This is a genomic window from Streptomyces huasconensis, from assembly GCF_021028635.1.
GTDB lineage: Bacteria > Actinomycetota > Actinomycetes > Streptomycetales > Streptomycetaceae > Streptomyces > Streptomyces huasconensis.
In genome coordinates, this window is record NZ_CP086119.1 from 6,012,501 (window position 1) to 6,127,843 (window position 115,343).

84 protein-coding genes, 1 tRNA gene, 2 rRNA genes and 5 pseudogenes (1 of these 92 only partly in view) are annotated in these 115,343 nt (G+C 70.0%); 60 read left to right on the plus strand and 32 right to left on the minus strand.

Features of this window, described 5'->3' with window-relative positions:
* Positions 1-187 precede the first annotated feature (187 nt).
* The 3 genes from J2N69_RS27410 (at position 188) to J2N69_RS27420 (ending at position 4,293) form a co-directional block, all read left to right on the plus strand.
* Positions 188-3,311: ribosomal RNA gene (locus J2N69_RS27410) — 23S ribosomal RNA — on the plus strand.
* Positions 3,312-3,398: 87 nt separating this feature from the next.
* A 5S ribosomal RNA gene (rrf, locus tag J2N69_RS27415) occupies positions 3,399-3,515 on the plus strand.
* 115 nt (positions 3,516-3,630) lie between these two features.
* Positions 3,631-4,293: a DegT/DnrJ/EryC1/StrS family aminotransferase gene (locus J2N69_RS27420; RefSeq protein ID WP_230904895.1), complete on the plus strand. Its 663-nt coding sequence runs from the start codon at positions 3,631-3,633 to the stop codon at positions 4,291-4,293.
* Here J2N69_RS27420 and J2N69_RS27425 read toward each other — a convergent pair.
* Positions 4,290-5,207 carry a CE1 family esterase gene (locus tag J2N69_RS27425; RefSeq protein WP_230903079.1) on the minus strand — a complete coding sequence of 306 codons (918 nt, stop codon included), beginning with the start codon at positions 5,205-5,207 and terminating at the stop codon, positions 4,290-4,292. The genes J2N69_RS27420 and J2N69_RS27425 overlap by 4 nt on opposite strands.
* Before the next feature lie 116 nt (positions 5,208-5,323).
* On the opposite strand from J2N69_RS27425, the gene J2N69_RS27430 reads away from it, so the two are divergent.
* Positions 5,324-5,396 (plus strand) — tRNA-Thr (locus J2N69_RS27430).
* Positions 5,397-5,500: 104 nt separating this feature from the next.
* Here J2N69_RS27430 and J2N69_RS27435 read toward each other — a convergent pair.
* Entirely contained in the window at positions 5,501-8,176 is a 2,676-nt protein-coding gene (locus J2N69_RS27435) for a SpoIIE family protein phosphatase (protein ID WP_230903080.1), read from the minus strand.
* A gap of 270 nt (positions 8,177-8,446) precedes the next feature.
* Between J2N69_RS27435 and J2N69_RS27440 the strand changes: the two genes are divergently transcribed.
* From J2N69_RS27440 to J2N69_RS27480, 9 genes are all read left to right on the plus strand, one after another.
* On the plus strand, positions 8,447-13,954 hold the full coding sequence (locus J2N69_RS27440) for a HAMP domain-containing protein (protein WP_230903081.1): 5,508 nt from the start codon (positions 8,447-8,449) through the stop codon (positions 13,952-13,954).
* Between the two features lie 244 nt (positions 13,955-14,198).
* Entirely contained in the window at positions 14,199-14,882 is a 684-nt protein-coding gene (locus tag J2N69_RS27445; RefSeq protein WP_205037364.1) for a response regulator, read from the plus strand.
* Positions 14,883-15,008: 126 nt separating this feature from the next.
* The gene (locus tag J2N69_RS27450) at positions 15,009-17,789 is read left to right on the plus strand and encodes a DNA translocase FtsK (protein WP_230903082.1); all 2,781 of its coding nucleotides are present in this window, start codon (positions 15,009-15,011) and stop codon (positions 17,787-17,789) included.
* Between the two features lie 206 nt (positions 17,790-17,995).
* Complete coding sequence (locus J2N69_RS27455) at positions 17,996-18,883, plus strand: helix-turn-helix domain-containing protein (RefSeq protein ID WP_230903083.1); 888 nt, start codon at positions 17,996-17,998, stop codon at positions 18,881-18,883.
* A 186-nt stretch (positions 18,884-19,069) separates the two neighbouring features.
* Positions 19,070-20,542, plus strand: coding sequence for a 30S ribosomal protein S12 methylthiotransferase RimO (gene rimO, locus J2N69_RS27460; RefSeq protein ID WP_230903084.1), 1,473 nt, complete (start codon positions 19,070-19,072; stop codon positions 20,540-20,542).
* Positions 20,539-21,240, plus strand: coding sequence for a CDP-diacylglycerol--glycerol-3-phosphate 3-phosphatidyltransferase (gene pgsA, locus J2N69_RS27465; protein WP_230903085.1), 702 nt, complete (start codon positions 20,539-20,541; stop codon positions 21,238-21,240). Before rimO ends, pgsA begins: the two co-directional genes overlap by 4 nt.
* A gap of 26 nt (positions 21,241-21,266) precedes the next feature.
* On the plus strand, positions 21,267-21,827 hold the full coding sequence (locus J2N69_RS27470) for a CinA family protein (RefSeq protein ID WP_230903086.1): 561 nt from the start codon (positions 21,267-21,269) through the stop codon (positions 21,825-21,827).
* A gap of 109 nt (positions 21,828-21,936) precedes the next feature.
* A complete protein-coding gene (locus J2N69_RS27475) occupies positions 21,937-22,311 on the plus strand; it encodes a helix-turn-helix domain-containing protein (RefSeq protein WP_055529762.1) in 375 nt (124 codons plus the stop codon).
* Positions 22,312-22,674: 363 nt separating this feature from the next.
* Positions 22,675-23,145, plus strand: coding sequence for a Dps family protein (locus J2N69_RS27480; protein ID WP_230904896.1), 471 nt, complete (start codon positions 22,675-22,677; stop codon positions 23,143-23,145).
* A 610-nt stretch (positions 23,146-23,755) separates the two neighbouring features.
* Here the strand turns inward: J2N69_RS27480 and J2N69_RS27485 are convergent.
* The 3 genes from J2N69_RS27485 to J2N69_RS27495 all read right to left on the minus strand — a co-directional run bounded on the left by J2N69_RS27485 (position 23,756) and on the right by J2N69_RS27495 (position 30,711).
* Complete coding sequence (locus J2N69_RS27485) at positions 23,756-24,544, minus strand: SDR family NAD(P)-dependent oxidoreductase (RefSeq protein ID WP_230903087.1); 789 nt, start codon at positions 24,542-24,544, stop codon at positions 23,756-23,758.
* A gap of 47 nt (positions 24,545-24,591) precedes the next feature.
* Positions 24,592-25,392, minus strand: coding sequence for an Fpg/Nei family DNA glycosylase (locus J2N69_RS27490; protein ID WP_230903088.1), 801 nt, complete (start codon positions 25,390-25,392; stop codon positions 24,592-24,594).
* A 633-nt stretch (positions 25,393-26,025) separates the two neighbouring features.
* Positions 26,026-30,711 carry an ATP-dependent helicase gene (locus tag J2N69_RS27495; RefSeq protein ID WP_230903089.1) on the minus strand — a complete coding sequence of 1,562 codons (4,686 nt, stop codon included), beginning with the start codon at positions 30,709-30,711 and terminating at the stop codon, positions 26,026-26,028.
* Positions 30,712-30,841: 130 nt separating this feature from the next.
* Here J2N69_RS27495 and J2N69_RS27500 point away from each other — a divergent pair, with 130 nt between their 5' ends.
* From J2N69_RS27500 to J2N69_RS27510, 3 genes are read left to right on the plus strand one after another with little or no spacing between them, the layout of a single operon-like run.
* Positions 30,842-31,735 (plus strand): AraC family transcriptional regulator, encoded by an 894-nt coding sequence (locus J2N69_RS27500; RefSeq protein WP_230903090.1) that lies wholly within the window; start codon positions 30,842-30,844, stop codon positions 31,733-31,735.
* A complete protein-coding gene (locus tag J2N69_RS27505; RefSeq protein WP_230903091.1) occupies positions 31,705-32,466 on the plus strand; it encodes an AzlC family ABC transporter permease in 762 nt (253 codons plus the stop codon). The genes J2N69_RS27500 and J2N69_RS27505 overlap by 31 nt, the downstream gene beginning before the upstream one ends.
* Positions 32,463-32,771, plus strand: coding sequence for an AzlD domain-containing protein (locus J2N69_RS27510; protein WP_230903092.1), 309 nt, complete (start codon positions 32,463-32,465; stop codon positions 32,769-32,771). Before J2N69_RS27505 ends, J2N69_RS27510 begins: the two co-directional genes overlap by 4 nt.
* A gap of 66 nt (positions 32,772-32,837) precedes the next feature.
* Here J2N69_RS27510 and J2N69_RS27515 read toward each other — a convergent pair whose 3' ends face one another.
* On the minus strand, positions 32,838-33,830 hold the full coding sequence (locus tag J2N69_RS27515; protein ID WP_230903093.1) for a hypothetical protein: 993 nt from the start codon (positions 33,828-33,830) through the stop codon (positions 32,838-32,840).
* A gap of 79 nt (positions 33,831-33,909) precedes the next feature.
* Here J2N69_RS27515 and J2N69_RS27520 point away from each other — a divergent pair, with 79 nt between their 5' ends.
* Entirely contained in the window at positions 33,910-34,104 is a 195-nt protein-coding gene (locus J2N69_RS27520) for a DUF3046 domain-containing protein (protein WP_127910735.1), read from the plus strand.
* 104 nt (positions 34,105-34,208) lie between these two features.
* The gene (locus J2N69_RS27525; RefSeq protein WP_230903094.1) at positions 34,209-35,483 is read left to right on the plus strand and encodes an AI-2E family transporter; all 1,275 of its coding nucleotides are present in this window, start codon (positions 34,209-34,211) and stop codon (positions 35,481-35,483) included.
* 26 nt (positions 35,484-35,509) lie between these two features.
* On the opposite strand, the pseudogene J2N69_RS27530 reads toward J2N69_RS27525, so the two are convergent.
* The 3 genes and pseudogenes from J2N69_RS27530 to J2N69_RS36555 all read right to left on the minus strand — a co-directional run.
* Positions 35,510-35,866 (minus strand): annotated as a pseudogene (locus J2N69_RS27530) (DNA glycosylase AlkZ-like family protein); the annotation flags it as partial.
* Positions 35,867-35,904: 38 nt separating this feature from the next.
* Positions 35,905-36,342 (minus strand): hypothetical protein, encoded by a 438-nt coding sequence (locus J2N69_RS36545; protein WP_330166831.1) that lies wholly within the window; start codon positions 36,340-36,342, stop codon positions 35,905-35,907.
* 26 nt (positions 36,343-36,368) lie between these two features.
* Positions 36,369-36,937: pseudogene (locus tag J2N69_RS36555) on the minus strand (beta-ketoacyl synthase N-terminal-like domain-containing protein); the annotation flags it as partial.
* A 354-nt stretch (positions 36,938-37,291) separates the two neighbouring features.
* Between J2N69_RS36555 and recA the strand changes: the two are divergent.
* Together recA and recX are read left to right on the plus strand one after the other, a co-directional pair.
* Positions 37,292-38,416, plus strand: coding sequence for a recombinase RecA (gene recA / locus J2N69_RS27540; protein WP_230903095.1), 1,125 nt, complete (start codon positions 37,292-37,294; stop codon positions 38,414-38,416).
* Positions 38,417-38,419: 3 nt separating this feature from the next.
* Positions 38,420-39,250 carry a recombination regulator RecX gene (recX, locus tag J2N69_RS27545; RefSeq protein WP_230903096.1) on the plus strand — a complete coding sequence of 277 codons (831 nt, stop codon included), beginning with the start codon at positions 38,420-38,422 and terminating at the stop codon, positions 39,248-39,250.
* 284 nt (positions 39,251-39,534) lie between these two features.
* Here recX and J2N69_RS27550 read toward each other — a convergent pair whose 3' ends face one another.
* From J2N69_RS27550 to J2N69_RS27580, 8 genes are all read right to left on the minus strand, one after another.
* Entirely contained in the window at positions 39,535-39,924 is a 390-nt protein-coding gene (locus J2N69_RS27550) for a rhodanese-like domain-containing protein (RefSeq protein WP_392722595.1), read from the minus strand.
* Positions 39,921-40,481, minus strand: coding sequence for a cupin domain-containing protein (locus tag J2N69_RS27555; RefSeq protein ID WP_230903097.1), 561 nt, complete (start codon positions 40,479-40,481; stop codon positions 39,921-39,923). The genes J2N69_RS27550 and J2N69_RS27555 overlap by 4 nt, the downstream gene beginning before the upstream one ends.
* An 81-nt stretch (positions 40,482-40,562) precedes the next feature.
* On the minus strand, positions 40,563-40,769 hold the full coding sequence (locus J2N69_RS36700; RefSeq protein ID WP_408056813.1) for a putative leader peptide: 207 nt from the start codon (positions 40,767-40,769) through the stop codon (positions 40,563-40,565).
* A gap of 40 nt (positions 40,770-40,809) precedes the next feature.
* Positions 40,810-42,573: an FAD-dependent monooxygenase gene (locus J2N69_RS27560; protein WP_230903098.1), complete on the minus strand. Its 1,764-nt coding sequence runs from the start codon at positions 42,571-42,573 to the stop codon at positions 40,810-40,812.
* Positions 42,574-42,871: 298 nt separating this feature from the next.
* A complete protein-coding gene (locus J2N69_RS27565) occupies positions 42,872-43,870 on the minus strand; it encodes an amino acid ABC transporter permease (protein ID WP_230903099.1) in 999 nt (332 codons plus the stop codon).
* Positions 43,867-44,514, minus strand: coding sequence for an amino acid ABC transporter permease (locus tag J2N69_RS27570; protein WP_127910728.1), 648 nt, complete (start codon positions 44,512-44,514; stop codon positions 43,867-43,869). Before J2N69_RS27570 ends, J2N69_RS27565 begins: the two co-directional genes overlap by 4 nt.
* 96 nt (positions 44,515-44,610) lie before the next feature.
* Positions 44,611-45,531, minus strand: coding sequence for a glutamate ABC transporter substrate-binding protein (locus tag J2N69_RS27575; RefSeq protein WP_127910727.1), 921 nt, complete (start codon positions 45,529-45,531; stop codon positions 44,611-44,613).
* 65 nt (positions 45,532-45,596) lie between these two features.
* Positions 45,597-46,376 carry an amino acid ABC transporter ATP-binding protein gene (locus J2N69_RS27580; protein ID WP_127910726.1) on the minus strand — a complete coding sequence of 260 codons (780 nt, stop codon included), beginning with the start codon at positions 46,374-46,376 and terminating at the stop codon, positions 45,597-45,599.
* A 280-nt stretch (positions 46,377-46,656) separates the two neighbouring features.
* Here J2N69_RS27580 and J2N69_RS27585 point away from each other — a divergent pair, with 280 nt between their 5' ends.
* On the plus strand, positions 46,657-47,346 hold the full coding sequence (locus tag J2N69_RS27585; protein ID WP_230903100.1) for a response regulator transcription factor: 690 nt from the start codon (positions 46,657-46,659) through the stop codon (positions 47,344-47,346).
* A gap of 15 nt (positions 47,347-47,361) precedes the next feature.
* Positions 47,362-48,777 carry a sensor histidine kinase gene (locus J2N69_RS27590; RefSeq protein ID WP_230903101.1) on the plus strand — a complete coding sequence of 472 codons (1,416 nt, stop codon included), beginning with the start codon at positions 47,362-47,364 and terminating at the stop codon, positions 48,775-48,777.
* A gap of 31 nt (positions 48,778-48,808) precedes the next feature.
* On the opposite strand, the gene J2N69_RS27595 is transcribed toward J2N69_RS27590, so the two are convergent.
* On the minus strand, positions 48,809-49,804 hold the full coding sequence (locus J2N69_RS27595) for a TAXI family TRAP transporter solute-binding subunit (RefSeq protein WP_230903102.1): 996 nt from the start codon (positions 49,802-49,804) through the stop codon (positions 48,809-48,811).
* A gap of 139 nt (positions 49,805-49,943) precedes the next feature.
* On the opposite strand from J2N69_RS27595, the gene miaB reads away from it, so the two are divergent.
* Positions 49,944-51,434, plus strand: coding sequence for a tRNA (N6-isopentenyl adenosine(37)-C2)-methylthiotransferase MiaB (gene miaB / locus J2N69_RS27600; RefSeq protein ID WP_230903103.1), 1,491 nt, complete (start codon positions 49,944-49,946; stop codon positions 51,432-51,434).
* 115 nt (positions 51,435-51,549) lie between these two features.
* Positions 51,550-52,293 (plus strand): class III extradiol dioxygenase subunit B-like domain-containing protein, encoded by a 744-nt coding sequence (locus J2N69_RS27605; protein WP_230903104.1) that lies wholly within the window; start codon positions 51,550-51,552, stop codon positions 52,291-52,293.
* 117 nt (positions 52,294-52,410) lie between these two features.
* Here the strand turns inward: J2N69_RS27605 and J2N69_RS27610 are convergent, their stop codons facing one another.
* Both J2N69_RS27610 and J2N69_RS27615 read right to left on the minus strand, forming a co-directional pair.
* On the minus strand, positions 52,411-52,698 hold the full coding sequence (locus tag J2N69_RS27610; protein ID WP_230903105.1) for an antitoxin: 288 nt from the start codon (positions 52,696-52,698) through the stop codon (positions 52,411-52,413).
* 31 nt (positions 52,699-52,729) lie between these two features.
* On the minus strand, positions 52,730-53,020 hold the full coding sequence (locus tag J2N69_RS27615; protein ID WP_230903106.1) for a hypothetical protein: 291 nt from the start codon (positions 53,018-53,020) through the stop codon (positions 52,730-52,732).
* Positions 53,021-53,202: 182 nt separating this feature from the next.
* On the opposite strand from J2N69_RS27615, the gene miaA reads away from it, so the two are divergent.
* The 6 genes from miaA to hflX all read left to right on the plus strand — a co-directional run bounded on the left by miaA (position 53,203) and on the right by hflX (position 61,311).
* Positions 53,203-54,141: a tRNA (adenosine(37)-N6)-dimethylallyltransferase MiaA gene (miaA, locus tag J2N69_RS27620; protein WP_127910721.1), complete on the plus strand. Its 939-nt coding sequence runs from the start codon at positions 53,203-53,205 to the stop codon at positions 54,139-54,141.
* A 107-nt stretch (positions 54,142-54,248) separates the two neighbouring features.
* Positions 54,249-54,710: a hypothetical protein gene (locus J2N69_RS27625; RefSeq protein ID WP_127910738.1), complete on the plus strand. Its 462-nt coding sequence runs from the start codon at positions 54,249-54,251 to the stop codon at positions 54,708-54,710.
* 64 nt (positions 54,711-54,774) lie between these two features.
* Positions 54,775-55,653 (plus strand): diaminopimelate epimerase, encoded by an 879-nt coding sequence (dapF, locus tag J2N69_RS27630; protein WP_230903107.1) that lies wholly within the window; start codon positions 54,775-54,777, stop codon positions 55,651-55,653.
* Positions 55,654-55,795: 142 nt separating this feature from the next.
* Positions 55,796-57,946: a RelA/SpoT family protein gene (locus tag J2N69_RS27635; protein ID WP_230903108.1), complete on the plus strand. Its 2,151-nt coding sequence runs from the start codon at positions 55,796-55,798 to the stop codon at positions 57,944-57,946.
* A gap of 120 nt (positions 57,947-58,066) precedes the next feature.
* Positions 58,067-59,566, plus strand: coding sequence for a M1 family metallopeptidase (locus tag J2N69_RS27640; RefSeq protein ID WP_230903109.1), 1,500 nt, complete (start codon positions 58,067-58,069; stop codon positions 59,564-59,566).
* A 254-nt stretch (positions 59,567-59,820) separates the two neighbouring features.
* Entirely contained in the window at positions 59,821-61,311 is a 1,491-nt protein-coding gene (hflX, locus tag J2N69_RS27645) for a GTPase HflX (RefSeq protein ID WP_230903110.1), read from the plus strand.
* Positions 61,312-61,498: 187 nt separating this feature from the next.
* Here hflX and J2N69_RS27650 read toward each other — a convergent pair whose 3' ends face one another.
* Both J2N69_RS27650 and J2N69_RS27655 read right to left on the minus strand, forming a co-directional pair.
* On the minus strand, positions 61,499-62,719 hold the full coding sequence (locus tag J2N69_RS27650) for a trypsin-like serine peptidase (protein WP_230903111.1): 1,221 nt from the start codon (positions 62,717-62,719) through the stop codon (positions 61,499-61,501).
* 260 nt (positions 62,720-62,979) lie between these two features.
* Positions 62,980-64,224 carry a trypsin-like serine peptidase gene (locus J2N69_RS27655; protein WP_230903112.1) on the minus strand — a complete coding sequence of 415 codons (1,245 nt, stop codon included), beginning with the start codon at positions 64,222-64,224 and terminating at the stop codon, positions 62,980-62,982.
* Between the two features lie 725 nt (positions 64,225-64,949).
* On the opposite strand from J2N69_RS27655, the gene J2N69_RS27660 reads away from it, so the two are divergent.
* The 5 genes from J2N69_RS27660 to J2N69_RS27680 all read left to right on the plus strand — a co-directional run bounded on the left by J2N69_RS27660 (position 64,950) and on the right by J2N69_RS27680 (position 73,762).
* Positions 64,950-66,434, plus strand: coding sequence for a diaminobutyrate--2-oxoglutarate transaminase family protein (locus J2N69_RS27660; RefSeq protein ID WP_230903113.1), 1,485 nt, complete (start codon positions 64,950-64,952; stop codon positions 66,432-66,434).
* 98 nt (positions 66,435-66,532) lie between these two features.
* A complete protein-coding gene (locus J2N69_RS27665; RefSeq protein WP_408056815.1) occupies positions 66,533-68,752 on the plus strand; it encodes an IucA/IucC family protein in 2,220 nt (739 codons plus the stop codon).
* A gap of 108 nt (positions 68,753-68,860) precedes the next feature.
* Positions 68,861-69,649, plus strand: a complete 789-nt coding sequence (locus J2N69_RS27670; protein ID WP_230903115.1) for a GNAT family N-acetyltransferase — start codon at positions 68,861-68,863, stop codon at positions 69,647-69,649.
* A gap of 41 nt (positions 69,650-69,690) precedes the next feature.
* On the plus strand, positions 69,691-71,751 hold the full coding sequence (locus J2N69_RS27675; RefSeq protein WP_330166832.1) for an IucA/IucC family protein: 2,061 nt from the start codon (positions 69,691-69,693) through the stop codon (positions 71,749-71,751).
* A 40-nt stretch (positions 71,752-71,791) separates the two neighbouring features.
* A complete protein-coding gene (locus J2N69_RS27680) occupies positions 71,792-73,762 on the plus strand; it encodes an ATP-dependent DNA helicase (RefSeq protein WP_230903116.1) in 1,971 nt (656 codons plus the stop codon).
* An 86-nt stretch (positions 73,763-73,848) separates the two neighbouring features.
* On the opposite strand, the gene lexA is transcribed toward J2N69_RS27680, so the two are convergent.
* Positions 73,849-74,634, minus strand: coding sequence for a transcriptional repressor LexA (gene lexA / locus J2N69_RS27685; RefSeq protein WP_223777175.1), 786 nt, complete (start codon positions 74,632-74,634; stop codon positions 73,849-73,851).
* 495 nt (positions 74,635-75,129) lie between these two features.
* Here lexA and nrdR point away from each other — a divergent pair, with 495 nt between their 5' ends.
* Positions 75,130-75,675, plus strand: coding sequence for a transcriptional regulator NrdR (gene nrdR, locus J2N69_RS27690; RefSeq protein ID WP_230903117.1), 546 nt, complete (start codon positions 75,130-75,132; stop codon positions 75,673-75,675).
* Between the two features lie 139 nt (positions 75,676-75,814).
* Positions 75,815-78,715, plus strand: a complete 2,901-nt coding sequence (locus J2N69_RS27695; RefSeq protein WP_230903118.1) for a vitamin B12-dependent ribonucleotide reductase — start codon at positions 75,815-75,817, stop codon at positions 78,713-78,715.
* Between the two features lie 188 nt (positions 78,716-78,903).
* Here the strand turns inward: J2N69_RS27695 and J2N69_RS27700 are convergent, their stop codons facing one another.
* Positions 78,904-79,491 (minus strand): TerD family protein, encoded by a 588-nt coding sequence (locus tag J2N69_RS27700; RefSeq protein WP_269075677.1) that lies wholly within the window; start codon positions 79,489-79,491, stop codon positions 78,904-78,906.
* Between the two features lie 109 nt (positions 79,492-79,600).
* Between J2N69_RS27700 and J2N69_RS27705 the strand changes: the two genes are divergently transcribed.
* Complete coding sequence (locus tag J2N69_RS27705; RefSeq protein ID WP_230903120.1) at positions 79,601-80,422, plus strand: arylamine N-acetyltransferase family protein; 822 nt, start codon at positions 79,601-79,603, stop codon at positions 80,420-80,422.
* Between the two features lie 33 nt (positions 80,423-80,455).
* Positions 80,456-81,061: a YdbC family protein gene (locus tag J2N69_RS27710; protein ID WP_230903121.1), complete on the plus strand. Its 606-nt coding sequence runs from the start codon at positions 80,456-80,458 to the stop codon at positions 81,059-81,061.
* A 24-nt stretch (positions 81,062-81,085) separates the two neighbouring features.
* Here J2N69_RS27710 and J2N69_RS27715 read toward each other — a convergent pair.
* Positions 81,086-81,694 (minus strand): annotated as a pseudogene (locus tag J2N69_RS27715) (TetR/AcrR family transcriptional regulator C-terminal ligand-binding domain-containing protein); the annotation flags it as partial.
* 371 nt (positions 81,695-82,065) lie between these two features.
* On the opposite strand from J2N69_RS27715, the gene abc-f reads away from it, so the two are divergent.
* From abc-f to J2N69_RS27760, 8 genes are all read left to right on the plus strand, one after another.
* Positions 82,066-83,676: a ribosomal protection-like ABC-F family protein gene (gene abc-f, locus J2N69_RS27725; protein ID WP_408056920.1), complete on the plus strand. Its 1,611-nt coding sequence runs from the start codon at positions 82,066-82,068 to the stop codon at positions 83,674-83,676.
* A 34-nt stretch (positions 83,677-83,710) separates the two neighbouring features.
* Positions 83,711-84,370, plus strand: a complete 660-nt coding sequence (locus J2N69_RS27730; protein ID WP_230903123.1) for a histidine phosphatase family protein — start codon at positions 83,711-83,713, stop codon at positions 84,368-84,370.
* Positions 84,371-84,382: 12 nt separating this feature from the next.
* Positions 84,383-85,291, plus strand: coding sequence for an ADP-ribosylglycohydrolase family protein (locus tag J2N69_RS27735; protein ID WP_230903124.1), 909 nt, complete (start codon positions 84,383-84,385; stop codon positions 85,289-85,291).
* 406 nt (positions 85,292-85,697) lie between these two features.
* Positions 85,698-86,024, plus strand: coding sequence for a hypothetical protein (locus J2N69_RS27740; protein ID WP_230903125.1), 327 nt, complete (start codon positions 85,698-85,700; stop codon positions 86,022-86,024).
* Positions 85,907-87,691 (plus strand): DUF4153 domain-containing protein, encoded by a 1,785-nt coding sequence (locus J2N69_RS27745; protein WP_408056816.1) that lies wholly within the window; start codon positions 85,907-85,909, stop codon positions 87,689-87,691. The genes J2N69_RS27740 and J2N69_RS27745 overlap by 118 nt, the downstream gene beginning before the upstream one ends.
* 145 nt (positions 87,692-87,836) lie before the next feature.
* Positions 87,837-88,118, plus strand: coding sequence for a TetR family transcriptional regulator C-terminal domain-containing protein (locus J2N69_RS27750; protein ID WP_330166834.1), 282 nt, complete (start codon positions 87,837-87,839; stop codon positions 88,116-88,118).
* Positions 88,119-88,168: 50 nt separating this feature from the next.
* The gene (locus J2N69_RS27755; protein ID WP_127911242.1) at positions 88,169-88,870 is read left to right on the plus strand and encodes a ribonuclease HII; all 702 of its coding nucleotides are present in this window, start codon (positions 88,169-88,171) and stop codon (positions 88,868-88,870) included.
* 79 nt (positions 88,871-88,949) lie between these two features.
* Positions 88,950-89,657 carry a hypothetical protein gene (locus J2N69_RS27760; RefSeq protein WP_230903127.1) on the plus strand — a complete coding sequence of 236 codons (708 nt, stop codon included), beginning with the start codon at positions 88,950-88,952 and terminating at the stop codon, positions 89,655-89,657.
* 694 nt (positions 89,658-90,351) lie between these two features.
* Here the strand turns inward: J2N69_RS27760 and J2N69_RS27765 are convergent.
* A complete protein-coding gene (locus J2N69_RS27765) occupies positions 90,352-90,990 on the minus strand; it encodes a hypothetical protein (RefSeq protein ID WP_230903128.1) in 639 nt (212 codons plus the stop codon).
* 215 nt (positions 90,991-91,205) lie between these two features.
* Entirely contained in the window at positions 91,206-93,395 is a 2,190-nt protein-coding gene (locus J2N69_RS27770) for a RecQ family ATP-dependent DNA helicase (protein ID WP_230903129.1), read from the minus strand.
* Between the two features lie 153 nt (positions 93,396-93,548).
* Here J2N69_RS27770 and J2N69_RS27775 point away from each other — a divergent pair, with 153 nt between their 5' ends.
* From J2N69_RS27775 to J2N69_RS27805, 7 genes are all read left to right on the plus strand, one after another.
* Positions 93,549-95,309, plus strand: coding sequence for a DUF4192 domain-containing protein (locus J2N69_RS27775; RefSeq protein ID WP_230903130.1), 1,761 nt, complete (start codon positions 93,549-93,551; stop codon positions 95,307-95,309).
* A gap of 279 nt (positions 95,310-95,588) precedes the next feature.
* Positions 95,589-97,607 carry a glycogen debranching N-terminal domain-containing protein gene (locus J2N69_RS27780; RefSeq protein ID WP_230903131.1) on the plus strand — a complete coding sequence of 673 codons (2,019 nt, stop codon included), beginning with the start codon at positions 95,589-95,591 and terminating at the stop codon, positions 97,605-97,607.
* A gap of 236 nt (positions 97,608-97,843) precedes the next feature.
* Complete coding sequence (locus J2N69_RS27785; RefSeq protein ID WP_230903132.1) at positions 97,844-98,605, plus strand: NUDIX hydrolase; 762 nt, start codon at positions 97,844-97,846, stop codon at positions 98,603-98,605.
* 295 nt (positions 98,606-98,900) lie between these two features.
* The gene (locus tag J2N69_RS27790; protein ID WP_230903133.1) at positions 98,901-101,036 is read left to right on the plus strand and encodes an ABC transporter ATP-binding protein; all 2,136 of its coding nucleotides are present in this window, start codon (positions 98,901-98,903) and stop codon (positions 101,034-101,036) included.
* A gap of 162 nt (positions 101,037-101,198) precedes the next feature.
* On the plus strand, positions 101,199-102,089 hold the full coding sequence (locus tag J2N69_RS27795) for a FadR/GntR family transcriptional regulator (protein WP_230903134.1): 891 nt from the start codon (positions 101,199-101,201) through the stop codon (positions 102,087-102,089).
* 453 nt (positions 102,090-102,542) lie between these two features.
* Positions 102,543-104,087, plus strand: a complete 1,545-nt coding sequence (locus J2N69_RS27800) for an RNA polymerase sigma factor (protein WP_269075637.1) — start codon at positions 102,543-102,545, stop codon at positions 104,085-104,087.
* Positions 104,088-104,226: 139 nt separating this feature from the next.
* Positions 104,227-105,057 carry a serine protease gene (locus tag J2N69_RS27805; protein ID WP_230903135.1) on the plus strand — a complete coding sequence of 277 codons (831 nt, stop codon included), beginning with the start codon at positions 104,227-104,229 and terminating at the stop codon, positions 105,055-105,057.
* A gap of 171 nt (positions 105,058-105,228) precedes the next feature.
* Here J2N69_RS27805 and J2N69_RS27810 read toward each other — a convergent pair whose 3' ends face one another.
* Complete coding sequence (locus tag J2N69_RS27810; protein ID WP_127911237.1) at positions 105,229-105,459, minus strand: DUF7455 domain-containing protein; 231 nt, start codon at positions 105,457-105,459, stop codon at positions 105,229-105,231.
* Positions 105,460-105,898: 439 nt separating this feature from the next.
* Between J2N69_RS27810 and J2N69_RS27815 the strand changes: the two genes are divergently transcribed.
* From J2N69_RS27815 to J2N69_RS27840, 6 genes are all read left to right on the plus strand, one after another.
* The gene (locus tag J2N69_RS27815; protein ID WP_127911236.1) at positions 105,899-108,022 is read left to right on the plus strand and encodes a DNA gyrase/topoisomerase IV subunit B; all 2,124 of its coding nucleotides are present in this window, start codon (positions 105,899-105,901) and stop codon (positions 108,020-108,022) included.
* A 196-nt stretch (positions 108,023-108,218) separates the two neighbouring features.
* A complete protein-coding gene (locus J2N69_RS27820) occupies positions 108,219-108,449 on the plus strand; it encodes a hypothetical protein (RefSeq protein ID WP_230903136.1) in 231 nt (76 codons plus the stop codon).
* A complete protein-coding gene (locus J2N69_RS27825; protein ID WP_230903137.1) occupies positions 108,446-109,591 on the plus strand; it encodes a sensor histidine kinase in 1,146 nt (381 codons plus the stop codon). Before J2N69_RS27820 ends, J2N69_RS27825 begins: the two co-directional genes overlap by 4 nt.
* 65 nt (positions 109,592-109,656) lie before the next feature.
* A complete protein-coding gene (locus J2N69_RS27830) occupies positions 109,657-110,334 on the plus strand; it encodes a response regulator transcription factor (protein WP_269075638.1) in 678 nt (225 codons plus the stop codon).
* Between the two features lie 116 nt (positions 110,335-110,450).
* A complete protein-coding gene (locus J2N69_RS27835; protein ID WP_230904903.1) occupies positions 110,451-110,999 on the plus strand; it encodes a DUF485 domain-containing protein in 549 nt (182 codons plus the stop codon).
* On the plus strand, positions 110,996-112,588 hold the full coding sequence (locus J2N69_RS27840) for a solute symporter family protein (RefSeq protein WP_230903138.1): 1,593 nt from the start codon (positions 110,996-110,998) through the stop codon (positions 112,586-112,588). Before J2N69_RS27835 ends, J2N69_RS27840 begins: the two co-directional genes overlap by 4 nt.
* A 49-nt stretch (positions 112,589-112,637) precedes the next feature.
* Here J2N69_RS27840 and J2N69_RS27845 read toward each other — a convergent pair.
* The 4 genes and pseudogenes from J2N69_RS27845 to J2N69_RS27865 form a co-directional block, all read right to left on the minus strand.
* Positions 112,638-113,672: pseudogene (locus tag J2N69_RS27845) on the minus strand (RNA polymerase sigma factor); the annotation flags it as partial.
* 597 nt (positions 113,673-114,269) lie between these two features.
* Positions 114,270-114,404, minus strand: a pseudogene (locus J2N69_RS27850) (sigma factor); the annotation flags it as partial.
* Between the two features lie 20 nt (positions 114,405-114,424).
* A complete protein-coding gene (locus J2N69_RS27855) occupies positions 114,425-114,832 on the minus strand; it encodes a YciI family protein (protein ID WP_230903139.1) in 408 nt (135 codons plus the stop codon).
* Positions 114,833-114,937: 105 nt separating this feature from the next.
* Positions 114,938-115,343 carry the 3' portion of a response regulator gene (locus tag J2N69_RS27865; RefSeq protein ID WP_269075678.1) on the minus strand. It continues 272 nt past the right edge of the window, so the window shows 406 of its 678 coding nt (coding positions 273-678); the start codon falls outside the window, past its right edge — the gene reads right to left on this strand; it ends in the stop codon at positions 114,938-114,940.

The following is a 115,343-nucleotide window of genomic DNA, read 5'->3' on the forward strand; positions in this document are numbered from 1 at the left end:
ACTGCTCGTAAGAGTGTGGAAAGCACGATCTCCGGACGAAGACTGGTCGGGCACGCTGTTGGGTATCTGAGGGTACGGACTTGTTCCCGACCTCAATGCCGACCCCAGTGCACTCACTGGTTTTGCTGGTGGGGTGATGGGTGGTTGGTCGTTGTTTGAGAACTGCACAGTGGACGCGAGCATCTGTGGCCAAGTTTTTAAGGGCGCACGGTGGATGCCTTGGCACCAGGAACCGATGAAGGACGTGGGAGGCCACGATAGTCCCCGGGGAGTCGTCAACCAGGCTTTGATCCGGGGGTTTCCGAATGGGGAAACCCGGCAGTCGTCATGGGCTGTCACCCGCTGCTGAACACATAGGCAGTGTGGAGGGAACGCGGGGAAGTGAAACATCTCAGTACCCGCAGGAAGAGAAAACAACCGTGATTCCGGGAGTAGTGGCGAGCGAAACCGGATGAGGCCAAACCGTATACGTGTGAGACCCGGCAGGGGTTGCGTATACGGGGTTGTGGGATCTCTCTTTCACAGTCTGCCGGCTGTGAGACGAGTCAGAAACCGTTGATGTAGGCGAAGGACATGCGAAAGGTCCGGCGTAGAGGGTAAGACCCCCGTAGTCGAAACATCAGCGGCTCGTTTGAGAGACACCCAAGTAGCACGGGGCCCGAGAAATCCCGTGTGAATCTGGCGGGACCACCCGTTAAGCCTAAATATTCCCTGGTGACCGATAGCGGATAGTACCGTGAGGGAATGGTGAAAAGTACCGCGGGAGCGGAGTGAAATAGTACCTGAAACCGTGTGCCTACAAGCCGTGGGAGCGTCGGATGTTGGACTTGTCCAGCATCTCGTGACTGCGTGCCTTTTGAAGAATGAGCCTGCGAGTTTGCGGTGTGTTGCGAGGTTAACCCGTGTGGGGAAGCCGTAGCGAAAGCGAGTCCGAATAGGGCGATTTAGTAGCGCGCTCAAGACCCGAAGCGGAGTGATCTAGCCATGGGCAGGTTGAAGCGGCTGTAAGAGGTCGTGGAGGACCGAACCCACCAGGGTTGAAAACCTGGGGGATGACCTGTGGTTAGGGGTGAAAGGCCAATCAAACTCCGTGATAGCTGGTTCTCCCCGAAATGCATTTAGGTGCAGCGTCGTGTGTTTCTTGCCGGAGGTAGAGCACTGGATAGGCGATGGGCCCTACCGGGTTACTGACCTTAGCCAAACTCCGAATGCCGGTAAGTGAGAGCGCGGCAGTGAGACTGTGGGGGATAAGCTCCATGGTCGAGAGGGAAACAGCCCAGAGCATCGACTAAGGCCCCTAAGCGTACGCTAAGTGGGAAAGGATGTGGAGTCGCACAGACAACCAGGAGGTTGGCTTAGAAGCAGCCACCCTTGAAAGAGTGCGTAATAGCTCACTGGTCTAGTGATTCCGCGCCGACAATGTAGCGGGGCTCAAGCGTACCGCCGAAGTCGTGTCATTCACACAATAGGGCCAACGCCTGTGTGGATGGGTAGGGGAGCGTCGTGTGCCGGGTGAAGCTGCGCCGGAAGGCAGTGGTGGACGGTTCACGAGTGAGAATGCAGGCATGAGTAGCGATACATACGTGAGAAACGTGTGCGCCGATTGACTAAGGGTTCCTGGGTCAAGCTGATCTGCCCAGGGTAAGTCGGGACCTAAGGCGAGGCCGACAGGCGTAGTCGATGGATAACCGGTTGATATTCCGGTACCCGCTGTGAAGCGTCAAACATCGAATCAGGCGATGCTAAGTCCGTGAAGCCGCCCCGATCTCTTCGGAGTTGAGGGGAGTGGTGGAGCCGACGGACCAGACTTGTAGTAGGTGAGTGATGGGGTGACGCAGGAAGGTAGTCCAGCCCGGGCGGTGGTTGTCCCGGGGTAAGGGTGTAGGCCGTGCGGTAGGTAAATCCGTCGCACATAAGGCTGAGACCTGATGCCGAGCCGATTGTGGTGAAGTGGATGATCCTATGCTGTCGAGAAAAGCCTCTAGCGAGTTTCATGGCGGCCCGTACCCTAAACCGACTCAGGTGGTCAGGTAGAGAATACCGAGGCGTTCGGGTGAACTATGGTTAAGGAACTCGGCAAAATGCCCCCGTAACTTCGGGAGAAGGGGGGCCATCACCGGTGATGAGTCTTGCACTCTGAGCTGGGGGTGGCCGCAGAGACCAGCGAGAAGCGACTGTTTACTAAAAACACAGGTCCGTGCGAAGCCGTAAGGCGATGTATACGGACTGACGCCTGCCCGGTGCTGGAACGTTAAGGGGACCGGTTAGTGCACTTTCGGGTGTGCGAAGCTGAGAACTTAAGCGCCAGTAAACGGCGGTGGTAACTATAACCATCCTAAGGTAGCGAAATTCCTTGTCGGGTAAGTTCCGACCTGCACGAATGGCGTAACGACTTCTCGACTGTCTCAACCATAGGCCCGGTGAAATTGCACTACGAGTAAAGATGCTCGTTTCGCGCAGAAGGACGGAAAGACCCCGGGACCTTTACTACAGTTTGATATTGGTGTTCGGTTCGGCTTGTGTAGGATAGGTGGGAGACTGTGAAGCATGCACGCCAGTGTGTGTGGAGTCGCCGTTGAAATACCACTCTGGTCGTGCTGGATGTCTAACCTCGGTCCGTGATCCGGATCAGGGACAGTGTCTGATGGGTAGTTTAACTGGGGCGGTTGCCTCCCAAAGAGTAACGGAGGCGCCCAAAGGTTCCCTCAGCCTGGTTGGTAATCAGGTGTTGAGTGTAAGTGCACAAGGGAGCTTGACTGTGAGACCGACGGGTCGAGCAGGGACGAAAGTCGGGACTAGTGATCCGGCGGTGGCTTGTGGAAGCGCCGTCGCTCAACGGATAAAAGGTACCCCGGGGATAACAGGCTGATCTTCCCCAAGAGTCCATATCGACGGGATGGTTTGGCACCTCGATGTCGGCTCGTCGCATCCTGGGGCTGGAGTCGGTCCCAAGGGTTGGGCTGTTCGCCCATTAAAGCGGTACGCGAGCTGGGTTTAGAACGTCGTGAGACAGTTCGGTCCCTATCCTCTGTGCGCGTAGGAATATTGAGAAGGGCTGTCCCTAGTACGAGAGGACCGGGACGGACGAACCTCTGGTGTGCCAGTTGTCCTGCCAAGGGCATGGCTGGTTGGCTACGTTCGGAAAGGATAACCGCTGAAAGCATCTAAGCGGGAAGCCTGCTTCGAGATGAGTATTCCCACCCCCTTTGAGGGGTTAAGGCTCCCAGTAGACGACTGGGTTGATAGGCCAGATCTGGAAGCCCGGTAACGGGTGGAGGTGACTGGTACTAATAGGCCGAGGGCTTGTCCTCAGTTGCTCGCGTCCACTGTGTTGGTTCTGAAACCACGAACAACCCCATGCAAGGTCACGCATGGTGCGGTTGACAGTTTCATAGTGTTTCGGTGGTCATAGCGTGAGGGAAACGCCCGGTTACATTCCGAACCCGGAAGCTAAGCCTCACAGCGCCGATGGTACTGCAGGGGGGACCCTGTGGGAGAGTAGGACGCCGCCGAACTAATATTGAGAGAGCTGGTCTCTGAACTTCGGTTCAGGGACCAGCTCTTTTTTGTTTTGCGTCACTTGCCGTTCACGTTGTGCAGCCAACATCCGCAGACATGGGGACAGTTGGAATGTTGCACGCCGCCGGTATCGGTACCGGCGACGAGGTCATCGTGCCCGCATACGGGAACGCCGAGGTCGCCGAGGCCGTGGTCCAGGCGGGAGCGCTGCCGGTCTTCGCCGACATAGAGCCGGCGACGTACTGCCTCGATCCTGACGCCGTAGCCGCCGTGGTGACGCCACGCACGGCCGCCGTCATCGTCGTACACCGCTTCGGGAGCCAGGCCGACGTACGGCGCCTGCGGGATCTGGGGAGCCGCGCCGGGTTTCTCGTTCTGGAGCAGGGCGAGTCGGAGGCTCCGTACGAAGGTGTGGAGCGCCGGCGGGCGCATGCGGCCTACCTCAGTGGGCGGCTCAGTGGAGTCGTGACGCCGGACGGCGGTGAGGGGCACAGCTATCAGCAGTACGTGGTGCGGGTGCCCGGGAACGGGCGGCCGGACCGGGACGCGTTCGCACGTGCCGTGCGGGCCAGGGGAGTCAACTGCTGGGTGCCGGTGAAGACTCCGGTGCACCGGATGCCGCAGTTCCGCAGGGACGTGAGTCTGCCGGAGACCGAGCGGGCCGCGGATGAGACGCTGGCTCTGCCCGTCGACGCGTCGATGTCGCGGCGCGATCTTCAGCGCGTCGTCTCCGCCTGCAATGCCCTCGGAGGGCTTCTGCAACCCGCTTTCTAGGAAGCCTTCTTGGAGTGGGACTCGAAGAAGTCCCACATCAGGTCGGTGGCATCGACACCGGCCTGCGGGTCGGACATGCTGCCGCCCGTGCCGCCCGGCCAGGAGTGGCCCATCTCGGGCAGTCGATAGACGACGACGTCCGAGCCGTCACGGCAGTCGGCGATCGTCCTGCGGATGTTGTTCTTGAGTTTCCTGGGTTCGCCGGGATCGCACGACAGGCGTTTCTGCCAGGTGTTGATGCCCGCGTCCATTCCGCCGTAGTGCTCGTCGAGACCGCCGATGAAGGTCATCACCGAGACCGGGGTCTTGGGCATGTACGAGGCCTTCTCCGCGTCAGTACCGAGATAGCCGCCGCTGACAGGCGCGAGGGCCGCGAAGGTGTCGGGGAGTTCCACGGCGAGTTTGTACGCCATGTCGCCGCCGTTGGAGATGCCCGTGGCGTAGACGCGGGACGGGTCCGCGTGCCAGGTCTTGGTCAGCCCGGCCGTCAGCGTGCGGATGAAGCCGACGTCGTCCTCGGTGCCGCAGCAGATCAGCGCGTTGAAGCCCCGGTTGAGTCCGTCGGGGTAGGCGACGAGGAAGTTCTCCTCGTCGGCTTTGGTGTTGAGGCCGCTGATCTCCGCCATGTCCTTTCCGTCGGCCGGATAAGGGTGCAGGGCTATGACGAGCGGCAGCTTCTCGGAGCGCGTATATCGCGGTGGGGCGTGGACGGTGTAGACGCGCTTCTCGCCCTTCCATAACAGCGTGACCTTGTGGTCGCCCGGGCGCGGGATCTCCGCGGCCGCCGGCTTCTTCGAGGGCCGTGCGTCCGGGGTGTCTTCGTCGTAGGAGCCGCAGGCCGTGAGTGGCAGGAGCAGGGCGGCGAGTGCCAGCGGAAAGGCGGAACGCGGGTGGATCGCGCGTCGGGTCGGCATACGCGCAGGGTGGCAGCGCGGGGGCGGGTGGTCCAGAGGAACGGGCGGTTCGGAGGGGCGCGAAATTCAGGTATGATCTATTTCGTTGCCGCGCGGGACACCGCGAAGGGCAGCAGGCCCCTATAGCTCAGTCGGTAGAGCGTCTCCATGGTAAGGAGAAGGTCAGCGGTTCGATTCCGCTTGGGGGCTCAATGCGTGAAGGCCTCCGCCCAGTTGGGCGGGGGCCTTCTTTGTGTTCGGACGTCGCTCGCCGTGCCGTGGTCCCGGGGCACCTGGCGGTGCCCCGGAGCCGCTCAGTCCTTTTCGAGGCCGGGGACGCGCATCGCCAGGATGGCCATGTCGTCCGACGGGGCGTCCGACGCGAAGCGCTCCACCGCGCGCATGATGCGCGCCGCCACCGCGCCGGCCGTCAGGCCCGTACAGGTCGTGAGGACCTCCGCGAGCCCGTCGTCGCCGAGCATGCGGGTGCCCTCGCGGCGCTCGGTGACGCCGTCGGTCACGCAGAGCAGGACGTCGCCCGGGTCGAGCGTCATCGTCTCCTCGTACAGTTCGAGGTCGTCCATCACGCCGAGCAGGGGCTGCGGTTCGGCGTACGGCTCGACGGTGCCGTCCTGGCGCAGGCGCAGCGGCAGCGGGTGGCCGGCGCAGACGATCTTCAGGACCGCCGAGCCGTCCTCCTGGGGCCACAACTCGCCGTAGAGGAGCGTCAGGAAGCGGCTGCGGGAGCCCTCGTCGAGGATCGCGGCGTTCAGGCGCTCCAGGACCGCGGGGCCGCCGAAGCCCTCGCGGGCGAGCAGGCGCAGGGCGTGCCGGGCGAGGCCCGTGACGGCGGCGGCCTCCGGGCCGGTGCCGCAGACGTCGCCGATCGCGAAGCCGTACGCGCCGTCGCGGATCGGGAAGAGGTCGTAGAAGTCGCCGCCGACCTCGTTGCCCTCGCCGGCCGCGCGGTAGATGACGTCGACCTCGACGCCCGGGATCTGGGGCAGGCCGGGCGGTAGCAGGCTGCGCTGGAGGGACTGGCTGATGGCCATGCGCTCGGAGTAGAGGCGGGCGTTGTCCAGGGCCAGGGCCGCTCGGCGGGAGAGATCTTCGGCCAATTCGAGGATCTCTTGGCGGAAGTGCTCGTCGGAGGGCTTACCGAGCGTGAGCATGCCGATGACGCGGTTGCGGGCCACCAGGGGCAGCACCACCGTCTCGCCGCCCACCGCGGACGCCGTGGACAGGGTGGTGCCGATGCCCGAGCCCAGGGTCATCGGTTCGCCGAGGCCCAGGCTGCGCATGGAGGTGCGCAGCGCCGCCTGGTGGGCGGCCTCCGAGGGGGCGCCCCAGATGCGGGCGCCCGGGGTGGGGACCGGGTCCGGGGGGTCGATCTTGGAGAGGAGTGCCTTCAGGCCGTCGATGCGCTCCTCGTCCTCGTGCAGGACGTACGAGAGGTAGGGCTCGGCGGACTGGTCGGCGATGGTGTAGACGGCGCACCAGGTGGCGAGGGTCGGGACCGTCATCTGGGCCATGAGGGCCAGGGTCTGGTCGCGGTCCAGGGTGCCCGCGAGGAGGTCGGAGGCCTCGACGAGGAAGGAGAGGGAGCCGCGGCGGAGCCGCTCCAGCTCGCCGAGGCGCGCGGACTCCACGGCGAGGGCGATGCGGTCGGCGGCGAACTGCAGGCGCAGGGCCTCTTCGTTCGAGTACCGGTCGGGGGCCTCCGCGGCGACGCCGAGGGAGCCGGTGAGGCGGCCCTCGACCTTGAGCGGGACCGTGACGACGGATCGCATGCCCGTGCCGCTCAGCAGCGGGACGGCGCCGGGGACGAGGGTGAGGTCCTCGTGGACGGCCGGCATGCGGGCCGAGCCGTAGCGCCCGGGACCCGCCTCGACGGGGACGCGGGCGAAGCGCTGGCGGGCCGAGGGCAGGCCGGTGGAGGCGCGGACCTCCAGTTCCGTCTCGTCGTCGGTGGCCAGGAGCAGGAAGGCCGCGTCGCCGTCGAGCATGTCGCGGGCGCGCTCGACGGTGCGCTGGAGCAGGCCGTCGAGGTCCTCGGGGGCGGGGGAGCCGATGAAGACCTCGAAGGGGTCCGTGGCGTTCGGCTCGCTGAGGGTGCCCTGCTCGGGGGTCGCGCCGCGCAGGGGCGTCTGCAGTACCGCGCGCTCGTCGTCGCGCACGAGGAGGCAGACCGTGGACGGCTCGCCCTCGTTGTCGCGTACGCGCAAGTGGGAGGCGTAGACGGGGATGACGCGGCCGTGGGAGCCGCGGATGCCGTAGCTGCCTTCCCAGCGGGAGAGCTGGAGGGCCTCGGCGATGCCGGTGCTGGTGCCGGGGGTGTGCGGCCAGGCCGCCAGGTCGTTCAGGGGCTTGCCGATGACCTGCTCGGCGGCGTACCCGAAGAGGTCTTCGGCGTCTTCGTTCCAGGCGTTGATCGCGCCCGCGCGGTCGATCTGGATGACGGCGACGCGGACCCTGCCGTCGGCGACCGGCAGGAGGTCGGCCGGGAGGGCGGGCCCCGCGGTGCGGGTGCCCACGGGCCGGTGGGGGAGGTCGAGTTGGAACCAGACCAGTTTGTGCGTGGGGGTGTAGTCGACGCCCCAGCGGGTGGCGAGCGCGGCACAGAGCTGGAGGCCGCGGCCGCCCTCGCGGTCGGGGCTGCCCATGTTCACGGAGGACTGCTGGAGCGGGATCTCCCGCTCCGGATAGCGGTCGGAGACCTCGATGCGTACGGCGTCCTCGCTGCGCAGGCAGAGGACGTCGGCGGCCGTGCCGGCGTGCACCACGGCGTTGGTCACCAGCTCGCTGGTGAGGACGACCGCGTCGTCGACGATGTCCGTGAACCCCCACCCCTGGAGGGTGTCGCGTACGAAGGAGCGGGCCGTCGCGACGGATCGTCCGACGGGGTCGAAGGTGGCAGCCGCGCGCGCGGTGATCACAGCACTCCTCGTAAGAGTTTCGACGGTGTCGACGCCCGGGTCTCCCGAACTCATGGTGCGGCCGCCCCTCCGATGCCCGCTTGTTCGTGTACCACCGCCCAGGCCGGGCAGGACCGGGGTGGTTGGACAGCCGGATGCAAGGTTACTTACCTTCGCCGTCCATGCTGATGCCGGTCGCCGGTCTTTCCGCCCGGAGGGGTGCGGACGATGTGCGAAGCTGCCGAACTGTTATGGCCTGGTTCCGCCATGGTGAAACACTGGGCAGGGTTCAGGAAGACGTCCGAGCAGGACAAGCAGTAGGTCAACCCTTGCGGGAGGGACACAGTGGAGTCTGGCGCAGCGACGCGGGGCACTGAGACGCGCGCGAAAGACGGACAGTCCCTTGACAAACAGCGCAAGCCGCGCAATGGGGCGACTGCTTCCGTGGACGCGGCGGCCTTGAACCGGCTGCTCGCGGCCCTGGTGGCCATGCGGGACGGCAATTTCCGAAAGCGGCTCACCGTCTCCGGCGACGACGTCATGTCGCAGATCGCGGCGGTCTTCAATGAGGTGGCCGACCGGAATCTGCACCTCACCGGTGAGCTGTCCCGGGTCCGGCGCATGGTCGGACGTGAGGGAAAACTCACGGAACGGCTGGAGAGCGGAGCGAGCGAGGGCTCCTGGGCGGCCGCGATCGAGGCGTCGAACGCCCTTGTCGACGATCTCGTACGTCCTGTCTCCGAGGTCGGCCGGGTCCTCTCCGCGGTGGCGGAGGGCGACCTGGAGCAGCGCATGGAACTGCGGGCGCAGTCGGTGGACGGAAACGGCCATCCGCTGCGCGGGGAGTTCCTGAAGGTCGGCCGGACGGTCAACAACCTCGTCGACCAGTTGTCCACCTTCACCGACGAGGTCACGCGGGTGGCCAGCGAGGTCGGCACGGAGGGCAAGCTGGGCGGGCAGGCCAAGGTCCGGGGGATGTCCGGTTCGTGGAAGGACCTCACGGACTCCGTCAACACCATGGCGTACCGCCTGACGGCGCAGGTGCGCGACATCGCGCTGGTGACGACGGCCGTGGCCAAGGGTGACCTGTCCCGCAAGGTCACGGTCCATGTCGCGGGCGAGATGCTGGAGCTGAAGAACACCGTTAACACGATGGTGGACCAGCTCTCCTCGTTCTCCTCCGAGGTGACGCGCGTCGCCCGGGAGGTCGGCACGGAGGGCGAGCTGGGCGGCCAGGCGCAGGTGCCGGGTGTGGCCGGCGTGTGGAAGGACCTCACCGATTCGGTGAACCTCATGGCCGGCAACCTCACCGCCCAGGTGCGGGGCATCGCGGAGGTGACCACGGCGGTCGCCAACGGCGACCTGTCGCGGAAGGTGACGGTGAGCGCGCGCGGCGAGGTCGCCCAGCTCGCCGAGACGATCAACCAGATGACCGAGACGTTGCGTACGTTCGCGGACGAGGTCACACGCGTGGCCAACGAGGTCGGTGCCGAGGGGCAGCTGGGTGGTCAGGCCAATGTGCCGGGCGCGGCGGGGACGTGGAAGGACCTGACGGACTCGGTCAACACGGTCTTCCGCAACCTCACCACGCAGGTGCGGGACATCGCGCAGGTGACGACGGCGGTGGCGAACGGCGATCTGTCGCAGAAGGTCACCGTCGATGTCGCGGGCGAGATGCTCGAGTTGAAGAACACCGTGAACACCATGGTGGACCAGCTCTCCGCCTTCGGCTCCGAAGTCACGCGCGTGGCGCGGGAGATCGGTGTCGAGGGTGAGCTGGGCGGTCAGGCGCAGGTGCAGGGCGCGGCCGGTACGTGGAAGGACCTCACCGACTCGGTGAACACCGCCTTCCGCAACCTCACCGGTCAGGTGCGCAACATCGCGCAGGTGACGACGGCGGTGGCCAACGGCGACCTGTCGCAGAAGGTCACGGTGGACGTCTCCGGAGAGATGCTCCAGCTGAAGAACACCGTGAACACGATGGTGGACCAGCTGTCGTCCTTCGCCGACCAGGTCACGCGGATGGCGCGCGACGTGGGCACCGAGGGCCGGCTCGGCGGCCAGGCGCGCGTGGACGGCGTGAGTGGTACGTGGAAGGACCTCACCGACTCCGTCAACTTCATGGCGGGCAACCTGACCTCTCAGGTACGGCAGATCGCGCAGGTGACCACGGCGGTGGCCCGCGGCGACCTGTCCCAGAAGATCGAGGTCGACGCGCGCGGCGAGATCCTGGAGCTGAAGAACACCATCAACACGATGGTCGACCAGCTCTCCGCCTTCGCCGACCAGGTGACCCGGGTGGCCCGCGAGGTGGGCACCGAGGGGCGGCTGGGCGGTCAGGCGCAGGTGCCGGGCGTGGCCGGTGTGTGGCGCGACCTGACGGACTCCGTGAACGGCATGGCCGGGAACCTCACCGCGCAGGTGCGCAACATCGCGCAGGTCGCGACGGCGGTGGCCCGCGGTGACCTGTCGCAGAAGATCGACGTGGACGCGCGCGGCGAGATCCTGGAGCTGAAGAACACCCTCAACACCATGGTGGACCAGCTCTCCGCCTTCGCGGAGCAGGTCACGCGGGTCGCCCGCGAGGTGGGCACCGACGGCATCCTCGGCGGTCAGGCCGAGGTGCAGGGCGTCTCGGGGACCTGGAAGGACCTGACGCAGTCCGTGAACGGCATGGCGAACAACCTCACCCTCCAGGTGCGGAACATCGCCGAGGTCACCACGGCCGTCGCCATGGGTGACCTCTCCAAGAAGATCACCGTGGACGCCAAGGGCGAGATCCTGGAACTCGTCACGACCGTCAACACCATGGTCGACCAGCTCTCGTCGTTCGCCGAGCAGGTCACGCGCGTGGCCCGCGAGGTGGGCACCGAGGGACAGCTCGGCGGCCAGGCGCGGGTGCCGGGCGTCACCGGCATCTGGAAGGACCTGAGCGACAACGTCAACCTGATGGCCAACAACCTGACCAGCCAGGTGCGGAACATCTCCCAGGTGTCGGCGGCGGTTGCCAACGGCGACCTCACCAAGAAGGTCACGGTCGAGGCGCGCGGCGAGGTCGCCCAGCTCGCCGACACGGTCAACACGATGGTGACGACGCTCAGCTCGTTCGCCGACGAGGTCACGCGCGTGGCCCGTGAGGTGGGCACGGACGGCATCCTCGGCGGCCAGGCGCGCGTGCCGGGTGTCTCCGGTACGTGGAAGGACCTCACCGAGTCCGTGAACTCGATGGCGTCCAACCTGACCGGCCAGGTCCGCAACATCGCGATGGTGACCACCGCGATCGCCAAGGGTGATCTCACCAAGAAGATCGACATCGACGCCCGGGGCGAGATCCTGGAGCTGAAGACGACCATCAACACGATGGTGGACCAGCTGTCGTCCTTCGCCGAGCAGGTCACCCGGGTCGCCCGCGAGGTGGGCACGGAGGGCCAGCTGGGCGGCCAGGCGCGCGTGCGGGACGTCGACGGCACCTGGCGCGACCTCACCGAGTCCGTGAACGAGATGGCCGGGAACCTCACCCGGCAGGTGCGGGCCATCGCCAAGGTCGCCACCGCGGTGACCCGGGGCGATCTCAACCTGAAGATCGAGGTCGACGCGGCGGGCGAGATCCAGGTCCTCCAGGACAACATCAACACGATGATCGCCAACCTCCGCGACACCACCCTGGCCAACAAGGAGCAGGACTGGCTCAAGGGCAACCTCGCGCGGATCTCGGGCCTGATGCAGGGCCGCCGGGACTTGGAGGACGTCGCCTCGCTGATCATGAGCGAGCTGACGCCGGTGGTCTCCGCGCAGCACGGCGCGTTCTTCCTGGCGATGCCCACGGATGACGCCACGGACCTCGGCGGCGAGAACGAGGACGCGTACGAGCTGCGCATGCTCGGCAGTTACGGCTACTCCATGGGCTCCATGCCGACGTCCTTCCGGCCCGGTGAGACGCTGATCGGCACGGCCGCCAAGGAGCGCCGCACGATCCTCGTGGAGAACGCGCCCTCGGGCTATCTGCGGATCGCCTCCGGCCTCGGTGAGGCGCCGCCCGCGCAGGTCATCGTGTTGCCGGTGCTCTTCGAAGGGACCGTCCTCGGGGTGATCGAGCTGGCCGCGTTCCAGCCCTTCACGCAGATCCAGAAGGACTTCCTCAGCCAGATCGCCGAGATGATCGCGACGAGCGTCAACACCATCAGCGTCAATACGAAGACCGAGGTGCTGCTCAAGCAGTCGCAGGAGCTGACCGAGCAACTGCGTGAGCGGTCTGCGGAGTTGGAGAGCCGGCAGAAGGCGTTGCAGGACTCGAACGCCGAGTTGGAGGAGAAGGCCGAGCTGCTGGCCCAGCAGAACCGCGACATCGAGGTCAAGAACACCGAGATCGAAGAGGCCAGGCAGGTCCTGGAGGAGCGTGCGGAGCAGCTCGCGGTCTCGATGCGCTACAAGTCCGAGTTCCTGGCGAACATGTCGCACGAGCTGCGTACGCCGCTCAACTCCCTGCTGATCCTCGCCAAGTTGCTCGCGGACAACGCCGACTCGAACCTCACCCCGAAGCAGGTGGAGTTCGCCGAGACGATCCACGGCGCGGGCTCGGACCTGCTCCAGCTGATCAACGACATCCTCGACCTGTCGAAGGTGGAGGCCGGCAAGATGGACGTCTCCCCGACGCGCATCGCCCTGGTCCAACTCGTCGACTACGTAGAGGCCACTTTCCGCCCGCTGACCGCCGAGAAGGGGCTCGACTTCTCCGTACGTGTCTCCCCGGAGCTGCCCGCGACCCTGCACACGGACGAGCAGCGCCTGCTCCAGGTGCTGCGCAACCTCCTGTCCAACGCGGTGAAGTTCACCGACTCCGGAGCGGTCGAGCTGGTGATCCGGCACGCCAACAACGACGTGCCCAACGCCATCCGCGAGCAGCTCCTGGAGGCGGGCTCGCTGCGGGACCCGGGCGCCGACCTGATCGCCTTCTCGGTCACCGACACCGGCATCGGCATCGCGGCCAGCAAGATGCGGGTCATCTTCGAGGCGTTCAAGCAGGCCGACGGTACGACCAGCCGGAAGTACGGCGGCACGGGCCTCGGCCTGTCGATCAGCCGGGAGATCGCGCGGCTGCTCGGCGGCGAGATCTACGCCCAGAGCGAGCCGGGCCGCGGCTCGACGTTCACGCTCTATTTGCCGCTGCACCCGAGCGAACTGCCTCCCCAGGGCTACGCGCAGCTCGCGCCCCCGCGCTCCACGGCGGAACTGCCCGCGGCGGAAAGCTCCCCGGCGGCCGCCGAGGCTCCCGCGCAGCCGGACACCGCCGCGGTGCCGCAGGAGCCGCAGACGGGCCCGGCGGCCCTTCTGCGCCGCCGTCGGCGCGCGGCGGCAGCGGCGGCGGAGCAGCCGCCCGCGCAGCCGGCCCAGCCGGTGACCGGCGGCCAGGAGCAGCGGCCGCAGGAGCAGTGGCCCACCGGGCCGGAGGCGTCGGCCGCGCGGTCGGGCTTCCACTTCGAGGGGGAGAAGGTGCTGATCGTCGACGACGACATCCGCAACGTCTTCGCGCTCACCAGCGTCCTGGAGCAGCACGGCCTGTCGGTGCTGTACGCGGAGAACGGCCGCGAGGGCATCGAAGTCCTGGAGCAGCACGACGACGTGACGGTCGTTCTGATGGACATCATGATGCCGGAGATGGACGGGTACGCCACGACGACGGCGATCCGCAGGATGCCGCAGTTCGCCGGGCTGCCGATCATCGCGCTCACGGCGAAGGCGATGAAGGGTGACCGGGAGAAGGCGATCGACTCCGGAGCTTCCGACTACGTCACGAAGCCGGTCGATCCCGATCACCTGTTGTCGGTGATGGAGCAGTGGATGCGCGGGCAATGACCGAGAAGCGGCGTCGTCACACGGAGTTGCTGACAGAGTGTGGCCGAGGTCGTGTAGAACCACGGTATCCGGGGAACCTTCTGGTCTCCCACCGCGTTTCTGCTACGTGCACAGTGACATCGCGGTGACAGGGTGTGGCGACAGGCGGGGTGCGGCTACCATGACCGGCACAAGGACGGGCGGCGCAAGGGAGTCGTCCTCTGGGGCGGCGCCCGGTGTTTCGCCGGGGCGAGGAGGGCGGGCCATGGTGCAGAAGGCCAAGATCCTCCTGGTCGATGACCGGCCGGAGAATCTGCTGGCGCTGGAGGCCATCCTCTCTGCGCTCGATCAGACACTGGTGCGGGCATCGTCCGGGGAGGAAGCGCTCAAAGCACTACTCACGGACGACTTCGCGGTCATTCTGCTGGATGTCCAGATGCCGGGAATGGACGGCTTCGAAACCGCCGCGCACATCAAGCGGCGGGAGCGGACCCGGGACATCCCGATCATCTTCCTCACCGCCATCAACCACGGGCCGCATCACACCTTCCGTGGCTATGCGGCGGGCGCGGTGGACTACATCTCCAAGCCGTTCGACCCGTGGGTGCTGCGCGCGAAGGTCTCGGTCTTCGTCGAGCTGTACATGAAGAACTGCCAACTGCGGGAGCAGGCGGCGCTGCTGCGTCTCCAGCTGGAGGGCAGCGACAAGTCCTCGGCGGGCGACGCCAAGGAGCCGGCGGGTCTGCTCGCCGAGCTGTCGGCGCGGCTCGCCGCCGTCGAGGAACAGGCCGAGGCGCTCTCCAAACAGCTGGACGACGAGTCGGCGGACGCGGCCGCGGTCGCCACCGCCGCCCATCTCGAACGCAAACTGACCGGCCTGCGCCGCGCCCTTGACGCCCTGGAACCCGGCACCGGCAGCGGCGCCCCCTCGGTCCCCTCGCAGAACTGACGCGGCGCCGCCCGCCCCGCGGAGTCGGTGAGCGCCCGTCAGTTCACCGAGTCCACAAGGGCGACACGAACGGGTGAAGCGTGGGCACACGTGTCCACAGTGGTCGACAGCGGTAACCTCACACCCATGGCCTCACGTCAGTCCGCAGCCAAGAAGACGCCCGCGAAAAAGGCGGCCGCGCCGACGAAGGCCTTGGCGAAGAGGCCCGCCGCCAAACCGCCCGCGAAGAGGCCCGCCGCGAAGAAGGCGCCCGCCAAGAGGGCACCGGCCAAGAAGGCCGTGGCGAAGAAGCCCGCCCCCGCGCCCGTACCCAGCCCCACCAGCGGGCTCTACCGCCTGGTGCGCGCGCTCTGGCTGGGCATCGCCCACACGGTCGGCGCGATGTTCCGGGGCATAGGGCGCGGCGCGAAGGGCCTCGATCCCGCCCACCGCAAGGACGGCCTCGCGCTGCTGCTGCTCGGCATCGCCCTGATCGTCGCGGCGGGCACCTGGTCGAACCTGCGGGGCCCGGTCGGTGACCTCGTCGAGATCCTGGTGACCGGCGCGTTCGGCCGCCTCGACCTGCTGGTGCCGCTGCTGGTCGGCGCCATCGCCGTACGCCTCATCCGGCACCCGGAACAGCCCGAGGCGAACGGCCGGATCGTGATCGGCCTCTCCGCCCTGGTCGTCGGCGTCCTCGGGCAGGTCCACGTGGCGTGCGGCTCGCCCGCCCGCGGCGACGGCATGCAGGCGATAAGGGACGCCGGTGGCCTGATCGGCTGGGGCGCCTCCACCCCGCTGATCTTCACCATGGGCGAGATCCTCGCCGTGCCGCTGCTGGTGCTGCTCACCGTCTTCGGACTGCTCGTCGTCACGGCGACGCCCGTCAACGCCATCCCGCAGCGCCTGCGGCTGCTCGGCATCAAGCTCGGTGTGCTCCAGCCGTACCCCGAGGACGACGCCTACACCGACGACGAGCACTACGAGGAACCGTGGCGCGAGGCCCCGCCCGCGCGCTCCGCACGGCGGCGCTCCGCCGCCCCGGACGCGTACGCCCCCGATCAGGCGGAGGAGGAGGCGCTTACCCGGCGCCGCAAGCCGCGCCGGACCCCCGTACAGCCACAGCTGGGCCGGCCCCTGGACGCCGTGGACGTGGCGGCCGCCGCGGCCGCCGACCTGGACGGCGCCGTCCTGCACGGCATGCCGCCCTCGCCGCTGGTCGCCGATCTGACGCAGGGCGTCTCGGGGGAGCAGCAGGAGCGCGAGGAGCAGGCGGAGCGCGCGCCCACGGCCCCTGTGCCGCCCGCGCGCGCCACGGACGCCCCCGTGCCCGGCAAGCTCAAGAAGAAGCCGCAGGCGCCCGCTGAGGGCGTCGTGCCGGACCTCACCAAGTCCCCGCCCGACGCCCCGCGCGAGCTGCCGGCGCGCGCCGAGCAGCTCCAGCTCGCCGGCGACATCACGTACGCGCTGCCCTCGCTCGACCTTCTGGAGCGCGGCGGCCCGGGCAAGACCCGCAGCGCCGCCAACGACGCGGTCGTGGCCTCGCTGACGAACGTCTTCACGGAGTTCAAGGTCGACGCGGTCGTCACCGGCTTCACGCGCGGTCCGACGGTCACGCGCTACGAGATCGAGCTGGGTCCCGCCGTGAAGGTGGAGAAGATCACGGCACTGGCCAAGAACATCGCGTACGCCGTCGCCTCCCCGGACGTGCGGATCATCTCGCCGATCCCCGGCAAGTCCGCCGTCGGCATCGAGATCCCCAACACCGACCGCGAGATGGTCAACGTCGGCGACGTGCTGCGCCTCGCGGACGCCGCCGAGGACGACCACCCGATGCTGGTCGCGCTCGGCAAGGACGTCGAGGGCGGCTACGTCATGGCCAACATGGCGAAGATGCCGCACATCCTGGTCGCCGGTGCCACCGGTTCCGGTAAGTCGTCGTGCATCAACTGCCTGATCACTTCGATCATGATAAGAGCGACGCCCGAGGACGTACGGATGGTCCTCGTCGACCCCAAGCGCGTCGAGCTGACCGCGTACGAGGGCATCCCGCACCTGATCACGCCGATCATCACCAACCCGAAGAAGGCCGCCGAGGCCCTCCAGTGGGTCGTACGCGAGATGGATCTGCGCTACGACGACCTGGCCGCGTTCGGCTACCGGCACATCGACGACTTCAACCGGGCCGTCCGTGAGGGCAAGCTCAAGACGCCCGAGGGCAGTGAGCGGGAGCTGCAGCCCTATCCGTACCTGCTGGTGATCGTCGACGAGCTGGCCGACCTGATGATGGTCGCGCCGCGCGACGTCGAGGACTCCATCGTGCGCATCACGCAGCTCGCGCGCGCGGCCGGCATCCACCTGGTGCTCGCCACGCAGCGGCCCTCGGTGGACGTCGTGACCGGGCTCATCAAGGCGAACGTCCCTTCGCGGCTCGCCTTCGCGACCTCCTCGCTCGCGGACAGCCGCGTCATCCTGGACCAGCCGGGCGCGGAGAAGCTCATCGGGAAGGGCGACGGCCTCTTCCTGCCGATGGGCGCGAACAAGCCCACCCGCATGCAGGGCGCCTTCGTCACCGAGGACGAGATCCACGCGGTGGTCCAGCACTGCAAGGACCAGATGGCGCCCGTCTTCCGCGACGACGTCACCGTCGGGACCAAGCAGAAGAAGGAGATCGACGAGGACATCGGCGACGACCTCGATCTGCTCTGCCAGGCCGCTGAGCTGGTGGTCTCCACCCAGTTCGGCTCCACGTCGATGCTCCAGCGCAAGCTGCGCGTCGGCTTCGCCAAGGCCGGTCGGCTGATGGACCTCATGGAGTCGCGCAGCATCGTGGGCCCGAGCGAGGGCTCCAAGGCACGTGACGTCCTGGTGAAACCCGATGAGCTGGATGGAGTGCTCGCCGTCATCCGCGGGGAGGCACAGGCCTGAGGAATCGGGGAGGCAACCGTTTCCCTTCGGCGTACGTCAAGTTGAGGGAGAGGGCAGCGCGGTGTCGGGGCGGCGCGATGTGCCGCCATAGGGAGGTCCATCCCTTCTGATGGCGTACAAAGTCCGTCCGTCCGGTTGCCCCACCCTTTCAAGGCCCCCCTAAACTGAACCTCCGGCAGGTGGCTACACGCTCGAAAGGCGCCCCCGTGTCCATCGGCAACTTCCCTGAAGACGACCGACCTTCAGACGACCGCCTCGACCGACTCACCGACCCGGCCGACCAGAGCCCGGCAGGTGACCACCAGGCCGACGACCGGCCCTCGATCGGCCACGCGCTGCGGCAGGCCCGCATCGACGCGGGCCTCACCGTGGACGAGATCAGTACGTCCACCCGGGTGCGCATCCCCATCGTGCACGCCATCGAGCAGGACGACTTCTCCCGCTGCGGCGGGGATGTGTACGCCCGCGGCCACATCAGGACGCTGGCCCGCGCCGTCCGCCTCGATCCGGCCCCGCTCGTCGCGCAGTACGACGCGGCGCACGGCGGTCACCCGCCCGCACCCACCTCGGCGGCGCCGCTCTTCGAGGCCGAACGCATCCGCTCCGATCCGCGCCGGCCGAACTGGACCGCCGCCATGGTCGCCGCGATCGTCGCGGTGATCGGCTTCGTCGGTTTCACCGCGTTCAACGGCGGTGACGACGGCGCCAAGTCGCAGCCGGTCGCCGAGGGCCCGGCCTCCGCCCCCACCAAGGCCGCGGAGAAGCCCAAGCCCAACAAGCCGGCCGACCCCAAGCCCGACCCGTCGGACAGCGCCATCGCCGGCGTGCCGCGCGACAAGGTCACGGTGAAGGTCGCCGCCGCCGACGGCCGCAGCTGGATCTCGGCCAAGGACCACAGCGGCCGCACCCTCTTCGACGGCGTCCTGGAGCAGGGCCAGGCCAAGACGTTCCAGGACAAGCAGAAGATCGACCTCATCCTGGGCGACGCGGGCGCGATCAACCTGTACGTGAACGGCAAGCCGGTCGAGAACGAATTCGAACCCGGCCAGGTCGAGCGCCTGTCGTACACGAAGGGCGACCCGGAGGTCGGCTGACCGGTCCCGCTCTCCGGGAGCCCTGACGGCCGTCCCGTGTGCCGCCGACCGGTGCTCCACAAGCCGCTGACCAGCGGCGCGGCGCGGACCGCGGTGACGTCCGGGTGACGTGCGGAGGGCGGCGGGCCGACCGTCGGGTAACCCTGGCGGCGGGGGCCGTAGCGCGGACGAAGTAGTCTTGAGACCATGCCCGAACGCCGCACCGTCGCCCTTGTCACTCTTGGCTGCGCCCGTAACGAGGTGGACTCGGAGGAGCTCGCAGGCCGCTTGGAGGCGGATGGCTGGCAGCTCGTCGAGGACGCCGAGGACGCGGATGTCGCCGTCGTCAACACCTGCGGCTTCGTCGAGGCCGCCAAGAAGGACTCCGTCGACGCCCTCCTCGAAGCCAATGACCTCAAGGGGCACGGCAGGACCCAGGCCGTCGTCGCGGTCGGCTGCATGGCCGAGCGGTACGGCAAGGAACTCGCCGACGCGCTCCCCGAGGCCGACGGCGTGCTCGGGTTCGACGACTACTCCGACATCTCCAACCGGCTCCAGACCATCCTCAGCGGCGGCAGCGTCGAGGCGCACACCCCGCGCGACCGGCGCAAGCTCCTGCCGATCAGCCCCGCGGAGCGGCAGGTCGCGGGGGCCGGGGTCGCCCTGCCCGGGCACGCTCCCGTAGAGGCCCCCCAGGACCTGCCCGAGGGCGTCGCGCCCGCGTCCGGGCCGCGCGCCCCGCTGCGCCGCCGCCTCGGCAGCACCCCCGTCGCCTCGGTGAAGCTGGCCTCCGGCTGCGACCGGCGCTGCTCGTTCTGCGCCATCCCGTCCTTCCGCGGCTCCTTCATCTCGCGCCGCCCCTCCGACGTCCTCGGCGAGACCCGCTGGCTCGCCGAGCAGGGCGTCAAGGAGGTCATGCTCGTCTCCGAGAACAACACCTCGTACGGCAAGGACCTCGGTGACATCCGGCTCCTGGAGACGCTGCTTCCCGAGCTGGCCGCCGTCGACGGGATCGAGCGCATCCGGGTCAGCTACCTCCAGCCCGCCGAGATGCGGCCCGGCCTCATCGACGTCCTCACGTCCACGGAGAAGGTCGCCCCTTACTTCGACCTGTCCTTCCAGCACTCCGCGCCCGGCGTGCTGCGCGCGATGCGGCGCTTCGGTGACACCGACCGCTTCCTGGAGCTGCTGGAGACCATCCGGTCCAAGGCGCCGCAGGCCGGTGTCCGCTCCAACTTCATCGTCGGCTTCCCCGGCGAGACCGAGGGCGACCTTGCCGAGCTCGAGCGGTTCCTGACCGGCGCGCGCCTGGACGCCATCGGCGTCTTCGGGTACTCCGACGAGGAGGGCACCGAAGCGGCGACGTACGACGGGAAGCTCGACCAGGACGTCGTCGACGAGCGGCTCGCGCACATCGCGCGGCTCGCCGAGGACCTCACCTCCCAGCGCGCGGAGGAGCGGCTCGGCGAGAGCGTCGAGGTCCTTGTGGAGTCCCTCGACGAGGAGGAAGGGCCGCTCGGCCGGGCCGCGCACCAGGCTCCGGAGACGGACGGCCAGATCCGTCTGACGGGTCCCGGGGCCTCCGGGGGCCTCCAGGTCGGCCGTATGGTCATGGCAAAGGTCGTCGGCACGGAGGGCGTGGACTTGGTGGCTGAATGTCCTGAGGAGGCCGGCAGATGACCGGAGTCCCGGCATCCGCGTCAGGCGGCTCCGGCGCGCACGGTGCTCCGGGCGCCAAGCCGGTGCGTGGCGGGAAGCTGGGTGCTGCGGCCGTCAATCAGGCCAGCCTGTGGAATGTCGCCAACCTGTTGACCATGCTCCGGCTGCTGCTCGTGCCGGGCTTCGTGATGCTGCTGCTCGGCAACGGCGGGTACGACCCGGCCTGGCGCTCCTTCGCCTGGGCCGCCTTCGCCGTCGCCATGATCACCGACCTCTTCGACGGGCATCTGGCCCGTACATACAACCTGGTCACGGACTTCGGGAAGATCGCCGACCCCATCGCCGACAAGGCGATCATGGGCGCCGCGCTGATCTGCCTGTCGTGGCTCGGCGACTTGCCCTGGTGGGTCACCGGGGTGATCCTCGGGCGTGAGCTGGGCATCACGCTGCTGCGGTTCTGGGTGATCCGCTATGGAGTCATTCCGGCCAGTCGCGGCGGCAAGATGAAGACGCTGGCGCAGGGCACGGCGGTCGGCATGTACGTTCTCGCCCTGACGGGGCCGCTCGCGACACTGCGGTTCTGGATGATGGCGGTCGCCGTCGTACTGACAGTGGTGACCGGGCTCGACTATGTGAAGCAGGCCGTGGTGCTGCGCAGGCAGGGCATGGCCGAGGAGCGTATGGCGGCAGTGGAGTCCGCCCGGGAGGCAGCGAAGTGACATCCCCCGGACTTTCGGCTGTCGCGGTGTCGGCGAGCAGGCTCCTGCGGCTTCTCGCCGCGCGCGGTGAGACGCTGGCCGTCGCCGAGTCGCTCACCGGGGGCCTGGTGGCCGCGGAGATCACCGCGGCGCCCGGCGCGTCGGCGGTCTTCCGGGGGTCCGTCACGGCGTATGCCACCGAGGTGAAGCGGGACGTGCTCGGCGTCGAGGGCACCCTGCTGGACGAACGCGGAGCCGTTGATCCCGAAGTCGCCCGACAGATGGCGATCGGTGTCCGCAAGGCGCTCGGCGCCGACTGGGGCATCGCGACCACCGGTGTAGCGGGGCCCGCCTCCCAGGACGGCAAGCCCGTCGGAACCGTCTTCGTGGCGGTCGCGGGGCCGGGCACGGAGGGCATGGTCAGCATGCGGGGTTACGCCGATGGCGGAGCCGAGGGGAAAGTCGTCGCCCTGCGGTTGAACGGAGACCGCTCGGAAATCCGTAGGGAGAGTGTGCGGAGCGTGCTGACGCTGCTGCTCAAGCAGCTGCCGGACGAACCTCCCGGGAACGGGCGGGCACAGGATACGGAACAGAACGGGGGGAATTGATGTTTGCAGCCCTGAGTGAACACGACATCGCTCCCCGCACGGCCGCCGCACGAGGCGGTACGGTGGGGCGTGAAGGATGCGGCTACGCGGTCCGAGGAGGGAGCCACCGATGATTCTGCTCCGTCGCCTGCTGGGTGACGTGCTGCGTCGGCAGCGCCAGCGCCAGGGCCGTACTCTGCGCGAAGTCTCCTCGTCCGCCCGAGTCTCGCTCGGCTATCTCTCCGAGGTGGAGCGGGGGCAGAAGGAGGCTTCCTCCGAGCTGCTTTCCGCGATCTGCGACGCGCTTGACGTACGGATGTCCGAGCTGATGCGTGAAGTGAGCGACGAGCTGTCGCTCGCGGAGCTGGCTGAGTCGGCAGCAGTCACGGAACCGGTGCGCGCGCCGGTTCGCCCGATGCTCAACTCCGTCTCCGTGGCCGGTGTGCCACCGGAACGGGTGACGATCAAGGCGCCGGCCGAGGCGGTGGACGTCGTCGCGGCCTGATGGTGCCGTGGTGTGACGTGTGCGGTGAGAGGCATGTGCCGCGAGAGACGTTTGCGGTGAGAGGTGCTTGCGGCGAGAGGTGTGGCGTGCGCGGTGAGGCGCGTTACGGCGTGCCTTTCGGCTGAGCGCTCGCGCTGAGCGTCATGCGTGTGGAGGTCCCGACCGGGTACCCGGTCGGGACCTTTTGCGTTCCCTGAAGGGACGGACGTCCCGTGTAGAAGCGCCGGGGCGGGACAGAAGACCACTGAGAAGATCGCCTTATCGGGATGTAAGCCCCCTAAGGCCTCTAATCAGCCATATCGGCCTACTTGTGCCATGGTTGATGAGGGTTTCTCTCGTTCGTCGATGAGTTGGAGGAGACAGATGTACGTCGCCAAGAGCCCGCTGTCCGACGCGGATCAGAAGACGGTCTCGGAGGCGCTGCAGGGCGCGCTGGTGGACCTGGTCGACCTGTCGCTGGTGGCCAAGCAGGTCCACTGGAATGTCATCGGACCGCGTTTCCGCTCCGTACATCTGCAGCTGGACGAGGTCGTCGACACCGCCAGGCAGCACTCCGACACGGTGGCGGAGCGCGCCTCCACGCTCGGTGTCTCGCCCGACGGGCGCGCGGCGACCGTGGCCCAGAGCAGCGGTATCGGCAAGACCCCCGAGGGCTGGATCAAGGACTCGGACGCCATCGGCGTGCTCGTGGATGCGCTGGGCGCGGTGATCACGCGCTTCCGTGAGCGGATCGACGCGACCGGTGAGGCCGACCCGGTCAGCCAGGACATCTTCATCGGGATCACGGCCGACCTCGAGAAGCACCACTGGATGTTCCAGGCCGAGAACGGCTGACGCGTGCGCGGGGCTGGGGGGTGGCGGGGCGCCGCTGCCGCCGTGGGTGTGTCGGTGGGCGCACCTGGGGGCGCTACGGTGTTTCGCGCGCCGTTGGCACGCCCTCGGATGCGTCCGCCGCGCCCTCCCGTGGGCTGAACCGGGGGTCTAGCGTCGATCTCGCGTCGGCGGGAGGTGACAGCCGTGATAGCCGTGATAGCCGGGAGCGGGAAAGCCGTGGCGTGGCGCATGGTGCGGTGGGTGTCTCTCGTCGTGGCCGGCGCGGTGTGGTGGTGGGGTGTGCTGCGGCTGGCATTCGCGCCCGATGCGGGGGCGGTGGAAGGGGCTGTCGCGGCGGGAGGGTGGGGGTTGAGTCTGCTGCCTGTGCATTGTGTGCCGAAGGGGGAGGCGCAGGGGCGGGTTTGTGGGCGTGTTCGTGGGCGTGGGCGTGTGCGGTCGGCTTCGGGTTCCGGGGTGGCTGCGGCTTCCGGGGTGGCTTCGGTTTCCGGGATAGCTTCGGTGGGGGTGGCTTCGGTTTCCGGGGCGGCTTCGGTCGGGGCGGCTTCCGGGGGTGAGTCGCGGGGTGCGCGATGGGGGCGGGTTTCCAGGGTTGTCAAGGCGTGGTGGCGCCCTACCAAGGCATGGCGACGCCGCCGTTCGGGCGGAGGATCTGGCCCGTCGTGAAGGACGAGGCGTCGGACGCCAGGTGCAGTACGGCGTGCGCGACGTCGTCCGGTTCGCCGACGCGGCCAAGGGGCGACATGCGCACCATGATCCCCTCGGTGTGGGCTTGGGCCCGTGTGTCGTGCCGCTCGGTCATCGGAGTGCGAACCCAGCCCGGCGCCACGGCGTTGACCCGGATGCCGTGCGGGCCGACTTCCGTGGCCAGGGTTTTCGTGAGCTGTACGACAGCCGCCTTTGACGCGCCGTAACAGAGGAGGCCGGGGCCGCCGGTGTCCACGGCTCCCGAGGCCATGGTGACGATGCTGCCGCCCGTGCCCGCCTCGATCATGGCGCGGGCCGCGGCCTGGCACGCGTAGAGGACGCCTTTGAAGTTGATGTCCAGGACGCGGTCGAGGTCTTCTGCGCGGGTCTCCAGGACGGGGCTGCTGTGCATGACCCCGGCGATGGCGGCCATGATGTCGAGGCGGCCGGGGGTGATGGCCGTTTTCCCCGCGGCTTGAGTGACGGCCCGTTCGATCTGTTCTTTGTCGGCGACGTCCAGTACGTGGGTGTGGGCCTCACCGCCGACCGCCTTGATGAGCGTCGCGGTCTCGTGGAGTTTCTGGGCGTCGCGGTCGGCGCAGTGCACTGTTGCGCCGGCCTCGGCGAGCAGCAGAGCCGACGCGCGGCCGATGCCGCTCGCGGCGCCGGTGACGAATGCGGTGCGTCCGGTGAGGTCGTACGCCGTGACGGCCATGACGGGACGGTACGGCGGAGCTGACGGGGCGTCAACTGGCGCGATGTTCAGGGAGTTGGGCCCTGCTGGCAGGTGGGGCACCAGTAGGTGGGGCGGCTGCGGGAGCCGTCGCCCTGCTCCGCCACGCGGATCAAGGTGCCGCAGCGCAAGCAGGGGCGGCGCGCGCGGCCGTACGTGTACAGGCGCTGGCCGTTGTACGGGCGGCCGGTGGTGGTGCGGGAGGGCCGCTCGCGGTTGGCCTCCAGGAGCTTCTTCGCGAGGCCGGGCAGACGGGCGGCTGTCTCCTCGGGGAGTTCGCCTACGGAGACCCAGGGGGTGATACCCAGGATGAAGCACAGCTCGCTCTTGTATACGTTGCCGATGCCCGCGAGGTTGCGCTGGTCCAGTAGGGCTTCGCCCAAGGCGCGGTCGGGCGTCGCGAGGAGGTTCCGCAGGGCGAGGTCAGGGTCCCAGTCGGGACCGAGGAGATCGGGGCCCAAGTGGCCCACGGCCTTGTTCTCGTCGGTGGTGCGGAGCAGGTCCAGGACGGGCAGGCGGTAGCCGACGGCCGTGCGCTCGGCGGTGCCGAGGATCGCCCGGATCTGGTGCCCTGGGCCGCCGCGCCAGGGCTCGCCGGGGGCGTAGATCCGCCAGGCGCCGTCCATGCGCAGGTGCGAGTGGAGGGTGAGGCCGCCCTCGATGCGGGTGAGGAGGTGTTTGCCGCGTGCGGTCACGTCCAGGACGGTGCGTCCGGTCAGGTCGACCGTCGCGAGCTTGGGGACGCGGAGGTCGGAGCGCGTGAGGGTGTGCCCGGCGAGGGCGGTGTGCAGCCGCCGGGCTGCCTGGTGGACGGTATCGCCTTCGGGCATGGGTCCAGGGTGGCATGGAGGGGCGGGGTGGGGTGCGTGGGGTGGCGTGGGCGGGTCGGCTGCGGGGCCGGTGGGGGTGTGTGGCGCGAGGCCGGGGGTGGGGGTGGGGTTGTCGCTCGGTTGCGGGCCAGGTGAGTGCTGGCTGGGGCCGGGGCGAGGCCGGTCGCCGGTCAGGGCTGGGGCTGGTGGCTGGGGCGGCGGCCGAGGCTTGGGCTGACTGAGTGCCTGTGGCGTCTGGGTGGCTGTGGCGTCTGGGTGGCTGGGGTGAGCTTGGGCAGGGCCGTGGCCTGAGGCGGGCTGGGCTGGGGCAGGGTGTGTGCTGAGCGGCTTCGCGACCGCTGAGCCACTGGTGGCGGCGATCGCCGGGGCGAGACCAGCCCCAGGCTGGGGCCGCAGGCCGAGGGCCCGGAACCGAGGCCGAGGCGGGCGTGGTGCATGACAGCGGGGTGGCTGGAGCGGGGCCCGGGCGGCCCAGAGGCTACGGCTTCGGGCTGGGCCACCGGGCCCGGGCTGAAGCCAAGCCCAGGGCGGACCGGGGCCAGGCACCGCAGCTGGAATCAGGCACCGCGGCCTGAGCCAGGCCGGGGGCCGGACCCGCGCGGAAACGGAGGGGGAACGGGGTGGTGGACAAGGTCACGCCCGCAGCCGTAGGCCCCGTGGGGTGGCATGGAAACCGGCTCCCTCCAGCAGAGGGCCGAACGGGGAAGTCAGAGCCGCGACGCCGTTGACCCGCTCCACCGTCACCGTGCCGAGCGCGCCCGCTCGGGCGGCTGAGGCCAGGGCTTCGGCGGCGGCGTGCAGGCGGGGGTCTTCGGCGACCGGGTCTTCAGGGGAGGCGGGCCAGGCCAGGAGCGTCTTACCGCCCCGCTCCATGTAGAGCGTCAGTTCGCCGTCGACCAGGACGACCAGGGAGCCCGCCTTGCGGCCGGGCTTGTGACTGGCACCGGCCGGTGGCTCGGGCCAGGGCAGTGCGGCGCCGTACGCGTTGGCGGGGTCGGCGGCGGCGAGGACGACGGCGGCCTGGGCGTCGGAGGGGCGGCTGCCGTCCGTACGCTCCCGGGTGTTCGCCGTGGCGCGCAGGCGGTCCACCGCGCCGTCCATCGCGAACTGGGCCGCGCCGAGCCCCTCCACGACGTACCCCCGCCGGGCCTGACCGCTGTCCTCGAAGGCGGACAGGACGCGGTACACCGCCGAAAAGCCGCCTTCCACGCCTTCGGCCGCCACCGCGCCGCGGGTGACCACGCCATGCCGGTCCAGGAGGGCGCGGGCCAGGGCGTGGGCGCGCAGCGTCGGGTCGGGCTCGCGGGCCGGGAGCAGCGACCAGCGGCCCGCGACCGTCGGGGGGCCGGTGCGCGAGGCGGTGCGGGCGGCGGCGGTCAAGGAGCCGTAGCGTCCGCGCGGGATGCCCCGCTTGGCGCGGTGAGCCGTGGAGCCCGCGGTGCGCCCGGAGCCGAGGAGCGAACGCATCGGGGTGAGGGTGTCGTTCGTGAGCCGTCCCGACCAGGCCAGGTCCCAGATCGCGTCGGCCAGTTGCGGGTCCGAGGCCTCCGGGTGGGTGGTGGCGCGGACCTGGTCGGCGATCTGGCGGAAGAAGAGGCCGTACCCCCCGGAGAGGGAGTCCAGGACGGACTGGTGCAGGGCGGTCAGCTCCAGGGGATGCGGGGGCGGCAGGAGCAGTGGTGCCGTGTCGGCGAGGTAGAGGGAGACCCAGCCGTCCTTCCCCGGCAGGGACCCGGCGCCCGCCCAGACGACCTCGCCGGCCGCGGTGAGTTCGTCGAGCAGGGCGGGGGTGTACCCGGCGACGCGCGAAGGCAGGACCAGCTTTTCGAGGGCGGACGCCGGGACGGTCGCGCCCTGCAACTGCTCGACGGCGCGCACCAGTCCGTCGATGCCGCGCAGCCCATGGCCGCTCAGGTGCTGCCACTGGGGCAGGAACTGGGCGAGCGCCGACGGAGGCACGGGCTCCAGCTCATGCCGCAGGGCCGCCAGGGAGCGGCGGCGCAGCCGGCGCAGGACCGCGGCGTCGCACCACTCCTGGCCGATGCCGGCGGGGTGGAACTCTCCTTGTACGACACGGCCGTTCGCCGCGAGGCGTTGCAGCGCGCCCTCCGTGACCGCCACGCCGAGACCGAAGCGGGCGGCGGCGGTGGCGGACGTGAACGGGCCATGCGTACGGGCGAAGCGGGCCAGAAGGTCACCCAGGGGGTCCTTGACCGGCTCCGTGAACGCTTCGGGAACCCCCACCGGCAAGGCCGTGCCGAGGGCGTCGCGCAGGCGACCGGCGTCCTCGATCGCCGCCCAGTGGTCCGCCCCGGCGATCCGGACCCGGATGGCGCGGCGGGCGGAGGCCAGCTCGGCGGCCCATCCGGGTTCGGCGCCGCGCTCGGTCAACTCGGCCACGGTGAGCGGCCCGAGCAGCCGCAGCAGGTCGGCGACGCCTTCGGAGTCCTTGACGCGCCGGTCCTCCGTGCGCCACTGCAGTTCCTGCTCCAGCTCGGCGAGGACGTCCGCGTCGAGCAGCTCGCGCAGCTCCGCCTGGCCGAGAAGCTCCGCGAGGAGGTGGGAGTCCAGAGAAAGGGCCGCCGCGCGCCGCTCGGCCAGGGGGGAGTCGCCCTCGTACAGGAACTGCGCCACGTATCCGAACAGGAGGGAGCGGGCGAAGGGGGAGGGCTCGGGGGTGGTGACCTCGACGAGGCGGACGCTGCGGGACTCGATGTCGCCCATCAGTTCCGTGAGGCCCGGTACGTCGAAGACGTCCTGGAGGCACTCCCTGACGGCCTCCAGGACGATCGGGAACGAGCCGTACTCGCTCGCCACTTCGAGCAGTTGGGCGGCGCGCTGACGCTGCTGCCACAGAGGGGTGCGCTTGCCGGGGCTGCGGCGCGGCAGCAGCAGGGCGCGGGCGGCGCACTCCCGGAAGCGGGAGGCGAACAGGGCCGAGCCGCCCACCTGGTCGGTGACGATCTGATTGACCTCGCCCTTGTCGAAGGCGACGTCACCGGCTCCGATGGGGGCCTTCTCCGCGTCGTACTCCGCCGCCGGCTCGGTCGGGTCCTGGTCGAGGAGGTCCAGGCCCATCAGGTCGGCGTCCGGCAGGCGGAGCACGATGCCGTCGTCGGCGTGCATGACCTGGGCGTCCATGCCGTACCGCTCGGTCAGGCGGGCGCCCAGGGCGAGGGCCCACGGGGCGTGCACCTGGGCACCGAAGGGGGAGTGCACGACGACGCGCCAGTCGCCCAGTTCGTCGCGGAACCGCTCGACCACGATCGTGCGGTCGTCCGGGATGTGCCCGCAGGCCTCGCGCTGCTCCGCGAGGTACGACAGGACGTTGTCGGCGGCCCAGGAGTCGAGGCCCGCGGCGAGCAGCCGCACGCGCGCGTCCTCCGGCGACAGCGCGCCGACCTCCCTGAGGAACGCGCCGAGTGCCCGGCCCAGTTCGAGCGGGCGGCCCAGCTGGTCGCCCTTCCAGAAGGGCAGCCGGCCCGGGACACCGGGGGCGGGGGAGACGAGGACGCGGTCGCGGGTGATGTCCTCGATGCGCCAGGAGCTGGTGCCGAGCGTGAAGACGTCGCCGATCCGGGACTCGTACACCATCTCCTCGTCGAGCTCTCCGACGCGGCCGCCGCCCTTCTTCGGGTCGGCGCCCGCGAGGAAGACCCCGAAGAGGCCGCGGTCGGGGATGGTGCCTCCGGAGGTGACCGCGAGGCGCTGCGCTCCGGGGCGGCCCGTGACGGTGCCCGCCACGCGGTCCCAGACCACGCGGGGGCGCAACTCCGCGAAGGCATCGGAGGGGTAGCGGCCCGCGAGCATGTCGAGCACGGCCGTGAACGCGGACTCCGGGAGGGATGCGAAGGAGGCGGCCCGGCGGACCACCGCCAGGAGGTCGTCGACCTGCCAGGTGTCGAGCGCGACCATCGCCACGAGCTGCTGCGCCAGCACGTCCAGGGGGTTGGCCGGGACGCGCAGCGACTCGATGGAGCCCGTGCGCATCCGCTCCGTGACGACGGCCGCCTGGACCAGGTCGCCCCGGTACTTGGGAAAGACGACTCCGGTGGAGACCGCGCCCACCTGGTGGCCCGCGCGCCCCACGCGCTGGAGCCCGGAGGCGACGGACGGCGGCGACTCGACCTGCACGACCAGGTCGACCGCGCCCATGTCGATGCCCAGCTCCAGGCTGGACGTGGCGACCACGGCCGGCAGCCTGCCCGCCTTCAGGTCCTCCTCGACCTGGGCGCGCTGCTCCTTGGAGACCGAACCGTGGTGGGCGCGGGCCAGGACGGGCGGGGCGCCCTTGGCGGCACCGGACTCGGCCATCAGCTCGGCCGGGGAGTGATCCTCGGGGAGGGCCTCACCGGTCGCCCGTTCGTACGCGATTTCGTTGAGGCGGTTGCACAGGCGCTCGGCCAGGCGGCGGGAGTTGGCGAAGACGATCGTCGAGCGGTGCGCCTGGACGAGGTCGGTGATCCGCTCCTCGACATGCGGCCAGATCGAGGGCCGCTCCGCCGCCGGACCGCCGCCGTCCCCGGAATCGGCGACCGGGGAGCCGCCCAGCTCGCCGAGATCCTCGACCGGGACGACCACCGACAGGTCGAACTCCTTGCCGGAGGGCGGCTGGACGATCTCCACCTTGCGCTGCGGGGAGAGATAGCGCGCCACCTCGTCCACCGGCCGCACCGTCGCCGACAGGCCGATGCGGCGCGCGGGCCTGGGCAGCAGCTCGTCCAGCCGCTCCAGGGAGAGGGCGAGGTGGGCGCCGCGCTTGGTGCCCGCGACGGCGTGCACCTCGTCGAGGATCACCGTCTCGATGCCGGTGAGCGCGTCGCGTGTGGCCGAGGTGAGCATCAGGAAGAGCGACTCAGGAGTCGTGATCAGGATGTCCGGTGGGCGGGTCGCCAGGGCGCGCCGCTCGGCGGCGGGGGTGTCGCCCGAGCGGATGCCGACGCGCACCTCCGGCTCGGGCATGCCGAGGCGCACGGCCTCTTGGCGGATGCCGGTCAACGGGCTGCGCAGATTGCGCTCGACGTCGACCGCGAGGGCCTTCAGCGGTGACACGTACAGCACCCGGCAGCGCTTCTTCGGGTCGGCCGGCGGCGGTGTCGAGGCCAGCTGGTCGAGCGCGGCGAGGAACGCGGCCAGGGTCTTCCCGGACCCCGTGGGGGCGACAACCAGCACGTCGGAGCCCTCGGAGATGGCCTGCCACGCCCCGGCCTGGGCGGAGGTGGGCGCGGAGAAAGCCCCCGTGAACCAACTGCGGGTCGCGGGGGAGAATCCGTCGAGCGCGCCGCGGGCACCGCGGGCACCGGATGTGGAGCTGACCATGCCCCCATCGTGCACCCCGCCACTGACAACGGCGCCGACCTGCGGAAAAGAGGCGCGCGTGCGTCGCAGCAGAAGCCATAGCGTGCCCGTCCGGGTTTGGAGCATGGCGTGTTCGTCGCAGTATGGGGGCATGGCGGTCTCGGCGGAGCAGGCACGGCACTGGCGGTACGCCGACCTGCCCGGCGTCGACCTGCTGCGGGCCCGCTACATCCGCAGGACGTTCGTGCGGCACACCCACGAGCACTACGTGATCGCGGCGATCGCCGAGGGCGTCGACGTCTTCCGCCACACCGGCGCCGACCGGCACGCGGGGCCGGGAACCCTCGCCCTGATCAACCCCGACACCCCGCACACCGGGCGGGCCGGCGGACCCGAGGGCTGGCGGTACGGCGTGGTCTACCCGGCACCCGATGTGGTCGCCGCCATCGCGGCGGAGACGACCACCCTTCGCGGCTCACCCGGCTTCATCCGCCCGGTCCTCGACGACCCGTACGCCGTGGAACTCGTGCACCGGGTGCTGCGCGCGGCGGAAGAGGGCAACGCGCTCGCCGCCGACACACTGCTGCGCGTGGCGGTGACCCGGCTGCTGCGGCGCAACGGCGGATCTCTGCCGCGGCGCACCGTCCGCACGGCGGGCGCGGCAATCGCGGCACGCGCGCGTGCCGTCCTGGAGGAGAACCTCGTGGACCCGCCGAGCCTTGAACGGCTCGCCACCGGACTCGGCGCCAGTCCGTTCGCTCTCCTGCGTGCCTTCCGTGACGCGTACGGCATGCCTCCGCACGCGTGGCTCACCGACGCGCGGGTGCGCCGGGCCCGCCGTCTCCTCGACGCGGGCACGCCGCCCGCCGCCGCGGCCGCCGCCGTGGGATTCACCGACCAGCCGCACCTCAACCGGCACTTCACCCGGATCGTGGGGGTGCCGCCGGGGGCGTATCAGCGCGAGCGCAAGAACGTACAAGACCCGGCCGCGGCCGCGCTCGTAACGTCCGGTGCGTGTCAGAACAGACGAACCCCGCGGAGATAGAAGCGCCGGACGGCAGACGCGAGAGCGGCGTGCCCATGGAGAAACCCGACGCCGCCGTCGTCCGGGACGCGCTCGGCGTCGGGATCACCGTAGGGCTCTCCGGCTTCGCCTTCGGAGTGACCTCGGCGAGCACTGGTCTCACGGTGATCCAGACCTGTGCGCTCAGCCTGCTGGTGTTCACCGGGGCGTCGCAGTTCGCCCTGGTCGGCGCGCTCGCGGGCGGCGGCGATCCGTCTGCGGCCGTCGCGGGCGCCTTCTTCCTCGGGGTGCGCAACGCGTTCTACGGGCTGCGCCTCTCGCGGCTGCTCGCCCTCCCGCGCGCGGTACGGCCGTTCGCGGCGCACTGGGTCATCGACGAAACCACGGCCGTCTCGCTCGCCCAGCCCACGCGGCGTGGCGCCCGCATCGGCTTCACGGTCACCGGACTCACCCTCTACGCCATGTGGAACCTCAGCACGCTGCTCGGCGCGCTCGGCGCCGGGGCGATCGGCGACACCGACGCGTGGGGGCTCGACGTGGCCGGCCCCGCGGTCTTCCTGGCGCTGCTGGCGCCCATGCTGCGGACGGCCAGGGAACGTGCTGTCGCAGGCGTCGCCGTCCTCCTCGGGCTCGGCCTGCTGCCGGTGCTGCCCGCGGGCGCGCCCGTCCTGGTGGCCGCTGTCGCCGTGCCGCTCGTTCTCTACGTAGAGGGCCGAAAGGCTCGCGGTGACGACCGAAGGGAGGACCGGTGAACACCTGGACGGCGATCGGTGCGACCGCCGTCGGCTGCTACCTCGTCAAGCTGGCGGGGCTCCTGGTGCCCGGGGCCGTGCTGGAGCGACCGCGCGTGCGACGCGTGGCCGCCCTGCTGCCCGTGGCCCTGCTGGCGGCGCTCACGGCCCAGCAGGCCTTCGCCGACGGGCGGGTGCTCGTCCTGGACGCCAGGGCGGCAGGGCTCGGCGCAGCGGGTGTGGCGCTGCTGCTGCGCGCGCCGTTCCTCGTCGTCATCGCGGCGGCCGTGGTCGGGACGGCCGGGCTGCGGGCGCTGACAGGGTGACGCGGCAGCCTGAGCGGCCCGTCGGCCCTGTGGAGACGCGGCCACGCCAGGAAGCACCTGCCCTTGTCAGCCGATGGGCCGCCCATACGCGCGGAGTGTGCGCAGCGCCTCGATGGTCACGATCGGGCGCGACTCCAGGGCCGTGCCCGGCGCCCACTGCCGCCACCGGACCGGCCAGCCACCGTCCTCCCGCTGCTCGCGCAGCAAGAAGTCCAGCGAGCGCTCCATCTCCGCATCGGTGAACCACGCGCGCGCGAGCGACTCGGGAGCCTTCGCGAAGTCGTGCGGGAAGTGATGCTCACCCGGCGCGTACCCGGGCGCCACCGGGTACGCGTCCAGGTCGTCGGGGTCCAGCGCGGCCAGGCGCTGCTCGCGTACGAGGCGGCCGAGACGGTCGGCGGCGGCCCGCGCGCGCGAGCGGTCGGGCGCGCCGTCCAGGAAGGCGACGGCCGCCTGGACCTCGTACGGGTGCGACTTCTCCAGCGACTCGACTGCCGCCCAGCAGAAGTCCGTGGCGCGGAAGAGCCAGGCGTGCCACACCTGGTTGCGGTGGAGCAGGCCCACCACGGGGCCGGTGGCGAGCAGCTCGCCGGGTGGGTCGTCGACGACCGGCACGAAAGGTGCCGAGGGGTAGCCGCGCTGGCTGGGATGGATCGCGGGGAGGGCGCCTTCGGGTGTCGAGACCGACGTCAGATAGCGGCACACGCGCTCGACCCGCTGCCCGCCGCACCGCCGGATCGAGTCCAGGACCCGCAGGGCGTGCCCGGTGTGCAGCGGCTGGCTCACGGGGCCGCGCAGATCGGGTTCGAGCGCGTAGCCGTACCCGCCGTCCGCGGTGGCGTACGCGCTGAGGGCGGTCTCCACCGCGTCCGCGGCCTGCTCGCGGCCCGTGCCGGCGGCCTTCGTGGGGAAGTGGTACGCGAACCGCCGCTGCTCCAGCACGCGCGCGGTGAGCCAGACGAAGTGCTCGGCGCGGGCGACCGGGGAGGGCGCCGCGTCGCGGAAGGGCACGGGGTCGGTGAAGGGCACGGGGGCGGGGGATGCTCCGGTTTCGGCCATGTCCCGACCGTAGGGCGGAAAGCGGTCTCGACAAGCCCCCTGAGCCCGGCTGCACTCTCAGGGGCGCGATACTGAAGGCATGCGGTTGACGGTTTTCTGGCAGCGGATGGCGGCCCACTTCGGAGCGGGGTACGCCGACTCGTTCGCACGCGATCACGTGATGTCGGAACTGGGCGGCCGTACGGTCAACGAAGCGCTGGACGCGGGCTGGGACGCCAAGGACGTCTGGCGCGCGGTCTGCACGGCCATGGACGTACCGGCCGAAAAGCGCTGACTTCAGGACGGCCGGTTCGCGGCGGCGGCCTCCACGCGCGCGTGGGTCGGCCCAAGATGCGGGGGCGGCGGCCGTTTGTCGGTGGCGTGGGCGAGACTGGGCCCGTGGCACCCACAGACGAGACCGCGCAGGTCACCCAGGACATCGCTCCGCCCGGCCCGACGCCGCCCCCGCGGCCCCCCGCCGGAGCCGAGGCGGCGAACGGCGTCGGCATGCCGCGCTGGCTGCCACGTGCCATGGTGCTCGCCCTCGCGCTCATCGCCTGCTTCCAGCTGGGCAGCTGGGCCTTCCACCAGCTGACCGGGCTGTTGATCAACGTCCTCATCGCGTTCTTCCTGGCGCTCGCGGTCGAGCCGGCGGTGAGCTGGATGGCGGCGCGCGGGCTGCGCAGGGGCTTCGCCACGTTCATCGTCTTCATGGGCGTCATGATCGCGAGCGCGGGCTTCATCACGCTGATGGGCTCGATGCTCGCCGGCCAGATCGTGGACATGGTCGAGGACTTCCCCGACTACCTCGACAAGGTCATCAGCTGGATCAATCAGACGTTCCACACGGACCTCTCCCGCGTCGAGGTGCAGGACAGCCTGGTCCACTCCGACTGGCTCCAGAAGTACGTGCAGAACAGCGCCAGCGGCGTCCTGGACGTCTCCGCGCAGGTCCTCGGGGGCCTCTTCCAGCTCCTGACGATCCTGCTGTTCTCGTTCTACTTCGCGGCCGACGGGCCGCGGTTGCGGCGCGCCCTGTGCTCGGTGCTGCCGCCCGCCAAGCAGGCCGAGGTGCTGCGCGCCTGGGAGATCGCGGTCGACAAGACCGGCGGCTATCTCTACTCGCGCGGCCTGATGGCGCTGATCTCCGGGATCGCCCACTACGTCCTGCTCCAGACGCTCGACGTCCCCTACGCGCCCGTGCTCGCCGTGTGGGTGGGGCTGGTCTCCCAGTTCATCCCCACCATCGGCACGTACCTGGCGGGCGCCCTGCCGATGCTGATCGCCTTCACGGTCGATCCCTGGTACGCCCTCTGGGTACTGATCTTCGTCGTGATCTACCAGCAGTTCGAGAACTACATGCTGCAGCCGAAGCTCACCGCCAAGAGCGTGGACATCCACCCCGCGGTCGCCTTCGGATCGGTCATCGCGGGCACGGCCCTCCTCGGCGCGGTCGGGGCACTCATCGCCATCCCCGCCGTCGCCACCCTTCAGGCCTTCCTCGGGGCGTACGTGAAGCGGTACGACGTCACCGACGACCCCCGGGTGCACGGTCACCGGCGCAGGGTCGGACCGACCCTCCTCGCGCGCGTGCGGCGCGCTCTGGGCGGGCCGAACGAACCGGGGGCGGCGGCGGAGTCCGAGACGCGGCCGAAGCCGGACGGCCACCCGTAGGGCCTGGACTCCTTTGGTGGGCCCCGGGCCTCGGGGAGCTTGGCCCACCAGAAATGGTGGCGGCTGTAGACCTTCGTCTCACGGCCGTCGAGGAGCCCCCTCAGGGAGCGGGCCTCCGCGGCGAGCCCGTCCCAGGTCTCGGAGGACAGGGACTGGAAGGCCGTGGTTTCGATGCCGTCGTCCACCGGCCGCCACACCCCGGCGACATGGCCGTCGACCAGTAGGTGGGCAACGCGTCACCGTTCGCGCGGATGACCAGGGGGGCGGTAGGCCGGGGGTATCACCCGGCTGCGGTCGGCGTACGCCGACAGGACGCTGTCCCACATCGCCATTCGGGGCCGAGAGAACGGGGGCGCTGCGGCACCGAGCCCAGGCGCGTTGGCGCACCAGGCGCGGCTGCTCGCACGAGGCCATTCACGTGTCACGCGGTCGCGAGTCGCTTGAGGCGTTCGGCCAGGGCGCGGTACCGGCCGGCGCGCTCGGCTGCTTCCTCGTCCGTCCCCTTCAGGCGTACGGCGACCAGCAGGGTCCGTCCGTCCTTGGAGCGCAGCCACGTGTCGCCGGTGGTCCGCGCCGACCACACGGTCTTGACGCCGCGCTGTCCGGCCGGCTTCTTGGTCACCGCTGTGGTGCTGTCCTGGACGCGGGCCTCGCGTGCACCGCGGGCCGGCGGTGGAACGGCCAGGAGCAGATCGGCCAGGGCGGGCGCGCGGCGCGCCCGAGCGGCGCAGGCGCGTTCGAGTATGAGGATGCCGGCGCCCTCGCCCAGGACGAGGCCGTCACCCTGCGCGTCAAACGGCCGGCCGCCAGGGTCGGCTCCGCTGTGCGCCGGGACAGCGCCCGCATCCGCGCGAAGCACGTGGCCGTCATGCGCGGGCGTGCCGACTCGCTGCCGCCCGCCAGCACGATGTCGCAGGTACCGGACCGCAGCAGGTCCCGGGCCACTCTGAGGAGCGCGGTGGCGCCCGACGCGCAGGCGCTGGCGGTGGTGAAGTTTGGGGCCGCGCGCCCAAGTCGATGGCGACCTCGCCCGCGGCCATGCTCAGAACGCTGCGTGGGAGCGCGAGCGGCGAAACCCGCTCCGGCCGCCCGGCGCCGAGGTGGCCGAACTCGGTGACGTAGGTACTCAGACTGTTCGAGCCCACACCCAGTACGACACCGACTCGTTCCGCTTCCCAGGTGTGGCGATCGAGGCCCGCGTCCGCGACGGCCCGCCGGGCGGCGGCGAGGGCGAACTGGATGAAGCGGTCCGCGCGCCGTGCCGGCGCCCGGCCGAGTTCCGCCTCGGCCTCGAAATCCGTCACCTGGCAGGAGAAGTCGACGGGCAGTCCCGCCAGGCCGGGACCGGTCGCGGCGAGCGAACGGCCCCGGCACAGGGCCGCCCAGTTCGCCTCCACCGTGTGCCCGGCCGGAGTCACCAGCCCCAACCCGGTGACCGCGATCTCAGCGCGCATGCTCGAACGCCCGAGCCGCCTCGCCCAGGGTCGAGGACGTGCGCAGGTCCAGGGCGTTCTCGGGGGTGCCGCGCTCGGTGGCGTTCAGGTTGTCTTCTCGCGGCCCGCCCGTGGCAGGGGACGTCAGTGCGGCGTGCCGCGCTTGACACCAAAATCGAACACCCGTTCATATGGGGGGTATGGCGGCCATTTTCCGGGGGCGTGAGGGAGGAACCCCGGCCCGACCCGGAGGATTTCGGTGTGGGATGACCTTGAGTTATCCACAGGCTGGACGGGCGTCGGGGCGGATTGTCAGTGGCAGGCGTTAGCGTCTTTGACGTGAAGCGATCGACTCAAGCAAATCGGGTGGAACCCATGGCAGGAACCGACCGCGAGAAGGCGCTCGACGCCGCGCTCGCACAGATTGAACGGCAGTTCGGCAAGGGCGCAGTGATGCGCATGGGCGAGCGGCCGAATGAGCCCATCGAGGTCATCCCCACCGGGTCGACCGCGCTCGACGTCGCCCTCGGCGTCGGCGGCATCCCCCGCGGCCGCGTGGTGGAGGTGTATGGACCGGAGTCCTCCGGTAAGACGACCCTCACGCTGCACGCCGTGGCCAACGCCCAGCGGGCAGGCGGCGCGGTGGCCTTCGTGGACGCGGAGCACGCCCTCGACCCCGAGTACGCGAAGAAGCTCGGCGTCGACATCGACAACCTCATCCTGTCCCAGCCGGACAACGGCGAGCAGGCCCTTGAGATCGTCGACATGCTGGTCCGCTCCGGCGCCCTCGACCTCATCGTCATCGACTCCGTCGCAGCCCTGGTGCCGCGCGCGGAGATCGAGGGCGAGATGGGCGACTCGCACGTGGGTCTCCAGGCCCGCCTGATGAGCCAGGCGCTCCGGAAGATCACCAGCGCGCTCAACCAGTCCAAGACCACGGCGATCTTCATCAACCAGCTGCGCGAGAAGATCGGCGTCATGTTCGGCTCCCCGGAGACCACCACCGGTGGCCGGGCGCTGAAGTTCTACGCCTCGGTGCGCATGGACATCCGCCGCATCGAGACCCTGAAGGACGGCACGGACGCGGTGGGCAACCGCACCCGCGTCAAGGTCGTCAAGAACAAGGTCGCGCCGCCCTTCAAGCAGGCCGAGTTCGACATCCTCTACGGCCAGGGCATCAGCCGCGAGGGCGGCCTGATCGACATGGGCGTCGAGCACGGCTTCGTCCGCAAGGCAGGCGCCTGGTACACGTACGAGGGCGACCAGCTCGGCCAGGGCAAGGAGAACGCCCGCAACTTCCTGAAGGACAACCCCGACCTCGCCAACGAGATCGAGAAGAAGATCAAGGAGAAGCTGGGTGTCGGCGTGAAGCCCGAGGCTCCGGTCGCCGAGCCGGGCGCGGACGCGGCGGGCGCGGCTCCGGCCGAGGACGCCGCCAAGACGGTGCCCGCACCGGCGGCCAAGGCCACCAAGTCCAAGGCCGCGGCGGCCAAGAGCTAGTCCGTGACGCGACGAACGGACTGGGCGGACCACACCACCCCCGAAAGCCGCCCCGGCGCCGCGGGGCGGGGCCACGGGGGCGGTGTGGATCAGTACGGCGCAGGCGAGTACGGCGTGGGCCCGGACGACGGCCGCGGCTTCCAGAGCCTTCAGGACGGTGAGGAAGCCGGTTCGCACGGCGGTGACGGGCGGGGCTCCCGGGGCGGTGACGGCCACCGGGAAGGCGGCACCGGCCGCGCTGGTGGGCGTCGCAGACGCCGTGGCGGCTTCGGTGACCGCCGGGACGACGGCCCCCCTTCCTCGTCGAGGGCCGAGAAGGGGGAGCCGCCGACGGGGGACCCGGCTGAGCGGGCGCGGGCGATCTGTCTGCGCCTGCTCACCGGCACCCCGCGCACGCGCAAGCAGCTCGCCGACGCGCTGCGCAAGCGGGAGATCCCCGATGAGGTGGCTGAGGAAGTCCTCTCCCGCTTCGAAGAGGTCGGGCTGATCAACGACAGCGCCTTCGCGGACGCCTGGGTGGAGTCCCGCCACCACGGGCGGGGCCTGGCCCGGCGCGCGCTCGCCCGCGAGCTGCGCACCAAGGGCGTGGAGTCCACGCTGATCGACGAAGCCGTCGGACAGCTCGACTCGGAGCAGGAGGAGGCGACCGCGCGGGAGCTGGTCGCCCGCAAGCTCCTCTCCACGCGTGGCCTCGATCGCGACAAGCGGCTGCGCCGCCTCGCGGGCATGCTCGCCCGCAAGGGTTATGGGGAGGGCATGGCGCTCAGGGTGGTCCGGCAGGCCTTGGAGGAAGAGGGCGAGGACACCGAGGACTTGGGGCACGAGGCGTTCTGAGGGTGCCGCCCCCACGGGGGTGGGGCGGCACCCTGAGCGATCCGCGTACCTCAATGCGCGCTCCGCGGGGTGGGGTCACCCCGCCCCGCGGAGACGCCGGCCCTCTGGAGGGACATCGGCTCCCCGCGCGGCTTCGGCTCCCGGAACTACCTCTTCCGGCATGGCCTTGGCCCCGGACTCGACCGTGGCCTCGGACTCGGCGCGGGCCAGGGCCTCCCCCTGCCGTCACCGTGGCGCCAGCCAAGAAGTAGGGCGGTCAGGACACCCGGCTGCCCCTCCGGGCCTCACGCCGCGACCGGCAGCCCCGCCGCTTTCCACGCCTGGAAGCCGCCGATGAGGTCGGTTGCGTGACGCAGGCCCAGCTGCCGCAGGGACGCGGCCGCGAGACTCGACGCGTAGCCCTCGTTGCAGAGCACGACGACCCGCAGATCGTGGTCCGTGGCCTCCGGGGCACGGTGGCTGCCCTGGGGGTCGAGGCGCCACTCCAGTTCGTTGCGTTCGACGACCAGCGCGCCGGGGACCAGGCCGTCGCGTTCCCTCAGCGCCGCGTACCGGATGTCGACCAGCAGGCCACCGGCCCGCGCGATGTCGTACGCCTCCTGCGGGCCGACCCTGTCGAGGCCGCGCCGCACGTGCTCCAGCAACTCGTCGATGCCGGTCGGCTGTTCGCTCACTGCCAGTCCTCCGGACGCTCCACGGCCTCCAGGCGGAGCACCTCGCCGATGCGGCTGTAGCGGCGGATGCGGGGGAGGGGCGGGTAGTAGGCGTGGACGGAGATGGCGTGTTCCGTGGCCGACTCGTTCAGCACCTCGTGTACGTGGTTACGGCCGAAGGCGCGGCCCTCACCGGCCCCCAACTCGCGCTCGCGGTCGATGCCTTCGGAGAGTTCCAGGGTCTTCCATCCGTCCGTGGGCAGGCGCGCGGCCAGGGAGTTCTCCTTGAGGGTGCCCGCCGCGGTGAGGAAGGCGCCGACCGACTCCGCGTGGTCGTGCCAGCCGGTTCCGCTGCCCGGCGGCCACCCGATCAGCCAGGCCTCGCTGCCGCCGGGCCCGGCCAGACGCACCCAGGTACGCCCCTCGGGGTCGAGCGGCAGGGAGGCGACGAGTTCGGTGTCGGCCGCGCTGCGGCGGACGAAGTCGAGGAGCTCGGCGGCGGTCGGAGCGGCTGTGCGCGCGGACGCGGGGGGCGCAGCAGCGGAGCCAGAGGCGGAGGCAGGGGTGGAAACAGACACAGGTACCGTCCTGAAGGTTCGCGGAAGGGCGCGCGAGCAGGCCGGAAGACGGCGCTCAGCGCGGGGAGAAAAGATGCGAATTCAGCAGGACGGGTGACACACGCAGCCTGCGTAGCGGACGAGGTCCATGTGGACCCTCCGCCACAGGCGCACATCGGTGTCGGTCACGATCCGGAGTAGACCATGGAGGTCTGGGGCGGTCAACTCCTGCTCAGCATGCGGTCGGGAGGGGTTCAAGGGGCGGTCCGCGTGGGTCGAGCAGGGCCCTCCGGAGGCATGAGCACCCATCGGATCGCCGGCCTCCGCTCGGGTCCGCCCCGCCCCTCCCTCACATGCCCGGCCGCGTGGCGCCGGCTGAGCCTCCGTTCCCGCCCAGCTGCACCGCCGAGCCGGGCGGGGCCGCCCGCCCCGGCTGCTCCGCGCCGGCCTTCCGGAAGTCCACCGCGCCCCCGGCCTTCTCGCTGCCGCCCTTGCCGTTACCGCCCTTCTCGCCCTCGCCCGCCTCGCCTCGACGCGCCTGCGCCACAGGCCTTGCGCCGCCCACCGCCGCCTCGGCGGCCGCGTACAGCTCGGCCGGGCGTACTCCGCAGAGCGCGGTGACCAGGTGCCCGTCGGGGCGTACGAGCAGGACGGAGTGGGCCGCGGCCCCGGGATAGCTCTCCGCGACGAGCAGTTCGGCCGGGTGCGGCAGCGCCGTCACGGCGGCGGCGAGCCGCGGCATGATCCCGGCCGTCATCCAATGCCGCCGCTCCCACACCACCGTGCCCGGCGCGACCAGGACGACGAGGAGGTGACCGCGTCCGAGCCGCTCCCGCAGCTGGACGAAGGACCCGTCGGGGGCGGTGACCTGCACGTCGGCGACGGGCGCGCCCGAGTCCGTGCCCACCGCCACCTGGGACTCGGACGGCACGGGCGCCAGGGGAGAGTCCGCGTACGACGAGGGGGCACCGAGCGGCCCGCGCCCGACATGGCCGTCCGTGAGGAGCGCGTCGTGCCCGCGCGCCGACCCCGGCACGTAGGAACGCAGGCCTCCGCCGCCGCGCAGCACCGGCAGTGATTGGTCGGCGGCGCGCAGGCGTGCGGCCACACCGGCCCGCCGCTCGGCCTGATAGCTGTCGAGCAGCGGGTTGTGCGGGCCGTGGTGCCAGGCTAGCGCCAGCTTCCACGCGAGGTTGTCCGCGTCCCGCAGCCCCTCGTCGAGCCCCTGCGTGCCGAGCGCGCCCAGCAGGTGCGCGGCGTCCCCGGCGAGGAAGGCACGGCCGACCCGCCACCGGCGGGCGAGGCGGTGGTGGACGGTGTGCACGCCCGTGTCGAGCAGCTCGTACGGCGGTGTGGAACCCCCGCACCAGCCCGCGAGGGTCTCCCGGATACGCAGGACGAGGGCGTCCGGCGTCACCAGTTCGCCGCGTGGCGGAAGGAGCCAGTCGAGCCGCCACACCCCGCCGGCGAGCGGACGGCCCGTCACCTCGGCGCCCGCGCCGCGCCACGGAGGCATCCGGTGCAACAACGCTTCACCGGGCCACGGAAGTTCCGTGCGCAGCGCCGCCACGGCGTGTCGCTCGACCGCCGTACGCCCCGGGAAGCGGATGTCCAGGAGCTTGCGCACGGTGGAGCGGGAGCCGTCGCAGCCCACCAGGTAACTGCCACGCCACCACGTGTCCTTGGGGCCGCGTGAGTGGGCCGTCAGCCCGGACGCGTCCTGCTCCAGGGCGTCGAGCTTGCTCTCCGTCGAGATCGTGACGAGCCGTTCCGCGGCGAGGGCCTCGCGCAGCGCGCCGGTCAGCACGTGCTGGGGCAGGTGCAGCGGGGAGGGGGTCTCGTCGTCGAAGGACAGCTCGCGCATCACCTGCTTGCGCCGCAGGGACCGCCAGCCGGCCCAGCGGGCACCCGACTCCGCGTCACCGAACGAGTGACCCGCGAGCCGTTCCACGAAGGCCGCGGTGTCCTCGCGGAGCACGGTGGTCCGTGCGAGGCGCTGTTCGTCCTTGCCCGGTCCTTCGTCGAGGACGACCGTGGGCACCGAGTGGCGGGCGAGCGCGAGGGCGAGCGCGAGGCCGACGGGGCCCGCGCCGACGATGATCACCGGGTCCACGGCGTGCGCCCTCCGGCCCGGCGGGCCCCGAGGGTCCGGGCTGCCCCGAAGCGCTGGACGTACGTACAGAAACTGGCAGTTGGAGCCCGGTGCACGATCACAGAACGTATGCAACCCATTGCCGGTGCTTGCGTCAAGTGACGTTGGCAGTGGCGAAGTGACGCCGGCGGTGGCGCCCACCAGGCAGCAGCCGTGGAGCGGGAGGCCGACAGGTGGTTTCCGGCCTGAGGAAAACGGAGCGGGGGCGGCCGGTCGGCCACCCCCACTCCTATGTCGTCACTCCTAGGTCGTCACTTCGTCAGTTGGACTTTCCAACCGGGCCGCTCGGCTCGTCGTCCGGGCGGTCGGAGCCACCCTTCGGACCACCGGTGCCCGCCTCAGGCGTGGCGCCGGCCGCGGGCTCCGCGACACCCGACGGGCCGAGGGGCGTCGTCGCGTCCAGCACGCCCGGCGTCTCCGCGGGCTCCGCCGCGGCGGCCACCACGATGCCGGTCTTGGTGCGGCGCCCGCGCTTCTCGATCCACGTGGCGAGCGAGGAGAGCGCCATGCAGAGCGCGATGTAGATGGCACCGACCACGACGACCGTCTGGACGAACGGATACGTGCCGTTCACCGGCGTGTTGTTGGCGATCAGCCGCGCCGAGTACAGCAGCTCGGGGTAGAGGATCATGTAGCCGAGCGAGGTGTCCTTGAGCGTCACCACGAGCTGGCTGATGATCGTCGGCAGCATGGAGCGCACGGCCTGCGGGAACAGGACGCTGGTCATGACCTGGGTCTTGTTCAGGCCCAGGGCGTAGGCGGCCTCCCGCTGGCCCTTCGGCACGGCGTTGATGCCCGCGCGCAGCACCTCGGCCTGGACGCAGCCGTTGTAGATCGACAGACCGAGGACCAGCGCCCAGAACGGCGTCATGTCGCCGACGATGCCGACCCACAGGGCGAAGATCGTGATCAGCAGCGGGATCGACCGGAAGAGGTCGATGAAGATCACCGCGGCCCAGCGCACCGGGCGGTGGTCGGAGAGCCTGCCGACACACAGCACGACCGCGAAGACCAGCGAGAGGACACCCGCGAACGCGAAGGCCTTCAGCGTCGCCAGGAGCGCTTCGAAGATGTTGTCGCGGATGCCGGAGTAATTGAAGATGTCCCACAGGGCACCTTCGAACTCGCCCTTCTCATTGAGCCGCAGAACGACCCAGACGATCAGGCCGAGCACCGCCGCGGTGCCGACGACCGAGTAGATCCGGTTGCGGACCCTGGCCTTGGGACCGGGTGCGTCGAAGAGGACACTGGCGCTCATCGGGCCACCTCCATACGGTGCTCCAGCAGCCGGAAGGCGCCATTGATGGCGTACGTGATGATCAGGTAGGCGAGGGTCACCCAGATGAAGATCATGGTGATGTCGTAGCCGTCATTGCTGAGGGTCTTGGTGACGTTGAACAGGTCGACGTTGTCGAAGCCGCCCGCGATCGCGGAGTTCTTCGTCAGCGCGATGAAGATCGACCCCATCGGGGCGATCACCGCGCGGGTGGCCTGCGGGAGCACCACGATCCGCATGACCTGCGTGAAGCTCATGCCGATCGCGCGGGCCGCCTCGGCCTGGCCCATCGGGACGGTGTTGATGCCGGAGCGCAGGGCCTCGGCTATGAAGGACGACGTGTAGAAGCCCAGCGCCACGACGCCGAGCACGAAGGAGTCCATCTCCGGGAAGAGGATCTTCGGGAGAATGAAGAAGGCCACCAGGAACAGCAGGGTCAGCGGGGTGTTCCGGAGGATGTTCACCCACACGGTGCCGAAGACGCGCAGGGGCGGCACGGGTGAGACCCGGAAAGCGGCGATGATCACGCCGAGCACCATGGCGATGATCCCGCTGACCACGGTCAGCTCCACGGTGCCGATGAACCCCTCGCGGAACAGCGACAGGTTGTCGGTCAGTACGTTCATGAATTCTCCGCGAGAGGGCGGTCGGGCGGCGACGGGCTCACAAGACGCCCCGCCCCGTACGGACGTCTCGGCCGTACGAAGCGGGGCGCGGGGGTCCTACTTGGGGTCGGTGAAGGCCGGCGGGTCCTTGTACTCGGAGCCGGACTTGCCGATGGTGGCGTCGAACGCCTTCTTGTAGTCGCCGTTCTCCTGGTGCGCCTTGATGGCGTCCGCGATGGCCTTCTGCAGCGCCTTGTCGCCCTTCTTGAGGCCGACACCGTAGGGCTCGTCGGAGAAGGGCTTGCCGACGACCTTCAGCTTCTTCGGGTTCTGCGCCGCGTAACCCATCAGGATGGCGTCGTCCGTGGTGACGGCGTCGACCTGGTTGTTGAGCATCTGCGCCACGCACTCGGAGTACTTGGACAGCTCGGTCACCTTGGCGCCGTACTTCGGCTTCTTGATGTTCTGCAGCGGCGTGGAGCCGACGATGGAGCAGACCTTCTTGCCGCGGACCGTCTCCGGGCCCTTGATGTCCTTCTCGTCCTTGCGGACCAGCAGGGAGGCACCGGCCTGGTAGTACGGCCCGACGAAGTCGATCTGCTTCTTGCGCTCGTCGTTGATCGTGTACGTGCCGATCATGAAGTCGACGTCGCCCTTGGAGACCGTGGTCTCACGCGCGCCGGAGTCGACCGTCTTCCACTCGATCTGCTTGGGCGAGAAGCCGAGGTCGGCCGCGATCATCTTGGCGATCTCGATGTCGAACCCGGAGTACTCCTTGGTCGACTGGTCCTGGAAGCCGAGGTAGGGCTGGTCGGCCTTGGCGCCGATGACCAGCTTGCCGCGCTTCTTGGCGTCCTTGAAGACGGCCGAGTCGACCGAGACGTCCTTCTTGACCGTGTAGCTGAGGGCCTTGGTGCCCTTGGTGTCCGGGCCTTCCGGCTTGTCGCCGGCCGAACCCTCCTTGCCGCCGCAGGCGGTGGCGGTCAGCGCGAGCGCGGCGATGGCCGCCGCGGTGGCGGCGGACTTGCGGAGCTTCATGGTGAACATCCTCTTGTTTCGACAGGAGTTGAGACGGCGCGGAAGCCTCAGTGCTTGCGGAAGCCTCAGTGCTTAAGGATCTTCGACAGGAAGTCCTTGGCCCGGTCACTGCGCGGGTTGCTGAAGAACTGGTCCGGCGTGGCCTCCTCGACGATCCGGCCGTCCGCCATGAAGACGACACGGTTCGCCGCCGACCGGGCGAAGCCCATCTCGTGGGTGACGACGACCATCGTCATTCCGTCCCGGGCGAGCTGCTGCATCACCTCGAGGACCTCGTTGATCATCTCCGGGTCGAGCGCCGACGTGGGCTCGTCGAAGAGCATCACCTTGGGGTCCATCGCCAACGCGCGGGCGATCGCGACGCGTTGCTGCTGGCCGCCGGAGAGCTGCGCGGGGTACTTGTCGGCCTGCGAGGCGACGCCCACGCGGTCCAGCAGACCGCGCGCCTTCGCCTCCGCCTCCGCCTTGCCGATCTTGCGCACCTTGGTCTGGCCCAGCGTCACGTTCTCGAGCACGGTCTTGTGCGCGAAAAGGTTGAAGGACTGGAAGACCATGCCCACGTCCGCACGGAGGCGGGCGAGTTCCTTGCCCTCCTGGGGCAGCGGTTTGCCGTCGATCGAGATGGCTCCCGAGTCGATCGTCTCCAGGCGGTTGATGGCACGGCACAGGGTCGACTTGCCGGACCCGGAGGGGCCGATCACCACGACGACCTCGCCACGGGCGATGGTCAGGTCGATGTCCTGGAGGACGTGCAGAGCGCCGAAGTGCTTGTTGACGTTCTTCAGCACGACCAGGTCGTCCGCCCCGGGCGGTATGGCGTCCTTGGTCACCGATACTTCGGTCACGGCTTGTTGCTCCATCCTCCTCGGTTGGGAGGACAGTAATAACCCAGTGCGACCAGCGTCATTACATCTGAGGGGAAATTGAGCATAACGATCCGGCCGCAACCGGACACACCGTGTGAAGAGGGTCCACGATGTCCGTACCGGCTGGATAACGGAACGTGTCCGTGACCCGAACCCTCTTGACGCGGTCCTTATGCATCGGCGTGGATGCCTTGGTGCGCGTGCGCGACGCGTGCCTACCGGACACAACGGAATGACGGATGAACTGGAGGGGGCCCGTATGAGACTGCTTCTTGTCGAGGACGACGATCATGTGGCCGCCGCCCTCTCCGCGATCCTGTCCCGGCACGGCTTCGACGTCGTGCACGCCCGCAACGGCGAAGAGGCTCTCCAGGCCCTGCTGCCCGCCGAAGCGCCCCCCTTCGGAGTGGTCCTGCTCGACCTCGGCCTGCCCGACCAGGACGGCTACGAGGTCTGCGGCAAGATCCGCAAGCGCGGCTCGATCCCGGTGATCATGGTGACGGCCCGCGCCGACGTACGCTCCCGGATACACGGCCTGAACCTCGGAGCCGACGACTACGTAGTGAAGCCGTACGACACCGGGGAACTGATCGCGCGCATCCACGCGGTCATCCGGCGCCCCGCGACGGGCGGCGCGACGGCCCCCGGCGACACCGAGCTGCGGCTGGGTGCCGTCCACATCGAACTGCCCACCCGGCAGGTCAGTGTGGAGGGTTCGGTCGTCCAACTGACCCGCAAGGAGTTCGACTTGCTCGCCCTCCTCGCCCAGCGCCCCGGAGTGGTGTTCCGCCGCGAACAGATCATCAGCGAAGTCTGGCGCACCAGTTGGGAAGGGACCGGGCGCACTCTGGAAGTCCACGTGGCCTCCCTGCGCTCCAAGCTGCACATGCCCGCCCTGATCGAGACGGTGCGCGGCGTCGGCTACCGCCTCGTCGCCCCGGCCACGTAACAAGAGCGAGGACCGGTGCGCTCTCGCCTCCTCCCGCTGCTGATCGTCCTCATGGCGGGCGTGCTGCTCGCGCTCGGGTTCCCGCTGGCCGTCAGTGTCGCGGCGGCGCAGCAGCAGAAGGTGGTCGTCGACCGGATCGACGACACGGCGCGGTTCGCCTCCCTCGCGCAGTTCGTCACCGAACGGCCCACGGGCTCCCGGGTGAAGAGCGGCACGGACGAGCGCCGTGAGACGCTGCAGAAGGAGCTCGACGACTACTACGACGTCTACGGCATCAGAGCGGGCGTCTTCTACCGCGACGACGGCCCCATGGCGCACGCCCCGGCCTCCTGGTACCTGCCCCCGAAGGGCGATGTCCGCGGAGCCTTCCAGGAAGCCCTGCGCTCCCGCGGCAGCCACGACCCCGAGCAGGTCTGGCCGTGGCAGCGGGGCCGCCTCGCCGTCGCGTCCCCGGTGATCAGGGACGGGGACGTGATCGCCGTGGTCGTCACCGACTCGCCGACGGGACGCATGCGTTCGAAGACGCTCCAGGGCTGGCTGCTCATCGCCGCCGGCGAATCGGCGGCCATGCTCCTGGCGGTGGGAGCGGCCCTGCGCCTCACCGGCTGGGTGCTGCGCCCGGTACGGGTCCTGGACGCCACCACCCACGACATAGCGACCGGACGCCTCAAGTCACGCGTCGCGGCCGCGGGCGGGCCGCCGGAACTTCGACGCCTGGCCCGGTCGTTCAACGAGATGGCCGACCACGTCGAGGACGTGCTGGAGCAGCAGCGCGCCTTCGTCGCCGACGCCTCGCACCAACTGCGCAACCCGCTTTCCGCCCTGCTGCTCCGCATCGAGCTGCTCGCCCTCGAACTGCCCGAGGGCAATCAGGAGATCGACGCCGTCCGCACCGAGGGCAAGCGCCTGGCCCAGGTCCTCGACGACCTGCTCGGCCTGGCGCTCGCCGAGCACGCCGCCGCCGACCTGAGCCTCACGGACATCGGCGAACTGGCGGCCGAGCGGGTCGCCTCCTGGCGGCCGCTCGCCGACGAGCGGGGCGTACGGCTGACGGGCGACTGCCCGGCGACCACCGGCTGGGCCGACCCGGTCGCCCTCTCCAGCGCGCTGGACGCGGTGATCGACAACGCCCTGAAGTTCACCCCCGAGGGAGGGCCGGTCCACGTGACGGTCTCCTCCAGCAACGGCACGACGACCGTCGTGGTCACCGACGGCGGTCCCGGCCTCACCGACGACGAGCTGGCGCGCATCGGCGACCGCTTCTGGCGCAGCAACCGCCACCAGAACGTGAAGGGCTCCGGCCTCGGCCTGTCCATCTCGCGGGCCCTGCTCACGGCCGGCGGCGGCTCCATCGCGTACGCGCGGAACGAACCGCACGGACTGAAGGTGACCGTCAGCGTCCCCCGCGGAGAGCCGTCAGCGGCCCTCTGAGGGCCCTCTCAGCGCCTCCCGGCGGCCTCACTCACGGTTTGACCGAGCGGTAGTACCGGCGCGCCCCGTCGTGCAGCGGGAGCGGATCGGTGAACAGGGCGGTCCGCAGATCGACCAACTGGGCCGCGTGCACCTCGTCGCCGATGTGGTCGCGGCTGTCGATGACGGTGCGGGTCAGCCCGGCGGTCAGGTCGGCATCGGCCCGGTCGGTCGTGACCAGGAGGTTCGCCACCGCCAGGGTGGGTATGGCCGAGCCCTGCTGAGCGAGGGGATAGGCGTCCGCGGGCATCGTCGCGGCCCGGTAGTAGCGCGAGGCGCCGCCCTGCTTGTGCAGCTTCTCGACGAGGTAGCCGAGCTTCACGAGGCGGATGTCCATGTCCTTGGAGAGCGTGCGCACAGAGGTGGTCGGCAGCCCGCCCGACCAGAAGAAGGCATCGATGGAGCGGCTCTTCAGCAGGTCCGGCATGGTGTCGATGCCGGCCGACACCGGCTCGATGTCCGTGTCCGGGTCGAGACCCGCGGCGTCGAGCACCCTGTCCGCTATCAGCCGCACGCCCGAGTGCTCCTGCCCGACCGCGACCCGCTTGTCCCGCAGGTCCTCCACGGAGTGGATGTCGGAGCCCCGGGGCACCACGAGCTGGACGTAGTCGTCGTAGAGGCGGGCGCAGCCCCGCAGGCGGTCCGCACCGGGAGCGCCCTCGAGGCGGTACTTCTCCACGGCGTCGGCGGCCGCGATGGTGAAGTCGGCCTTCCCGGTGGCCACCCACGCGACGTTCTGCGGCGACCCCTGGCTGTTGCGGAGGTCCACCTCCACCTTCGGCATGTCCTCGGAGATCGCCGTCCGCAGCAGCTTGCCGTACCGCTCGTACACGCCGTTCCGCACGCCCGTACTGAACTCCAGCCGGTCGCTCGGAGTGTCCTCGCCCACGGGGAGCAGCCACCACAACAGCAGCCCGAGCACCACGAGCGCCGCCGCGGAGCCCTGGAGGGCGCGGCGCCTGCCGATGCGGGGGAGGACCTGGAGCATGCACGCGATCCTGCCAGCCCGCTCACCGTGATGACCAGGGGTGAGGTCACACCGCACCGCCCTGAGGGCCGTCTCCGGAGTGCCCGGCTCACGCTCCGTGGGCACGCGCGCGTGGCGACCCCGTACTCTGGGGGGCGAGATGAGCGCGAAGACTTACGAGGTGCGCACCTACGGGTGCCAGATGAACGTCCATGACTCCGAGCGGCTCTCCGGGCTGCTGGAGGACGCCGGCTACGGACGTGCGCCCGAAGGAGCCGACGGCGACGCCGACGTCGTCGTCTTCAACACGTGCGCCGTGCGCGAGAACGCCGACAACCGTCTGTACGGCAATCTCGGCCGCCTGGCCCCGATGAAGACCAAGCGTCCCGGGATGCAGATCGCCGTCGGCGGCTGCCTCGCCCAGAAGGACCGCGACACCATCGTCAAGAAGGCGCCCTGGGTCGACGTCGTCTTCGGCACGCACAACATCGGCAAGCTGCCGGTCCTCCTGGAGCGCGCCCGCGTCCAGGAAGAGGCGCAGGTCGAGATCGCCGAGTCGCTCGAAGCCTTCCCGTCGACGCTGCCGACCCGCCGCGAGAGCGCGTACGCCGCGTGGGTCTCCATCTCCGTCGGCTGCAACAACACCTGCACCTTCTGCATCGTCCCCGCCCTGCGCGGCAAGGAGAAGGACCGCAGGACCGGCGACATCCTGGCGGAGATCGAGGCGCTCGTCGGCGAGGGCGTCTCCGAGATCACCCTCCTCGGGCAGAACGTGAACGCGTACGGCTCCGACATCGGCGACCGCGAGGCCTTCAGCAAGCTGCTGCGCGCCTGCGGGAAGATCGAGGGCCTGGAGCGCGTCCGCTTCACCTCCCCGCACCCGCGCGACTTCACCGACGACGTCATCGCCGCCATGGCCGAGACGCCGAACGTGATGCCGCAGCTCCACATGCCGCTGCAGTCCGGCTCGGACCCGATCCTCAAGGCGATGCGCCGCTCGTACCGGCAGGACCGTTTCCTGGGGATCATCGAGAAGGTCCGCGCCGCCATGCCGGACGCGGCGATCTCCACCGACATCATCGTGGGCTTCCCCGGCGAGACCGAGGAGGACTTCGAGCAGACGATGCACGTGGTCCGCGAGGCCCGCTTCGCCAACGCGTTCACCTTTCAGTACTCCAAGCGCCCCGGGACCCCGGCCGCGACCATGGAGGACCAGATCCCCAAGGAGGTCGTCCAGTCGCGCTACGAGCGCCTGGTGGCCCTCCAGGAGGAGATCTCCTGGGAGGAGAACAAGAAGCAGGTCGGCCGCACGCTGGAGCTGATGGTCGCCGAGGGCGAGGGCCGCAAGGACGGCGCCACGCACCGCCTCTCCGGCCGCGCCCCCGACAACCGCCTGGTGCACTTCACCAAGCCGGACACCGAGGTGCGCCCCGGTGACGTCGTGACGGTCGAGATCACCTACGCCGCCCCGCACCACCTGCTCGCCGAGGGCGCCGTGCTGAACGTGCGTCCCACGCGCGCGGGCGACGCGTGGGAGAAGCGCAACACCGAGGCGGCCGCGAAGCCCGCGGGCGTCATGCTGGGCCTGCCGAAGATCGGCGCCCCCGCCCCGCTGCCGGTGGCGACGGGCAGCGGCTGCGGCTGCGACTGACCTGAGGTCAGGGGCTGTCGGCGGCCCCTGGGCCGCCGATGGCGCCGGCCGCCCGGTAACCCACCGGGGGCGCTGACTCGCGACCGCTCCCAGCAGGAGCGTTACGCTGCGGATCATGCTTGTCGCCGCCGCCGTGTGCCCGTGTCCGCCGCTGCTCGTCCCCGAAGTCGCCGCGGGCGCCGCTCCCGAACTCGACGCCGCGCGCGCGGCGTGCACGGACGCCATCGGAGTCCTCGCCGCCGCCAGGCCCGACCGGCTCGTGGTGGTGGGCCCCGCGGGCCCCGGCGGGTCCGGGCCGCATCCGCAGGGAGCGCGCGGGTCCTTCCGGGGCTTCGGGGTGGATCTCGACGTACGGCTCGGTCGCGTGCCGGACGCGGCCGACGCCGACAGCAGCGCCGACGCCGGAGGCGCCGAGCGTGAGCTTCCGCCGTCGCTCGCCGTGGCCGCCTGGCTGCTCGCACGCATGCGCTGGTCGGCCGCCCCCGTGGAAGGTCTGGGCGTGGGCGAATCATGTTCCGTCGAGCGGTGTATCCGACTCGGAGGGGACATCGCGGCGCCGACGGACCGCGTGGCCCTGCTGGTGATGGGCGACGCCAGCGCGTGCCGCACGCTGAAGGCGCCGGGATACCTCGACGAGCGGGCGGCAGGCTTCGACGCGGAGGTCGGGCGGGCCCTCGGCGCGGCCGACGTGGCGGCGCTGAAGGCGCTGGACGCGCAACTCGCGCACGAACTGAAGGCGGCGGGCCGTGCCCCCTGGCAGGTGCTCGCCGGGGCGGCCGACGGCGCGGCGCTGAGCGGCGAGCTGCTCTACGAGGACGCGCCGTACGGCGTCGGCTATCTGGTGGCCGCCTGGTCCTGACGGCCGGCGGGTCTGATCGGCTCGTATCGCAGCACCCCGAGCGGCCGACCCAAGATCGCCCTGGGACACGGCGACGGCCGTGAAGCGTGGTGCTTCACGGCCGTCCGCCGATGCGGGTCAGGGAACCGGAGGGGACGTCGGAGGTGTCGACGGCGGCGGAGTGGCGCTGCCGCCGTCGTCCCTGCCCTTGCCCTGGTCCTGTGCGGCCAAGCGGTCGACGGCGTGCTTGGCCTTGCCCGTGCCCGCGTGGATCTTGTCGCTGTACTTGCCCTTGGTCCTCTCGTCGACCACCTTCGCGGCCTTCTCCAGCCCGTGGTCGATCTTGTCCCCGTGCTGCTGCGCGAGGTGCGAGACCTTGTCCTTGGCAGGGGCGAGCTTTGCTTTCATGCGGTCCAGGAAGCCCATGGGTTCACCTTCCCTCGCTGGGGACCGGACGTTACTTTCGGGCGCCCTCACCGGCCTCGGTGTCGGCCGCCTTCTCGGCGGACTGCTGCTTCGGGATGTCCACACCCTCCGCGGCCGCCTCGGGGGCCTCTGCGGGCTTCTCCTCGGCGGCACTCCCCGCGTCCGTGTCGGCCTCGGCAACGGGCGCCTCGGCCGGGGCGGGAGAGTCCTCGGCGGTCGCCTCGGCCTTCTCCGGCTCGGCCGTCACCGCGGCGGCGGCCGTCTCGGTCGTCGTCTCTTCGCTGTCCTTGGCCTTCCGGCGGAACCTTGCAAAAACGCCCATATCTACTCCATACGTTACTCGTGTGGGCGAAATCCCGCGCCGCCCGGTGCGGCACATTGCGTCGCCCGGGTCGTCGGTCCTCGAAACCGGCGGCCGGAACCTCGCAACAGGCAACGACCTGGAAGCCGTGCCGTCACGTAGCTCGTTCGGGAAGCGCTCCCGGGGTTTGCGAGACTGGGGCGGTGAGTAGTGCAGCTCCCGCCCCGCGGGTCATCGCCGTCGTCGGTCCCACCGCAGCCGGAAAGTCCGATCTGGGCGTTTTCCTCGCCCAGCGGCTCGGCGGCGAAGTCGTCAACGCCGACTCCATGCAGCTCTACCGAGGGATGGACATCGGCACCGCCAAGCTGACGCCCGAGGAGCGCGACGGAGTCCCCCACCACCTCCTGGACATCTGGGACGTCACGGAAGCGGCCAGCGTCGCCGAGTACCAGAAGCTGGCCCGCGCGCACATCGACCGCCTCCTCGCCGCAGGGCGCTGGCCGATCCTGGTCGGCGGCTCCGGGCTGTACGTCAGGGGGGCCGTCGACCACCTGGAGTTCCCCGGCACCGACCCGGCCGTGCGGGCCCGCCTGGAGGAGGAGCTGGCCCTGAGCGGCCCAGGAGCCCTGCACGCCCGGCTCGCCGCCGCCGACCCCGGGGCCGCCCAGGCGATCCTGCCGAGCAACGGCCGCCGGATCGTCCGCGCCCTGGAGGTCATCGAGATCACCGGCAAGCCCTTCACCGCCAACCTCCCGCGCCACGAGTCCGTGTACGACACCGTCCAGATCGGTGTGGACGTGGCCCGCCCCGAACTCGACGAACGCATCGCCACGCGCGTGGACCGCATGTGGGACGCGGGCCTGGTCGACGAGGTACGCGCGCTGGAGGCACGGGGGCTGCGCGAAGGGCTCACGGCGTCGCGGGCGCTCGGCTACCAGCAGGTGCTCGCCGCACTCGCGGGAGAGTGCACCGAGGAGGAGGCGCGCGCCGAGACCGTGCGCGCCACCAAACGCTTCGCGCGCCGTCAGGACTCGTGGTTCCGGCGCGATCCGCGGGTGCACTGGCTCAGCGGAGCCGCGGCCGATCGCGGGGAACTTCCGGCACGCGCACTGGCGTTGGTCGAACGACCGGTCACAGCCTGATCACGTGATGGCATCGGGACGCTCCGGCGGTCATCCGGGCCCCTGACGCCGTGCCATCATCGACCGACGATCGACCGGTGAAGTCCGAAGTGGGAGGGCGCGTGGCGATGGAGGCCGGCCCTCGAGACACCGCGCATGACGGCGGAGAGCAGCTGAGTCCCGACGGACCCGACGAGGTGCCCGGAGGCGTGACGGACGACGGCCCCGGCGCGGACGAGATGTCCGCGGAGGCCGAGGTCGAGGTCGAGCTGCGCCCGCAGCGGCGCCTGCGCATCTGGCAGCTCGCGCCCATCGTGATCCTCGCCGCGGTCGGCTCCCTGATGTTCGCCTTCCCGCTCGCCTTCGAGTTCGGCGACGGCGGCGCGGTGGTCGCCATGCTCGGCCTGCTGATCAGCTGCTGTGCGGCCGGCTGGGGCATGATGGCCGCCCGCCGGGTCGGGCACACCTGGCCCGGGCTCCCCGAGCGCGGCTCCGGACGCCGTCCGGACTGGCGGGTCGTCTCCGCGTACGCCCTGCTGTTCCTCGGCGCCGCTGTCCTCGCGGTGTGGCGAGTGGCCCGGCTCCGCTGAGGCCCCACCCGGGCCGCGGGCACCGTGCCGACCGAGTGTCGTATCCACCCCGTACGATCGAGGAATGAGCACGCGGATCGCCTTCCTCAAGGGGCACGGGACCGAGAACGACTTCGTGATCATCCCGGACCCGGACAACGCCATCGAGCTGCCACCGGCCGCCGTCGCCGCCCTGTGCGACCGCCGGGCGGGCATCGGTGGTGACGGCCTCCTGCACGTCGTGCGCTCCGCCGCCCACCTCGAGGCCCGTCATCTCGCCGACCGGGCCGAGTGGTTCATGGACTACCGCAACGGCGACGGATCGATCGCCGAGATGTGCGGCAATGGAGTCCGCGTCTTCGCCCGTTACCTCCAGCACGCCGGACACATCGACGCGGGCGACCTGGCGGTGGCCACTCGCGGCGGCGTGAAGACCGTGCACATCGCCAAGACGGAATCAGGCGGCGAGATCACCGTGGGCATGGGCAAGGCGCGCCTCTCCGGAGACGACGTCACGGTCTCGGTCGACGGCCACGCGTGGCCCGCGGTCAACGTGAACATGGGCAACCCCCACGCGGTCGCCTTCGTGGACGACCTCTCCGACGCCGGCCATCTCCACGCCCCGCCGCTCTACAGCCCCGCGACCGCCTACCCGGACGGGGTCAACGTCGAGTTCGTCGTCGACCGCGGCCCGCGGCACGTCGCCATGCGTGTGCACGAGCGCGGCGCGGGAGAGACCCGCTCCTGCGGCACCGGCACCTGTGCCGTGGCCGTGGCCGCCGCCCGCAGGGACGGCGTGGACCCCACCGCCACCGGCACCCCGGTCACGTACACCGTCGACGTGCTCGGCGGGCGCCTCGTGATCACCGAGCGGCCCGACGGCGAGATCGAGATGACCGGCCCCGCCGTCATCGTCGCCGAAGGCGAGTTCACGTCCGAATGGCTCGAAACGGCGAGCGCATGAACTGTCGCTCGAATGGGTGATCCGTTTCACGCTCGGCGAGAGGCGGTCAGTGCCACGTGATGGGCTCGGTAGCATCAAGCACCGGCCCGGACGGAGTACGCGACCGTCCGTCCACCGCCGGTCGAAGCAGCCGGAGGTGCCCATGAGTGCGGAGGCAACGAACCCTGCCACGCCCGTCCCCCTGACGGCCGGGGTACAGCGCAGGCGCGGCCGCGCCCGTCTTGACCTGCGCAGGCTAGGCAGGGCCGCCCTGATGGGACCCGCCACCCGCGACCGCCTCCCCGACGCGATCGGGCACGTGGCGGAGGCACACCGGGCCCACTATCCGGACGCCGACCTGGAGCCGCTGCGCCGGGCCTACGTCCTGGCGGAGTCCTCGCACCGGGGTCAGACGCGCAAGAGCGGCGAACCGTACATCACGCACCCCCTCGCCGTGACCCTGATCCTCGCGCAGCTCGGCGCCGAGATCACCACGCTCACCGCGTCCCTGCTCCACGACACCGTCGAGGACACGGACGTGACCCTCGACCAGGTGCGGGCCGAGTTCGGCGACGACGTCTGCTACCTCGTCGACGGCGTCACCAAGCTCGAAAAGGTCGACTACGGAGCGGCGGCCGAGCCGGAGACCTTCCGCAAGATGCTCGTCGCCACCGGCAACGACGTACGCGTCATGTCGATCAAGCTCGCCGACCGGCTGCACAACATGCGCACCCTCGGCGTCATGCGCCCCGAGAAACAGGCCCGCATCGCCAAGGTGACCCGGGACGTCCTCATCCCGCTCGCCGAGCGGCTGGGCGTACAGGCGCTCAAGACGGAGCTGGAGGACCTGGTCTTCGCGATCCTCCACCCGAAGGAGTACGCCGAGGTCAAGGCCCTCATCGACGCCAACGCCGCAAGCGAGGGGGATCCGCTCGGGGACATCGCGGGCGAGGTGCGCGGCGTGCTCCGGGAAGCGGGCATCGCCGCCGAGGTCCTCATCAGGCCGCGGCACTTCCTCTCCGTCCACCGCGTCCACCGCAAACGCGGCGAGCTGCGCGCCTCGGACTACGGCCGCCTCCTCGTGCTCGTCAACGAAGACGCCGACTGCTACGGAGTCCTCGGCGAACTGCACACCTGCTTCACGCCGGTCGTCTCGGAGTTCAAGGACTTCATCGCCGTACCGAAGTTCAACCTCTACCAGTCGCTGCACACGGCTGTGGCCCGCCCCGACGGCCAGGTCGCCGAGGTCCTCATCCGCACGCACCAGATGCACCAGGTGGCCGAGGCGGGCGTCGTCGCGCTGCGCAATCCCTACGCTCCTCCTTCGGAGGAGCCTTCCGACCGGGCCGAGGACGAGCGCGTGGACCCGACCAGGCCCGGCTGGCTCTCCCGGCTCCTCGACTGGCAGCAGGCCGCACCCGACCCGGACACGTTCTGGTCGACGCTTCGCGAAGACCTCGCCCAGGACCGCGAGATCGCCGTCTTCCGCCCCGACGGCGGCACGCTCGGTCTGCCCGCCGGCGCCAGCTGCGTGGACGCCGCCTACGCCCAGTACGGCGAGGACGCGCACGCCTGCATCGGCGCGCGCGTCAACGGCCGTCTGGCGACCCTCAGCACCGTTCTGCGGGACGGCGACACCGTGCAGTTGCTCATGGGGCAGGACGCCACCTCCGGGCCGTCGAGCGAGTGGCTCGACCACGCCCGCACGCCCGCGGCGCGGATCGCGATCCGACGCTGGCTCGCCACGCACCCGGCGCCCGTGGCACCCGCCCCGGCGCCGTCCCGCACGCGGCCGGCCCAGCAGAGGCAGGCGACCGCCACACCCCGCCCCGAGAGCCCCGACGTCCCGCGCCCGGCCGCCGCGAGCGCCGTGGTGGACCGCGAAGGCGCGACCGTACGCCTCGCGGGCTGCTGTACACCGGTGCCGCCCGACGCCGTCACCGCCTTCGCCGTGCGCGGCGGCGTCGTGACCGTCCACCGCGTCGGCTGCCCCGCGGTGGAGCGCATGAAGGAAGTGGGGCGCGCGGAGGTCGGCGTGCGCTGGGGGGACACCGCGGAGTGCCGGGTGACCCTCACCGCCGAATCGTTCGGCCGTGCCCACCTGCTCGCCGACCTCACCGAAGCGATCGCCCTGGAGGGCGTCGCCATCATCTCCGCCACCGTGGAACCGCCCACCCAGCAGCGCGTCCGCCACACGTACACCCTGCAACTGCCGGACGCCGCGCACTTGCCGGCGCTGATGCGGGCCATGCGCGCCGTGCCGGGCGTGTACGACGTGAGCCGCGCCCAGCACCCGGCCGCCGCCGTCCACTGACACGACACCGGGCCCCGGGGCCGCCGACTCGGCTCATCGCCCGAGGGCACGGCGACCCGTTCGAGTGGCCGGAACGCGCGGCGTCACACCGTGCCGGGCCCGCGCTGGTAGCCGTAGGACATGCTGCTCACCCCTCGGACCACGGCCGCGCGGCCGAAGGCCCTCCGCACCCCCCGTATCGCCGCGGCACTGATCGCGGCGACCGCGTCCGCCGCCCTCGTCGCGGCGAGCGCACCGTCCCCGGCCGCCCCGCTCGGCATCGGCGACCCGCTCTTCCCGCACCTGGGCAACCCCGGGTACGACGTGGACTCGTACGACATCGCCTTCACCTATCGCGGCGACAACCGCAAGCCGCTGGACGCCGTCACCAAGATCGACGCCCGGGTCACGGCGCCCCTGGAGCGCGTGAACCTCGACTTCACGCACAGCAAGGTCCGATCCGCCGAGGTCAACGGCGAGAAGGCCCGCTTCGACAGCACCGGCGAGGACCTGGTGCTCACGCCGTCCGCACCGCTCGGGCCCGGCGAGCGGCTGCGGATCACCATCCGGCACACCAGTGACCCCGTCTCCACCGAGGACGCCCAGAGCGGCTGGGTGCGCACGGGCGACGGGCTCGCCATGGCGAACCAGGCGGACGCCGCCCACTTGGTCTTCCCGTGCAACGACCATCCGGCGGACAAGGCGGCGTTCACGTTCCGCGTGACGACCCCAAAGGGGCTCACCGCCGTGGCGAACGGCCTGTCGGTCGCCACGGCCCGCGACGCCGACGGGACCACCACCTGGGCGTACCGCACCCACCACCCCATGGCGACCGAGCTGGCACAGGTGTCGATCGGGCGTTCCACCGTGGTCCACCGCGAGGGCCCGCACGGCCTTCCCGTACGCGATGTGGTGCCCACCAAGGACCGCAAGCTCCTGGAGCGCTGGCTGAAGAAGACGCCCGGCCAGCTCGACTGGATGGAGAAGAAGGTCGGGCGCTACCCCTTCGAGACCTACGGCGTCCTGGTCGCCGACGCGCGCACCGGCTTCGAACTGGAGACACAGACGCTCTCTCTCTTCGAGAGAGATATCTTCACCCGCCCCGAGTACCCGGAGTGGTACGTCGACGCGATCATGGTGCACGAACTGGCCCACCAGTGGTTCGGCGACAGCGTGACCCCGCGGACCTGGTCGGACGTCTGGCTCAACGAAGGACACGCCACCTGGTACGAGGCCCTCTACGCCGAGGAGAAGTCGAAGCGGCCCCTGGAGGACCGGATGAAGACGGCCTACCGCCGTTCGGACGGCTGGCGCGCGGCCGGCGGGCCGCCCGCCAGGCCCAAGACGCCCGCGCCCGGGCAGAAGATCAGCCTCTTCCGACCCGTCGTCTACGACGGCAGCGCCCTGGTTCTCTACGCACTGCGCCAGGAGATCGGACGCCGCGCCTTCGAACACCTTGAGCGGCAGTGGGTGCACATCCACCGCGACGGCAACGCCACCACGGCCGACTTCGTGCGGCTCGCCTCCGAGGTCGCAGGCCGTGACCTGGGAGGATTCTTCGACGCCTGGCTGTACGGGGAGAAGACGCCGCCCATGCCGGGGCACCCGGACTGGCGTACCGGAGCGCCGGAAGGGAAGTAAGTACCCGGCGACGCTTTCCGGCCGGGAAAACACAGGTGACGAGACGGCCCGTGCCGTGCAACCATCGTCAGGTCGACGGCACGGCTGGTCCGGCCTCAGGGGCTTCCCCTCGGGGACATCTCAGGGTCGGCCGAGGCCGCGCCCGGGAATCTCCGGGCCGGCTCGGGCGTTGTCGACTGTGACGGGTGACGCATCCGTCGGCGACGGATCAGGAATCCGTCCGTATTCCATCGACGTATCGACGTAAGGATCCAATGACCTCCTCTTCTTCCCCTTCCCAGGACGCACAGAGCTTCGCGCAGAACTACCCCGAAGGTCTTCGGGCCGATGCCCTGATGGAAGAGGACGTCGCCTGGAGCCACGAGATCGACGGAGAGCGGGACGGCGACCAGCTCGAACGCTCCGAGCGTGCGGCTCTGCGCCGCGTCGCCGGACTCTCCACCGAGCTCGAGGACGTCACCGAAGTCGAGTACCGCCAGCTCCGCCTGGAGCGTGTGGTCCTCGTCGGCGTGTGGACCTCCGGGACCGTGGATGATGCGGAGAACTCCCTCGCCGAGCTGGCGGCTCTCGCGGAGACCGCGGGCGCGCTCGTGCTCGACGGCGTCATCCAGCGCCGCGACAAGCCGGACCCGGCGACGTACATCGGCTCCGGCAAGGCTCTTGAGCTGCGGGACATCGTGCTCGAGACGGGCGCCGACACCGTCGTCTGCGACGGTGAGCTGAGCCCCGGCCAGCTGATCCACCTCGAAGACGTGGTGAAGGTTAAGGTGGTCGACAGGACCGCCCTGATCCTCGACATCTTCGCCCAGCACGCCAAGTCCCGAGAGGGCAAGGCGCAGGTCGCCCTGGCGCAGATGCAGTACATGCTGCCGAGGCTCCGCGGCTGGGGTCAGTCGCTCTCCCGTCAGATGGGTGGCGGCGGCGGTGGCGGCATGGCCACCCGTGGTCCCGGTGAGACCAAGATCGAGACGGACCGGCGACGGATTCGCGAGAAGATGGCGAAGATGCGCCGTGAGATCGCGGAGATGAAGACGGGCCGCGACCTCAAGCGACAGGAGCGCCGGCGCAACAAGGTGCCTTCGGTCGCCATCGCCGGATACACGAACGCGGGCAAGTCCTCGCTCCTCAACCGCCTCACGGGCGCGGGCGTCCTGGTGGAGAACGCGCTGTTCGCCACCCTCGACCCGACCGTGCGCCGGGCCGAGACGCCGACCGGCCGGGTCTACACCCTGGCCGACACCGTCGGGTTCGTACGGCACCTGCCGCACCACCTCGTCGAGGCGTTCCGCTCCACGATGGAGGAGGTCGCCGACTCCGACCTCATCCTGCATGTGGTGGACGGTTCGCACCCGGTGCCGGAGGAGCAGCTGGCCGCCGTGCGCGAGGTGTTCCGCGATGTGGGCGCCACCGATGTGCCCGAGGTCGTGGTGATCAACAAGGCGGACGCGGCGGACCCGCTCGTCCTCCAGCGACTGATGCGGAACGAGAAGCACGCGATCGCGGTCTCGGCGCGCACCGGCGCCGGTATCGCGGAACTCCTCGCGCTGATCGACAGCGAGCTGCCGCGGCCCGAGGTCGAGATCGAGGCCCTCGTCCCGTACACCCACGGCCAGCTGATCTCGCGTGCGCACGCCGAGGGCGAGGTGCTCTCCGAGGAGCACACCGCCGAGGGCACCCTGCTCAAGGCGCGGGTGCACGAGGAACTCGCCGCGGAACTCGGGCCGTACGTACCGGTCACTCGCTGACGGCAGCCGGACCGAGCACGGTTCTGACCCGGTCGGCAAACGGCGAAGGCCCGAGGCCTGCCCCCTCTCGCAGGGGCGGGCCTCGGGCCTTCGCCGTGTTCAGGCGAGGTCAGGCGATGGTGGGTGCCCCGAGGCCGCCGGGGGGGCGCGACCTGCGGGGTGACCAGAGGGGTGATCCGCGGGGCTGCTACTGCGAGCCGTACTTCTTGCTCATCATGTCGTAGACCTGCTCGGCGCCCCTGCCCAGCTGCGGTCCCGCCAGCCAGGTGTTCTCGGCCGGACCGATGGAGGTGTTCGACACGAGCTTGGTCTTGCCGCCCACCGCACGGAACCAGCCGCCACCGGACGAGCCGCCGGTCATGGTGCAGCCGATGCGGTACATCGTCGGCAGGCTCGGTGACAGCGAGAGACGGCCCGGCTTGTCCACGCACTTGTGCATGATCAGTCCGTTGTACGGGGGAGCGGCCGGGTAGCCCCAGGCGCCCATCGAGCTGACGGTCTGCGTGGCCGGGGCCGAGAAGTCGACGTCGAGCGCGTTGCCCACGGTCTCCTCAAGGGACTTGCCGCCCTGCTCCGGCTTCACGTGCATCACGGCGTAGTCGTGCGTCGCACCTGCGCCGCCCGTCGGGCCGCCCTCGTTGATCCACTCGTTGGAGGTCGAGACCCAGTCCGCCCAGTACTGGCCGTAGGGGGCGACTTCCTGCGAAGTCGCGGTCCCCAGCTGGGCCTCGGACTTGCCGAGGTCGTTGTAGGAGGGCACGAACGCGATGTTGCGGTACCAGCCGCCCTCGGCGCCGGCGTGCACGCAGTGACCCGCGGTCCACACGAGGTTGGACTTGCCCGGGTTGCGGGGGTCCTTCACGACGGTGCCGGAGCAGACCATCGAGCCCTCGGGGGAGTCGAAGAAGATCTTGCCGACGGGTGCCGCGTTCTCGTGGTACGGCGTCTTCTCGGGCTTGGCCCGGACCGGCGTCGGGGCGGGGTCGGTCGCGCCCTGGTCGGCGCTTGCGTCCTTCGCGGCGATCGTCTTGTTCGGGTCCTTGGCCTTCTTCATCCTCTCGGGCTTCCAGAGCCCGGCGATGACCGGATTGACGAAGTCCTTGGACTCGCGCAGCCAGTCGTCCTTGTCCCAGTTCTTCCAGGCGCCGTTCTTCCACTTGTCCGGGTCGATGCCGTGCTTCTTGAGCTTGTCGGCAAGCTGACCGGGCAGCTCGGAGTTGCCTCCCTCGGAACCGGCGTCGGAGCCTCCGGATTCCTGGGAGGCGGCGGCGTCCGGCTTGTCACTCGCCTTGTCCTCGCTCGGGCCGCAGGCCGTGGCGGTGAGCGCCAGGGTCGCTGCGAGTCCGGTGGCGGCGAGTGCGGCGCGCTGTCCGCGGCTGCGCGCGAAGAGCGCACGAGTGGAACGCATGGTGCTGTTACCCCCGATAGAACGTGAATTGCGGTATTGCCATGTACGGATTGCCATGGACGAGTTGCCATGTACGTGTCATGCGTGGCCCCGGGGGAGTCCGGGGCATCCCGTGTTGACACAACACCCCACTATGCCTGTGAGATTGGGGACGAACAGCGGCGGGGTCGTGAAGGTTTCCGGCGACCCCGCCGCCGTACGGCATGTGGTGCGAGCGGCCTGACGTGCCCGAAGTCCGATCGGCCAAGGGGCCGACCGGCTTACTGCCCGGCGAACTTCTTGCTGACCGCGGTGTAGATGCCCTTGGCCTCCTTGCCCAGGCGCGGACCGGCCAGCCAGCCCGCCGTCACCGGACCGATGGAGGTGTTCGAGACCAGGGCGGGCTTGCCGTCCTGGCCCTGCGCCACCCAGCCACCGCCGGACGAGCCGCCGGTCATGGTGCAGCCGATGCGGTACATCGTCGGGTCGGGCTTGGTGAGCGAGAGCCGGCCCGGCTTGTCGGCGCACTGGAACAGCTTCTGGCCGTCGAAGGGCGGCGCCGCCGGGTAACCGGTGGCCGTCATGGTCTTGATCCGCGGAACCGCCGGGGCGTTGAAGTCCACCGGGAGCGCCGAACCGACGGTCTCCTCCAGCGACTTGCCCTCGCTGCCCTTCTCGGGCGCCACGTGAATCACCGCGAAGTCGTACGGCGCGCCCTTGCCGCCCGTCGGACCACCCTGCTCGATCCACTGGTCGGAGGTCTGCGCCCAGTCACCCCACCAGACGCCATACGGAGCGACCTCTTCCTTGGGAGCGTTCTTCAGCTCCTCGGCCGACTTGCCGCTGTCGTTGTACGAGGGGACGAAGACCATGTTGCGGTACCAGCCGCCCTGGGCGCCGGCGTGCACACAGTGGCCCGCGGTCCACACCATGTTGGACTTGCCCGGGTGGGCCGGGTCCTTGATGACGGTCGCGGAGCAGACCATCGAACCCTCGGGGCCGTCGAAGAAGAGCTTGCCCGACTCGGCTGCCTGGTCGTGATAGGGCGCCTTCACGGCGGCCGCCTCGACGGGCTCGGGGGTCGGGTCGGTGACGCCCTGGTCGCCGGAGATGTCACTGTCGTCGACGCTGCGGTCCGGGTTCTTGTCGGCGTCCCGCATCCGGTCGGGGTCCCACAGGTCCTCGATGATCGGGTTGACGAAGTCGCCGGCCTCGCGCAGCCAGTCGTCCTTGTCCCAGTTCTTCCAGGCGCCGTTCTTCCACTTGTCCAGGTCGATCCCGTGCTCCTTGAGCCGGTCCTGGAGGTCCGCGGGTATCTGGATCTTGTCGTCGCTGCCGCCGCCGCCCTCACTGTCACCGGGCTGCGCCGCGGACGAGTCGCCGCCGGCGTTGTCCTCGGAGGGGCCGCAAGCCGTGGCGGTCAGTACGAGCGCCGCGCCGAGCGCCACCGCGGCCGCCACGGGGGAGGTTCTGGTGCGAGCGCTCCTCCCACTGCGGGCGGTGCGGAGCGGACGTATGGGTCGCATCGTGAGATTCCCCCTGGGCCTCGAAAATCGTTCATGGTGCATCGTTCGTCGTGCGTCGTTTGCCGTGCGTCGTTCGACGTGCTGGGCGTCCGGGTACGGAGCACCCGCCGCACACCGGCGTGCATCCCCTGTGACCAGAGGGAGCGGCGCACCTGTCGCCGACGAACGGCCCCCCACACTATGCCGATGCCGTTGGGGACGGCCGACGGAAGGGCAACGGTTCCGTCACGGCAAGGATCTTCCGATGACCCGTGATCCCCGGGGTTCACCGTCGTTGGTACGTACGGGGGAGTCGCGGCCTGCGCTGATCTCCCCTGCCAACTCGCCCGCGCGCTCGGTCATATGGGGCTCACCCGGTATCCGGATTCACCCCTTTCCACGGCCGGCCGCGCTCGTCCACAGCGGGAGGACCAACAGTCGTGGCCGTGACCGAGCCAGCGCCCGCGGCGGTGTCCGCAGCATGTTCTGTAACGCAGTCTTTGGAGCCGGGAGGGCAGAGGGGGCAGGGAGGGTCGGGGGAGCCGGGAGGGCTAGGGAGGCCAGGAGGGTCGGTGGGTTCGCTGGAGTCGGGGGAGCTGGGCCAGCCGGGGGGGCTGGGTCAGCCGGGGGAGCTGGGTCAGCCCGGGGGCTCCGAAGATGCTGTGGAGCGTGTCCGGTCTGGGGGTTACTCGCCGCCTGCCGCGCAACCAGCTGCGCAATCAGCCGTACAGCCGGTCACGCATTCGGTGGGGCGGCCGGCAGCCCACTCCTCGCTGACGCAGCCCGCCTCCCAGGAGGGCATCCTGCGGCGGCAGGCGGCGCGCGAATCGGCGGCGCGTACCTACGCCAGGGCGCTGCCGATCGTGCCGGTGCGGGCGCGCGGCATGACCATCGAGGGGGCGGACGGGCGCCGCTACCTCGACTGCCTTTCGGGTGCTGGGACACTGGCCCTTGGCCACAACCATCCCGTGGTGCTCGAAGCCATCAGGAAGGTGCTCGACTCGGGGGCGCCGCTGCACATCCTTGACCTCGCCACACCGGTCAAGGACGCCTTCACCACCGAGCTGTTCAGCACGCTGCCGCGCGGCCTCGCCGAACGTGCGCGCATCCAGTTCTGCGGCCCCGCCGGAACGGACGCCGTGGAGGCCGCGCTGAAACTGGTCCGCGCGGCCACCGGACGCGACGGCATGCTGGCCTTCACCGGCGGCTACCACGGCATGACAGCCGGTGCGCTCGAAGTCTCCGGGGGCGCGCGGGACGTGCGGGTCGCGCGCCTCCCCTACCCACAGGACTACCGCTGTCCGTTCGGCCTCGGCGGTCCCCACAGTGCCGAACTCTCCGCCCGCTGGACCGAGAGCCTCCTCGACGACACGAAGTCGGGCGTCCCGGCCCCGGCGGGCATGATCGTCGAACCCGTTCAGGGCGAGGGCGGTGTCCTCCCGGCGCCCGACGCCTGGCTGCGGCGGATGCGTGACATCACCGAGGCGCGCGGCATCCCACTCATCGCGGACGAGGTCCAGACCGGCGTCGGGCGCACCGGCGCGTTCTGGGCCGTCGAGCACAGCGGTGTCGTACCGGACGTGATGGTGCTCTCCAAAGCGATCGGCGGCAGCCTGCCCCTCGCGGTGGTGATCTACCGGGACGACCTCGACGTCTGGCCCCCCGGCGCCCACGCGGGCACCTTCCGCGGCAACCAACTCGCCATGGCGGCGGGGGCGGCGACCCTCGCGTACGTCCGTGAGAACGGCCTCGCCGAACGCGCCGCCACGTTGGGCGCCCGCATGATCACCCAACTCCGCTCTCTGGCCGCGGCCCACCCCTGTATCGGCGAGGTCCGTGGCCGGGGCTTGATGATCGGCGTCGAACTCGTCGAGTCAGAGGAGTCGGGTGGGTCGGGCGGGCCGGGTGGGTCAGGCGAGCCGGTCGGGCCCGGCGCCTCTGCTGGGGCCTATGGGGAGGCTGAGGCAGCCGGGGCCGTCGAGAGCCCTGGGGCCTCTGGGGTCACTGACCATCTGCCGACCGCTACCCGCCCTCGCCCACCCGCATCCCAACTGGCCGCCGCCGTGCAGCGCGAGTGCTTGCGGCGCGGCCTCATCGTCGAACTCGGCGGCCGCCACTCCAGCGTTGTACGACTCCTCCCTCCACTGACGATCACCGACGAACAGGCGGCCGCGGTTCTCGACCGCCTCGCCGACGCGCTGACCACCGCGGCGCGGGCCCACCACGGATAGCCAGGACGGACCCCGGCCGCCCGCGGCGGCCACGAGGCGCCGGGTATGCACCGGACCCGTCGCCACACGGAGCCCGAACAACCCCCCAAGGAATCCTCTTGAACGCCACCCCCGCACCCGATGGCCGCCCCCCACTCGACACCCCAGGCACATGCGTCACGCAACCCCAGTCGATCGCGGAGCCCAGTACGGTCCCCCGGCAGAAAAGTGGCGGCCAAGCGGCCGAGCACTTGCACGGCACGGCCACTGACCTGCTGGAACACCCTGACCCGCACATTGCCGCGCAAGCGGCCGCCGTCGAGAACCTGCTGCGCTGCTGGGTCAGGGAGAACAACCTCCCGGCCCCGGAGCAGGGCGCCCTGCGCCTCCCTCTCCCCGCCAGCGGCACGGCCTTGCTCGTCCCCGTGCACTACTGGTCAGCCACCGGCTGGCACCGCTTCGGCCTCCCCTATCTGGAGGAAGGCCCCGCCGGCGCCCCTCCCGTCGACGCCGTGACCGTGGCCGCCCTCCTCGGCCGCGAAACGGCACGCCGCGATGCGGGGTCACCCACGGCTGCCCCGGCCACGAGTGACCCGGCCCCGAGTGACCCGGCCCCGAGTGACCCGGCCACGAGTGGCCCGGCCACGAGCGGCTCGGCAGAAGTCCGACACCGGGAAGGCGATGGGACCCCAGCAGAACCAGCGACCCCCGCAGAGACAGCAGCGAACCCTGCGGAACCGTCACCCCCGGTAGGCTCGACAACCCCGGCGCCTGCGGCGAACCGGCCAGGGCCACCGCACCCTTCTACTTCAGCCCCGCTCCCCGCAGCGCAGCCCTCCACAGCACAGCCCTCCGCAACTGCGACGCCCCCGGCCGGACCCGTGGACGGCGCCGACCTGGTCGGCCGGGTGGCCGACTCGGTTCGCCGCACCGCCCAGTTCATCGCCGACCGGCGTACCAGCCCGGCCGACGAGCCCGACCTTTTCCTCGCCGCCGAACAATCGCTGCTCCTCGGTCACCCCCTCCATCCGACCCCCAAGAGCCGCGAGGGCCTGTCCGACACCGAATCGCGCCTCTATTCACCGGAGTTGCGCGGCGCCTTCGCACTGCACTGGCTGGCGGCCGACCCCTCCGTACTCGCCGCGGACTCGGCCTGGACGGAACGTGGGCGTCCGCTGCCGGCCGAACAACTCGCCGCCCGCCTCGCGGGCCCGGAGCTCCCGTTGCCGGACGGCCGCGTCGCTCTGCCCGTCCACCCCTGGCAGATGCGCGAACTCCGGCACCGCCCCGCGGCGGCCGAACTCCTCGACGCCGGTCTCCTCCAGGACCTTGGCCCACACGGCGCCCCCTGGCACCCCACCTCCTCCGTACGCACCCTTTACCGCTCCGGTGCGCCCGCCATGCTCAAGCTTTCGCTCGGCGTACGCATCACCAACTCCCGTCGTGAGAACCTCCGCAAGGAACTCCGTCGCGGCGTCGAAGTCCACCGGCTGCTGCGCAGCGGCCTCGCCAAGCAGTGGCAGGCAGTCCACCCCTGCTTCGACATCGTCCGGGACCCCGCGTGGCTCGCCGTCAACGACCGTGATGGCGTACCCGTGGCCGGACTCGACGTCATGATCCGGCACAACCCCTTCAGCCCCGGGGACGACGCCACCTGCGTCGCGGGCCTCGTTTCGCCCAAGCCTTCAGCCGTGCCCGCCTGCCAGGAATACCGCCTGGTGCGCTCCCGGCTCGGCGAGACCGTGACCAGGCTGGCGGGGCGAACGGGCCGCTCCCGAGGTGCCGTCGCCACCGAGTGGTTCCTTCGCTACCTGGAGACCGTGGTTCGCCCGGTGTTGTGGCTGGACAGCGAGGCGGGCGTCGCCCTGGAAGCACACCAACAGAACACCATCCTCCTTCTCGATGCCGAGGGCTGGCCCGTCGGAGGCCGCTACCGCGACAACCAGGGCTACTACTTCCGGGAGTCCCGGCGTGCCGAACTCGACCGGCGGCTCCCAGGCATCGGCCGCCACAGCGACACCTTCGTTTCGGACGAGGTGACCGATGAGCGGTTCGCCTACTACCTCGGCATCAACAACGTCCTGGGTCTGATCGGGGCCTTCGGAGCCGAACGACTCGCGGACGAACGGCTGTTGCTCGCCGCCTTCCGACGTTTCCTCGGCGACATCGCATCCGGCCCTCGCGCACTGCGCACCTCGCTGCCCGCGACACTGCTCGACTCACCCGTGCTGCGGTGCAAGGCCAATCTGCTGACCCGGCTCCACGGACTCGACGAACTCGTCGGCCCGGTCGACACCCAATCCGTGTACGTCACCATCACCAACCCCCTTCACTCCTAAGGAACGTGCCCCACCTCTTCAGACCCTTCAGGCCCTTCAGCTCCTTCAGACTCCCCAGGCCTCTCAGATCCTTCCGACTCTTCTGACTCTTCTGACAGGAGTGACGCCGTGTCCCCCACCGATGCAGGCACCGACGCCGGTACCGAACCCGTGGCCTCCGGCGCCGACGGCGCGGACACCCTCGACCTGCGCCTGCCCGACGAGCTCGTCGCCCTCCTGGCCGAGAGCGACGAGCGAACTCCGCGAGCAGGTCACGTCGGGCACGGCGAGCGTGCCCCGGACCCCGCTCCGGGCACCCTGGCCGTGGAGGACCTCCTCGACGGCATCGCCGCCTGGGGGCCGGTCACCACTGACGTCGGGGTCTTCCAACTCGTACCTGTCCGACTCGAACGCGACCTCCCGCTGATCAGCCGGTGGATGAACGACCCCGCCGTGGCGGCCTTCTGGGAACTGGCGGGACCCGAAAGCGTCACTGCGGAGCACCTGCGCCCCCAACTCGACGGAGATGGACGCAGCGTGCCCTGTCTCGGTGTGCTCGAAGGCATGCCGATGAGTTACTGGGAGATCTACCGGGCGGACCTCGACCCGTTGGCCCGCCTCTACCCCTCGCGTCCACACGACACCGGAATCCACCTCCTCATCGGTGGCGTCGTCAACCGCGGCCGCGGCCTCGGCACTTCCCTGCTCAGAGCCGTCGCCGATCTTGTGCTCGACCGCCGCCCTGCATGCGCACGTGTCATCGCTGAACCCGACCTGCGCAACACCCCCTCCATCTCCGCCTTCCTGAGCGCCGGCTTCCGCTTCTCCGCCGAAGTGGACCTGCCCGACAAGCGGGCGGCGCTCATGGTCCGCGACCGAGCCTGGCGCGCAGTGCTCTGCCCTGATCACTCAAAGTAACGATGCTCGACCCGATCCGGTTCCCTCACTGAGGAGTCCCCGTGCCGAATCCGTCCGCAAGCCCGATCTCCCACCCCTCCGCCGCGCTCTACGACCCGCCCGAGCTGACGCAGAACAGATGGCGCGAAGTCGGCCGCCGCCTGCTCGCCAAGATGATCGGCGAGTTCGCCTACGAGGAGATCATCAGGCCCGAGCCGGTCATCACGTCCGAGCCGGGCATAGAGGGTGAGACGGGTACCTACCGTCTCCGCCTCGACTCGGCCGAGCCGGACGCGGCCGCCGCACCACCCGAAGCCACCGCTCCCGGCGGCAGTGACCACAACGGGGACCGTGGCCGACACGGCAGCGGGACCCACGGCCGGGACGACGATCGGAGCCGGGCCCGAGCCCGGGGCAGAGACCGGGACCGCCACTACGGCCCACATCAAGACCATGAGGGCAACCACGACCACGACCCCAAGGGCAACCACAACAGCCCCTGCCTCACCTTCCGCGCCCGCCGTGGCGCGTACGGCGGCTGGCACGTGGAACCCGCCAGCCTGACCCTGAGCGAGAGCGGTGCGGCGGCCCAGCCCCTCAGTGACCCCCTCCGCTTCCTCGCGCTCGCCCGCAGGACTCTGGGACTCGATGGCGCCACGCTCGGTCACCTCCTCCGTGAACTCAGCGTGACCCTCAGTGCCGACGCCCTGATCGACCACACCGCGCTCGACGCGGCGCGACTCGCCGACCTCGGTTACGCGGAACTCGAAGGCCACCAGACCGGCCACCCCTGGCTCGTCCTCAACAAAGGGCGCATCGGTTTCTCCGCGACCGACACCGGCCTCTGGGCGCCGGAGGCCCGCCGCGCCACGACGCTCCCCTGGATCGCCGTCCACACCGACCTCGCGGTGTACCGAGGTGTCGCCGGGCTGGAGACCGCTCAGCAGCTCTACGCCCGCGAGCTTCCTGCCCCCACCCAGGAGGCCTTCGCGGACTTACTCCGCGCGCGCGGGCTCGCCCCCCAGGAGTATCTCTATCTCCCGGTGCACCCTTGGCAGTGGGACGAGGTCGTACTGCCGCTCTTCGCTCCGTCCGTCGCCGCGGATGCCATCGTTCCGCTCGGCAGCGACGGGGACGTACGCCTTGCCCAGCAGTCCATCCGTACGTTCCTCAACGCGTCCCGCCCCGACGGGCACACCGTGAAGCTGCCGCTGTCCGTCCTCAACACACTGGTCTGGCGGGGACTGCCCACGGAGCGGACGATCGCCGCGCCCGCCGTCACCGCGTGGATGCACACCCTGCGCGACATCGACCCTTTCCTGCGCGACGAGTGCCGGGTGATCCTCCTGGGCGAAGTGGCGTCGGTGGCCGTCGAACACCCTGTGTACGACGGGCTGCCGGAGGTCCCCTACCAGTACAGGGAACTCCTCGGCGCCATCTGGCGCGAGCCGATCACCCGCTATCTCGCCCCCGACGAACGCGCGCGCACCCTTGCCTCGCTGCTGCACGTCGACCCGGCCGGCAGGGCCTTCGTCACGGAGCTTGTGGAACGCTCGGGACTCGCCCCCTCCGTATGGCTGCGCCGGCTCTTCACCGCTCTGCTGCCGCCGCTCCTGCACTTCCTCTACCGCTACGGCACCGTGTTCTCCCCGCACGGGGAGAACGCCATCGTCGTCTTCGACGACAAGGACGTGCCCGTCCGCCTCGCGGTCAAGGACTTCGTGGACGACGTGAACGTCAGCGCCGTGCGGCTGCCCGAGCACGACACCATGCCCGGCGACGTGCGGGACGTACTGCTCACCGAGCCCCCCGACTTCCTCACCCAGTTCATCCACTCCGGTCTCTTCGTGGGCGTTTTCCGCTACCTGGCGCCGCTGTGCGAGAAACAACTCGGCGTGACCGAGGCCGATTTCTGGTTCGCCGTGCGCGCCGAGATCCTCCGGCACCAGGCGCGTACTCCGGAGATGAAGGAGCGGTACGAGCTGTTCGACCTGCTCACACCGCGTATCGAGCGGCTCTGCCTCAACCGGAACCGGCTCCTCCTCGACGGGTACCGCGACCGCTCGGAGCGTCCGCACGCCGCCGTGCACGGCACCGTGCCCAACCCTCTCCACCAGCCTTGATCGCGGCATTGTCAGTGGGGCACCGTAGGGTGGTCGCGCTATGACGAAGCCCTCCCTCCCCGAGCTCCTGCACGCCGCCGTCACCGCTGTCGGCGGCACGGAACGCCCTGGCCAAGTGGCCATGGCCGAGGCCGTCGCCGAGGTGATCGACGACGGCTCCCACCTGCTGGTCCAGGCCGGCACCGGCACGGGCAAATCCCTCGGCTATCTCGTGCCGGCCCTGGCGCACGGGGAGCGCGTCGTGGTCGCGACCGCCACACTCGCCCTCCAGCGCCAGCTCGTGGAGCGTGACCTTCCGCGCACGGTGGACGCGCTGCATCCGCTGATGCGCCGCCGCCCCCAGTTCGCGATGCTCAAGGGCCGCTCGAACTACCTGTGCCTCCACCGCCTCCACGAAGGCGCGCCCCAGGAAGAGGAGGAAGGGCTCTTCGACCAGTTCGAGGCGGCAGCGCCCACCAGCAAGCTGGGCCAGGACCTCCTGAGGATGCGGGACTGGGCCGACGAGACCGAGACGGGCGACCGGGACGACCTGACCCCGGGCGTCTCCGATCGAGCGTGGTCGCAGGTCTCCGTCTCCTCCAGAGAGTGCCTCGGCGCCTCGAAGTGTGCGTACGGCGCGGAGTGCTTCGCCGAGGCGGCCCGTGAGCGCGCCAAGCTCGCCGACGTCGTCGTCACCAACCACGCGCTGCTCGCCATCGACGCCATCGAAGGCGCCCCTGTCCTTCCCCAGCACGAGGTGCTGATCGTGGACGAGGCCCATGAGCTGGTCTCCCGGGTCACCGGCGTGGCCACGGGCGAGCTCACCCCCGGTCAGGTCAACCGCGCGGTCCGCCGAGCCGCCAAGCTTGTCAACGAAAAGGCTGCCGACCAGCTCCAGACAGCGTCCGAAGGCTTCGAACGGCTGATGGAGCTGGCCCTCCCGGGCCGCCTGGAAGAGATCCCCGAAGACCTCGGGTACGCGCTGATGGCCCTGCGCGACGCCGCGCGCACGGTCATCACGGCGCTCGGTTCCACCCGGGACAAGTCGGTCCAGGACGAGGACGCGGTCCGCAAGCAAGCACTCGCCTCCGTGGAGTCGATCCACGACGTGGCGGAGCGCATCACGAACGGCTCCGAGTACGACGTCGTCTGGTACGAGCGGCACGACCGTTTCGGAGCCTCCCTGCGCGTGGCCCCGATGTCCGTGTCGGGCCTCCTTCGGGAGAAGCTCTTCACCGAGCGTTCGGTGATCCTCACCTCCGCCACGCTCAAGCTCGGCGGCGACTTCAACGGCGTCGGGGCGTCGCTCGGCCTGGCCCCGGAGGGCGCCGAGTCCGACGACGCGCCCCAGTGGAAGGGCCTCGACGTCGGCTCCCCGTTCGACTACGGCAAACAGGGCATCCTCTACGTCGCCAAGCACCTGGCCCGTCCGGGCCGCGAGGGCACGCGGGGCGACATGCTCGATGAACTGACCGAGCTGATCGAGGCGGCAGGCGGCCGGACGCTCGGCCTGTTCTCCTCCATGCGAGCGGCTCAGAGCGCGGCGGAGGAGCTGCGGGAGCGGCTCGACATGCCCATCCTCCTCCAGGGCGAGGAGACCCTGGGTGAGCTGATCAAGGGCTTCGCGGCAGACGCGAAGACCTGCCTCTTCGGGACGCTCTCGCTCTGGCAGGGCGTGGACGTGCCGGGCCCCAGCTGCCAGCTGGTGATCATGGACAAGATCCCGTTCCCGCGCCCCGACGACCCGCTGATGAGCGCCCGCCAGAAGGCGGTCGACGAGGCCGGCGGCAACGGCTTCATGGCCGTCGCGGCCACCCATGCGGCTCTCCTGATGGCGCAGGGCGCGGGGCGTCTCGTACGCGCGTCCGGGGACCGCGGGGTGGTCGCCGTCCTGGACCCCCGGCTGGCCACCGCGCGCTATGGCAGCTATCTGCGGGCCTCACTGCCGGACTTCTGGTACACGACGGACCGTAATCAGGCGCGTCGCTCCCTTGCCGCGATCGACGCCGCGGCCAAGGCGGCCGAGGCGTAGACAGTCTGGGCGGCGTTGCGAGCCTGGACGCAGCAGGGCCCCGGAACCGGCGCAGTTGGTTCCGGGGCCCGGTCAGAAGCGCAGGCTCACACCCGCCGCAGCACCGCCACGACCTTGCCGAGGATCGTCGCCTCGTCGCCGGGAATCGGCTGGTACGCGGAGTTGTGCGGGAGGAGCCAGACGTGCCCGTCCTCGCGCTTGAAACGCTTGACCGTGGCTTCGCCGTCCAGCATGGCGGCCACGATGTCGCCGTTCTCCGCGACGGGCTGGCGGCGCACCGTGACCCAGTCGCCGTCGCAGATCGCGGCCTCGATCATCGAGTCACCGACGACCTTCAGCACGAAGAGCTCTCCATCGCCCACGAGCTGCCGGGGGAGAGGGAAGACGTCCTCCACCGACTCCTCGGCGAGGATCGGACCACCGGCGGCGATGCGGCCGACGAGCGGCACGTACGACGCGGCGGGCTTGCCGGTGGTGTCCGTGGGCTGGCTGCTCGGCTGGTCCGAGCCGCGCACCTCGTACGCGCGCGGGCGGTGGGGGTCGCGGCGGAGGAAGCCCTTGCGCTCCAGGGCCATCAGCTGGTGGGCCACCGAGGAAGTGCTGGAGAGGCCGACCGCCTGACCGATCTCTCGCATCGACGGTGGGTAGCCGCGCCGCTGCACGGAGTCCCTGATGACCTCGATCACCCTGCGTTGCCGGTCCGTGAGCCCCGAGCTGTCGGCGCGGATGCCTGGAGGTCGGCCCGGCAGGGAGCGAGCGGGCTTGGGCCCCTCCTGGTTCGTGGCTGCGTCATTCATGGCATGCACCGGCTCGAGTCGGCTCTGGGAGCGGTCCTGGGCAGTGATGGTGGCGCTGTCTGCGGTGGTGGTCACGTCGGTCGGCCCCTCTCGAGATGTTCTCTCCCTAGCTAGCCAACGGTAGTTGCTTTCGAAAGGTTGCGCCAAACACACGTTCGAGTGAAAAATCGCTGATTACCTGACGTGATCAGGTTTCCAGGTGTATGGCCGACGCTCGGGCCGAACGGCAATTCGGTTCATTACGGTACGCTTCACCGCCGAGGCAGTGAGCCCCTCGCTGGGCTCCCATACTGCCACCCGGTGCCCCGTCAACCCGGCACCGGCCCCCTTTCCGAGCTGCGCGCGTGACGCCTTCGCGGGCCTGGCGCGGCCCGGGGCGGTGCGACACGCGAGGGGGCGAAAAAGCGGTCAAACCCCAGATCTAGTGGTTGGATTGCGGAGGCAGCCCAGAAGTTGTGGTCCCTGGTCTTTCAGGGGCTCACGCATCGCCTATGCTTGGGGCTGCTTCGAGGGGCCCCACGGGTCCGTTGACGCTTATGAGTCGTGCCGTGAAGGAGGGTTGGGAGTTCCATGCACTGCCCCTTCTGCAGGCACCCCGACAGCCGCGTAGTCGACAGCCGCACCACGGACGACGGCACGTCGATCCGAAGGCGCCGCCAGTGCCCCGATTGCTCCCGTCGTTTCACGACCGTGGAGACGTGCTCACTGATGGTGATCAAGCGCAGCGGCGTGACCGAGCCCTTCAGCCGTACGAAGGTCATCAATGGCGTCCGTAAGGCGTGCCAGGGGCGGCCGGTCACCGAGGATGCCCTCGCCCTTCTCGGGCAGCGGGTGGAAGAGGCTGTCCGTGCCACCGGAAGCGCCGAGCTGACCACCCACGACGTCGGGCTGGCCATACTCGGTCCGCTGCAGGAACTCGACCTCGTCGCCTACCTGCGCTTCGCCTCCGTGTACCGCGCATTCGACTCGCTCGAAGACTTCGAGGCTGCCATCGGGGAGCTGAGGGAACAGCGGCTCGACGCGGAGCCGCGCGACGCGGGCGGAGAGCGCGTCGTGCATGAATGCGGGCCCGGAGGGACTGCCGAAGTCCCGGTGCCCGCCACCGCCGCCGACTGACCGGCTGACCGACCGGCCGGCGGCGAAACCAGACCTGTCGTGGGTGTCCTTTGCGATGCCCGCGACGCCAAGATACACATCCGTGTCACGGGAAGATCGTGGCACTTCAGGGCGTTTTAGCCTGAAACAGGGAGGCGGCATGACCGAGACGACGAGCGGCCCGGCACGAGGTTCCCGCGCCAAGGGGTCCAAGGCCAAGGGTCTGCGCATCGAGCGCATCCACACGACCCCCGGCGTGCATCCGTACGACGAGGTGGTCTGGGAGCGCCGTGACGTCGTCATGACCAACTGGCGCGACGGCTCGGTCAACTTCGAGCAGCGTGGCGTCGAGTTCCCCGACTTCTGGTCGGTGAACGCGGTCAACATCGTCACCAGCAAGTATTTCCGCGGGGCCGTCGGTACCCCGCAGCGCGAGACCGGCCTCAAGCAGCTGATCGACCGCATCGTGAAGACCTACCGCAAGGCCGGCGAGGACTACAACTACTTCGCCTCGCCCGCCGATGCCGAAATCTTCGAGCACGAGCTGGCGTACGCCCTCCTGCACCAGATCTTCAGCTTCAACTCGCCGGTCTGGTTCAACGTCGGCACGCCCCAGCCGCAGCAGGTCTCCGCCTGCTTCATCCTGGCCGTCGACGACTCCATGGAGTCGATCCTCGACTGGTACAAGGAAGAGGGCATGATCTTCAAGGGCGGCTCCGGCGCCGGCCTGAACCTCTCCCGCATCCGTTCCTCCAAGGAACTGCTGTCCTCCGGGGGCAACGCCTCGGGTCCTGTCTCCTTCATGCGCGGTGCCGACGCTTCCGCAGGAACGATCAAGTCCGGTGGCGCCACGCGCCGCGCGGCCAAGATGGTCATCCTCGACGTCGACCACCCCGACATCGAGGGCTTCATCGAGACCAAGGTCAAGGAAGAGGAGAAGATCCGCGCCCTGCGTGACGCGGGCTTCGACATGGACCTGGGCGGTGACGACATCACGTCCGTCCAGTACCAGAACGCCAACAACTCGGTCCGGGTGAACGACGAGTTCATGAAGGCCGTGGAGTCCGGCTCCAAGTTCGGCCTGCGGGCCCGGATGACCGGTGACGTCATCGAGGAGGTCGACGCCAAGTCGCTCTTCCGCAAGATGGCCGAGGCCGCCTGGGCCTGCGCCGACCCCGGCATCCAGTACGACGACACCATCAACGCCTGGCACACCTGCCCGGAGTCCGGCCGGATCAACGGCTCGAACCCGTGCAGTGAGTACATGCACCTGGACAACACGTCCTGCAACCTCGCCTCGCTGAACCTCATGAAGTTCCTCAAGGACGATGGCAAGGGCACCCAGTCCTTCGACGTTGAGCGCTTCGCGAAGGTCGTCGAGCTGGTCATCACCGCGATGGACATCTCGATCTGCTTCGCGGACTTCCCGACCCAGAAGATCGGCGAGAACACCCGCGCCTTCCGTCAGCTGGGCATCGGTTACGCCAACCTCGGCGCCCTGCTGATGGCCACCGGTCACGCGTACGACTCCGACGGCGGCCGCGCCCTCGCCGGTGCCATCACGTCGCTGATGACGGGTACGTCGTACAAGCGTTCCGCCGAGCTGGCCGCGGTCGTCGGCCCCTACGACGGTTACGCCCGCAACGCCGAGCCGCACAAGCGCGTCATGAAGCAGCACGCCGATGCCAACGCCTCGGCCGTCCGCATGGACGACCTGGACACGCCGATCTGGGCCGCCGCCACGGAGGCCTGGCAGGACGTGATCCGCCTCGGCGAGAAGAACGGTTTCCGTAACTCCCAGGCGTCCGTCATCGCCCCGACCGGCACCATCGGTCTCGCGATGTCCTGCGACACCACGGGCCTGGAGCCCGACCTCGCCCTGGTGAAGTTCAAGAAGCTCGTCGGCGGCGGCTCGATGCAGATCGTCAACGGCACCGTGCCGCAGGCCCTGCGTCGCCTGGGCTACCAGGAGGAGCAGATCGAGGCGATCGTCGCCCACATCGCCGAGAACGGCAATGTGATCGACGCCCCGGGCCTGAAGACCGAGCACTACGAGGTCTTCGACTGCGCCATGGGTGAGCGCTCCATCTCCGCGATGGGCCACGTCCGCATGATGGCCGCGATTCAGCCGTGGATCTCGGGCGCCCTCTCGAAGACGGTCAACCTCCCGGAGACCGCCACCGTCGAGGACGTCGAAGAGGTCTACTTCGAGGCCTGGAAGATGGGCGTCAAGGCGCTCGCCATCTACCGCGACAACTGCAAGGTCGGCCAGCCGCTCTCCGCCAAGAAGAAGGAGACGGAGAAGACCGAGATCACCGAGAAGGCCGAGGAGACGATCCGCGCCGCGGTCGAGAAGGTGGTCGAGTACCGCCCGGTCCGCAAGCGCCTCCCGAAGGGTCGCCCCGGCATCACCACCTCCTTCACGGTGGGCGGCGCCGAGGGTTACATGACGGCCAACTCCTACCCGGACGACGGTCTCGGCGAGGTCTTCCTGAAGATGTCCAAGCAGGGCTCGACCCTCGCGGGCATGATGGACGCCTTCTCGATCGCCGTCTCCGTCGGTCTGCAGTACGGCGTGCCCCTGGAGACGTACGTCTCCAAGTTCACGAACATGCGTTTCGAGCCGGCCGGTATGACGGACGACCCGGACGTGCGGATGGCGCAGTCGATCGTCGACTACATCTTCCGCCGCCTGGCGCTGGACTTCCTGCCCTTCGAGACGCGCTCCGCGCTCGGCATCCACTCCGCCGAGGAGCGTCAGCGTCACCTGGAGACGGGTTCCTACGAGCCGTCGCTCGACGACTCCGAGGTCGACGTCGAAGGGCTGGCACAGTCGGCTCCGCGCCAGACCGAGTCGCTGAAGGCGGTCGCCACGCCGAAGGCTGAGACCGAGGCGGCGCAGCCCGCCCCGCAGCAGGCGCACACCAGCGCCGAGCTCGTCGAGATGCAGCTGGGCATCCAGGCCGACGCGCCGCTGTGCTTCTCCTGCGGTACGAAGATGCAGCGGGCCGGCTCCTGCTACATCTGCGAGGGCTGCGGCTCCACCAGCGGCTGCAGCTGACCTGTGAAGGGCTGTGCCGGGCGCGCTTCCGGCACAGCTGATCGGGTGCCTGCCTGCTGACAGCGGCATGAAGGGGATCGGCGACTCGTCGGTCCCCTTCGTCGTGCCCGCAGGGCTCTTCCTGGGAACGCCGTCCCCGCGCACCGCTCAGCGTGGGCCAAGATTTCGGCCGCCCCATGAGGCCGATGTCAGACTTCGCTCCCCATGAGGGCAGCGAACGACGTGGGATCGGCGTCGAAACCGCGGATCGCCTCGCGGAACGTCCATGTCCCGGACTCGTCCCGCGTGAATTCGGCGATGGTCGTGGCCGTGCTGCCGGCGACGGCCGCCAGGTCACTCTGTGCCAGGTCCGTGTACCCCTCGCGGATGCGCACGACGGTGTTCGTGATGTCGCCGAACACCTTCTGTCCTTCCTGCTGCTGGATCGCCACCCCCACCACGACCCGGGAGTACCTGGACGCGAGGCGGTCCAACTCCAGGACCATGACCTCGTCGAAACCGAAGCCCTGACCCGTCCGGCTGTCACGGTTGAGGGTGATCGTGCCGTCCGGTGAGCGGCTGTCGAAATGGACGAGGTACACGGGATTGCCGTACGGAGCCTCCGACGCGTACGTCGCGGCGATGATGTCGAGGTCGTTGGGCGGGGTACCGGCCGGGCTGGGGTCCCACTTGAGGCCTACTTCGACCTTCTTGATTCCCTTGCTGACACTGCTCATTGGACTTCCCCCTCCTCGTGACCTGGCCGTCGTCGATCCGCCAGGATGTCCCGGACACACGCTACGGCGTAGGACTGACAACGGAGTAGCTTCCCTGGTCAAAAGGGTGCGACAAGCCGCAGGGCGAGGCGGGCCAGGGGGCCGCAGCCACCATGGGGATCATTGCCTCATGACATGGAACGGGGAAGAACTCGACATCGAGGCCTACTTGGCCAGGCTCGGGCACACAGGTGGGGCGAAGCCGGATCTGGACAGCTTGCGCGCACTGCACAGGGCGCACGTGGCGGCGATCCCCTTCGAGAACCTCGAAATGATGCTCGGCCGTCCGGTTCCGCTGGACCTTTCCGCGCTGCAGGACAAGATGGTCCGCGGGCGGCGGGGAGGCTACTGCTACGAGCAGAACCTCCTGTTCGCGGCGGCTCTGGAGCGCATCGGCTTCAGTGTCACCGGACTTGGGGCGCGCGTCAGGGCCGGGGCGTCCACCACGCGCGCGGTGACGCACATGCTTTTGAAGGTCGAGGTGGACGGCGAGGAGTGGCACTGTGACGTCGGCTTCGGCGCCGACGGGCTGCTGGAGCCGATTCCGCTGCGCGACGGCGCTGAAATGCACCAAGGGGAGTGGCGATTCCAGCTTCACCGTGAGGACACCGGGGTTCTGGTCCTGCGGACATGGCGCAGTGGCGGATGGTTCGACTTGTACGCCTACACCTTGGAGCCCCGCTTGCCTGTCGACTACGTAGTGATGAACCACTACACGGCGACTCACCCCAAGTCGTCCTTCATCCGTCGGCCGGTGGTGCAGAGGGCCGCTCCGGAGGTGCGCCGCCGGCTGGTGGGCGATCGGCTGAGCCGGACGCGTCCAGACGGCTCGCTCGACGAACAGGACGTTCCTGTGGGTGAATTGACCACGATTCTCGCTCGGGAGTTCGGTATCGAGCTGGAAGCCGCTGACGCTGCCGAGTTGATCCGGGTGCACTACGCCGGAGCGTGACCCGGGTCGCACTCCGCGCCGTACGATGGCGCGGTGCTGGTCAAGTGGACACGCTGCACCGTGGTGGACCGTCGGGGGTTCGAGCGAGGACAGCGGAAATGGGCGGGGCTTTTGGGGGAGCCGGGGTTCCGGGGGCAGGGCGGGGGGTGGAGCCGAGGGCGGCCGGGCGTCGCCCATGTCTTCGCCTTCTGGGAAAGCCGGGCCTTTTATGACTCCTTCATGGCTCGCTCACACGACCGCCTGGCGGCTGCGCAAGGGGGTACGTACAAGGACCTCCAGGCCAAGCTCTTCGATCACCGCTTCGACGTGAAGACGGGCTTCGAGCCGCGCTTCACGGGTGCGGACGTGGTGCGGGTGGCGCACTGCCGGGTCCATGAAGAGCGGGTCGAACACTTCGCCCTGATGCAGGAGAAAGTGTGGAACCCGGCGATGGCCGGCTCACCCGGGATGGTGCGAGGGCTCTTCGGAGAGGCGCCCGGACATGAGTTCCTCGTGCTCTCCATGTGGCAGTCCGCCGCCGAGCACGGAAAATACCGTGCCGAGCGGGTGGAGCGTCTCTCGCTGCGTGCGCAGACGGATGCCGATGTCGCCGCCCTCGCCGGTGACATCGTGCACCTGGAGCCCTCCTGGACGGTGTGACCCCTTCTCGCGGCGCGGGGGCCGTCATCGCCCGGCGAACACCCCTGCGCGCGTGGCGGCGAAGGCCGCCGCCGCCGACTGGTCGGCGAGCGCCGCGTCGATCGGCTCGCGTGTGATGAACACGCGGAAGAGGAGGGGCGCGGACACGGCGCGGACGAGGGCTGCCGCGTCGGTGTCAGCGGTTGCCTCGCCGCGCTCTATGGCACGCTTGACGACCACCTCGCAGCGGCTGAACCGCTCGGCGTAGAAGGAGTGGAGGGCTTGGGCGGCCCGCTCGGACTGGAAGGCGGCGGCGATGAAGGCGGTCGGTGCCGCGGCCGACGCCTCGTCGGAGAAGGAGTCGACCACCTCCCGGGCCAGTTCCCGCAGATCCCCTTCGAGGCTGCCGGTGTCCGGTGGTGTCCACGTGTCCTCGCCCGCCAGGTCCAGGGCGTCGGCGACCATGCCTTCGAGCCCGCCCCAGCGGCGGTACAGCGTGGTCTTGTGGACCCCTGAGTGATCGGCCACGTACTCGACGGTTAGGCCGGGATACCCGTGGTCGGCGAGGCCGCTCAGCACGGCGTCGCGGACGGCGGCGCGGGTGCGGGCCGTGCGGCCGCCGGGGCGGCGGGTGCCGGGGGCGGCGCTCGACGCGGCCGGCTCGGGTCCGTCGGGCTTCGACGCCGCCGCGCGACGGGGCGACTTCGTGAGCCGCGGTGGTTCGGGGGCAGACGGTTGTTCGGTGAGCCGCGCTGGCTCGGTGAGCTGGGTCGGGGCTCCTTCGGGCTGGTTCCGTCGGCCTCCGCCGCCACTCGTCGAACTAGCGGCGCGCTGGTCCGCGTCGCGTCTCTGGCCCCTCTGACCAGCGGCAACAGGCCTATTTGCCATGGCCTACCCCTCTCCGTCATCTCATCTCGACGGAGTCTACTGCAACTGCTGTTGCGTTAGTCCGATCGCCATGCTACACTCGACGTAACGCAACAGCCGTAGCGTTTGGTGACGTGAATCTGGAATCGGGGGAGCCGTTGCCTACTCAGATCTCTCTGCATGGCGTGACCAAGGCCCGTGGTGATCGGCTGCTGTTCGACGCGGTCTCCCTCGCGATCAGGCCGGGCGAGCGCATAGGCGTCGTGGGGGAGAACGGCGCGGGTAAGTCGACGCTGCTGCACCTGATGTCCGGTGACGAACGACCCGACGAAGGTCAGGTCGTGACCGTCGCCGAACACGGGGCGGGGTTGTTGGCGCAGACTCCCCGGTTGCCTGCCGACCACAGTGTCGGTGACGCTGTCGACGCGGCGCTGGCCGAGCTGCGGACCATGGAGCGACGGCTGCGTGCCCTCGAAGCGGACCTCGGCTCCGCCACCGAAGAGGATCTGGGGGAGTACGGCGACCTGCTGACGACCTACGAACTGCGCGGCGGCTATGAGGCGGACGCGCGCGTGGACAAGGCGATGCACGGCCTGGGCCTCGGGCACATCGGCAAGGACAGAACCCTGGGCAGTCTCTCCGGGGGTGAGCAGGCGCGGCTCGGTCTGGCCTGCCTCGTCGCCGCCGCCCCGGAAGTCATGCTCCTGGACGAGCCGACGAACCACTTGGACGAGGGGGCGCTGGACTGGCTGGAGAGCGCCCTGTCGGCACATCGCGGCACGGTGGTGGCGGTCTCCCACGACCGCACCTTCTTGGAGCGGGTCACCACCGTGATCCTCGAAGTGGACGGCGACCGCAGGACAGTGGTGCGGCACGGCGGCGGCTATCAAGGGCTGCTGGCGGAGCGGGCGGCGGCCCGCGCGCGCTGGGAGCAGGAGTACGCGCAGTGGTGCGAGGAGACCACACGGCTTCAGGAGTTCATGGCGACCACCGCCCATGCTGTCGCCGGCGGACGCGCCATGAAGGACAACAACAAAATGGCGTACGACCGGGCGGGAGGCCGTGTCCAGGCCTCCGTCTCGGGCCGGGTGCGCAACGTGCAGGAGCGGCTCCGCCGGCTCCATGAGCAGCCCGTGCCCAAGCCGCCCGAGCCGCTGAGGTTCGCGGCTCGTCCCATGACGGGCGCCACCGAAGGCGCGTTGGTGGCCTTGAGGGACGTACGCGTGGGCGAGCGGCTCGCCGTGGAGGAACTCACGGTGTCGGCCGGTGAGCGCCTGCTGATCCACGGGGGCAACGGCGCGGGGAAGTCCACTTTGCTGCGCACCTTGGCGGGCGTTCTGGAACCGGACGAAGGCACCGTTGTCCGCAGGGGGCGGATCGGCTATCTGGCGCAGGAGGTACCGGTCCGACGTCCTGCCGAGCGCGTCCTTGGGGCCTTCGGCAAAGGGCTCGGGCTGACCGAGGAGGAGCAGACGGAGTTGCTCCTTTCCTTCGGACTGTTCCGGGAAGGCGATCTGCACGTCCCGGTGGGGGCGCTCTCCGCCGGGCAGCGCCGGAGGCTGGCTCTCGCGCGGCTGCTCGCCAGACCCGCGGACCTGCTGCTTCTCGACGAGCCCGCCAACCATCTGGCGCTCGGCCTGGTCGAGGAGTTGGAGATGGCACTCGACGAATGGACAGGAGCGCTGGTCGTCGTCTCGCACGACCGGTCGCTGCGGCGGCGCTTCACGGGCCGAATACGCCGGATGGAGTCGGGACGGCTACCCGCCTGACCCACCCGCGACAGAGCCGATCTAGGGTTTCCGCATGGCACGCCCGCGGCGCATCATCCTGGTCCGGCACGGCGAGTCGGCGGGGAACGCCGACGACACCGTGTACGAGCGCGAGCCCGATCACGCGCTCGCCCTCACCGAGACGGGGCGGGCCCAGGCGGCGGAGACGGGCAGACGGCTGCGGGAGGTGCTCGGCCGGGAACGGGTGAGCGTGTACGTCTCGCCGTACCGCCGCACGCACGAGACGCTGCAGGAGTTCCGGCTCGACCCGGAGCTGGTGCGGGTGCGCGAGGAGCCCAGGTTGCGGGAGCAGGACTGGGGCAACTGGCAGGACAGGGACGACGTGCGCCTCCAGAAGGCGTACCGGGACGCGTACGGCCACTTCTTCTACCGCTTCGCGCAGGGCGAGTCGGGGGCGGATGTCTACGACAGGGTGGGGGCCTTCCTGGAGAGCCTCTACCGGAGCTTCGAGGCCCCGGACCACCCGCCGAACGTCCTGCTGGTCACACACGGGCTCACCATGCGGCTGTTCTGCATGCGCTGGTTCCACTGGACGGTGGCAGAGTTCGAGTCCCTGGCCAACCCGGGGAACGGCGAGATGAGGATGCTGGTGCTGGGCGAGGACGGCAAGTACGTACTGGACCGGCCGTTCGTGCGCTGGCGGGAGCCGGAGCCGTACGGCGTCACCGGATAGAGTGGCAGGGCGATGACCGCTGACTCCTCTCCCGACCGGCGCCTGGAGCGCGCTCTGGCCAGCCTGCGCGGACTGGCGGTGGGGGACGCGCTGGGCTCCCAGTTCTTCGTGCCCGCGCACTACCCGCTGCTCAAGCACCGACAGCTGCCGGACGCCCCGTGGCAGTGGACCGACGACACCGAGATGGCCTGCTCAGTGCTGGCCGTCCTCATAGAGCACCACCGGATCGATCAGGACGCGCTGGCCCGGTCCTTCGCCGAGCACCACGACTTCGACCGCGGGTACGGCCCTGCGGTGAACCGGCTCCTGCGGCAGGTTCGTGAGGGCGGTGACTGGCGGGAACTGGCCTCTGCGCTGTTCAAGGGGCAAGGGTCCTGGGGCAACGGCGCAGCGATGCGGATCGCTCCGCTCGGCGCCTGGTACGCGGACGACCCGGAGCAGGCGACACATCAGGCGGAGATCTCGGCCTACACCACGCACCAGCACCGGGAGGCAGTGGTCGGGGCGATGGCGGTGGCCGCGGCCGCGGCGCTGACGGCCGACCCGGCGGGGCCGCCGACGCCGCAGGCACTCCTTGACGGTGTCATCGCCCTGGTGCCGCGCAGTGCCGTGGGCGCGGGACTGCGCAGGGCGCGGGACATGCTCGACTACGGCGACGCGGCGACGGTCGCCGCGATCCTGGGGTGCGGCCGCCGCACGACGGCCCACGACACGGTGCCGTTCGCGTTGTGGTCGGCGGCCCGGGGGCTGGGGGCGTATGAACGAGCCATCTGGGATACCGCCCAGGTGGGCGGCGACATGGATACGACCTGCGCCATCGTGGGAGGCGTAGTCGCTTCCGGGGAAGGCGGCTTGCCGCCCGGGGAGTGGCTGGAGCGGACCGAGGCGCTGCCGGGCTGGTTGCCGGCAGGGAAGGCCTGAGCCCGGGCATTCCGGGAGCCATTAGCGGCTCCACGTCACGGTCGTGCCACAGGCGCGCCCTGGCTGGCAGCTGGGCACGGACGCGCGGATACGCTGATGCGGCCCGCCAATTGATCTTGGTTGGTGCGCGTTGTAACGAGATGCCGGTCCCGGCAGCCCAGTGGCCACCTCCGTGAGCCGCGCGCGGCAGCGGTGAACCGGCCGGGAGGGGGTCCCGTGTCCGACACAGCAGCCGATGGTGACGTACCTGCGAGGGGTGACGTTCCAGCTGGTGGTGATGTAACCGCTCGCGGTCGTGTGCCTGATGGTGGGGATGGTGGCGTACCCGATGGCGGTGGCGTACCCGATCGTGGTGCCGTTTCCGCTCGCAGTTCCGCGCCCGCCAGCGGTGAGTCGACTCCCCGTGGTGAAGCAGGACGCGGTGGTGAAGGGCCACGCGGCGGCCGAGCTGCTGCCGATGGTGATGCGTCCGGCCGCGGCGACGTATCCGCCGACGATCACGGTGACAGATCCGCTCCCGGCAGCGTGTCCGCTGGTGGCGATGGATCTGGTGCGGGCGGGGCATCGGCCACAGGCCTTGGACTGGCTGCGCCAACCACACCGTCTGCACCGGCTGTGCCAGCTGCATCAGCTGGGCCAGATGCGCCCCCTGCGGACGCGTCCGCGACGGCGGAGACCCCCGGCGCCACCGGGGCGTCGGCCGCTGAAGAGCGGCGCGATGGGGCCGAAGTGATCGGTGGGCAAGGGGCGAAGCTCGCAGGAAGTGGTGATCAGGCCAGGCCGCAGGGCCGGGCTCCGACACCGTCGCCGTACCAGACATACGGGCCACCACAGCCTCCGCAACGTCCGCGGCATCCGCAGGACCAGGCAGCCGGAGGGGGGAGGCCGCAGCCCCACGCCGCTTGGGGCTATCCGGTGCCCGAGACCACGCCGATCCTCGCCGACCTGCGTACCGACCCGCCCGGGCCCGTCCGGACGGCGACGCTCTGCTCGGTGCTCGCCGCCGCCGTACTGAGCATGCTGTTCCTCGGCGACGGGCTGGCGATCAATCTTCTGATCGTCGCCATCCCTGTCGCACTCGCTGCCTACTTCGCCTCCCCAAAGGCCGGCAGCCGACCCGGTGGCTGGTCTCTGACGTGGGCGGTCGGCGGACTCGCGCTGCTGGTCGTGCCCGCGCTGCGGGACGCGGGGTGGCCGTCGTTCCTCGCGGTCGTCTCCTCGGTCGTGCTCGGTTCGCTCGCCTTGCACGGCTGCCGGACCTGGCTCGGGGTGATCCTGAGCCCCATCGGTCTCTTCGACGCGGTGTGGAAGGGGATCGTCTGGGGTTGGCGCGGCATGCGCGAGCGGGGGAGCAGTGCGCGTGGGGCAGGCCCCGCGATGCGGGCGGCGGCAATGACTGCCGCGTTGCTGCTGCTCTTCGGCGCGCTGTTCGCCGGAGCGGATGCCGCGTTCGCCGACCTGCTCGGTGAGCTGATACCGGACACCTCGCTCGCCGGGGTCCCCCTGCGCCTCCTGCTCCTGGTGATCGGCGCGGTCGGCGCACTCGCCGCAGCGCACGTCGCCGCTTCTCCCCTTCGGTGGGACCGCCTTGTGGTGAAACCCGGCCGAGCGCGTGGGCGGATGGAGTGGGCGCTTCCGCTGATCGTGCTCAATGTTCTGTTCGGGGCGTTCAACGCCGTTCAACTGGCCGTTCTCTTCGGCGGGTATGACACCGTCCTCGACAGGACCGGACTCTCGTACTCCGCCTATGCGCGGCAGGGATTCTGGCAGTTACTCCTGGCCACGCTCCTCACGCTGCTCGTGATCGTGTTCGCGTTGCGCTGGGCACCTCGTGACGGCGCCAAGGACCGCACGCTCGTGCGTACGGTGCTCGGCACGCTCTGCGCGATGACGCTCGTCGTGGTGGCCTCCGCGGTGCGGCGTATGGACATGTATGTGGAGGCGTATGGGCTGACCAGGCTGAGAATCTCGGTCGTGGCCGTGGAGCTCTGGCTCGGGGTGATCATTCTGTTGATCATGGCCGCCGGGATCTGGGGGGCGCGGTGGCTGCCGCGCGCCGTCGCCGCGAGTGCCGCGGCGGGAGTTTTGGCCTTCGGCCTGCTGTCGCCGGACGCGATGATTGCCGAGCGCAACGTGCACCGTTACGAGGACACCGGAAAGCTCGACCTCGATTACGCGCGCCAGCTGTCCGCGGACGCGATACCGGCCCTCGACAAGCTGCCGGAACCGCAGCGCTCATGTGCGATCAAGCCCATCGCCGACGACCTCGGGTCGGAGCGTGCCCCTTGGTACGCGACCAGCCTGGGGGAGTCGAGGGCCCGGACGATCATCGAGGAGCGGCCTCCCTCGGCACACTGGGGAGCCTGCCGTGAGGAGCCCACGGTCGTCTCGTACCGCTGACACCGCACGCTCCGGATGGTTCATACCGCCGAGGAGCCTGCCTTGCCCGCGAACAGCTGCGACGGCGAGATCGACTGTGAGGTGCGTTGCTCGACGAACACGAACACGAACACAAACGCGGCGAACAGTACCGAGGGTTCGTGCCGTGCTTCACGAGTGCGACCTGGCAACGGCCGAGCGCTTCCACACAGTGATCTTTGAGGGTGTCGTCGAGCCGAGCGCGAGGCTGATCCAAAAGGTCCCACGTCACGGGATCGAGCGCGGAGAGGCGCGTTCCGAAGGTGCGGACGCCTATGTGTGTGACGCCATTCCGGCCGTGCTCATGTGTCGCTCCAAAGTGTGCGGGAGCGAATGGCGTGACGAGGAGTTCGAAGGTCTCGTCAATCAGGTGGTCGATCAGGTGACGCTCCCGCTTCCGCACCCCTGACGGGCCTGGGTGTCGCTGGCGACCTCGGGCGGCGTAGGCTATCTGGCGCCATGCCGTACGAAGCACCTACCCACACCGTCGAGCGCTCCTTGCGCGCCACCACCGGAGCGAAGATCGTCGCTGGTGTCGACGAGGTCGGGCGCGGTGCGTGGGCAGGGCCCGTCACCGTCTGCGCGGCGATCACGGGACTGCGTCGGCCGCCCGAAGGGCTCACCGATTCCAAGCTGATCAGCCCCAAGCGGCGCACCGCGCTCGCGGCGGAACTGGAGAGCTGGGTCACGGCGCACGCCCTCGGGCACGCCTCGCACGAGGAGATCGACGAACTGGGGATGACGGCCGCGCTGCGACTCGCCGCGGTGCGCGCGCTGGAGGGGCTGCCGGTCCGTCCGGACGCGGTCATCCTCGACGGCAAGCACGACTACCTCGGCGCTCCCTGGCAGGTACGTACGGTGATCAAGGGCGACCAATCCTGTGTGGCCGTCGCCGCGGCTTCGGTCATTGCCAAAGTTCGCCGCGACAAAATGATGGCCGAACTGGGCATCGAACATGCAGACTTCGGTTTTGCGGCCAACGCCGGCTATCCCTCGCCGGTACACAAGGCAGCGCTGGCGGAGCGGGGACCCACCCCGTACCACCGGCTTTCGTGGGCGTATCTTGATGCGCTGCCCCAGTGGCGGCACCTGAAGAAGGCCCGCAGTTGGGCGGACGGAAACGTTCCGGAAATCGAGGGTCAGCTCGGCTTTGAGTTCTGACTCTTTTCCGGCCCTTCCGGTCGCACTCATGTGCCACCCGCCGACGCGACTCGTATCGGCGTTTGATAGACAACACTTCATGCCTCTCATTCCCGAGGAGCCTCAGATTCACGAGAGTGCCCAGGGTCCCCGCGCCACGCCGGCCAATGGCCGTACCGCGCCGACCCCTCGCCCCGTACCCGGTCCGCGTCCCGCGGCTCCGCCGCGCCCCGGCCGTCCGGGCCCTGCCCGGCCAATGCCGTCCGCGCAGCGCGCGCCGCGCGATGCGACCGCCAAGCCCGGGCCGTCCGCCCCGGCTGCTTCCGGACCCTCCACCACCGGTCACTCCGCACCTGGGGCGACTGCTTCCGGAGCGTCCGCTTCCGTACCGTCCACCGGCCGTGACTCCGCGGCTTCGGTTCCGCAGATTCAGCTGATCCCGGCTTCGGTCGAGGGTGCGCTGGATGCGGCGGAGGAAGCCGTCGACCTGCTTCTTGACTCCGGGCGCGCGCCCGGGGACATCCTGGTGATCACCACCGGCGAACCTCACCCGTGGGCCGCGCATGAGCTGTCCTTCGGCGAGGCCGCTTACTGGGCTCAGCACGACGCGGGCGACGACGTCTTCTACGCCGACGCCGCAGCGCTGACCCGTGCGGCATCCCGGCCTGTGGTCGTCGTCGCCGTCAACGGCGGCAACGAAGAGACCGCGGCCGCCGCGCTGCCCACAGCCGTGACGCGGGCAGGCGCCCTGCTGATCGTGTGCGGCGACCCACAGCGGATCAACTCGATGCTGGGCGCGGGCGTCTGACGTTCGCGTCCGGAGTTCGCTTCCGGCGCCTCCGCCTGGCACGTACTCGCTTGGCGTGTTGTGCCTCCGGCGTACGGCGCCTGATGCCTGCGTCAGGCGTGGGACGACGTCCGGCAGGGGACTGCACGTCGGCGGCGGCCGACGCGGGTCGTGTGTCGCTCGACGGGGGGCCGTGCGGTGTCAGCGTGCGCCGTGCGGTATCCACCGTGCTGCGGGCGCCGCGTCCGGTGCCGTGTCGTGCAGGCCGGGTCGTGTCGTGCAGGTTGGGGTCGTGGTGATCCGGCGGTTGTCGCGCGAGTCACGGCTGGCTCGCTGACTTACCGATCCACGCTGTGACGTGCGGGCGGTGCCGGTCCTGCGGCTTCCTGTGTGCGGGCGGCGCGGTGCTGGAGGCGGTTGCGCGGTCGTGCCCCACCTGCACCCGTGCCTCGTCGTTCCTGTGTCTGGCAGCCCTGGCCGACGCGTGCTTGCGCGGCCGGCCTGAGCCGGACCGTATCCGGTGCGGGGACGGCCGCCGCTGCTGACGAGTCTGCCGTCGCGACAGCCGCGTCTGTGTTGAGCGGCTCAGGGCACTGAAACTCTTTGAGCCCGAGCCCGAGCCCGAGCCCGAGCCCGAGCCCGAGCCCCAGCCCGGGCCTGAGTCCCACGACGAGGTCGTGACCTGCGGGCGGGCGGTAGTGCCCGTCGGCCTGCGTCACCGTGCCGCCGCGCGGCGAAGTACCTCCGAGGCTGCGCCTCCGGCGCGAGGAGTCGGCGGATCGGCCCCAGTGAAGGCTTCGGGTTCCGAACCAGCGCTCGGTCTGCGGCCGCTCCGCCCCTCACCGAGCACCTGCCAGCCATCGTGGGTCAGCGTGATGTACGCACCGCACCGCAACCCATGCAAGGTGCAGGCATCCCGCAGGCCCCACATCCAGGCCCCGTCCTCCTGCGTCCAACGGGCATCCCCCTCACGGCAGTAGAGCAGCACAGCCGTGCGCACCGGAGTGCGGCGCCGCAGATCGTGTGGGATGACCCGGCGCAACTGGGCGAGAAGCGCGTTACGGAATATCCAGCCGTCCGTCGCGGTCGCGCGCCGACTGAACGAAGCGCTCGCCCGGATTCGTTCGTCCACGTCCAGCACTGCCACGACTGCCGTCAAGGGTGTCGGCCGATGTCGGGAGTGCAGACCGCTCACGACTTCACGAGGATTGCGCAGCAGGGGGATTCCCGCAGCGGACCACTCCGCAGGTTCGAGCATGCGGGCCAGTCGGTGGGCTGAATCGGCGGACATCTCTGCCGACGTCGAAGACTGCGACAGCGGTGCCGCGTCGGACGGAGCGAATCCGAAGGTCACGGTCCTCCCTTCGGCTACGCGCCAACTGAGGGCGGGGTCGGAATGAGGAGCGCACCGCGGTACAGCCCTGTCGGGCTACGGATTCCGCGCGGGGAGCAACTCCAATTCTTCCCGCCGCAGTGGCTTGCGGCAACGAGAAAGTAGGGGCCACGCACCGGTATTGGCCGATGCGTCACGTATATCCCTGCCCAACTCGCGGTCTCTTGACGCTCACTTCAGCCCTGCACGGCCAGGACCAGCGGCAACACCCCCTTGGCACCGGCGCGGCGCAGCATGCGTGCCGCCACTGCGAGAGTCCAGCCGCTGTCGGTCATGTCGTCGACCAGGAACACGGGTCCATCGGCTTCCCGGAGCGCGGTGGCGAGCGCGGGCGGCACCGCCAGCGCGCCATCCAGAGCGCGCAGACGCTGAGCGCTGTTACTCCTGGGGACCCGCCCCGCATCGGCCCCCGCGGTGTACTCGATGGAGCCCAGGAGAGGGAGTCGCCCGACCTCGGCGATGCGGGCGCCCAGCGATTGGATCAGCTGCGGCCGGGTGTGAGAGGTCATGGTCACTACGCCTACCGGTCGCGGTTGGGCGTCGCCCGAACCCGCGGCCCAGCCACCCGGGCCCTTCGCCCAGTCCGTCAGCACGTCCACCACGGCCTTCGCCACATCGTCAGGGACCGGTCCGTCCGGGGCCTGCGGGGCGAGCATCGGACGCAGGCGGTTACCCCACCCGATGTCGGAGAGCCGGCCCAATGCCCGCCCGGGAGCGGCCTGTTCACCTGCTGGAATACGTCCTTTGAGGTCCACGCCGACCGCGGCCAAGCCGGTGGGCCACATCTTGCGGGGCTCGACGTCCACGCCCGCCCGCCCGAGTTCGCCCCGAGCCGAGTCCAGCGCGGCAGAGGAGACCTCATCCCCGAAGCGCGCGCCCACGCAGTTGTCACAACGGCCACAGGGGGCCGCGCCCTCGTCGTCCAACTGGCGCCGCAAGAACTCCATGCGGCAACCGGACGACGACGCGTACTCGCGCATCGCCTGTTGCTCGGCCTGCCGCTGCTTGGCCACCCAGGCGTAGCGCTCGGTGTCGTACGCCCACGGCTGGCCGGTGGAGACCCAGCCGCCCTTCACGCGCCGGACGGCGCCGTCCACGTCGAGGACCTTCAGCATCGTCTCGAGCCGCGAGCGGCGGAGCTCGACCAGGGGCTCCAGGGCAGGCAACGAGAGCGGCCTCCCGGCTTCGGCCAGGACATCAAGCGTGCGGCGCACCTGCTCCTCGGGCGGGAAGGCGACTGAGGCGAAGTAGTTCCAGATCGCCTCGTCCTCCTTGCCCGGCAGGAGCAGCACCTCCGCGTGGTCGACACCGCGGCCCGCCCGCCCTACCTGCTGATAATAGGCGATGGGTGATGAGGGGGAGCCGAGGTGGACCACGAACCCCAGGTCAGGTTTGTCGAAGCCCATGCCGAGCGCGGAGGTGGCGACCAGAGCCTTCACGCGGTTGGCGAGAAGGTCTTCCTCGGCCTGCTGACGGTCGACGTTCTCGGTCTTCCCCGTGTACGAGGCGACCGTGTGCCCGCACTGTCGCAGATAGGCGGTCACCTCCTCGGCGGCGGCGACCGTCAGGGTGTAGATGATGCCGGAACCCGGCAGGTCGTTGAGATGGTCGGCCAGCCAGGCCAGACGATGCGCGGCATTCGGCAACTGGAGCACGTTCAGGCTCAGGCTCTCCCGGTCCAGGGGCCCGCGCAGCACCAGTGCGTCCGAACCACCCCCGGTACCCAGCTGCTCGGCGACATCCGCCGTCACGCGCGCGTTGGCGGTCGCCGTGGTGGCCAGGACAGGCACGTCGGGCGGGAGGTCCGCGAGCATGGTGCGAAGCCTGCGGTAATCGGGCCGGAAGTCGTGACCCCAGTCGGAGATGCAGTGCGCCTCGTCGACGACGAGCAGCCCGGTGGCTGCCGCGAGCTTGGGCAGAACCTGGTCGCGGAAGTCCGGATTGTTGAGTCGTTCCGGGCTTACCAGCAGCACGTCGACGTCCCCCGCGGCGACCTCAGCCTGGACGGACTCCCACTCCTCCGTGTTGGAGGAGTTGATCGTGCGTGCACGGATGCCGGCTCGGGCGGCTGACTCGACCTGATTGCGCATGAGGGCGAGCAGCGGCGAGACGATCACGGTGGGTCCGCTGCCGCGCGCACGCAGCAGGGCCGTCGCGACGAAGTACACCGCGGACTTGCCCCAGCCCGTGCGCTGCACGACCAGCGCCCGGCGCTTGTCGGCGACCAGCGCCTCGATCGCACGCCACTGATCCTCGCGCAGCCTGGCGCCGCCCGGCTCCGGCGCCTCGCCGGAAGCGGGTGCGGGACCGCCGACGAGGCGGGCGAGTACGGCATCGGCCGCCGTGCGCAAGTCTTCGTTGGTCATGCCCCCATGCAACCCGATGGGTCTGACATTACGCGAACGGGTCCGCCGGACTGTGGATAAGTCTTGGCGTGCTCCTGTCCATCTTGGCGTGCCCCTGCCCAGGGTTATCCACAGGGGCAACCGGAATCAAGTGATCCGCGGGACAGTCGGCGCATGACGAATCACAGCGAAGCAATCGGTCCGGCCGACGCGAACGGCATCGGCCCGAGTGACATCGACGCCAACGACATCGGCCCGAGTGATATCGGCGTGAACGGCATCGAGCCGAACGATGCGGCTCGTCCCGGCGGGTCGATGGAAGCCGCAGACGCCCCCCGCCCCGGCGGTCCTGCCACCCCCGCTGACCCCACCGGACCGGCTGATCCCATCGGCCCGCTCCGTCCCGCAGGCCCGGACCATCCCGTAAGCCCGTCCCACCCCGCAGGCCCGGCTGCTCCCGACGAGCTTGACCGTCCCGGCAACCGCAGCGACCTGGGCGAGGGGACGGTCCAGACCAACCCGTTCGACGAGCCGCTGGTCACCCTGCGTACCCCGGCCGAGCTGGCTGATGCCCTGCCGTACTTGCTTGGCTTCAAGCCCGAGGACAGCATCGTGCTGATCGCTCTCCACGGTGAAAACGGGCAGTTCGGCGGGCGCGTGCGGCTGGGAATCCCGGAACGCGCGGAGGACTGGCCGAGCGTCGCACATCAGCTGGCCCAGTGCCTGGTGGGCGGCTGCGAGCGGAGGGGGGCCCGCCCGGACGGCGTCATCGCCTTCCTGTGCCGGGAGCCCGGTGAGGCAGCGTCCGGCCAACAAGTCGTGGAGCACTTGCGGCCGTTGGCGCAGGTGTTGCGTACGGCGTGCGGTGCCCTCGACGTCCCGGTGTTCGAAGTCGTGTGTATCTCGGGAGACCGCTTTTGGACCTATTGCTGTCCGGACACCCTCTGCTGCCCGCCGGAAGGCGCCCCTCTGCTCAGGCCGGGTACCTCGGTTCTCGCCGCCGCGGCGACCTACGTGGGAGTTCAGGTGTCTGCCACGCAGAGTGAGATCAGGGCACGTCTGACCCCGTGGGAAACGGCTGCGGCGACCGATCAGGAGCGGGCACTGGATGCCGCCGGCCTCGCGCTCATCCCCAGGATGCTGGGTGCACAGGCGCACGCCGCTGCTGCCGAGACGCTTGATCTGGCGCATCGAATCATGGCGCGGTTGGCTGACGCGCCGCCCGTTTCCGGCACGCTTGAGGCCGACAACAGGGACGACGAACTGATCGCCCACGACGAGGCGGCCGCCCTTATCCTCGGCCTCCAGGTCCGGGACACGCGCGACCGCGCGGCCGAGTGGATGGAAGGGGACGAGGCGCCGGCCGCGCTACGTCTCTGGAGGGCACTGTCCCGTCGCTGCGTCGGGGCGTACGCGGAACACGCCGCGGCACCGTTGTCCCTTGCCGGCTGGGTCGCCTGGTCCCTCGGCGACCTGGCGGAAGGGCAGGAGGCCCTGGACATGGCTTTGTGCGCGGACCCCGAGTACATGTTCGCTCTGCTCCTGAACCGTGCCTGCAATGAGGACATGGACCCGGAACCGATCCGTCGCTGTCTCCGCAGGAGGCGAGATGACCGCGGTGACGTGGAGAGCCCTGACGGAGGAGCGGCCTTCGCGTCACCGGACGGCTCGGCCGAACCCGCTGATGAAAAGAGGCTGTTGGAGACGGGGGTCTCGAACGCGCAGGAAAGCGCACCTCGGCGACGCCGGCGTCGGCTGCCCCGCTCGCCCGGGAGCGGGTCCCCCAGTGCCTCCGATGCTCCCCGCCCTTCAGGAAGCCCGGGCGGCCCCCGCACACCAGGCGGCCCCAGTGGTTCGCGCGCTACTGGTGGCTCGGGAACGGGGCCTCAGAACCGGCGTCACACGCTCAGGCGCGGCGCGAGGAACGGTCGATGAGCGCGTCCGTCCCTTGGTGGGCCAGGTGGACGAGGTGGGCGGAGCGGCTGGGCTCAAGGCTGGTGTCCATACGAAGTTGGCTCCATATGGTCGGCTTCCTGCAGTGGGGGCGTGACTTGCGGAGGGGCAGGCCCGTTCACCTGAGTGGCGGTACCCGCGACCGGGTCGCGCGGCCGCACCGACCCCGACCTTCCGTAGCGCACACAACGCCGAAGAAGCCACCCCATGTCCCTTTCCGCCCCGTCTCCAGCACCCGACAGAGAGGGGCCCCAACGCGCCATGCCGGTCCCTGCGTTCCGGCGCCTCTCACCTCAGCCGTCCGAAACACCGGCTCAGACACCGATCCGGCCCGCGGAACTCCCACCCGCGCACACAGCCTTGATCTGCGTCGCTCTTCCCGCCTTCGCTATCTCGACGGGAGAAGGGCAGTTGACCGGTCGAGGGCTCGAGGGGTTTTACCGAGGAGGGCGACGGCTGCTGTCCCGCTGCCAGGTACGTGTGGCAGGGCGCGAACCGGTCGCGGTGCAGGCCCGCATGCTGTCGGCGGACAGCGTCCGCTTCGTGGCGACCATGCGCCTCTCGACCTGTGCCGGCCCCGACCCGGAACTCGTCGTCGAGCGGACTCGGCATGCCGACGGTACGGAACGGATCACACTGCACAGCTCCGCCGCGCGCCCCCTGCGGCTGCCTCTTGAGGTCTCCCTCGGTACGGATCTCGCGGAGTTGGGCGCCATCGCGTCCGGCAGAGCCGTGTCCGAAGTGCCCGCCAGTGTGCATGACTCCGGCATGCGCTGGTCCGCCACTGGGGCGCACTGCCTGGTCACCGCTAACCCCGCGCCTGTGGACGCTCTGGCCTCGGCAGGGTTGCTGCGCTGGGAGGTGGACCTGTCACCAGGCGGTTCACGCACCGTTGAACTGCGGGTGAGACCCGATGGAACGGGGCCGATCCGCGCGGCAGGCCACGGCACGATGCGTTCCGTCGCCGCAGCGGTGGCGGCCGGTGATGACCCGAGAGTCCAGCCGCTGCTCGCCCGAGCCGTCGAGGATCTACAGGCGCTGCTGCTGAGGGACCCGGAGCACCCCACCGACATCTATCTGGCCGCGGGTGCGCCCTGGCGCTGTGGACTGGCGCCTGCCGAGGCGCTGGCTGCCGCCCGCATGGCGTTGCCGCTGGGCACGCGGCTTGCCGCCGGGACGTTGCGGGCCCTTGCTCGGAGCCAGGCCACGGGGACGGGCCCTCGGTCGGGCATGATCCCGGGACCACTGAGGGATGCGGGGCCACATCTGCCGCCGGGTTGCGCCGGCACCGAGGCGACGTTGCTCTTTCCGGTGCTGCTCGCCGAGGCACGACGCTGGGGGCTCTCCGAGCCTGAGGTGGAGGAACTGCTGCCCGCGGCGGAGAGGTGCCTGCGATGGCTGCGCAACCGGATCGGGGACGGCGTGTTCCTGGCGGACGGGCACCCCAGCGGGCTGGTGCGCTGTGAGACGCAGGCTCAGGCGCACCGGGCCGCACTGCTTGGTGCCGAGCTGCTCGAGGCGTACGGCATAGAGGGTTCCGCGGGCCTGCGGCAGTGGGCACAGCGGATGCGGTCGACGTTCCGGAAGGAGTTCTGGGTGGCAGACCGGGCAGGTGGCCGACCGGCTTCGGCCCGCCTGCCGGACGGCCGCCACCTGCCACATCTGACTGGGGGAGCAGCCCACCTCTTGGACACCGGCCTGCTCGGCTCGGGCGAGATGGCCCCAGGCCTGCTCGACAAGGTCCAGACCGAACAGCTCGCCCGGCTGCTGGGAGGGCCTGTCATGGATTCCGGCTGGGGACTGCGCAGCCTCGGGTCCAATGAGGCCGCGTACAACCCCTTCGGGCACCGAGGTGGGGCGGTCCGTGTCCAGGAGACGGCGATCGCCATCACAAGCCTTGCGGCGGCGGGATATGACAAGGAGGCGAGCTCGCTCTTGCAGGGCATGTTGTCCGCAGCCGCGTGCTTCGACCATCGGCTGCCCGAGATGTACGCAGGGGAACAGCGCACGGAAGGAGCGGTCCCGCTACCGCACCCGGCTGCCTGTCGCCCAGCGGCGACTGCTGCTGCCGCTGGGGTGCATGTCCTCACGGCGCTCGCCGGTATCCGTCCCGACGCGCCGGCGGGGACCGTGACGTTGAGCCCGGTCCGCAGTGCCCCGTTGGGGGAACTCGGATTGACCGGGCTGAGTGTCGCGGGCGCCCCGTTCTCCGTTCGGGTGAGTCGGCTGGGCCTAGCAATGGTGGAGGAGGCGGCTGAGGGACTGCAGTTGGGAGTGTGACGCGGCGACGAGCAGGATCGACAAGTCAGGGCCGACAAGTCACGGGGTGGTGGAGAAGGCCTGGCTTCCAGGAACCGCCTCTTCGTGAACGTTCGCCCCCTGTGGAGTGGAAATGCTCGAAGGATCGCCAATGGCCCACGACCACGCGAAAGTGCCCACGAAGCCGCGGAGCCGACAACCCAGGAAGCGTGCGCGAAGGAGATGTTTATCGTCAGGAAGACGACTATGATCGCCGCATGCCCCCCTACGACCCGTCGGCCTTCCCGCCCTTCGCCGTCACTGTCGACCTGGTCGTGCTGACCGTGCGCCGCGACGCGCTCTGCGCGCTGGCTGTGCAGCGTGGTGAACCGCCGTTCCAAGGGCGTTGGGCGCTCCCCGGAGGTTTCGTACGCCCGGACGAGGATCTCGCGGCCGCGGCGGCGCGCGAACTCATCGAGGAAACGGGGCTGTGTGCCCATGAGCCCGACGCTCCCGCGCAGGACAACGGAGCGCATCTCGAACAGCTCGCCACGTACGGCGATCCCGAGCGCGATCCGCGAATGCGTGTGGTCAGCGTCGCCCACCTCGCGCTCGCGCCTGATCTGCCTGCGCCCCGAGCGGGCGGCGATGCGCACAGTGCGCGCTGGGCGCCGGTGGAGGCGCTGCTCAGCCAGACCGGCTTCGGTCGTGAAGGCGAACCGGCCGCGCCGCTCGCCTTCGATCACGCACAGATCCTGGCGGATGGTGTGGAGCGCGCCCGCTCCAAGATCGAGTACTCGTCGCTGGCCACGGCCTTCTGCCCGCCGGAGTTCACGGTCGGCGAGCTGCGGCGTGTGTACGAGGCGGTCTGGGGCGTCGTCCTCGACCCCCGCAATTTCCATCGCAAGGTGACGGGCACCCCGGGCTTTCTCGTTCCCACGGGCGGCACCACGACCCGGCAGGGGGGCCGGCCCGCACAGCTCTTCCGCGCGGGCGGCGCGACGCTCCTCAACCCGCCGATGCTGCGCCCGGAGGTCTGACGTCCGACCGCGCTCGCCTCATGGCCTGGCGCGCCCCGCCTTCGGCACCGTCCGCTGCCTCCTCGCTCGCTGCCCCTTGGACTGCGGGCTCAAAGCCGCCGACGCTGAGCCGCTGAGGTTCCAGCCCGTTCTCCGGTCCGATGGCGGCCGTCAGGGGACACCAGCGGTCCAGCTCCTGCCCGAAAAGTCGGAAATATAGCGTTATCTTGCTTTGGTACCCAGGGGGCTCGTCCGTCCCCGATCCGGCGGACGGGCCTCGGCCGCCCGAGCGGTCGCACATCCTGCGAGAGAAGCGATGATCCAGGCCATCGGACTGACCAGCAATCCCCGCGAGGAGCTCCCGCCCGCCGTCGACGATGTGTCCTTCGAGGCGCGTGCCGGCCGTGTCACGGCGTTGCTCGGCGCCGAGGGTGCCGGAAAGTCCACGGCGCTGCGGCTTATGCTCGAACTCCAACAAGGCCGTGGAATCACGTACTTCAGAGGCCGCCCCCTGCATCGCATCGCCCATCCGTCGCGTGAGGTGGGCGTCCTTCTGGGTGACGTCCCAGGACACCCGGCGCGTACGGTCCGCGGGCACCTGCGCATGCTGTGCGCGGCAGTCGGAGCGCCCGTCCAGCGCGCCGACGACGTACTCGAGGTTGTAGGCCTCGTGAGCCTCCGGAACGAGCGCCTCGGCACCCTTTCGCGCGGCATGGACCGTCGTCTGGGGCTGGGCTGCGCACTGCTCGCCGATCCGCACACGCTGGTCCTGGACGCGCCGACCGAGGGGCTCTCGGCCCGGGAAGGAGCCTGGCTGCACGGAATCCTGCGCGCCCACGCGCGCCAAGGCGGCACGGTTCTGTTCGCCACGAGCGACCCCAAGGAAGCGGCCCGAGCCGCTGACCGCGTCGTCACGCTGGAGGCGGGGCGGCTCGTCGCCGACCAGGATGCCGCCGACTTCGCGCGGACCCGGCTCCGTCCCCGCGTCGCCGTCCTGAGCCCTTACGCCGCTCGCCTCGGCGCGCTCCTCACCAAAGAGGCACGGGCGAGTAGGCGCTCCATCGAAGTGGTCATAGAGGGTGGCAACCGGTTCTCTGTCTACGGCAGCAACTGCGCCGACGTGGGGGAGGCCGCGTATCGGCACGGCATCCTCGTCCATCAACTTGCCGATGAGGTGGGTGATGCGGGACCTGGGGGCCCACCGGGCCCCTGGAGGCAGCCGGAGGCAGGGACGCCACCCGACGCCACCCCTGCGAGTGGCTTCCTTCGAGAGCCGACCCAAGGCGACACGACCCGGGATGAGCCCACTCAGGACGACACGACCCGGGACGAGTCGGCCCAAGGCGAGACGCCCCACGGAAAGACGCCCCACGGAAAGACACCGCCCCCCGGAGAGGCCGAGACCGCGGAAGAGGCCGTCCTGGGCGAGACTCAGCCGCTGTCCGCGCCCCCTGTCACCGCCTCGCCCTCTCTCCCGCCGCCGCTCCCCCTCGTGCCGTCGAACGAAGGCGATGACACGGTTCCGCCTGCAAGCGGTGGTGATCCGCATTCCGCCACGAACCCCTCTACCGACCCCTCCGCCAGCCTGCCCGTCCCGCCAGTCCTTTCCGTCTCCCTCGCCCTTCCCAGCCCTCACGACGACTCCGCCTCCCGCCTGCCGCCACCCATCACCGTCCACCCCGGCCGCAGCCCTCTGCGCCCCCTGCGATACGAGCTGCGCCGCCTGACGGGCGTGGGGGTCGGCTATTTCACCCTCGCGGCCGTACTCGCCACCTCAGCGCTGCTCTGCGTCGTGCTGGCGCGGGCCGGGCACACGCCGCAATCGCGTCTGCTCGCCGCCTGGCCTCAGGAACTGCCGCTGCCACCGGCGGCTCTCGGGGCAGGGTTGCTCGGCGCTCTCGCGTTCGGGGACGAGTTCCGCCACCCCGCCCTCGCCGTGGACCGGGGCACCGTCCCGCGCCGCGTGGGACTGCTTGTCGCCAAGCTGCTCGTCGCCGCCGCCACGGCGCTGCTGTCGGGTGCACTCACGGTGGGGGCCGACGCCGCGGTGCTCCATCTCGTATACGGAGAAGAGCTCACCAAAGTTCCCACTGACTGGCTTTCGCTGAGCGCGAGTTGGGCAGCCTTGCTCACGGGGTGCGCCTGGGCCGGCGTGTTGGCCGCAGGCATCTTCCGTTCCACCACCGCAGGCCTGGCAGCCGTGCTGGGCGTGCCGATCGTCGTCGTACCTCTCGTACAAAAGGCCGTTGAAGGCCCAGCTGTACGGTCGGCCGCAGGTCTTTCGGGGCGGCTGAGGGAACTCGTGCTGATGCAGTGGCCGTTCGGAGCCGAGCGTTATGTGGCGGGAGGAGTGCGCATGATCGTGCAACCTGTGGGCGGGGCGCTGGCGTTGTCGTTGACCGCTCTGCTCTGCGCTTATGTGCTCACGGCGATGCGCAGCAGAGCCCGTTGATGATCATCCGTTGCCTTCCGATCCGGGCCTGTGCGCAACTCCCCGGGCGACGCCCATTTCTTTCCGATAAGGCGTCAATTGAGGTGAGGTAAGCGATCACCCTTTCGTGTGCTTTTCACCAAAGACCTCAAGGGAGTTGGAGACCACGCCGACAACTGATCCGTGAGTACCCTTGCGCACACCATGATGACCACCGCCCGCTCCGCCGACTCCGGCCTCGCCGGCCCGGGCGACCTCGACCGATACCCCTTCGCCGAGCCCCCAGGGGGCAGCGACCGGGTCGTCGCCCCCATGTGGGACGGCGCCGACCACGACCTGGGACGCGTGAGCCGGCGCGCGTCCGGAAGCCGCGGCCGCGGGCTCCACGGCCAACTCGTCCAACAACTGGGCCAGATGATCGTCTCCGGCGACCTGGGCGCCGACCGTCCGCTCGTCCCCGAGGAGATCGGTCAGCGTTTCGAGGTCTCCCGCACCGTCGTCCGTGAGTCGCTGCGCGTGCTCGAGGCCAAGGGGCTGGTCAGTGCCCGGCCCAACGTCGGCACGCGTGTACGCCCTGTCAGCGACTGGAACCTGCTCGACCCAGACATCATCGAGTGGCGGGCCTTCGGGCCGCAGCGGGACGACCAGCGGCGCGAGCTCGGGGAGCTGCGCTGGATGATCGAGCCGCTCGCCGCCCGCCTCGCCGCGGGGCACGGTCGTGAGGAGGTGCAGCAGCGCCTTGTCGACATGGTGGAGATCATGGGGCATGCGCTGACCCAGGGTGACTCGATCACCTTCTCGCGCGCCGACGCGGAGTTCCACTCGCTGCTCATCCAGGTCGCGGGCAACCGCATGCTGGAGCACCTGTCCGGCATCGTCTCGGCCGCCCTCCAGGTCTCCGGAGGCCCCGTCACAGGCTGTGACCGCCCGAGCGAGACCTCTCTGGTGCACCACTCCCGCGTCGTCGACGCCCTGGCGGCAGGTGATGGCGCGGGCGCCGAGGCCGCGATGCGGCAGCTGCTCACGGTCCACCCTGAGGTGGAGCGTGTCGTGCCCGCGCCGCGCGAGCACTGACCGCACGTCCACGCCGCCCGCCGTGTGTACTCCCCGCGGCAGGTGCCTCGCCGTCCCTGGGCGGACGGCGGCTCCCTCGCCGCACCAGCCATCGCCGGATCTCCGCGGGCTCCACGAGAGCCCGGCGGGGTCCGGCGATGCGACATTTGAGGGTTGCGTGGCGGCACATCGGGGGATCATCCGTGCATGGGTAAAGGTCGCTTCTGGCCGTATCTGGACGCTTTTGAGTACTTACGGGGTGTGACTCGGGCCACGTAGATTGGGCGTAACGCTCCAAGGGACAGCGCGATGACCTAAGAGGTGATAGCCGAGGAGGGAATACAGGCGTCGTTCGCGACGCTGTGTAGCTCCCCGGCCCCCGCCCGCGCCGTCGGCCCTAATCCCTAGCCGCCGGTCGTCGGCTCCGGTCCACAATGGACGGGGCCGGAAGCCGTTTTCCAACGTTCCGAGAGGTTGTTCGTGTCGGCCAGCACATCCCGTACGCTCCCGCCGGAGATCGCCGAATCCGTCTCTGTCATGGCGCTCATCGAGCGGGGAAAGGCTGATGGGCAGATCGCCGGCGATGACGTGCGTCGTGCCTTCGAAGCTGACCAGATTCCGGCCACTCAGTGGAAGAACGTTCTGCGCAGCCTCAACCAGATCCTCGAGGAAGAGGGTGTGACGCTGATGGTCAGTGCCGCGGAGCCGAAACGCCCCCGCAAGAGCGTCGCAGCGAAGAGCCCGGTCAAGCGCACCGCGACCAGGACGGTCGCGGCCAAGACCGCCACGGTGAAGCCCACCGCCACCGCCGCCACTGAGGCGGCGACCGCGGATGGCACCGCCGAGGACGCGCCCGCGAAGAAGGTCGCAGCCAAGAAGACGACGGCCAAGAAGGCTGTCGCCAAGAAGACCGTCGCCAAGAAGGCCACGGCCAAGAAGTCCGCTTCCAAGAAGGACGCCGACGAACTCCTGGATGAAGAGGCCACCGAGGAGGCACCCGCCGCCGGCAAGCCCGGCGAGGGCGAGCCCGCCGAGGAAGGCGCCCAGGGCTTCGTGCTCTCCGACGAGGACGAGGACGACGCGCCCGCCCAGCAGGTCGCAGCGGCCGGAGCCACCGCCGACCCCGTCAAGGACTACCTGAAGCAGATCGGCAAGGTCCCCCTCCTCAACGCCGAGCAGGAGGTCGAACTCGCCAAGCGCATCGAAGCCGGCCTGTTCGCCGAGGACAAGCTGGCCAACGCCGACAAGCTCGCGCCGAAGCTCAAGCGTGAGCTGGAGATCATCGCCGAGGACGGCCGGCGCGCCAAGAACCACCTCCTGGAGGCCAACCTCCGCCTGGTGGTCTCCCTGGCCAAGCGCTACACCGGCCGCGGCATGCTCTTCCTGGACCTCATCCAGGAGGGCAACCTCGGTCTGATCCGCGCGGTCGAGAAGTTCGACTACACCAAGGGCTACAAGTTCTCCACGTATGCCACCTGGTGGATTCGGCAGGCGATCACCCGCGCCATGGCCGACCAGGCCCGCACCATCCGCATCCCGGTGCACATGGTCGAGGTCATCAACAAGCTGGCCCGTGTCCAGCGGCAGATGCTCCAGGACCTGGGCCGCGAGCCCACTCCGGAGGAGCTGGCCAAGGAACTCGACATGACCCCGGAGAAGGTCATCGAGGTCCAGAAGTACGGCCGTGAGCCGATCTCCCTCCACACCCCTCTGGGTGAGGACGGCGACAGCGAGTTCGGTGACCTCATCGAGGACTCCGAGGCGGTCGTGCCGGCCGACGCGGTCAGCTTCACGCTGCTCCAGGAGCAGCTGCACTCGGTCCTGGACACCCTGTCGGAGCGTGAGGCCGGCGTGGTCTCCATGCGCTTCGGTCTCACGGACGGCCAGCCCAAGACCCTCGACGAGATCGGCAAGGTCTACGGAGTGACGCGTGAGCGCATCCGTCAGATCGAGTCGAAGACGATGTCGAAGCTGCGTCACCCGTCGCGCTCGCAGGTTCTGCGCGACTACCTCGACTAGGCAGCGACAGTCGTCAAGAGCGTTCCCGGAAGGCCCGAAGTCCTCGGTACGAGGCTTCGGGCCTTCCGCGCGCGGGTGCGCGGTGCGCGGCGCTGAATGACTCTGGGTAAGCCATCCCAGCCCAGAGTGAGGAGATCGCATGCGTCGTCCCTTCGCCCGATCGTGGACGGGGGTGCTGGCCACAGCGGCCGTTGCCGCCGCCCTGCCACTGGCTTCCCCGGCACCCGCGGTGGCCGACAGCGTGGTCATCGGGGGCAGCCCGGTGCGGATTGCCGAGAGTCCATGGGTGGTGGCGCTCGCCAGTCGTGACCGGTTCGGAGGTACCCGCTCGGGGCAGTTCTGTGGTGCTGTCGTCGTCGGACCCACGACCGTCCTGACGGCGGCCCACTGCGTGAGCGAGGGCGTGCTAGGCGTTCCGCTGAGCAGAGTGTCGGACCTGAGGGTCATCGTCGGCCGCGGGGATCTGGGCACGGCGGAGGGGAAAGAGATCCCGGTCCGTGAGGCCCGCGTCAACCCGGAGTACGACGCAGAAACCAACTCCGGCGACTTCGCGGCGCTGACCCTGGCCGAGCCGCTCCCTCAGAGCTACGTGATCGGCATGGCGGGGCCGGGGGACACCGCGTACACGGCGGGGACGGAGGCGACCGTGTACGGCTGGGGAGACACCACGGGATCGGGGAGTTACGCCCGGACGCTGCATGCGGCGCCCGTCCACGTACTGCCTGACACGGTGTGTGAGAGGGCGTACCCGGGCAGTGCCGATGGCACGTACTCGGCGACGACGATGCTGTGCGCCGGCGAGTTGGACGGCCGTCGGGACGCCTGTCAGGGGGACAGTGGCGGGCCGCTAGTCGCCGAGGGGCGCCTGATCGGGCTGGTGTCCTGGGGGAGCGGCTGCGGGCGTCCTGGCCGCCCAGGGGTCTATACGAGGGTCTCGGACGTGGTCAGGGTGCTGGGGGGCAGCGCCTGAGGCGATTGCCTCGGCGGGGCGGACTGAACCGTCGGCCCCATGGGGCCGAGGAGGGCCGCTGAGGGCCCCTGAGACGAGAGCGGGCGGCCGCCTCTGCCTTGTGGGGCTGGGGCGGCCGCCCGTCACCGGCCTGGTGCGCCGGGGCTGGCTCGTCGTCGTGGATGCGAGGTGTCAGCGTTCCTCTTCGGTGGTGCTCTCCGGAACGGCGGTGAGGCGCTCCGTCTCGTCCTGTATCTCAGCGGCGATCTTCTTGAGTTCCGGCTCGAACTTGCGGCCATGGTGGGCGCAGAAGAGCAGTTCGCCGCCGCTCAGCAGGACGACGCGCAGGTATGCCTGGGCGCCGCAGCGGTCGCAGCGATCAGCGGCCGTCAGGGGGCTCGCGGGGGTCAGAACAGTAGTCACGTCGCCTCTTCTCTAGCTCGACGAGCTGTCGTACCAGGGTCAACATCCAACCAGGCCGAAAACGTTCCCGCTCGCGGCTTTTCCTCGAAATTTCTTTTTGAGGAGGTTGTCCGTTGCCGGTTGGCGGCGAATGTGCCGTATTGCGTCTGTTACGTCTTACGGGTTCGCGCTGTCTGTCAGGTGGGTGTCCTCCCGGCTGGGTTGCCGGTTGTTCATGAGGACGTGCCCGGAGCCTAAATGGTTCATGCCTCGAAGGGAACGTGACGTGCGCTTCACCCCATCGAGCGATCGAACATGTATGCGAGGCTGGGCTAGTCTGAGTTGCGACGAGGGTGGCGTGACAACGGCTCTACCAGGCCTCGGTACCCTCTGACGGGCAACCGAAGCCGCGTCCTTACCCCAAAGGACCCCCCTTGAAATTCAGCGAGGAGCGAACCGCGTGACCGCCGAGACGTCCGTGCCGTCCACAGCGTTGCTGACCGGAGCAGACCGGGACGGTTCCAACTACACCGCGCGGCACCTGCTCGTCCTGGAGGGGCTCGAGGCCGTCCGTAAGCGCCCGGGCATGTACATCGGGTCGACGGACAGCCGCGGCCTGATGCACTGCCTCTGGGAGATCATCGACAACTCCGTCGACGAGGCCCTGGGCGGGTACTGCGACCGCATCGAGGTCATCCTCCACGACGACGCCTCCGTGGAGGTCCGGGACAACGGCCGGGGCATCCCCGTAGATGTCGAGCCCAAGACCGGCCTTTCCGGAGTCGAGGTCGTCATGACCAAGCTCCACGCCGGCGGCAAGTTCGGCGGTGGCTCCTACGCCGCCTCCGGCGGTCTGCACGGCGTGGGCGCCTCCGTGGTGAACGCGCTCTCCGCGCGCCTCGACGTCGAGGTGGACCGAGCCGGGCACACACACGCCATCAGTTTCCGGCGCGGTGTCCCCGGTGCTTTCGCCAAGATGGGACCCGAGGCGCCCTTCGACCCGTCGGCGAAGCTCACCAAGGTCAAGAAGATCCCCAAGACGCGCACCGGTACGCGCGTGCGTTACTGGGCGGATCGGCAGATCTTCCTGAAGGACGCCAAGCTGTCGCTGGAGAACCTGCACCAGCGCGCCCGGCAGACCGCCTTCCTTGTGCCGGGCCTGACCATCGTCGTGCGCGACGAATTCGGCCTCGGCGAGGGTGGCACGAAGGGCGAGGAATCCTTCCGCTTCGACGGCGGCATCAGCGAGTTCTGCGAGTACCTGGCCCAGGACAAGGCCGTCTGTGACGTCCTCCGCTTCTCCGGACAGGGCACCTTCAAGGAGACGGTGCCGGTCCTCGACGACCACGGCCAGATGACCCCCACGGAGGTCACCCGTGAGCTCGGCGTGGACGTGGCACTGCGATGGGGCACCGGGTACGACACGACCGTCCGGTCCTTCGTCAACATCATCGCCACCCCCAAGGGCGGCACTCACGTGACGGGCTTCGAGCGCTCCCTCACCAAGACGATGAACGAGGTGATGCGCACCCAGAAGGTGCTGCGCGTCGCTGAGGACGACATCGTCAAGGATGACGCCCTTGAAGGCCTCACGGCTGTCGTCACGGTGCGTCTCGCCGAGCCGCAGTTCGAGGGCCAGACCAAGGAGGTGCTGGGCACCTCCGCGGCCAACCGCATCGTCGCCAACGTCATCGCCAAGGAGCTCAAAGCGTTCCTGACGTCGACCAAGCGGGACGCGAAGGCGCAGGCCCGCGCCGTCATGGACAAGGCCGTCGCCGCCGCCCGGACGCGCATCGCGGCCCGCCAGCACAAGGACGCCCAGCGCCGGAAGACCGCGCTGGAGTCCTCGTCGCTGCCCGCCAAGCTCGCGGACTGCCGCAGTGACGACGTGGAGCGCAGCGAGCTCTTCATCGTCGAGGGCGACTCCGCGCTCGGTACGGCCAAGCTCGCGCGGAACTCCGAGTTCCAGGCACTGCTGCCGATCCGCGGCAAGATCCTCAACGTTCAGAAGGCGTCCGTGACGGACATGCTGAAGAATGCCGAGTGCGGCGCGATCATCCAGGTCATAGGAGCCGGGTCCGGCCGGACCTTCGACATCGACGCGGCGCGGTACGGCAAGATCATTCTGCTCGTCGACGCCGACGTCGACGGCGCGCACATCCGAATCCTGCTGCTGACGCTGTTCCAGCGGTACATGCGGCCCATGGTCGAGGCAGGGCGGGTGTTCGCGGCGGTGCCGCCACTGCACCGCATCGAGCTCAGCCAGCCCAAGAAGGGCCAGGACAAGTACGTCTACACGTACTCGGACCGTGAACTGCGCGAGACGCTGCTCGAGATGCAGCGCAAGAACGTGCGGTACAAGGACTCGATCCAGCGGTACAAGGGCCTCGGTGAGATGGATGCCGACCAGCTGGCCGAGACCACGATGGACCCGCGCTTCCGGACGCTGCGGCGGATCAACATCTCCGACCTGGACTCGGCTGAGCAGGTCTTCGATCTGTTGATGGGCAACGACGTCGCGCCGCGCAAGGAATTCATCACCAGCTCGGCGGCGACGCTGGACCGCTCGCGCATCGACGCGTAGCAAAGGACGAAGGACGCGCTGCTGGATCGCCGACTCAGACGGCACGGGAGCCGTGCTCTCCACCTGCGGGTGGAGAGCACGGCTCCACCCATGTTCCACCCCTGCTCCGATTCCGTGACCAGGCGATTTCCGTAGCGTCGAAGGCGTCGATCCCTCTCGGATCGGATGCGTCCACCCTCATCGCACGGAGGCCGACATGCCTGTGCTCGCCGCCACCCTGGTGATCTGTGCTGTCCTGTCGCTGACCGACCCCGGCCACCAGGCGGCGGCCGTGCCCCTGCTCGCCTCCGGACTGCCTCTCGGCCTGGGAATCCGGGCCACAGCGCCGGCCCGCGGCGGCCTGCTCATACGGCGCACCGTCACCTGGCGCCCCGCATACGGCAGGGCGGACACGGCGTACGCGCCAACGCGGAAGGAGCTGGTATGAGCTGGGACCGGTGGACGAGGTGGCCCTCCAAAGAGGCGCTCGCCTGGGAAAGCATGAGCCTGGCCCGGCTGTGGTTCGTCGGGGCCCTCCGCGCGATGATCCTGGGCGTCCTGCTGTGGAACGCGCTCCACGGGAATCGGGGCTGGCACTTGGTGGCGGGCATCACCGTGGTTCTGGGGGTCTCCTGGGCGGGGTGGGCCTTTTTCCGGGTCTCGTTCGCCCATCGGCTGTGGCCTTCCCTGGCGCTGATGACGCTGCTGCTGGGTGCCGCGCTCGTCGCGGACCTGGGTGGGTGGGGGGTGCTGGCCCTGGTGCTGTGGTTTGGGTCGGCCGTCTCCGCGTTGGAGCGGCTGCCGCTCGCCGCAGGTGCACCCTGTGTCCTGGTAGCGATGGCCGGGTATGCGTCGTCCAACACGGACAGCCCGCTCACCACCGGACTGACCGTCGTCGGGCTCGTGCTCGCTGGTTACACCCTGCGGCTGGACGCCGAGGCGCGGGGCAGCGCTCATCGGCTGCTCGCCCAGGAGCGGGCGGCCCGCGCCGCGGAAGCGGAGTCGGCCGCGCTGGCGGAGCGGGGCCGCATCGCCCGTGAGATCCACGATGTGCTCGCCCACAGCCTCTCCGCGCAGCTCGTCCATCTGGAGGCGGCCCGGCTGCTGATCGAGGGGGACGCGGCCAAGCAGCAGATTCTGGACCGGGTGGTCGCGGCGCGTTCCATGGCCAGGGAAGGGCTCGCCGAGACCAGACAGGCGCTGTCCGCGTTGCGCGGGGAGATGAGCCCGGTAGAGGACTTCCTGCGCGAACTGGTCACGGCGGACCGCGCCTCGGTCACTGTTGCGGGTGACCCGCGTGCTCTGTCTGCCGAGGCCTCGCAGGCGGTACGCAGGGTGGCCCAAGAGGCCCTGACGAACGTACGCAAGCACGCGCCTGGCGCCAAGATCCAGGTGTGCCTTGCGTACCGGGAGCGGGAAGTGCGGTTGGACATCAGGGATTCAGGCGGGCAGTCGCCGGGGGAGCTGGCCTCGTCCGGGGCCGGATACGGTCTGCTGGGGATGCGCGAACGAGCCGAGCTGCTGGGCGGATCTCTGGAGGCAGGGCCGGGCGAGGAGGGCTTCGTGGTGACGCTGAGGGTGCCGGGATGACGCGGGAGGACGGCGCGGCCGGGACTGTGGGCAGCCGGGACGAAAGATCAGAAGCCACGGGAGGGGTGGGAGGAAGGCCACCCGCGCGGGTGATTGTGGTCGACGATCAGACCGTCGTGCGTGAGGGAATCGTGATGCTGCTGGGGCTGCTGCCCGGAATCGAGGTCGTCGGGGCCGCCTGCGACGGTGAGGAGGCCGTCCGTTTGGTCGCCGAACTCGCCCCGGACGTCGCGCTGATGGACCTACGTATGCCTCGCTGTGACGGCGCGGAGGCCACCCGGCGCATCCGTGCCGAGCATCCGGGGACACAGGTCGTCGTGCTCACCACCTACGCCGATGACGACTCGCTGTTTCCGGCGCTCAAGGCAGGCGCCCGCGGGTACCTGACGAAGGACGCCGGTGGGGACGAGATCGTGCGGGCAGTGGAGGACGTTCTCTCGGGGGACGCCGGCCTCTCTCCGAAGATCCAACGGAGGCTCCTGGAGCGACTGGCGGAGCCCGACTCGACCCCTGCCGCCGAGCCTCCCGACGGACTCACCGCGCGGGAGACCGAGGTGCTCATCCTGATCGCGGAGGGCATGTCGAACCACGAGATCGCCCGCGCCCTGCACGTCTCCACCGCGACCGTGAAGACCCACATCAACAACCTCTTCGCGAAGGCCGGCCTCAAAGATCGTGCGCAGGCCGTCCGCTACGCCTATCGGCATGGCCTCGTAAAACCCCCAGGAGGTGGCCGTATCTGACGTCACTTCACCTGATGGAGTGAAGAGCCCCGCGAGAAGTGTCAGGGATCTACCCGATCTGCCCATCCTTGGGCACGCGGCCGAACAGGGCTGCTGACAAGGAGAGTTCGGTGGAAATGCGTGACGGGCCCGATGTCGGTGCGGGCCGGGCCGACCGGAGCCCGGCCGGTGATCTGAGAGATCCCTGGGGTGACGCGCTGGCTTCCGGGTGGGGGGAGTTGGACGGCACGGGCGCCCCGGCGCCCGAGGTGGCGCCCCGGTCCGCCCCGCGGCAGCAGGGCGCGAGTGCGGCGGACATCTATCTGGAAGTGCAGCGCAGCGAGGCTTTCCAGGAGGTGCGCAGCCGGTACCGGAGGTTCGCCTTCCCCGCCGTTGCCGTCTTCTTCACCTGGTACGTGGCGTATGTCGTGACCGCGACGACGGCGCCGGACCTGATGGCGCGGCCCGTCGCGGGAGCGGTGAACGTGGGGTTGCTGGCAGGGCTCGGACAGTTCCTCACCACGTTCCTGCTGACCTGGGCGTATGCCCGGCACGCCCGACTGCGCAGGGACCGGGCGGCTCTCGATCTCCGGTGGACGGTGTTCGAGCAGAAGCGGAAGTGGATCAGACAACAAGAGCGGCAACGGGTGCGGAGCGGCGCGCGGGAGCAGGAGGGGGAGCGATGACCGGTGACCATCAGACCCTCGCGCTTGTCCTGTTCGGCGTCTTCGTGGCCGTGACGTTGGCGATCACGACGTGGGTGAGTCGCCATCGGCGTGGCTCCCCCGAGGAGTTCTACGTGGGCGGGCGGCTCTTCTCCCCGATGGAGAACGGTTTCGCCGTCGCCGGTGACTACATGTCGGCGGCTTCCTTCCTGGGCATCTCCGGGCTGATCGCTCTCTTCGGGTATGACGGTCTGCTCTACTCGGTGGGCTTCCTCGTCGCCTGGCTCATCGTGCTCTTCCTAGTGGCCGAACTGGTGCGCAACTGCGGACGGTTCACGCTCGCCGATGTCGTCGCCGCACGGATGAGGGAGCGGCCGGTGCGGATCGCGGTGGGAACTTCCTCGGTGACCGTGTCCGTTCTCTATCTGGTGGCGCAGATGGTGGGGGCCGGCTCGTTGGTCGCGCTGCTGCTCGGTGGGACGAGCGGGGCGGCACAGACGTGGACGGTGGTCGGTGTCGGCGCGCTCATGGTGATCTATGTGTCGTTCGGAGGGATGCGGGCCACCACGTGGATTCAGATCGTCAAAGCAGTCCTGTTGATGTGTGGTGCGATAGCGCTGACGGTGCTCGTTCTCATGCGCTTCCATGGGGACTTCGGCCAACTGCTGAGCACCGCCGCCGACCGCAGCGGCCATGGCGAGCGGTTCCTGGCGCCAGGGCTGAAGTACGGGGGTGACTGGGCCGCCAGGCTCGACTTCATCAGCCTCGGGCTGGCACTGGTGCTCGGCACGGCAGGGTTGCCGCACATCTTGTCCCGCTTCTACACCGTGCCGACCGCGCGGGCCGCGCGCCGCTCGGTCGTCTGGTCCATCGGGCTCATCGGCAGCTTCTATCTGATGACGATCGTGCTGGGCTTCGGCGCGGCGGCGATTGTGGGGTCCGAGGCGGTGCGGGGCTCGAATGCCGCGGGAAACACGGCAGTCCCGCTGCTGGCGCTCGACCTGGGCGGCGGCGCGGACTCCACTGGCGGAACGGTTCTGTTCGCGATCGTCGCCGCTATCGCCTCCGCTACGATCCTTGCCGTGGTCGCCGGGATCACGCTCGCCTCTTCGGCCTCGGTGGCGCACGACCTGTACGCCTCCCTGCGACGGCGGAGCGCGAAGCCGCGCAGCGAGGTGGCGGTGGCGCGTGCTGCCGCCGTCGGGATCGGGGCACTGGCGATCGGGCTCGGACTGCTGGCCCGTGACCTCAACGTGGCGTTCCTGGTGGGCCTCGCCTTCGCGGTGGCCGCGTCCGCCAATTTGCCGGTGCTGCTGTACTCACTGTTCTGGCGGAACTTCACCACGCGAGGGGCAGTGTGGTCGGTGTACGGAGGGCTGCTGCCCGCGCTCGTACTGGTGCTGCTCTCGCCGGTGGTGTCCGGAGGGCCCAATTCTCTCTTCCCCGGGATGGACTTCCAGTACTTCCCGTTGGAGAACCCCGGGTTCGTCTCCATCCCACTGGGCTTCCTCGCAGGCTGGCTGGGCACGGTCACTTCGCGGGAGGCCGCGGACGAGGCCAAGCATGCCGAGACCGAGGTGCGGTCGCTGACGGGTGCCGGAGCGGCGTAACGATGCGCCTGGCCGGGGCCGCCGAAACGCTCGTTCCGGGCAGGGCCTGTCAACTGTCTTGACGGGTGTTGAGCCGGGCTTTGCACCGGGCGTTGAGGCGGGCGGCTTGGCGTGTCAGGTGATCGCGTTCGGGGAGGCTGGGGGCCTTGTGGGCGGCCTCCGCGTACAACTGTGCGGCAGTCGCCAGGTCGCCGTCGCGCTCGTGGAGGTAGGCGGCCACTGCGGCGTAGCGGGGCAGTGAGTCGTTCAGCCCTGCGAGCGCTGCCAGTCCGGCGCGTGGTCCATCGGCCTCGCCGACGGCCACGGCGCGGTTGAGCCGGACGATCGGGCTGTCGGTCAGACGGACGAGTTCGTCGTACCACTCGACGATCTGCACCCAGTCGGTCTCCTCGGCGGTAGGAGCGTCGGCGTGGAGTGCCGCGATCGCGGCCTGGGCCTGGAACTCGCCCAGCCGGTCGCGGGCGAGGGCCGCCTGCAGGATTTGGACGCCCTCGGCAATCGACTCGGTGTCCCACCGGTTGCGGTCCTGGTCGGCGAGGGGCACCAGGCTGCCGTCCGGAGCGGTGCGGGTGGTGCGCCGGGCGTGGTGGAGCAGCATGAGGGCGAGCAGCCCGGCCACCTCGGGGTGGTCGATCACGGCCGCGAGTTGCCGGGTGAGCCGGATGGATTCGGCGGCGAGGTCGATGTCTCCGGAGTAGCCCTCGTTGAAGACCAGGTAGAGGACGCGCAGGACGGTGGCGACGTCGCCCGGCTGGTCGAACCGCACCCCGGAGACGGTGCGTTTGGCCCGGCTGATGCGCTGGGCCATGGTCGCCTCGGGCACGAGGTAGGCCTGGGCGATCTGTCGGGTGGTCAGTCCGCCGACGGCGCGCAGCGTGAGCGCGACCGCGGACGACGGTGTCAGCGATGGGTGGGCGCAGAGGAAGTACAGCTGGAGCGTGTCATCGACTGAGGGGGAGGGGCCGGGCGCCGGCTCCTCCTCGACGAGGCCCTCGCGCCGACGGCGGGCGGCGTCCGCCCGGGCCGCATCGAGGAACTTGCGCCAGGCCACGGTGACCAGCCAACCCTTCGGGTCCCGCACGGGATGCTTGGTGGCTGCCGTGCCTGTGGCTTCGGCAGAGCGCCCGGCACTCGCAGAGCGCCTGGCGTCCGCCGTGCCGGTAGCTCCCGCAGAGCCCCCGGCACCCGTTGAGCGCCTGGCGCCCGCCGCGCCGGTAGTTCCCGCCGTCCCGGAAGCTCCCGCAGTGCCTCGGGCGCCCGCAGAGGCCGCGGCGTCCCCCGTGCCGGTGGCTGCCGCAGAGCCCCCGGCACCCGTTGGGCGCCTGGCGTCCGCCGCGCCGGTAGTTCCCGCCGTCCCGGAAGCTCCCGCAGTGCCTCGGGCGCCCGCAGAGGCCGCGGCGTCCCCCGTGCCGGTGGCTGCCGCAGAGCCCCCGGCACTCGCAGAGCCCCCAGCGTCCGCCGCGCCGGTGGCTCCCGCCGTCCCGGAAGCTCCCACAGTGTCCCCGGCCCCCGCCGCGCCGGTAGCTCCCGCCGTCCCGGAATCTTCCACAGGACTCCCGACGCCCCCAGTGCCCGCAGCTCCCCCAGCTCTCGCGGCTCCCTCACCCCTCACGTAGCCCTCAGCGCCCCCAGCCCCCTCAGCGCCCCCACCCGCCAAAGACCTCGCCGCCGAGGGAGAGGCCTCGATGGGCCAGGTGCGGATCGCTTCGAGCAGTGCCTCCTGTACGGCGTCCTCGGCCGCCGCGAAGTCGGCTCCGCGGCGGACGAGGATCGCGAGCACGCTTGGTGTGAGGCTCCTGAGCAGGGTCTCGTTCAGCTCGGGGGTCACGTGTGAGGTCACTCCGTGATGGTGGGCGGCGCGGTCAGGAACGGGCGCAGCTCCAGCCATTCGTGGATCGGCTTTCCGCCCGCCCCGGGGGCCGCCGACAGCTCGCCGGCCAGTTCGACGGCACGCTCGTAGCTGTCGACGTCGATCACCATCCAGCCGGCGATGAGGTCCTTGGTCTCGGCGAACGGGCCGTCGGTGACCGGCGGCCGGCCCTCACCGTCGTATCGGACGAAGGTTCCCTCGGGGGCGAGCGCCTGGCCGTCGACGAATTCGCCGGTCGCTTCGAGCCGGTCGGCGAAGTCGCGCATGTACTGCATGTGCGCGGAGATCTCCTCCGGCGTCCACTGGTCCATCGGCACGTCGTTGACCGCGGCGGGGGCGCCTCGGTAGTGCTTGAGCAGCAGGTACTTGGCCATCATGTTCTCCTCGGCGCTGTGCGACCCATTGTGGTCGCGTTCATAGCGGGGACGGAGCCGATCAGCGGTTCTCGACATGCCGGGCCGAAGTTTTTTCGCTTGCTGCTAGACGCTCGCCGCCCACTCGTAGCGATGCTCCGGGCGGCCGGTGTCGCCGTACTTGAGACTCAGGCGGACGCGGCCCGTGCGTTCCAGGAGCTTCAGGTAACGCTGGGCCGTCTGGCGGCTCAGCCGGGTGAGGTCTGCCAGCTCCTGGGCGGAGAGGGGGCCGTCCGCGGCCATCAAGGCGCGTCGTACCAGTTCCGCGGTGGTGGGGGAGTGGCCCTTGGGCAGCTCGGGGGCGGGGGTCGACGAGAGGGCGCCGAAGATGCGGTCGACCTCGGCCTGCTCGGCTTCGCCGCCGCCGTCCAGCGTGCGGCGCAGCGTCGCGTACGCGTCGAGTTTGGCGCGCAGACCCGCGTAGGAGAACGGCTTCACCAGGTACTGGAGGGCGCCGTGCCGCATCGCCGCC

Excerpts from the sequence above, each read along its gene's own strand:
- J2N69_RS27420 (WP_230904895.1), top strand. The coding sequence starts at position 3,631 with ATGTTGCACGCCGCCGGTATCGGTACCGGCGACGAGGTCATCGTGCCC.
- J2N69_RS27425 (WP_230903079.1), bottom strand. The coding sequence starts at position 5,207 with ATGCCGACCCGACGCGCGATCCACCCGCGTTCCGCCTTTCCGCTGGCA.
- J2N69_RS27435 (WP_230903080.1), bottom strand. The coding sequence starts at position 8,176 with ATGAGTTCGGGAGACCCGGGCGTCGACACCGTCGAAACTCTTACGAGG.
- J2N69_RS27445 (WP_205037364.1), top strand. The coding sequence starts at position 14,199 with ATGGTGCAGAAGGCCAAGATCCTCCTGGTCGATGACCGGCCGGAGAAT.
- J2N69_RS27450 (WP_230903082.1), top strand. The coding sequence starts at position 15,009 with ATGGCCTCACGTCAGTCCGCAGCCAAGAAGACGCCCGCGAAAAAGGCG.
- rimO (WP_230903084.1), top strand. The coding sequence starts at position 19,070 with ATGCCCGAACGCCGCACCGTCGCCCTTGTCACTCTTGGCTGCGCCCGT.
- pgsA (WP_230903085.1), top strand. The coding sequence starts at position 20,539 with ATGACCGGAGTCCCGGCATCCGCGTCAGGCGGCTCCGGCGCGCACGGT.
- J2N69_RS27475 (WP_055529762.1), top strand. The coding sequence starts at position 21,937 with ATGATTCTGCTCCGTCGCCTGCTGGGTGACGTGCTGCGTCGGCAGCGC.
- J2N69_RS27480 (WP_230904896.1), top strand. The coding sequence starts at position 22,675 with ATGTACGTCGCCAAGAGCCCGCTGTCCGACGCGGATCAGAAGACGGTC.
- J2N69_RS27485 (WP_230903087.1), bottom strand. The coding sequence starts at position 24,544 with ATGGCCGTCACGGCGTACGACCTCACCGGACGCACCGCATTCGTCACC.
- J2N69_RS27490 (WP_230903088.1), bottom strand. The coding sequence starts at position 25,392 with ATGCCCGAAGGCGATACCGTCCACCAGGCAGCCCGGCGGCTGCACACC.
- J2N69_RS27495 (WP_230903089.1), bottom strand. The coding sequence starts at position 30,711 with ATGGTCAGCTCCACATCCGGTGCCCGCGGTGCCCGCGGCGCGCTCGAC.
- J2N69_RS27500 (WP_230903090.1), top strand. The coding sequence starts at position 30,842 with ATGGCGGTCTCGGCGGAGCAGGCACGGCACTGGCGGTACGCCGACCTG.
- J2N69_RS27515 (WP_230903093.1), bottom strand. The coding sequence starts at position 33,830 with ATGGCCGAAACCGGAGCATCCCCCGCCCCCGTGCCCTTCACCGACCCC.
- J2N69_RS27520 (WP_127910735.1), top strand. The coding sequence starts at position 33,910 with ATGCGGTTGACGGTTTTCTGGCAGCGGATGGCGGCCCACTTCGGAGCG.
- recA (WP_230903095.1), top strand. The coding sequence starts at position 37,292 with ATGGCAGGAACCGACCGCGAGAAGGCGCTCGACGCCGCGCTCGCACAG.
- J2N69_RS36700 (WP_408056813.1), bottom strand. The coding sequence starts at position 40,769 with ATGGGTGCTCATGCCTCCGGAGGGCCCTGCTCGACCCACGCGGACCGC.
- J2N69_RS27565 (WP_230903099.1), bottom strand. The coding sequence starts at position 43,870 with ATGAGCGCCAGTGTCCTCTTCGACGCACCCGGTCCCAAGGCCAGGGTC.
- J2N69_RS27570 (WP_127910728.1), bottom strand. The coding sequence starts at position 44,514 with ATGAACGTACTGACCGACAACCTGTCGCTGTTCCGCGAGGGGTTCATC.
- J2N69_RS27575 (WP_127910727.1), bottom strand. The coding sequence starts at position 45,531 with ATGAAGCTCCGCAAGTCCGCCGCCACCGCGGCGGCCATCGCCGCGCTC.
- J2N69_RS27585 (WP_230903100.1), top strand. The coding sequence starts at position 46,657 with ATGAGACTGCTTCTTGTCGAGGACGACGATCATGTGGCCGCCGCCCTC.
- J2N69_RS27595 (WP_230903102.1), bottom strand. The coding sequence starts at position 49,804 with ATGCTCCAGGTCCTCCCCCGCATCGGCAGGCGCCGCGCCCTCCAGGGC.
- miaB (WP_230903103.1), top strand. The coding sequence starts at position 49,944 with ATGAGCGCGAAGACTTACGAGGTGCGCACCTACGGGTGCCAGATGAAC.
- J2N69_RS27605 (WP_230903104.1), top strand. The coding sequence starts at position 51,550 with ATGCTTGTCGCCGCCGCCGTGTGCCCGTGTCCGCCGCTGCTCGTCCCC.
- J2N69_RS27610 (WP_230903105.1), bottom strand. The coding sequence starts at position 52,698 with ATGGGCTTCCTGGACCGCATGAAAGCAAAGCTCGCCCCTGCCAAGGAC.
- J2N69_RS27615 (WP_230903106.1), bottom strand. The coding sequence starts at position 53,020 with ATGGGCGTTTTTGCAAGGTTCCGCCGGAAGGCCAAGGACAGCGAAGAG.
- J2N69_RS27625 (WP_127910738.1), top strand. The coding sequence starts at position 54,249 with ATGGAGGCCGGCCCTCGAGACACCGCGCATGACGGCGGAGAGCAGCTG.
- dapF (WP_230903107.1), top strand. The coding sequence starts at position 54,775 with ATGAGCACGCGGATCGCCTTCCTCAAGGGGCACGGGACCGAGAACGAC.
- J2N69_RS27635 (WP_230903108.1), top strand. The coding sequence starts at position 55,796 with ATGAGTGCGGAGGCAACGAACCCTGCCACGCCCGTCCCCCTGACGGCC.
- J2N69_RS27640 (WP_230903109.1), top strand. The coding sequence starts at position 58,067 with ATGCTGCTCACCCCTCGGACCACGGCCGCGCGGCCGAAGGCCCTCCGC.
- hflX (WP_230903110.1), top strand. The coding sequence starts at position 59,821 with ATGACCTCCTCTTCTTCCCCTTCCCAGGACGCACAGAGCTTCGCGCAG.
- J2N69_RS27650 (WP_230903111.1), bottom strand. The coding sequence starts at position 62,719 with ATGCGTTCCACTCGTGCGCTCTTCGCGCGCAGCCGCGGACAGCGCGCC.
- J2N69_RS27655 (WP_230903112.1), bottom strand. The coding sequence starts at position 64,224 with ATGCGACCCATACGTCCGCTCCGCACCGCCCGCAGTGGGAGGAGCGCT.
- J2N69_RS27680 (WP_230903116.1), top strand. The coding sequence starts at position 71,792 with ATGACGAAGCCCTCCCTCCCCGAGCTCCTGCACGCCGCCGTCACCGCT.
- nrdR (WP_230903117.1), top strand. The coding sequence starts at position 75,130 with ATGCACTGCCCCTTCTGCAGGCACCCCGACAGCCGCGTAGTCGACAGC.
- J2N69_RS27695 (WP_230903118.1), top strand. The coding sequence starts at position 75,815 with ATGACCGAGACGACGAGCGGCCCGGCACGAGGTTCCCGCGCCAAGGGG.
- J2N69_RS27705 (WP_230903120.1), top strand. The coding sequence starts at position 79,601 with ATGACATGGAACGGGGAAGAACTCGACATCGAGGCCTACTTGGCCAGG.
- J2N69_RS27730 (WP_230903123.1), top strand. The coding sequence starts at position 83,711 with ATGGCACGCCCGCGGCGCATCATCCTGGTCCGGCACGGCGAGTCGGCG.
- J2N69_RS27735 (WP_230903124.1), top strand. The coding sequence starts at position 84,383 with ATGACCGCTGACTCCTCTCCCGACCGGCGCCTGGAGCGCGCTCTGGCC.
- J2N69_RS27755 (WP_127911242.1), top strand. The coding sequence starts at position 88,169 with ATGCCGTACGAAGCACCTACCCACACCGTCGAGCGCTCCTTGCGCGCC.
- J2N69_RS27760 (WP_230903127.1), top strand. The coding sequence starts at position 88,950 with ATGCCTCTCATTCCCGAGGAGCCTCAGATTCACGAGAGTGCCCAGGGT.
- J2N69_RS27770 (WP_230903129.1), bottom strand. The coding sequence starts at position 93,395 with ATGACCAACGAAGACTTGCGCACGGCGGCCGATGCCGTACTCGCCCGC.
- J2N69_RS27775 (WP_230903130.1), top strand. The coding sequence starts at position 93,549 with ATGACGAATCACAGCGAAGCAATCGGTCCGGCCGACGCGAACGGCATC.
- J2N69_RS27780 (WP_230903131.1), top strand. The coding sequence starts at position 95,589 with ATGCCGGTCCCTGCGTTCCGGCGCCTCTCACCTCAGCCGTCCGAAACA.
- J2N69_RS27785 (WP_230903132.1), top strand. The coding sequence starts at position 97,844 with ATGCCCCCCTACGACCCGTCGGCCTTCCCGCCCTTCGCCGTCACTGTC.
- J2N69_RS27790 (WP_230903133.1), top strand. The coding sequence starts at position 98,901 with ATGATCCAGGCCATCGGACTGACCAGCAATCCCCGCGAGGAGCTCCCG.
- J2N69_RS27805 (WP_230903135.1), top strand. The coding sequence starts at position 104,227 with ATGCGTCGTCCCTTCGCCCGATCGTGGACGGGGGTGCTGGCCACAGCG.
- J2N69_RS27820 (WP_230903136.1), top strand. The coding sequence starts at position 108,219 with ATGCCTGTGCTCGCCGCCACCCTGGTGATCTGTGCTGTCCTGTCGCTG.
- J2N69_RS27825 (WP_230903137.1), top strand. The coding sequence starts at position 108,446 with ATGAGCTGGGACCGGTGGACGAGGTGGCCCTCCAAAGAGGCGCTCGCC.
- J2N69_RS27835 (WP_230904903.1), top strand. The coding sequence starts at position 110,451 with ATGCGTGACGGGCCCGATGTCGGTGCGGGCCGGGCCGACCGGAGCCCG.
- J2N69_RS27840 (WP_230903138.1), top strand. The coding sequence starts at position 110,996 with ATGACCGGTGACCATCAGACCCTCGCGCTTGTCCTGTTCGGCGTCTTC.
- J2N69_RS27855 (WP_230903139.1), bottom strand. The coding sequence starts at position 114,832 with ATGGCCAAGTACCTGCTGCTCAAGCACTACCGAGGCGCCCCCGCCGCG.